Annotated in this window: 88 protein-coding genes, 1 tRNA gene and 1 other RNA gene (1 of these 90 running past the window's edge); 45 read left to right on the top strand and 45 right to left on the bottom strand. The window is 69.3% G+C overall.

Annotation, left to right across the window (positions count from 1 at the left end):
* Nucleotides 1–1,019, top strand: the 3' portion of a protein-coding gene (locus tag RWN05_RS08365) for an ROK family protein (protein WP_314139246.1). Its footprint begins 130 nt before the window's first position; the window shows 1,019 of its 1,149 coding nt (coding positions 131–1,149); its start codon lies beyond the left edge, outside the window; the stop codon is at nt 1,017–1,019.
* A gap of 227 nt (nt 1,020–1,246) precedes the next feature.
* On the opposite strand, the gene RWN05_RS08360 is transcribed toward RWN05_RS08365, so the two are convergent.
* Nucleotides 1,247–2,266 carry a LacI family DNA-binding transcriptional regulator gene (locus RWN05_RS08360; RefSeq protein ID WP_064294998.1) on the bottom strand — a complete coding sequence of 340 codons (1,020 nt, stop codon included), beginning with the start codon at nt 2,264–2,266 and terminating at the stop codon, nt 1,247–1,249.
* A gap of 138 nt (nt 2,267–2,404) precedes the next feature.
* On the opposite strand from RWN05_RS08360, the gene RWN05_RS08355 reads away from it, so the two are divergent.
* The 9 genes from RWN05_RS08355 (at nt 2,405) to RWN05_RS08315 (ending at nt 14,486) form a co-directional block, all read left to right on the top strand.
* A complete protein-coding gene (locus RWN05_RS08355; RefSeq protein WP_314139244.1) occupies nt 2,405–3,424 on the top strand; it encodes a serine hydrolase domain-containing protein in 1,020 nt (339 codons plus the stop codon).
* Between the two features lie 513 nt (nt 3,425–3,937).
* Nucleotides 3,938–5,050, top strand: a complete 1,113-nt coding sequence (gene chvE / locus RWN05_RS08350) for a multiple monosaccharide ABC transporter substrate-binding protein (protein ID WP_079003210.1) — start codon at nt 3,938–3,940, stop codon at nt 5,048–5,050.
* A gap of 137 nt (nt 5,051–5,187) precedes the next feature.
* The gene (mmsA, locus tag RWN05_RS08345; protein ID WP_064295024.1) at nt 5,188–6,696 is read left to right on the top strand and encodes a multiple monosaccharide ABC transporter ATP-binding protein; all 1,509 of its coding nucleotides are present in this window, start codon (nt 5,188–5,190) and stop codon (nt 6,694–6,696) included.
* A 32-nt stretch (nt 6,697–6,728) separates the two neighbouring features.
* Nucleotides 6,729–7,982: a multiple monosaccharide ABC transporter permease gene (mmsB, locus tag RWN05_RS08340; RefSeq protein WP_064294995.1), complete on the top strand. Its 1,254-nt coding sequence runs from the start codon at nt 6,729–6,731 to the stop codon at nt 7,980–7,982.
* 41 nt (nt 7,983–8,023) lie between these two features.
* Nucleotides 8,024–9,757, top strand: coding sequence for a hypothetical protein (locus tag RWN05_RS08335; protein WP_314139243.1), 1,734 nt, complete (start codon nt 8,024–8,026; stop codon nt 9,755–9,757).
* A gap of 229 nt (nt 9,758–9,986) precedes the next feature.
* The gene (araB, locus tag RWN05_RS08330) at nt 9,987–11,684 is read left to right on the top strand and encodes a ribulokinase (protein ID WP_399542903.1); all 1,698 of its coding nucleotides are present in this window, start codon (nt 9,987–9,989) and stop codon (nt 11,682–11,684) included.
* The gene (locus RWN05_RS08325; RefSeq protein WP_071258853.1) at nt 11,681–12,388 is read left to right on the top strand and encodes an L-ribulose-5-phosphate 4-epimerase; all 708 of its coding nucleotides are present in this window, start codon (nt 11,681–11,683) and stop codon (nt 12,386–12,388) included. Before araB ends, RWN05_RS08325 begins: the two co-directional genes overlap by 4 nt.
* Before the next feature lie 109 nt (nt 12,389–12,497).
* Complete coding sequence (gene araA, locus RWN05_RS08320) at nt 12,498–14,015, top strand: L-arabinose isomerase (protein WP_056014267.1); 1,518 nt, start codon at nt 12,498–12,500, stop codon at nt 14,013–14,015.
* Nucleotides 14,016–14,165: 150 nt separating this feature from the next.
* Entirely contained in the window at nt 14,166–14,486 is a 321-nt protein-coding gene (locus RWN05_RS08315; RefSeq protein WP_314139241.1) for a hypothetical protein, read from the top strand.
* Nucleotides 14,487–14,506: 20 nt separating this feature from the next.
* Here the strand turns inward: RWN05_RS08315 and RWN05_RS08310 are convergent, their stop codons facing one another.
* From RWN05_RS08310 to RWN05_RS08290, 5 genes are read right to left on the bottom strand one after another with little or no spacing between them, the layout of a single operon-like run.
* Nucleotides 14,507–15,601 (bottom strand): hypothetical protein, encoded by a 1,095-nt coding sequence (locus RWN05_RS08310; RefSeq protein WP_314139240.1) that lies wholly within the window; start codon nt 15,599–15,601, stop codon nt 14,507–14,509.
* Nucleotides 15,602–15,642: 41 nt separating this feature from the next.
* Complete coding sequence (locus RWN05_RS08305; RefSeq protein WP_314139239.1) at nt 15,643–16,959, bottom strand: alpha-L-fucosidase; 1,317 nt, start codon at nt 16,957–16,959, stop codon at nt 15,643–15,645.
* Entirely contained in the window at nt 16,956–17,834 is an 879-nt protein-coding gene (locus RWN05_RS08300; RefSeq protein ID WP_314139238.1) for a carbohydrate ABC transporter permease, read from the bottom strand. The genes RWN05_RS08305 and RWN05_RS08300 overlap by 4 nt, the downstream gene beginning before the upstream one ends.
* A complete protein-coding gene (locus tag RWN05_RS08295; RefSeq protein ID WP_314139237.1) occupies nt 17,831–18,742 on the bottom strand; it encodes a sugar ABC transporter permease in 912 nt (303 codons plus the stop codon). The genes RWN05_RS08300 and RWN05_RS08295 overlap by 4 nt, the downstream gene beginning before the upstream one ends.
* Nucleotides 18,739–20,091 (bottom strand): extracellular solute-binding protein, encoded by a 1,353-nt coding sequence (locus RWN05_RS08290; RefSeq protein WP_314139236.1) that lies wholly within the window; start codon nt 20,089–20,091, stop codon nt 18,739–18,741. Before RWN05_RS08290 ends, RWN05_RS08295 begins: the two co-directional genes overlap by 4 nt.
* A 225-nt stretch (nt 20,092–20,316) precedes the next feature.
* Between RWN05_RS08290 and RWN05_RS08285 the strand changes: the two genes are divergently transcribed.
* Entirely contained in the window at nt 20,317–21,297 is a 981-nt protein-coding gene (locus RWN05_RS08285; RefSeq protein WP_314139235.1) for a cyclase family protein, read from the top strand.
* Nucleotides 21,298–21,352: 55 nt separating this feature from the next.
* Here RWN05_RS08285 and RWN05_RS08280 read toward each other — a convergent pair whose 3' ends face one another.
* Nucleotides 21,353–24,235, bottom strand: coding sequence for a hypothetical protein (locus RWN05_RS08280; protein ID WP_314139234.1), 2,883 nt, complete (start codon nt 24,233–24,235; stop codon nt 21,353–21,355).
* Nucleotides 24,232–26,121: an HSP90 family protein gene (locus tag RWN05_RS08275; RefSeq protein ID WP_314139233.1), complete on the bottom strand. Its 1,890-nt coding sequence runs from the start codon at nt 26,119–26,121 to the stop codon at nt 24,232–24,234. Before RWN05_RS08275 ends, RWN05_RS08280 begins: the two co-directional genes overlap by 4 nt.
* A 330-nt stretch (nt 26,122–26,451) precedes the next feature.
* Between RWN05_RS08275 and RWN05_RS08270 the strand changes: the two genes are divergently transcribed.
* Entirely contained in the window at nt 26,452–27,693 is a 1,242-nt protein-coding gene (locus tag RWN05_RS08270; protein ID WP_314139231.1) for a multidrug effflux MFS transporter, read from the top strand.
* Between the two features lie 217 nt (nt 27,694–27,910).
* Here the strand turns inward: RWN05_RS08270 and RWN05_RS08265 are convergent, their stop codons facing one another.
* The gene (locus RWN05_RS08265; RefSeq protein WP_314139230.1) at nt 27,911–28,339 is read right to left on the bottom strand and encodes a YchJ family protein; all 429 of its coding nucleotides are present in this window, start codon (nt 28,337–28,339) and stop codon (nt 27,911–27,913) included.
* 162 nt (nt 28,340–28,501) lie between these two features.
* Between RWN05_RS08265 and RWN05_RS08260 the strand changes: the two genes are divergently transcribed.
* From RWN05_RS08260 to RWN05_RS08215, 10 genes are all read left to right on the top strand, one after another.
* Nucleotides 28,502–29,287 (top strand): phosphatase PAP2 family protein, encoded by a 786-nt coding sequence (locus tag RWN05_RS08260; RefSeq protein WP_231884318.1) that lies wholly within the window; start codon nt 28,502–28,504, stop codon nt 29,285–29,287.
* A gap of 262 nt (nt 29,288–29,549) precedes the next feature.
* Nucleotides 29,550–30,602 (top strand): LacI family DNA-binding transcriptional regulator, encoded by a 1,053-nt coding sequence (locus RWN05_RS08255; RefSeq protein ID WP_064294982.1) that lies wholly within the window; start codon nt 29,550–29,552, stop codon nt 30,600–30,602.
* A gap of 43 nt (nt 30,603–30,645) precedes the next feature.
* Nucleotides 30,646–31,698 (top strand): LacI family DNA-binding transcriptional regulator, encoded by a 1,053-nt coding sequence (locus RWN05_RS08250; protein WP_079003196.1) that lies wholly within the window; start codon nt 30,646–30,648, stop codon nt 31,696–31,698.
* 92 nt (nt 31,699–31,790) lie between these two features.
* Nucleotides 31,791–33,299, top strand: coding sequence for an alpha-N-arabinofuranosidase (locus RWN05_RS08245; protein ID WP_079003195.1), 1,509 nt, complete (start codon nt 31,791–31,793; stop codon nt 33,297–33,299).
* Between the two features lie 202 nt (nt 33,300–33,501).
* Complete coding sequence (locus RWN05_RS08240; protein WP_071258881.1) at nt 33,502–34,095, top strand: TetR/AcrR family transcriptional regulator; 594 nt, start codon at nt 33,502–33,504, stop codon at nt 34,093–34,095.
* A gap of 304 nt (nt 34,096–34,399) precedes the next feature.
* Complete coding sequence (locus tag RWN05_RS08235; RefSeq protein ID WP_079003194.1) at nt 34,400–35,761, top strand: MFS transporter; 1,362 nt, start codon at nt 34,400–34,402, stop codon at nt 35,759–35,761.
* 88 nt (nt 35,762–35,849) lie between these two features.
* Complete coding sequence (locus RWN05_RS08230; protein WP_079004010.1) at nt 35,850–36,692, top strand: sugar phosphate isomerase/epimerase; 843 nt, start codon at nt 35,850–35,852, stop codon at nt 36,690–36,692.
* Complete coding sequence (locus tag RWN05_RS08225; RefSeq protein WP_314139229.1) at nt 36,692–37,879, top strand: Gfo/Idh/MocA family oxidoreductase; 1,188 nt, start codon at nt 36,692–36,694, stop codon at nt 37,877–37,879. The genes RWN05_RS08230 and RWN05_RS08225 overlap by 1 nt, the downstream gene beginning before the upstream one ends.
* Nucleotides 37,880–37,981: 102 nt before the next feature.
* Nucleotides 37,982–39,493 (top strand): cryptochrome/photolyase family protein, encoded by a 1,512-nt coding sequence (locus tag RWN05_RS08220; protein ID WP_314139228.1) that lies wholly within the window; start codon nt 37,982–37,984, stop codon nt 39,491–39,493.
* Nucleotides 39,494–39,559: 66 nt separating this feature from the next.
* Complete coding sequence (locus tag RWN05_RS08215; RefSeq protein ID WP_314139227.1) at nt 39,560–41,524, top strand: helicase HerA-like domain-containing protein; 1,965 nt, start codon at nt 39,560–39,562, stop codon at nt 41,522–41,524.
* 192 nt (nt 41,525–41,716) lie between these two features.
* Here the strand turns inward: RWN05_RS08215 and RWN05_RS08210 are convergent, their stop codons facing one another.
* A complete protein-coding gene (locus tag RWN05_RS08210; protein ID WP_314139226.1) occupies nt 41,717–42,592 on the bottom strand; it encodes an aminoglycoside phosphotransferase family protein in 876 nt (291 codons plus the stop codon).
* Nucleotides 42,593–42,939: 347 nt separating this feature from the next.
* Between RWN05_RS08210 and RWN05_RS08205 the strand changes: the two genes are divergently transcribed.
* Nucleotides 42,940–43,542: a GNAT family N-acetyltransferase gene (locus tag RWN05_RS08205; RefSeq protein ID WP_314139225.1), complete on the top strand. Its 603-nt coding sequence runs from the start codon at nt 42,940–42,942 to the stop codon at nt 43,540–43,542.
* Nucleotides 43,543–43,644: 102 nt separating this feature from the next.
* Here RWN05_RS08205 and RWN05_RS08200 read toward each other — a convergent pair whose 3' ends face one another.
* On the bottom strand, nt 43,645–44,154 hold the full coding sequence (locus RWN05_RS08200; protein ID WP_314139224.1) for a hypothetical protein: 510 nt from the start codon (nt 44,152–44,154) through the stop codon (nt 43,645–43,647).
* Between the two features lie 203 nt (nt 44,155–44,357).
* Between RWN05_RS08200 and RWN05_RS08195 the strand changes: the two genes are divergently transcribed.
* From RWN05_RS08195 to RWN05_RS08175, 5 genes are all read left to right on the top strand, one after another.
* Nucleotides 44,358–45,026: a GntR family transcriptional regulator gene (locus RWN05_RS08195; RefSeq protein WP_175117409.1), complete on the top strand. Its 669-nt coding sequence runs from the start codon at nt 44,358–44,360 to the stop codon at nt 45,024–45,026.
* A gap of 66 nt (nt 45,027–45,092) precedes the next feature.
* Nucleotides 45,093–46,103, top strand: coding sequence for a 1-aminocyclopropane-1-carboxylate deaminase (locus tag RWN05_RS08190; protein ID WP_314139222.1), 1,011 nt, complete (start codon nt 45,093–45,095; stop codon nt 46,101–46,103).
* Nucleotides 46,104–46,431: 328 nt separating this feature from the next.
* A complete protein-coding gene (locus RWN05_RS08185) occupies nt 46,432–47,454 on the top strand; it encodes an acyl-CoA dehydrogenase (protein WP_314139221.1) in 1,023 nt (340 codons plus the stop codon).
* On the top strand, nt 47,454–48,920 hold the full coding sequence (locus tag RWN05_RS08180; RefSeq protein ID WP_079003185.1) for a bifunctional PIG-L family deacetylase/class I SAM-dependent methyltransferase: 1,467 nt from the start codon (nt 47,454–47,456) through the stop codon (nt 48,918–48,920). The genes RWN05_RS08185 and RWN05_RS08180 overlap by 1 nt, the downstream gene beginning before the upstream one ends.
* A 23-nt stretch (nt 48,921–48,943) precedes the next feature.
* The gene (locus tag RWN05_RS08175; RefSeq protein WP_314139220.1) at nt 48,944–49,648 is read left to right on the top strand and encodes a glycosyltransferase family 2 protein; all 705 of its coding nucleotides are present in this window, start codon (nt 48,944–48,946) and stop codon (nt 49,646–49,648) included.
* A gap of 41 nt (nt 49,649–49,689) precedes the next feature.
* Here RWN05_RS08175 and RWN05_RS08170 read toward each other — a convergent pair whose 3' ends face one another.
* Nucleotides 49,690–50,397, bottom strand: coding sequence for a DeoR/GlpR family DNA-binding transcription regulator (locus RWN05_RS08170; protein WP_079003183.1), 708 nt, complete (start codon nt 50,395–50,397; stop codon nt 49,690–49,692).
* 56 nt (nt 50,398–50,453) lie between these two features.
* On the opposite strand from RWN05_RS08170, the gene RWN05_RS08165 reads away from it, so the two are divergent.
* Both RWN05_RS08165 and RWN05_RS08160 read left to right on the top strand, forming a co-directional pair.
* Nucleotides 50,454–50,813, top strand: a complete 360-nt coding sequence (locus RWN05_RS08165) for a hypothetical protein (RefSeq protein WP_064294966.1) — start codon at nt 50,454–50,456, stop codon at nt 50,811–50,813.
* Between the two features lie 45 nt (nt 50,814–50,858).
* Complete coding sequence (locus tag RWN05_RS08160; RefSeq protein ID WP_314139219.1) at nt 50,859–51,359, top strand: GNAT family N-acetyltransferase; 501 nt, start codon at nt 50,859–50,861, stop codon at nt 51,357–51,359.
* 209 nt (nt 51,360–51,568) lie between these two features.
* Here RWN05_RS08160 and RWN05_RS08155 read toward each other — a convergent pair whose 3' ends face one another.
* The 8 genes from RWN05_RS08155 to RWN05_RS08120 all read right to left on the bottom strand — a co-directional run bounded on the left by RWN05_RS08155 (nt 51,569) and on the right by RWN05_RS08120 (nt 60,947).
* Complete coding sequence (locus tag RWN05_RS08155; protein ID WP_314139218.1) at nt 51,569–53,137, bottom strand: MATE family efflux transporter; 1,569 nt, start codon at nt 53,135–53,137, stop codon at nt 51,569–51,571.
* A gap of 233 nt (nt 53,138–53,370) precedes the next feature.
* Entirely contained in the window at nt 53,371–53,814 is a 444-nt protein-coding gene (locus tag RWN05_RS08150) for a MarR family winged helix-turn-helix transcriptional regulator (protein ID WP_071258906.1), read from the bottom strand.
* Nucleotides 53,815–54,111: 297 nt separating this feature from the next.
* Nucleotides 54,112–54,199 (bottom strand) — tRNA-Ser (locus tag RWN05_RS08145).
* Nucleotides 54,200–54,362: 163 nt separating this feature from the next.
* The gene (locus RWN05_RS08140) at nt 54,363–56,852 is read right to left on the bottom strand and encodes a DUF3488 and transglutaminase-like domain-containing protein (protein ID WP_314139217.1); all 2,490 of its coding nucleotides are present in this window, start codon (nt 56,850–56,852) and stop codon (nt 54,363–54,365) included.
* Nucleotides 56,839–58,233, bottom strand: coding sequence for a DUF58 domain-containing protein (locus RWN05_RS08135; protein ID WP_314139216.1), 1,395 nt, complete (start codon nt 58,231–58,233; stop codon nt 56,839–56,841). Before RWN05_RS08135 ends, RWN05_RS08140 begins: the two co-directional genes overlap by 14 nt.
* Before the next feature lie 62 nt (nt 58,234–58,295).
* Nucleotides 58,296–59,339, bottom strand: coding sequence for a MoxR family ATPase (locus tag RWN05_RS08130; protein WP_064294961.1), 1,044 nt, complete (start codon nt 59,337–59,339; stop codon nt 58,296–58,298).
* Nucleotides 59,336–59,962, bottom strand: a complete 627-nt coding sequence (locus tag RWN05_RS08125; RefSeq protein WP_079003178.1) for a hypothetical protein — start codon at nt 59,960–59,962, stop codon at nt 59,336–59,338. The genes RWN05_RS08130 and RWN05_RS08125 overlap by 4 nt, the downstream gene beginning before the upstream one ends.
* Before the next feature lie 334 nt (nt 59,963–60,296).
* On the bottom strand, nt 60,297–60,947 hold the full coding sequence (locus RWN05_RS08120) for an SDR family oxidoreductase (RefSeq protein ID WP_079003177.1): 651 nt from the start codon (nt 60,945–60,947) through the stop codon (nt 60,297–60,299).
* Nucleotides 60,948–61,101: 154 nt separating this feature from the next.
* Here RWN05_RS08120 and ffs point away from each other — a divergent pair.
* The 5 genes from ffs (at nt 61,102) to RWN05_RS08095 (ending at nt 67,434) form a co-directional block, all read left to right on the top strand.
* Nucleotides 61,102–61,198, top strand: an RNA gene (gene ffs, locus RWN05_RS08115) — signal recognition particle sRNA small type.
* A 182-nt stretch (nt 61,199–61,380) separates the two neighbouring features.
* A complete protein-coding gene (gene pta / locus RWN05_RS08110) occupies nt 61,381–63,549 on the top strand; it encodes a phosphate acetyltransferase (protein ID WP_064296374.1) in 2,169 nt (722 codons plus the stop codon).
* 12 nt (nt 63,550–63,561) lie between these two features.
* Complete coding sequence (locus tag RWN05_RS08105; protein WP_079706815.1) at nt 63,562–64,785, top strand: acetate/propionate family kinase; 1,224 nt, start codon at nt 63,562–63,564, stop codon at nt 64,783–64,785.
* Between the two features lie 302 nt (nt 64,786–65,087).
* Nucleotides 65,088–66,164 carry a hypothetical protein gene (locus RWN05_RS08100; protein WP_314139214.1) on the top strand — a complete coding sequence of 359 codons (1,077 nt, stop codon included), beginning with the start codon at nt 65,088–65,090 and terminating at the stop codon, nt 66,162–66,164.
* Nucleotides 66,165–66,339: 175 nt separating this feature from the next.
* Nucleotides 66,340–67,434 carry a hypothetical protein gene (locus RWN05_RS08095; protein WP_314139213.1) on the top strand — a complete coding sequence of 365 codons (1,095 nt, stop codon included), beginning with the start codon at nt 66,340–66,342 and terminating at the stop codon, nt 67,432–67,434.
* A 345-nt stretch (nt 67,435–67,779) separates the two neighbouring features.
* Here the strand turns inward: RWN05_RS08095 and RWN05_RS08090 are convergent, their stop codons facing one another.
* Nucleotides 67,780–69,378, bottom strand: coding sequence for a DUF222 domain-containing protein (locus RWN05_RS08090; protein WP_314139212.1), 1,599 nt, complete (start codon nt 69,376–69,378; stop codon nt 67,780–67,782).
* Between the two features lie 152 nt (nt 69,379–69,530).
* Here RWN05_RS08090 and RWN05_RS08085 point away from each other — a divergent pair, with 152 nt between their 5' ends.
* On the top strand, nt 69,531–69,884 hold the full coding sequence (locus RWN05_RS08085) for a hypothetical protein (RefSeq protein ID WP_079003172.1): 354 nt from the start codon (nt 69,531–69,533) through the stop codon (nt 69,882–69,884).
* 208 nt (nt 69,885–70,092) lie between these two features.
* On the opposite strand, the gene RWN05_RS08080 is transcribed toward RWN05_RS08085, so the two are convergent.
* The 12 genes from RWN05_RS08080 to RWN05_RS08025 all read right to left on the bottom strand — a co-directional run bounded on the left by RWN05_RS08080 (nt 70,093) and on the right by RWN05_RS08025 (nt 83,917).
* Nucleotides 70,093–71,850 (bottom strand): alkaline phosphatase family protein, encoded by a 1,758-nt coding sequence (locus tag RWN05_RS08080; protein WP_314139211.1) that lies wholly within the window; start codon nt 71,848–71,850, stop codon nt 70,093–70,095.
* 129 nt (nt 71,851–71,979) lie between these two features.
* Complete coding sequence (locus RWN05_RS08075) at nt 71,980–72,876, bottom strand: glycosyltransferase (protein WP_314139210.1); 897 nt, start codon at nt 72,874–72,876, stop codon at nt 71,980–71,982.
* A gap of 9 nt (nt 72,877–72,885) precedes the next feature.
* Nucleotides 72,886–73,743, bottom strand: coding sequence for a polysaccharide pyruvyl transferase family protein (locus RWN05_RS08070; RefSeq protein ID WP_314139209.1), 858 nt, complete (start codon nt 73,741–73,743; stop codon nt 72,886–72,888).
* Nucleotides 73,737–74,783: a glycosyltransferase gene (locus RWN05_RS08065; protein ID WP_314139208.1), complete on the bottom strand. Its 1,047-nt coding sequence runs from the start codon at nt 74,781–74,783 to the stop codon at nt 73,737–73,739. The genes RWN05_RS08070 and RWN05_RS08065 overlap by 7 nt, the downstream gene beginning before the upstream one ends.
* A complete protein-coding gene (locus RWN05_RS08060; RefSeq protein WP_314139206.1) occupies nt 74,773–76,044 on the bottom strand; it encodes an O-antigen polymerase in 1,272 nt (423 codons plus the stop codon). The genes RWN05_RS08065 and RWN05_RS08060 overlap by 11 nt, the downstream gene beginning before the upstream one ends.
* A 71-nt stretch (nt 76,045–76,115) precedes the next feature.
* Nucleotides 76,116–76,868, bottom strand: coding sequence for a glycosyltransferase (locus tag RWN05_RS08055; RefSeq protein ID WP_399542889.1), 753 nt, complete (start codon nt 76,866–76,868; stop codon nt 76,116–76,118).
* Nucleotides 76,869–77,185: 317 nt separating this feature from the next.
* Nucleotides 77,186–78,136: a glycosyltransferase family 1 protein gene (locus RWN05_RS08050; protein WP_314139204.1), complete on the bottom strand. Its 951-nt coding sequence runs from the start codon at nt 78,134–78,136 to the stop codon at nt 77,186–77,188.
* On the bottom strand, nt 78,133–79,278 hold the full coding sequence (locus RWN05_RS08045) for a glycosyltransferase (protein ID WP_314139203.1): 1,146 nt from the start codon (nt 79,276–79,278) through the stop codon (nt 78,133–78,135). The genes RWN05_RS08050 and RWN05_RS08045 overlap by 4 nt, the downstream gene beginning before the upstream one ends.
* Nucleotides 79,278–80,630, bottom strand: a complete 1,353-nt coding sequence (locus RWN05_RS08040) for a sugar transferase (protein WP_314139202.1) — start codon at nt 80,628–80,630, stop codon at nt 79,278–79,280. Before RWN05_RS08040 ends, RWN05_RS08045 begins: the two co-directional genes overlap by 1 nt.
* A 325-nt stretch (nt 80,631–80,955) precedes the next feature.
* The gene (locus RWN05_RS08035) at nt 80,956–81,942 is read right to left on the bottom strand and encodes a hypothetical protein (RefSeq protein ID WP_314139201.1); all 987 of its coding nucleotides are present in this window, start codon (nt 81,940–81,942) and stop codon (nt 80,956–80,958) included.
* Nucleotides 81,939–82,538 (bottom strand): low molecular weight phosphatase family protein, encoded by a 600-nt coding sequence (locus RWN05_RS08030; protein WP_314139200.1) that lies wholly within the window; start codon nt 82,536–82,538, stop codon nt 81,939–81,941. Before RWN05_RS08030 ends, RWN05_RS08035 begins: the two co-directional genes overlap by 4 nt.
* The gene (locus RWN05_RS08025; protein WP_314139199.1) at nt 82,535–83,917 is read right to left on the bottom strand and encodes a polysaccharide biosynthesis tyrosine autokinase; all 1,383 of its coding nucleotides are present in this window, start codon (nt 83,915–83,917) and stop codon (nt 82,535–82,537) included. Before RWN05_RS08025 ends, RWN05_RS08030 begins: the two co-directional genes overlap by 4 nt.
* 151 nt (nt 83,918–84,068) lie before the next feature.
* Here RWN05_RS08025 and RWN05_RS08020 point away from each other — a divergent pair, with 151 nt between their 5' ends.
* The 4 genes from RWN05_RS08020 to RWN05_RS08005 all read left to right on the top strand — a co-directional run bounded on the left by RWN05_RS08020 (nt 84,069) and on the right by RWN05_RS08005 (nt 88,595).
* Nucleotides 84,069–84,818 carry a CPBP family intramembrane glutamic endopeptidase gene (locus tag RWN05_RS08020; RefSeq protein WP_314139198.1) on the top strand — a complete coding sequence of 250 codons (750 nt, stop codon included), beginning with the start codon at nt 84,069–84,071 and terminating at the stop codon, nt 84,816–84,818.
* Nucleotides 84,819–85,003: 185 nt separating this feature from the next.
* Entirely contained in the window at nt 85,004–86,728 is a 1,725-nt protein-coding gene (locus RWN05_RS08015; RefSeq protein WP_314139197.1) for a DUF4012 domain-containing protein, read from the top strand.
* A gap of 142 nt (nt 86,729–86,870) precedes the next feature.
* Complete coding sequence (locus RWN05_RS08010) at nt 86,871–87,413, top strand: hypothetical protein (RefSeq protein WP_194604046.1); 543 nt, start codon at nt 86,871–86,873, stop codon at nt 87,411–87,413.
* Between the two features lie 126 nt (nt 87,414–87,539).
* Nucleotides 87,540–88,595: a polysaccharide pyruvyl transferase family protein gene (locus RWN05_RS08005; protein WP_314139196.1), complete on the top strand. Its 1,056-nt coding sequence runs from the start codon at nt 87,540–87,542 to the stop codon at nt 88,593–88,595.
* A gap of 45 nt (nt 88,596–88,640) precedes the next feature.
* On the opposite strand, the gene RWN05_RS08000 is transcribed toward RWN05_RS08005, so the two are convergent.
* Together RWN05_RS08000 and RWN05_RS07995 are read right to left on the bottom strand one after the other, a co-directional pair.
* Nucleotides 88,641–90,137, bottom strand: a complete 1,497-nt coding sequence (locus tag RWN05_RS08000) for a lipopolysaccharide biosynthesis protein (RefSeq protein WP_314139195.1) — start codon at nt 90,135–90,137, stop codon at nt 88,641–88,643.
* Complete coding sequence (locus tag RWN05_RS07995; RefSeq protein ID WP_314139193.1) at nt 90,134–91,003, bottom strand: hypothetical protein; 870 nt, start codon at nt 91,001–91,003, stop codon at nt 90,134–90,136. The genes RWN05_RS08000 and RWN05_RS07995 overlap by 4 nt, the downstream gene beginning before the upstream one ends.
* A 708-nt stretch (nt 91,004–91,711) precedes the next feature.
* On the opposite strand from RWN05_RS07995, the gene RWN05_RS07990 reads away from it, so the two are divergent.
* A complete protein-coding gene (locus RWN05_RS07990) occupies nt 91,712–92,518 on the top strand; it encodes a hypothetical protein (RefSeq protein ID WP_314139192.1) in 807 nt (268 codons plus the stop codon).
* 17 nt (nt 92,519–92,535) lie between these two features.
* Here the strand turns inward: RWN05_RS07990 and RWN05_RS07985 are convergent, their stop codons facing one another.
* A complete protein-coding gene (locus RWN05_RS07985) occupies nt 92,536–92,715 on the bottom strand; it encodes a hypothetical protein (protein ID WP_064296076.1) in 180 nt (59 codons plus the stop codon).
* 312 nt (nt 92,716–93,027) lie between these two features.
* Between RWN05_RS07985 and RWN05_RS07980 the strand changes: the two genes are divergently transcribed.
* Both RWN05_RS07980 and RWN05_RS07975 read left to right on the top strand, forming a co-directional pair.
* The gene (locus RWN05_RS07980) at nt 93,028–93,462 is read left to right on the top strand and encodes a hypothetical protein (RefSeq protein WP_071258947.1); all 435 of its coding nucleotides are present in this window, start codon (nt 93,028–93,030) and stop codon (nt 93,460–93,462) included.
* A complete protein-coding gene (locus RWN05_RS07975) occupies nt 93,459–94,328 on the top strand; it encodes a type II CAAX prenyl endopeptidase Rce1 family protein (RefSeq protein WP_314139191.1) in 870 nt (289 codons plus the stop codon). The genes RWN05_RS07980 and RWN05_RS07975 overlap by 4 nt, the downstream gene beginning before the upstream one ends.
* 126 nt (nt 94,329–94,454) lie before the next feature.
* Here the strand turns inward: RWN05_RS07975 and RWN05_RS07970 are convergent, their stop codons facing one another.
* The 4 genes from RWN05_RS07970 to RWN05_RS07955 form a co-directional block, all read right to left on the bottom strand.
* Entirely contained in the window at nt 94,455–96,317 is a 1,863-nt protein-coding gene (locus tag RWN05_RS07970; RefSeq protein WP_314139190.1) for a sugar-binding domain-containing protein, read from the bottom strand.
* Nucleotides 96,318–96,574: 257 nt separating this feature from the next.
* Nucleotides 96,575–97,903 (bottom strand): ABC transporter substrate-binding protein, encoded by a 1,329-nt coding sequence (locus RWN05_RS07965; protein ID WP_167620509.1) that lies wholly within the window; start codon nt 97,901–97,903, stop codon nt 96,575–96,577.
* Between the two features lie 85 nt (nt 97,904–97,988).
* Nucleotides 97,989–98,918 carry a carbohydrate ABC transporter permease gene (locus RWN05_RS07960; RefSeq protein ID WP_079003151.1) on the bottom strand — a complete coding sequence of 310 codons (930 nt, stop codon included), beginning with the start codon at nt 98,916–98,918 and terminating at the stop codon, nt 97,989–97,991.
* A complete protein-coding gene (locus tag RWN05_RS07955) occupies nt 98,911–99,852 on the bottom strand; it encodes a carbohydrate ABC transporter permease (RefSeq protein WP_079706839.1) in 942 nt (313 codons plus the stop codon). Before RWN05_RS07955 ends, RWN05_RS07960 begins: the two co-directional genes overlap by 8 nt.
* A gap of 221 nt (nt 99,853–100,073) precedes the next feature.
* Between RWN05_RS07955 and RWN05_RS07950 the strand changes: the two genes are divergently transcribed.
* Entirely contained in the window at nt 100,074–101,072 is a 999-nt protein-coding gene (locus RWN05_RS07950) for a LacI family DNA-binding transcriptional regulator (protein WP_079003150.1), read from the top strand.
* 13 nt (nt 101,073–101,085) lie between these two features.
* On the opposite strand, the gene RWN05_RS07945 is transcribed toward RWN05_RS07950, so the two are convergent.
* The 5 genes from RWN05_RS07945 to RWN05_RS07925 all read right to left on the bottom strand — a co-directional run bounded on the left by RWN05_RS07945 (nt 101,086) and on the right by RWN05_RS07925 (nt 107,364).
* Entirely contained in the window at nt 101,086–101,607 is a 522-nt protein-coding gene (locus RWN05_RS07945) for a hypothetical protein (RefSeq protein ID WP_153303508.1), read from the bottom strand.
* Nucleotides 101,588–102,955 (bottom strand): signal peptidase I, encoded by a 1,368-nt coding sequence (locus tag RWN05_RS07940; RefSeq protein ID WP_314139189.1) that lies wholly within the window; start codon nt 102,953–102,955, stop codon nt 101,588–101,590. The genes RWN05_RS07945 and RWN05_RS07940 overlap by 20 nt, the downstream gene beginning before the upstream one ends.
* Nucleotides 102,956–102,965: 10 nt before the next feature.
* On the bottom strand, nt 102,966–103,592 hold the full coding sequence (locus RWN05_RS07935; RefSeq protein WP_314139188.1) for a SipW-dependent-type signal peptide-containing protein: 627 nt from the start codon (nt 103,590–103,592) through the stop codon (nt 102,966–102,968).
* 41 nt (nt 103,593–103,633) lie between these two features.
* Nucleotides 103,634–104,278: a SipW-dependent-type signal peptide-containing protein gene (locus RWN05_RS07930; protein ID WP_314139187.1), complete on the bottom strand. Its 645-nt coding sequence runs from the start codon at nt 104,276–104,278 to the stop codon at nt 103,634–103,636.
* 197 nt (nt 104,279–104,475) lie between these two features.
* Entirely contained in the window at nt 104,476–107,364 is a 2,889-nt protein-coding gene (locus RWN05_RS07925; RefSeq protein WP_314139185.1) for a LuxR C-terminal-related transcriptional regulator, read from the bottom strand.
* Nucleotides 107,365–107,878: 514 nt separating this feature from the next.
* Here RWN05_RS07925 and RWN05_RS07920 point away from each other — a divergent pair.
* On the top strand, nt 107,879–115,343 hold a 7,465-nt coding region (locus RWN05_RS07920), incomplete at its 3' end, for a choice-of-anchor G family protein (RefSeq protein ID WP_314139184.1).

The raw sequence follows: 115,343 nt of genomic DNA, 5'->3' as shown, positions 1-115,343 counted from the left end.
CGCTCGTCACGGAACTCGCCTCGATCGGTATCGTCACGGAGTCCGTCCCGGTCGGTGGGCAGGGTGTCGGCCGGCCGTCGCCACTCGTCTCCGCCGGCCCGCGAGCCGTCGCCTTCGCAGCGAACCCGGAACTCGACGCGATCACGGTGGCGGCCGTGCGACTCGGCGGCGAGGTCCTCGAGCGCGTGCGTCGCGAGGTCGACACGACACCGACGGCGGCCGAGGCGACGGCGATCATCGCGCAACTGGTCGCGGAACTCGCCGACCGCCTGCCCGAAGAAGCTCGCGGCGGCGGTGGGATCGGGCTGGCGGTCCCCGGTCTCGTCCGGGACGCCGACGGGGTCGTCCGGCTCGCACCGCACCTCGGGTGGGTCGACGAGCCCTTGGTCGAACGGCTGCGTGCCGCGACCGGTCGTGCGGTGTTCGCGGCCAACGACGCGAGTCTCGGCGCCCGGGCGGAGCGGACCTTCGGGGCGGGCCGCGGTATCGACGACCTCGTCTACCTGAACGGTGGCGCGAGCGGTATCGGTGGTGGCATCATCGCCGGCGGCCGACCCGTCGGTGGTGCGCGCGGCTACGCGGGGGAGTTCGGCCACACCTCGGCGACGACCGCCGGCAATGCGCTCGAAGACGCCGTGCGACGCAGCGAGCTCCTTCGTGTCGCCGGTCTCGCCGCCGGGGACGACGCGGTCCTCGAAGCGGCGCTCGCCGAGGGCATCGCGGCCGATCCGGCCGGGGCGATGCGGGAGGAGGTCGTCCGGCAGGCCAGGACGCTCGGACGGGCGCTCGCCGGGACGGTGAACATCCTCGACCCCGAACTCGTCGTCCTCGGTGGTCATCTCGGGATCGTGCTCGAACTGGCGTCGGAGGAGTTGCACGATGCGGTCCGTGAGCGGGCGCTCGTCCCGCCGTTCGAGGACGTCACGATCGTTCGTGCGGAACTCGGCCAGGACCTCCTGCTCATCGGTGCCGCGGAACTCGCGTTCGATCGACTCATCGCGGACCCCGCCGCCTGGTGATCGTCGCCCTGGGGGCTGTCGGCCTGGTGGTCAGCGCGCTGCGCTGACGCGAGATGTGCTCACCCGGCGTCAGCGCGGTGCGCTGGCGCGAGATCACCCGAACAGGCGTGGGCGCGGGGCGTGGACTCGAGCGCGGGTCTCCGGAGGGGCGCGCTCACGCGTGTGACCCGCGCTCGCGTCAGCGCACCGCGCTGGCGCCACCACGACACACCACGACGACACGAGGGTCAGAAGGCCGGGCGACCCGTCGACTTCCGCACGATGAGCTCCGGCTCGATCGTTCCGCGATAGCCGACGGCGTCGACCTCGAGGTTGCCGAGCAACCGCGCGACACAACGACGCCCCAGCTCGTCGAAGTCCTGCCGCACCGTCGTGAGCGGCGGCCAGAAGTGGGGCGCTTCCGGGATGTCGTCGAACCCCACGATCGACACGTCCCGGGGCACGTCGTACCCCTCGTCGCGGATCGCGTGGATGAGACCGAGCGCCATCTGGTCGTTCGAGGAGAAGATCGCGGTGAAGTCGCGCACCCGCATGAGTTCGATCCCGGCGCGATAGCCGAAGTCGGCGGTCCAGTCACCGAGGATCGGCGCGGTCGTCGGCACGTCCTGCGCGCTCATCTCGGCGAGGAAGCCGTGCATGCGCGCCTCCGCCTCGATCCAGTCCTGCGGGCCGGCGAGGTGGTAGATGTTCCGATGCCCGAGCTCGATGAGGTGCCGCGTCGCCAAGCGTCCACCGGCGACCTGGTCGACGCCGATCGAGTGGTCGTCGAGGTCACCGCCGGACTGCACCGCGATGAACGGCACCCGTACCTGCAGCTCCTCGATCGCCCGGAACACCCGGACCTGCGGTGCGATGACCACGATGCCGTCGACCGACTGCGCGAGCAGATGCTCGACGGCGGCGACGATCGACGCGTCGGAGACGTCGGGCAGGTTGGCCGTGCTGACGAGGTACCCGGCGTCCTTGCTCGCGTTCTCGATCGCCTGGATCATGCTCGCCGGACCGTACTGCGACCGCTGGCTCGCGAGCACGCCGATCGTCCGCGACCGACTCGTCACGAGTGCCCTGGCGGCCCGGTTCGGACGGTAGTTGACCTCGTCCATGACGGCGAGGACCCGGTCGCGGGTGGAGTCGCGGATGCTCGGATGATTGTTGAGCACCCGTGAGACCGTCTGGTGGGAGACCCCGGCCAGGCGCGCGACATCGCGGATATTGGGGGCTCGCCCCCGTTCGGCGTCGTCGCTCACGGATTCCTCGGACCTCGATGTGCACGGTCACATTTCGTGCTGCACCCATTATGCACACGCGTCAGCCCCCCCCCCGACGGATCGGGTCCCCCAGGGCGCGTGGAGCCACGGAGGGGTCCGCGACGGTACCGTTGGGGGATGGATACCGAAAGCGTCGCCCGCGTCATCGAAGCCACCGACTTCTCGGGCGTCGTGCTCGTCAAGCGCGGTGACGAGACGCTCTTCGAGGCCGCCCGAGGCCTCGCCTCGAGGGAGCGCGACGAACCCATCACGCTCGACACCCGCTTCGACACGGCCTCCATCACGAAGCTCTTCACCGCCGCCGCCGTGCTCCAGCAGGTGGACGCCGGACACATCGACCTCGACGAGTCGATCCACGAGTACATCGACCTCGACGGCACCACCATCCGCCGCGACGTCCAGCTGCTCCACCTGCTCACCCACACCTCCGGCATCGCCGACGACGCCGACGAGACCGCCGGCGAGAGCTACGACGATCTCTGGGCGGAGCGCCCGGCCTCGTCGATCCGCGAGACCGCCGACCTCCTGCCGCTCTTCGCCGACAAGGAGCCGCTCGCGGCCCCCGGCGAGGAGGCGAACTACGTCAACGCGGGCTACGTGCTGCTCGGGCTCGCGCTCGAGGGGGTGACGGGGCTGCCCTACCGCCAGCTCGTCGAGCAGCAGGTGTTCGCGCTCCTCGGCATGGACCACTCGGGCTTCGTCGACCGCCGGACGGGCGAGCCCGGCCTGGCCGAGGGGGGCGACGTCGACGACGACGGCGTCTGGCACTCGAACGCCGAGGCGTTCCCACCGCTCGGCGGCCCGGACGCCGGTGCACAGTCCACCGCGGGCGACCTCATCACCTTCCTGCGCGCCGCCCGCGACGCGAAGATCCTCACCGCCGAGCTGACCGAGGAGTTCACCTCGCCGCAGGTCGAGGTCGACGAGGAGATCTCCTACGGCTTCGGCTTCGAGTTCGACGTCGACGAGGACGGCCAGGTGCGATCGATGTACCTCGACGGCGTCAACCCCGGTGCGAGCGGCATCGTGCGCACCTACTTCGGCCCGACCGCCGCCGACGCCATCGACGTCGTCGTGCTGTCGAACTCCGAGGACGGCGCCTGGGACGTCATCCGCGCGATCGACGCCGAACTCTAGGCGTCCACTGGGATCTGCCGGGCACATCCCCGGTTTCCGGCCATGCCGATCGGGGCGTAGCTGCGCCCCCGGCACGTGCTTGCACGGGCACGCTGAGAGCGCGACCATGCCCCGGCAATCGCCGGTTATGAAAATGAGACCCATCCCGACTTGACATCAGGTGGAGGTCTGGGGCTATCGTGTGACACACAATGTGAACGGTCACATTCGGAGTGACGAGGAAGTCGACGTGGGAACGAAGCGCAATGGAGCGAGCAGGTCGGCGATGAGCCGCCTCCCGATCCACGGCACCGATCGATCCGACCACAGCTCCCTCTCGGCCCGGCTCTCCGCCGGCCACCTCTCCCTGCACCCTCGCCGGCACCACGACGAGGCGCCCGCACCCGCACCCGCGAACGCCACGTAACCGACGAGCGGCCTCGATGAGCTGGACACATCGATGCCGACAGACCTGCGCATGACAATGACGTCCAAGCAACTCCCTAGGGAAGGAACCACACAGTGAAGAAGAGAATGCTCCTCGCCACGCTGGCCGCAGGCACGATGATCGTGTCGCTCGCCGGCTGCTCCGGCGGTGCAAGCGGCGGATCGGGCGGCGGCGAAGGCGACGGCAAGCTCGTCGGCGTCGCGATGCCCACCAAGAGCTCCGAGCGCTGGATCCAGGACGGCAACGCCGTCAAGGAGCAGCTGGAGAAGGAGGGCTTCAAGGTCGACCTGCAGTACGCCGAGGACGACATCCCGACCCAGGTCTCGCAGATCGAGAACATGATCACCAAGGGCGCCTCCGTCCTGATCATCGCCTCGATCGACGGCACCACGCTCACGAGCGTGCTGCAGGAGGCCAAGGACGGCGACATCCCCGTCATCGCCTACGACCGCCTGATCCGCGACAGCGAGAACGTCGACTACTACGCGTCGTTCGACAACTACAAGGTCGGCGTGCAGCAGGCCAACTCGGTCCTCAACGGCCTCGGCCTCGTCGACCTCGAGGGCAAGCCCACCGAGGGCGCACCCGCCGGTCCGTTCAACATCGAGATGTTCGCCGGCTCGCCCGACGACAACAACGCCACGTTCTTCTGGGACGGCGCTCAGGACACCCTGAAGCCGTTCATCGACGCGGGCACCCTCAAGGTCGCCAGCGGCCAGACCTCCTTCGAGCAGGCTGCAACGCTCCGCTGGGACGGTGAGACCGCGCAGAAGCGCATGGAGAACATCCTCACGTCGACCTACTCCGACGGCAGCAAGGTCAACGCGGTCCTGTCGCCCTACGACGGCATCTCGCGAGGCATCATCTCGGCGCTGACCGACGCCGGCTACTCGGTGGGCGACGGCTGGCCCGTCATCTCCGGCCAGGACGCCGAGCTCGACTCGGTCAAGGCCATCGAGTCCGGCGAGCAGTACGCGACCATCTTCAAGGACACCCGCCAGCTCGCTGCCGAGGCCGTCAAGATGGCCGTCGCCGTGCTGAACGGTGAGAAGCCCGAGGTCAACAACACCGAGGACTACGACAACGGCAAGAAGGTCGTCCCGTCCTTCCTCCTCGAGTCGCAGATCGTCGTCAAGGACAACATCAAGGAGGTCCTCGTGGACTCCGGGTACTGGACCGAAGACGAGATCAAGGGCTAGTCAGTCCTGCAACACCCCTTTCGACAGGCTCAGGGAACGGAATCACTTCCGATCCCTGAGCCTGTCGGAGGGCCCGGTTCAACGACGATCACCTGTAAGGAGACACGGTGTCAGGCGAGACCACGAGCATCCTCGAGATGCGCAACATCATCAAGACCTTCCCCGGCGTCAAGGCCCTCTCGAACGTCACGCTCGATGTGCAGCGCGGTACCGTGCACGCCATCTGCGGTGAGAACGGCGCCGGCAAGTCGACGCTCATGAAGGTGTTGTCCGGCGTCTACCCGTTCGGCACCTACGAGGGCGACATCGTCTTCGAGGGCGAGACGATGGAGTTCAAGGACATCCGCGACTCGGAGTCCAAGGGCATCGTCATCATCCACCAGGAGCTGGCCCTCAGCCCCTACCTCTCCATCGCGGAGAACATCTTCCTCAACAACGAGCTGAAGGGGCCGCTCGGCCTCATCGACTGGAACCGCACCAACCAGGAGGCGGCAGCACTGCTCGCCCGGGTCGGCCTGCGGGAGAACCCGACGACCAAGATCCTCGAGATCGGCGTCGGCAAGCAGCAGCTCGTCGAGATCGCGAAGGCCCTCTCGAAGCGCGTGAAGCTCCTCATCCTCGACGAGCCGACCGCAGCGCTGAACGACGAGGACTCCGACCACCTGCTCGACCTGATCCTGCACCTCAAGGAGCAGGGCATCACGTCGATCATCATCAGCCACAAGCTCAACGAGATCAAGAAGGTCGCCGACACCGTCACGGTCATCCGCGACGGCAAGACCATCGAGACGATCGTGAAGAACGACGTCACCGAAGAGCGCATCATCAAGGACATGGTCGGCCGCGACCTCGAGCACCGCTACCCGGACCACACGCCGAACATCGGCGAGGAGATCCTGCGCGTCGAGGACTGGACCGCCCACCACCCGCAGGACCCGACCCGCGTGATGGTGGACGCTGTCAACCTCAACGTCCGCGCCGGTGAGATCGTCGGCATCGCCGGCCTCATGGGCGCCGGCCGCACCGAGTTCGCGATGAGCCTGTTCGGTCAGTCGTACGGCAGCCGGATCAGCGGCAAGGTGTTCAAGAACGGCACCGAGATCCGCACGCGCACGGTGTCCGAGGCGATCGACAACGGCCTCGCCTACGCCACCGAGGACCGCAAGTACTACGGCCTCAACCTCATCGAGGACATCAAGCGGAACATCTCGATGGCCTCGCTGAAGAAGCTCGAACGCGGCGGACTCGTCAACGACAACGAGGAGTACAAGGTCGCCGAGGAGTACCGGAAGAGCATGAACATCAAGGCTCCGAACGTGCTCGCGAAGACCGGGAAGCTCTCGGGCGGCAACCAGCAGAAGGTCGTCCTCTCGAAGTGGATCTACTCCGACCCCGACGTCCTCATCCTCGATGAGCCCACCCGTGGGATCGACGTCGGCGCGAAGTACGAGATCTACACGATCATCAACCGCCTCGCCGCCGAGGGGAAGGGCGTCATCGTCATCTCCTCCGAGCTCCCCGAGCTCATCGGCATCTGCGACCGCATCTACGCCCTCAGCGAGGGCCGCATCACCGGCGAACTGCCGATCGAGGAAGCGAACCCCGAAGCGCTCCTCAAGCTCATGACCATGGAGAAGCCCCGCTGACGCGGGCGCGGACGGATCGAAGGAGAACCGCAATGTCCGATCTGGACACCAAACCCACCGTCCCGGCAGGCGACGGCACCGCCGCCGGCGGCCTCGTCAACCCGGCCACCAACCGCTTCACGAGCTGGCTGACCCACATCCTCAGCGACCTCGGCAAGAACGGCATCTTCATCGCCCTCCTGCTCGTCGTCGTGTTCTTCGCCGTCATCACCGACGGCATCCTGCTGCGGCCGCAGAACATCTCCAACCTGATCGTGCAGAACGGGTACATCCTCGTCCTCGCGATCGGCATGGTGATGGTCATCATCGCCGGCCACATCGACCTGTCGGTCGGTTCCGTCGCGGCCTTCGTCGGTGCGGTGTCCGGTGTGTTCGCCGTGCAGATGCAGATGCCGTGGTGGATCGCCGTCATCCTGTCGCTCGCCATCGGCGCGCTCGTCGGTGTCTGGCAGGGCTTCTGGATCGCCTACGTCGGGATCCCGGCGTTCATCGTGACCCTCGCCGGCATGCTCATCTTCCGCGGCCTCGCGCTCGTGGTCCTCGGCAACGCCAACATCGGTTCCTTCCCGGCGGAGTACCGCGCGCTCGGCAACGGCTTCCTGAACGACGTGTTCGGTGACTTCCCGATCGACCCGCTCACGCTCGGGATCGGCGTCATCGCCGTCGTCGGCCTCGTCGTGCAGCAGGTCCGCACGCGCCTCGGCCGTCAGAAGTACGGCCAGGAGACCGAGCCGTTCCCGTGGTTCGTCGCCAAGCTCGTCCTCATCATCGCGGGCATCGGCTTCTTCGTGTACGCCCTCGCCGCGTACAAGGGCATCCCGGTCACGCTCATCGTGCTGGCCGTCCTCGTGCTCGTCTACGGCATCGTCATGAACCGCTCGGTCTTCGGCCGCCACATCTACGCGATCGGCGGCAACCGTCACGCCGCGGAGCTGTCCGGCATCAAGACCCGCAAGGTCGACTTCTTCCTGTTCGTCAACATGGGCTTCCTCGCGGCGCTCGCCGGCCTCATCTTCACGGCCCGCCTGAACCTCGCCGGTCCGAAGGCCGGTGACGGCTTCGAGCTCGAGGCTATCTCCGCCGCCTTCATCGGTGGAGCCGCGGTGCAGGGTGGCGTCGGTACCATCGGCGGCGCGATCATCGGTGGTCTCATCATCGGTGTGCTGAACAACGGTATGTCGATCATCGGCCTCGGCATCGAGTGGCAGCAGGCCGTCAAGGGTCTCGTGCTGCTGCTGGCCGTCGCGTTCGACGTCTACAACAAGCGCCGCAGCGGCGGACGCTGATCCCGAGGTCCGCGACAGCGGAACCCGGATCGATCCGACGCATGGACATCCACCACGGAGGCGAGAGCACCGGCGACCTGGCCGGTGCCCTCGCCTCCGTGCGTGGGGGCGAGGCGACCGCCCCGCCCGAGTCCTCATCGGCCATGCCGGCGCTCGCCGTCCTGCGGGACGGCACGCCGCTGCTGGAGGTGCCCTTCAGCACGGTGCACGCCGTGCTCGGCCCGGTCTCCGCGCTCCGGCACCTGATCGCGCGGTTGTCCGGGACGGCTCCCGCCCCGCGCGGCGTGACCGGGTCGTCCGGTTCCGAGACGGCGCTCGTCGCCGGTCGACCGGCGCGGTTGTCGTCCCGGGCCGCATCGAGCGCCTCCGGGGTGGCCGTCGTGACGGCCGGGCAGGCCATCAGCTGGTCGCAGACCATCGGCGAGAACGTGCTGCTCGGCTCCGAGCGTGCCACGGGCCTGCGGGAGACGGTCATGCGGCTCCTCCGAGGACCGTCCGCCGACCGGACGTCCGTGGCGCAGAGCGATGCCGCGCGGATCCACCACGCTCTGCGTGTCGTCGGGCTCGACCGGTCACCCGCGGACCCCGCCGGTGCCCTGTCGGTCGTGGAGCGTCGGCTCGTGGAGCTGGCCAGGGCGGTCGCCGCGGAGGCCTCGCTCATCGTGATCGACGACAGCGGACCCGCGCTTCGAGCGGACGAGGTCGAGCGCTGGCGGCAGGCGATGGTCGAGGTGGCCCGAGTTCCTCGAACCGCCGGCCCAGCACCCGGCGTCCTGCTCGCGACCGGGGCCGTCACCGGGCTGGCGGGCGTCGCATCGACCGCGACCGTGCTGGCCGTCGGCGGTGCCCACTCACCCTCGATCCGACTGACTCCCGACAGCGGTGAACGCGAGGTGCTCGAAGCCTTGGCCGATGGTGCGCTCGCCCTCGACGCCGCAGGTCCGGCCGGGGCCCGCTCGTGGACATCGGGCACCGTGACGGTTCCTACGGATCGGGTGTCGGGCACCGGCCTCGCCGTCGAACACTGGACCGCGAGCCACCCGGCGGACCCCGAGCGGACCGTCGTCGACGACCTCTCTTTCGCCTGTGCACCGGGGGAGGTGCTCGGGCTGTTCGGTCCGCCCGACTCCGGTGCCGGGGAGGTGCTGCTGAGCATCTTCGGGCGATCGTACGGTGCACGGACCCGCGGTTCGGTCGCGCTCGACGGTGCGGCGGTCGACGTCTCGACGACGGACCTGGCGCGCGCCGCGGGGGTGCTCTACACGACCGAGCATCCGATCCGCTTCGACCTCTCCTTCCTCGGCGGAGTGCCGTCGAGTGTCTCCCCGGACGCCCTCACGAGGATGGTCAGGCTCGGTGTTGCCGACGCGCGCCGCGACTACCGGGCGACCACCGTGCCGAGCGGCCTGGTCGCCGCACTCCCCGGCGTGCACCGCGGGCCGGACGCCGACCAGTTCACCGAGTCGCTCCGGATCATCGCGGACACGGGGGCACGCGCCGTGCTGCTCGCCGAACCGTTCGGTGCGACGGGCGCCCCCGGCTCCGAGGACGGACGCCGGCGGGCTGAGCGGTGCGCCCTGATCCGATCGCTCGCGGCGTCCGGCCGGGCGGTCGTCGTCTCGAGCGAGGACCCGGCGGCGCTCGCGGCCGTCTGCGACCGGGTCGTCGCCGTCCGCGCGGGCCGGATCGTGGGGACCGTCGGCGCTGCTGACGCGCCGGATTCCGAGCCGCTCGACGCACGCGCCGTCATCGAGGCGATGGGCGGTCTCGCATGAGTCGAGTTCGCGTCGTCCTGTGCATGGCCACGGCAATATACAACGTTGTACACTGGAGTGCGGCGCTTTGATCCACCCGACCGAGCAGCCGCCCCCACCCGCTTCACCACAGCATCGCGAATCAACCGAGCACCAGATCGACGAAGGAGTCCCACCGGTGAACACCGAGCAGAACCCGGCCGCCAGCGCCCCCGAGCAGGCGACAGCCACGCACGCCGAGACCTACACGATCGGCGTCGACTTCGGCACGCTGTCCGGCCGAGCCGTCGTCGTGCGAGTGTCCGACGGCGCCGAACTCGGGTCGGCGGTGCTCGACTACCCGCACGCCGTCATGGATCGGGAGCTCGCCTCCACCGGCGCCGCGCTGCCGCCCGACTGGGCGCTGCAGGTGCCGGCCGACTACGTCGCCGTCATGCAGTCCGCCGTGCCGCGCGCCGTCGAGGCCGCCGGGATCGACCCCGCCGCCGTCATCGGCATCGGCACCGACTTCACCGCCTGCACGATGGTCCCCGTCATCGCCGACGGGACGCCGCTCAACGAGCTGCCCGAGTACGCTGACCGCCCGCACGCCTACGTGAAGCTGTGGAAACACCACTCCGCGCAGCCGCAGGCGGACCGCATCAACGAGCTCGCCGCCAAGCGGGGCGAGTCCTGGCTGCCGCGATACGGCGGGCTCATCTCGAGCGAGTGGGAGTTCGCCAAGGGCCTCCAGCTCCTCGAGGAGGATCCCGAACTCTACGAGCGCATGGACCACTGGGTCGAGGCGGCCGACTGGATCATCTGGCAGCTCACCGGCACCTACGTCCGCAACGCCTGCACCGCCGGCTACAAGGGCATCTACCAGGACGGCGCCTACCCGAGCCACGAGTTCCTCGCGGCCCTCAACCCCGCCTTCGAGCGCTTCGCCGACGACAAGGTCGCGAACGAGATCGGTGAGCTGGGCGCCGCCGCCGGCACCCTGTCGGCCGAGGCCGCTGGATGGACCGGTCTCCGCGAGGGCATCGCGGTCGCGGTCGGGAACGTCGACGCGCACGTCGCGGCACCCGCGGCGCAGGCCGTCTCGCCCGGCCAGATGGTCGCGATCATGGGCACCTCCACCTGCCACGTCATGAACGGCGACGTCCTCCGCGAGGTCCCGGGCATGTGCGGCGTCGTCGACGGCGGCATCATCGCCGGCCTCTACGGCTACGAGGCCGGGCAGTCGGGCGTCGGGGACATCTTCGCCTGGTACGTCGCGAACCAGGTCCCCGCCCGATACACCGAGGAGGCTGCGGCGCGTGGTGTCAGCATCCACGAGCACCTCACCTCCCTCATCCAGGACCAGCCGGTCGGCGCGCACGGCCTCGTCGCCCTCGACTGGCACTCGGGCAACCGCTCGGTCCTCGTCGACCACGAGCTCTCCGGCACCGTCCTCGGCCTGACGCTCACGACCCGCACCGAGGAGGTGTACCGCGCATTGTTCGAGGCGACCGCGTTCGGCACCCGGAAGATCGTCGAGACGTTCAACGCCTCGGGCGTCCCCGTCACCGAGTTCATCGTCGCCGGCGGTCTGCAGCGGAACCCCTTCCTCATGCAGACGTACTCCGACATCCTCCGCCTGCCGATCTCCATCACGGCGAGCGACCAGGGGCCTGCGCTCGGCTCGGCCATCCACGCCGCCGTCGCCGCCGGGGCCTACCCGGACGTCCCGGCCGCCAGCGCCGCGATGGGCAAGGTGAACCGCGCCGTCTACACGCCGAACGAGGCGGCGGCCGACGCGTACGACCTGCTCTACGCGGAGTACGCGACGCTGCACGACTACTTCGGTCGCGGCGCCAACGACGTCATGAAGCGCCTGAAGCGCATCCGCCGCGCCGCCCTCGGTGGCGGCGTCGACGGCCTGTCGACCGACACCGAGACCACCGCCCTCGAAGGAGCCACCGCGTGAACACCTACTCGCCCGAGATCGAGGTCGCGATCGCGCGCGTCCGGTCCGACGTCGCCAAGCTGCACGGCGAGCTCGTCCGGTACGGGCTCGTCATCTGGACCGGCGGCAACGTCTCCGGGCGGGTGCCGGGAGCCGACCTCTTCGTGATCAAGCCCTCCGGCGTCGACTACGACGACCTCGCACCCGAGAACATGATCCTCTGCGACCTCGACGGCAACGTCATCCCGGGCACGCCCGGCGCTGAGCGGTCGCCGTCGAGCGACACCGCGGCGCACGCATACGTCTACCGGCATATGCCCGAGGTCGGCGGCGTCGTCCACACCCACTCCACCTACGCGGTGGCCTGGGCGGCACGCGCCGAGCCCATCCCGTGCGTCATCACGGCGATGGCCGACGAGTTCGGCGGAGAGGTCCCGATCGGTCCGTTCTCGATCATCGGCGACGACTCGATCGGACGCGGCATCGTCGAGACGCTGACCGGTCACCGGTCGCGCGCCGTACTCATGCAGAACCACGGGCCGTTCACGATCGGGAAGGACGCCCGCGACGCCGTGAAGGCCGCGGTCATGGTCGAGGACGTCGCCCGCACCGTGCACATCTCGCGTCAGCTCGGCGAGCCGAAGCCCATGCCGACCGAGGCGATCGACGCCCTGTTCGACCGATACCAGAACGTCTACGGCCAGGCGCCGCAGGGCGCGCTCTGACCAGAACTACCTCCGGCCCCTGAGCCTGTCGAAGGGCAGGGACCGCCGCACCGAACTCCGGTCCCTGAGCTTGTCGAAGGGCCCACCCACTCAGAAAGCAGACCCACCCATGCCGAAGCCCACCACCACGCTCGACCACTACACCGTCTGGTTCCTCACCGGCAGCCAGAACCTGTACGGCGAGGAGACCCTCCGTCAGGTCGCCGAGCAGTCCCAGGCCATCGCCGCCGAGCTCGGCGCCGCCGCCGACGTCCCCGTGCGGATCGAGTGGAAGCCCGTCCTCAAGGACTCCGAGTCGATCCGTCGGGCCATGCTCGACGCGAACGCCGACGACAGCGTCATCGGTCTCGTCACCTGGATGCACACCTTCAGCCCGGCCAAGATGTGGATCGCCGGCCTCGACGCGCTGCAGAAGCCGCTGCTGCACCTCCACACGCAGGCGAACGTCGAGCTGCCGTGGTCGGAGATCGACTTCGACTTCATGAACCTCAACCAGGCGGCACACGGCGACCGCGAGTTCGGGTACATCCAGACGCGTCTCGGCGTCGCCCGCAAGACGGTCGTCGGCCACGTCTCCGACCCGCGCGTCCAGCGTGAGGTCGGCACCTGGCAGCGCGCCGCCGCCGGTTGGGCGGCCACGCACGAGCTCAAGCTCGCACGCTTCGGCGACAACATGCGGTACGTCGCCGTCACCGAGGGCGACAAGACCGAGGCCGAGCTGCGCTTCGGGGTGCAGGTCAACACCTGGAGCGTCAACGAGCTCGCCGAGGCCGTGCACGCGTCGACGGACGCCGACATCGACGCGCTCGTCGCCGAGTACGAGGAGCTGTACGACGTCGTCCCCGAGTTGCGGAAGGGTGGCGAGCGGCACGAGTCGCTCCGCTACGGCGCCGCGATCGAGCTGGGCCTGCGCTCCTTCCTCGAGGCCGGCGACTTCGCCGCGTTCACGACGAGCTTCGAGGACCTCGGCGAGCTGCGTCAGCTGCCGGGCCTCGCCGTCCAGCGCCTCATGGCCGACGGCTACGGCTTCGGCGCGGAGGGCGACTGGAAGACGGCCGTCCTCGTGCGTGCCGCGTCCGTCATGGGCGCCGGCCTCCCCGGTGGCGCCTCGCTCATGGAGGACTACACGTACCACATGGAGCCCGGCAACGAGCTCATCCTCGGGGCGCACATGCTCGAGGTCAGCCCGACGCTCTCCTCGGCTCGTGCCACCCTCGAGGTGCACCCGCTCGGCATCGGTGGCAAGGAGGACCCGGTGCGCCTGGTCTTCACGGCCGACTCCGGCCCCGCCGTGGTCGTCGCGATGAGCGACATGCGCGACCGCTTCCGGCTGACGGCGAACGTCGTCGAGGTCGTCCAGCCCATCGAGGCCCTGCCGAAGCTGCCCGTCGGGCGCGCCGTGTGGAAGCCGGCTCCGGACTTCGCGACCTCGGCCGCTGCCTGGCTCACCGCCGGCGCCGCGCACCACACCGTCATGTCGACCGCCGTCGGGGTCGAGGTCTTCGCCGACTTCGCGGAGATCGCCAAGACCGAGCTCCTCGTGATCGACGAGTCGACCACCACGCGCGACTTCCAGCGCGAGGTCCGTTGGAACAACGCGTACTACCGCCTGGCCCAGGGGTTCTAGCCTCGGGACGATCCGACCGAGACGGCCTCCTGCCCACCAGCGGGAGGCCGTCTCGCGTCGTGCTGTCGTCGATCGTGCGGTGCGACGACGGCGCTTGCTAGCCTGGGGCGACGCGCCGGGGGTGGCGCACTGAACGACGGGGGTCGACCGATGACGGATGTGTTCACGCGGACGGAGCAGCACGAACCGGGCGACCAGAGGACGGCCGAGCCGACGAGGCTCGGATGGAAGCTCGCGATCGGTGGGACCGTCCTCGTCGCCGGTGTCGGAGCGGTCCTCGCGATCGTCGCAGCGACGGGCGGGTTCACCGCCGCCGACCCGGCGGCCGCCGAGCGGGCGATGGAACGGTGCATCGCGGAGCGGGCGAGCAGCATCGTCGACGCCGGCGACCGTATCCCGGCCGAGGCCGCCGCCGAGGGATGTGCGCTCGATGCCGAGTCGGACACCTTCCTCGACGAGTACGGCGACTGACCCGTACCCGTCCGGACGGGCTAGGGGAGGAGCCCGACGACGGCGCCGACAGCGAAGAGCGCCAGCGCGCTCCACATGAGGATGTCGTCGGTACTCATACGGAGCTTGAGGCGTCGGCCGCGAGTGCTGACGCGGCCGACCATCGCGTCGGGCGCCGGTGCGACCGTCTCGGTGCTCCGTCGGTCGCCCCGGGTCTCGCGCCACCGGGCCCAGCGCTCGACACGGTCGTCCACGGCGTCGACAGCGGCGGCGATGTCCTGCCAATCGTCGACCTTCGTCGTGACGAGGTCGTCGGTGGTCACGAGGAGGAGCCAGTCGTCGACGATCTCGACGTCGAAGCCGCGCACGTGGTCGAGGAGGCGCGCCATCACGTCGGGCGTGAACAGGTAGAGCGCGTCCGCCTCGTAGCCGATCGGGCAGTAGAGGTGGAAGTGTCGGTCGAAATCGCCCTCGAGCTCCAGTCGCTGGGTGCCCACCGGGGCGCTCGCGGAGCTCATGCCGCGGCGTCGGCCGTCCTGCGCGCGGAGCACCAGGTGTGGCAGGGCGATCGGTATCCGGAGCGCGCAGTAGCCGCCGAAGGGGGCCGCGAGGTTCTTCCGGTTTCCGGTGATCTCGTAATTCGTGATCTCGATGCCGCGCGGTTGGCGGCTTCGGAGGACGCGGTGAAGGTTCAGTGCACCGCGGTTCCGCCAGGGCATGTCGCGCGGCGCCGCAACGGGGCCGACCAGGTAGTCGAATCCGTTCGCCTCGGCGAAGGCGACGAGACGGAGGTGCGTGCGTCGCATGGTCCTGCGTGACCAGACCCTGACCGTCGTCCGGACGAGGATCACGGCGACGGTGACCATGGCCAGCGCGAGCGTTCCCAATCCGAAGGCGAGTCGTGCAGCATCCGCGCCGTGTTGTGCGAGCGCCAGGACGCCGATCAGCGTGAAGAGCGGGATGCTCAGCAGTCCGCCCACCGTGCCGATCGTGGTCGTGATCCGGCGCGCCCGCCCGATGCGGTCGAGGGCGTCGGGCTGTTCGGCGACGAAGGCTCGCCATTGCTCTCGAACCTCGCGACGGGGAAGCGGCCGGGTGAGCGCACTCGTGTCGAGTGGTTCGGGGAGTGCCTGCACGTTCACCAGCCTAGTTCCGCGTCGAGGCCGGCCCTGCCCGCTCAGTCGGGGGCGTCCGTCGGGGCCTCGTATCCGACCGGCAGCTCGGGGACGGTGCTCGTGCCAGTGTGGAACGCGGTGACCGCGAGGAGTGTCGGTACCGGTGGCTCCCCGGCGCGGCCCGCCTCGTCGGTGACGTCGGGGACGAGCTCGATCGTCAGCCGGTCGGTGGTGACCGGTTCGAACACGTGCACCCTCGAGACGCCGACGGAACCGGCTTCGACGAGCGCGCGGCCGTCCGCTGTCCGGACCTCGTGGCGGTCGACGCGCTGTCCGGCTGCGAGGTCCTCGTGCAGCCGGAGGTGATCGATGGTGACCTGCCCCGCGAACGTGACGGTGACCGTCGTCCCATCGGTGGTCAGCGTTCCCGGGATCGGCTGTGCGAAGCGTCGGTCGCGCTCCGCGGCCCAGGCGGTCACCCGTTCCACATCGGCGTCGGGGAGGAGTCCGCGAGTGTCTGGTGGGAGATTGAGGAGCAGGTTCGCTCCGAGTCCGACGGACCGGTAGAAGATCGCGAGCAGATGCTCGACCGACTTCGGCTCGTCGTCCGGGTGCCAGAACCAGCCGCGGCGGATCGAGACGTCGCACTCGGGCGGCAGGTAGAGGGCCTCCTCGAACCGGCTGGTGACGACCGTGTAGTTGCTGAAGTCGGTGTGGTCGACGACGTACCGCATCGGGTCTTCGGCAAGACCGTTCTCGTTACCCACCCAGCGGATCGTCGGGGCGCCCATGTTGAACACCATCGCCTGCGGCTGGAGTCGTTCGATGATGGCGGTGATGCCGGGCCAGTCGTAGGTGTACCCCTCGGACCCGGCGCCGTCGAACCACAGCTCGACGAGCTCGCCGTAATTCGTGCACAGTTCGGTGAGCTGCCGGGCGTACACCTCGGCGTAGCGCGCCTCGTCGGCGTACTCGGGAGCGTGGCGATCCCACGGCGAGAGGTACAGCCCCAGTCCGAGGCCCGCCTCGCGACAGGCCGCTGCAAGCTCGGCCACGATGTCGCCGTGGCCGTCCTGCCACGGAGAGGATGCGACGCTGTAGTCGGTCGTCGCGGTCGGCCAGAGACAGAACCCGTCGTGATGCTTCGCGGTGAGGATGACGTATCGGGCGCCGATCGAGGCCGCCACGCGCACCCACTGCCGTACATCGAGGTCGCTCGGATCGAAGCTCGAGGCGGGCAGGGTGCCGTCGCTCCACTCCTTGCCGGCGAAGGTGTTGACGCCGAAGTGGAAGAACACGCCGAAGCCGTCCTGTTGCCAGCGCAACTGGCCCTCGGTCGGGACGGGACGGTGCTGGCGGTGGTGCGACTGTTGACTCACTTGACTCCTCCTGCTGCGACGCCTCGGTGGAACCATCGTTGCAGCACGATGAACACCACGAGGACCGGGACGACGGCGATGATGGATCCGGCCATCACGACCCTGGGGTCGAACCCGAACGACGACGCCGAGAGTCGTGCGAGTCCGAGCGAGACGGTGAACGACGACTCGCTCCGCAGGACGAGGAGCGGCCAGAGGAAGTCGTCCCAGGCGGTGATGAAGGAGTTGACGACGACGACGAGCATCGCGCCGATGGACGACGGCAGGAAGAGGGCGGTGAACCGCTGCCACTCCGAGGCTCCGTCGAGGAAGGCGGCGTCCTCGATCTCGTCGGGCACCGCCGTGAACGCGGCCCGCATGATGAGGACGTTCATCGCGGAGACAGCACCGGGGAGCCATGCGCCGACGAGGGTGTCGAGCAGGCCGAGCTCCTGGGTCATGAGGAAGAGCGACACCATGATCGACTCGAAGGGCACGACCATCGACACGATCAGCACGGTGAAGGTGACCCGCCGCCCGCGCCAGCCGCGTCGGGAGAGCATGTACCCGGCTGCGGTCGGCAACACCACCTGGGAGGCGATGGTGAGGGTGCAGACGATCGCGCTGTTCGTCAGGTAGGCGTCCATGGGGATCTGCCGGAAGATCGTGACGTAGGCGTCGAGCGTCGGCGACTGCGGGAACAGGGTGGCGTCGCGTCCGAAGAGTGCTTCGCCGGAGCCCTTGAGCGACGACAGGAACTGCCACAGCAACGGGCCGACGGAGATGAGCAGCACGAGGAGCAGGAGCGCGTACCGCACCGGTGTCGTCCTCGACCAGCGCCGACGCCGACGCCGCAGGAGTGGTCGCGCGGGTGGCTGCCCGATGTGCGCGATCATGCGTCCCGCTCCCCACCGAAGCGCTGAGCCAGCACGGCGAACACGGCGGTGAGCGTGAAGAGCGCCACGCTCGCGGCCGCGCCGTAGCCCGCGTTGCCGGTGATCGGGTCGAGCGCTGCGTCGCGGATGAAGAACGGGAGTGTCCGCGCTTCGCCTCCCGGGCCACCGGTGGCGCCGCCGAGCAGGTAGACCTCGCTGAACACGCGGAGCGACCCGATGCCGGCGAGGAGCCCGACGAGGAGCATCGTGAGGCGGGTGCCCGGCACCGTGATGGTGAGGAACCGTCGTGTCGGGCCGGCGCCGTCGAGTTCGGCCGCCTCGTACAGCTCACGGGGGATGTTGGAGAGCGCCGCCAGGTAGAAGATCAGATACCACCCGAGCCCACGCCACACCGTGAGGGCGATGGCGCTGAGCAGGATGAGCGACCCCTCGGAGAGGAACGGCACCGCCTGCTGGATGAGACCGACCCGTTGGAACATCGTGTTCACGGGCCCCTGTTCACCGAGGAGGTTCTGCCAGACCAGCCCGACCGCGACGACGGACGCCACGATCGGAGCCGCGTAGGCGGAGCGGAAGAACCCCATCCCGGGGAGCCGGGTGTGGACGAGCTGCGCGAGCAGCAGTGGGAGGACGACCAGCAACGGGACGGCGATGATCGCGTACAGCACACTGTTGCCGGTCGCGGACCAGAACGCGGGGTCCTGCAGGATCGACCGGTAGTTGTCGAGGCCGACGAACGCTCCACCCATGCCGAGCGGGGACGTGTCGGTGAACGACAGCGCGATGGTCCCGACGAAGGGCCCGACGCTCCAGATCGTGATCATGAGCAGCGCGGGTGCGCACCACAGCAGCGGCACCCAGGGCGGTCGATAACGCGCCGCCCCGTTGAGGTGGATCGCGGTCGTCATCGAGCATCGGCTCCGATGACCCGGTTGGCCGCGTCCTGGGCGGCCCGGAGCGCCTCACGCGGTGCCTTCTTCCCGGTGAGCGCCAGCTGGAGCTCGGCGTTGACCGCGTTCGCGACCGCGTCGCTCCACTGCACGATGGTGACGATCTCCGCTTCGTCGGCGAGGTCGACGGCGACACGGTTCGCCTCGTCGATGGGTGCGGTACCGGTGATGTCCGTGAGCTTCGGGATGCCGAGCGACTCGGTGGTGCTCGGGAAGTTCTGGATGCGTGGGTCGCTGATGAAGCGGTTCTGCTGCTCGGCGGCGAGGAGGAACTGTGCGAACGCGATGGCGGTGGCCGGGTTGGTGCTCGTGCTCGGGACACCGATGGTCTGTACCTCGGCGATCGCCGTGCCGCGGCGGTCGAGGAGGGACGAGACGCCCACGTGCTCGTACACGCCCGGGTTGCCCTCCTGCACGTACCGGAGCGAGGAGGCGTTCGGTGAGCCCCAGACGGTCGCGCCCTGGGTGAACAGGGCGGTGGGCTCGTCGTCGGACGCGATCGAGTCCTTCGGGATGCCGCCGGCCAGCGCGAGTCGCGTCATGCGCTCGGTCCACTCCTGCACGGCCGGATCGTCGGCGAAGACGAACGCCGAACCGTCGTCGGCGATGACCTCGGCCTCCTGCAGCTGCCACTCGAGCGGGAGTCGCAGACCGAGACTCGCGGAGAAGGCACTGAACTCGCCGTTCGACCGTTCGGCGACCTGATCGGCCGCGTCGAAGAGTTCCTCGAAGGTGGTCGGCGGCTGCTCCGGGTCGAGCCCGGCGCGCTGCATGAGCTCGGTGTTGTACGTCTGGAGGCCGATGAGGCCCCAGTACCAGGGGAGTACGTAGTGGTGGTCGTCGCCGGGGAGGACCAGGCTGTCCCACAGGCTCGGGATGAAGTCGGCGCCGATGCCCGGTGACGCGGCGTCGAGGTCGGCGAGGAAGCCTTGTTCGCGGAGCCCGCCGGCGGTGGCGAGCGGCATGTTCACGACGTCCGCCAGCGAGCACGCCTGCGCGTCCGCGACGAGCCGAGTGGCGAAGCTGCCGTCGCCAGGGTCGTCCTCCCAGATGACGGTCGTGCCGGGGTAGGCGGCCTCGAAGTCCTCGATGAGCTCGGTGAAGTAGTCGGAGAACGAGGCCTTCAGCGCGGTGGTCTGGAAGGTGATCTCGCCGGACGGCGTCGCGTCGACCGGCGTGCCAGCGGCGAATTCGTCGGCGATCGTGCAGCGACCGACACGCTCGCCCCCGGCGTCGCCCGTGCACGCGGAGAGCGCGACCAGCGTGGCGGCTGCAGCGGCGATCGACAGGGTTCGTTGGTGCTTCATGGGGGCTCTCCTCGTCCGCGGACGGGTTCGTCAGCCGTCCTTGCATATCGAGGATAGGCATGAGATATGTGATATGCAAGCCCTGTGTACAAAAGCCTCATGAGGGCTGCTTATGGAGTGCACTCAGCCGTCCAGTCGACGGAACCGCACGGTCGTGGCCGGATATCGGTGGCCCATGGCCGGGAATCCCTCGGCAGGGTTCGCGGCACCCGTCAGAATGAGGGCATGACCGAACAACGCGCCGTCCTCGATGCCACCGTCAGCTTCCTGAACGGCGGCGGTCTCGCCGTCGAGGACTTCCGCCTCGACCTGCCGCCCGCCATCGCGCAGGTGAAGGGGAAGGCGCAGCAGCAGGAGGTCGGTCGGCTGCTCGTCACGCACCTCGGTCTCGCGATGGTCGGCGAGATCCGCATCACCAAGCTGGAGATCGTGCGCGAGCAGCACAAGGGCTCCCGCGGGATCCTGGCGGCGGCTGCGGCGGCCGGGCTCGAGGTCCCCGACACCACAGCGGCTGCGAACGCCGTGCGCCCCCGTCCGGAGGGCGCGCTCGTCGAACTCAGCCACCCGATCCGTGCCGGCCTCCGCACCTACCCGGGGTTGCCGGAGCCCGTGATCCGTCCGTTCCTCACCCGTGAGGACTCTCGCCCGAAGTACGCCGAGGGCACCGAGTTCGCGATGGACATCATCGAGATGGTCGGCAACACCGGCACCTACCTCGACAGCCCGTACCACCGCTACGCCGGCGGCGGCGACCTCGCGAGCCTGACGCTCGAGCAGCTCGTCGACCTCCCGGCCGAGGTGTTCCACCTCCAGGACTCGACGGAACGCGGCATCGGCGCGAACGTCTTCCTCGACCGCGAGCTGCGCGGGTCCGCCGTCCTCCTGCACACCGGGTGGGACCGCCACTTCGCGACCGAGGCCTACACGAAGGACGCTCCCTACCTCGCCGAGGACGGGGTGCGGTACCTCGTCGAGCAGGGCGTGGTGCTGGTCGGCATCGACTCCATCAACATCGACGACACCGAGCCGGGATCCGGTGGCGCACGCCCCGCCCACTCGCTGCTCCTCGAAGCCGGGATCCAGGTGGTCGAGCACCTCACCGGGCTCGAGCAGCTCCCCGCGAGCGGCGCCGCCTTCACCGCGACGCCACCGCTCGTCGAGGACTTCGCGACCTTCCCCGTCCGCGCCTTCGCGCGACTGCCCTAGGCGCGGTCCGAAGACCGTCCTCGCGGTGCCGTCGGCGCGCTGAGGACGGTCCCGATCACTCCTCGATCTCGGCCCGGAGCAGTGCCGCATCGGTGTGCTGCTCCAATCGCTCGTACGCGTCCGCGAGCTCGGCCGTGACCGTCGTCCAGTCGGGCGAGCCTGTAGGGAGGCGTCCGCGAGCCGAACGGAACAGGTCGACGGCACCGGCGTGGTCGTCGACGGCGACCCGGGACCTCGCCGCGAACACCTCGGCCACCGCCGCGCCGTTCTCGTCACCGGCGGCCACGAACCCCGCAGCGGCGAGCCGAGCCGTCGCCGCCGCTTCGTCGGCGCGTCCGAGCGCACCGAGCGAGCGGGCCTCCGAATCGGTGATGTCGGCCACGAGCCACGCCGCCTCGTGCGCCGAGGCGATGTCACGAGCCTCCGAGTAGAGCGGCAGCCCGGTGTCGTCGCCGAAGGCCGCCCGTGCGCTCGCCGCGCGCTGGAGCGCTTGGATGAGGAGCTGCGGGTCGCCCAGGCGCCGAGCGGCGGCGAGTGCCTGGTCGATGACCTCGATCGCGTCGTCGTCCTCGAACTGGATGAGGAGCGTGCTCAACCCGAAGCCGGTGCGGATGACCACTTGGTCGTTCCCGACGGACGCGGCGTCGTCGATCGCGGCACGCCACACGCCGTACGCCATGCCGTGTTCACCGATCATGCGCGCGGCCTCACCCATGTTGGCGAGCAGATCCGCGAGCTCACCCGGCGCGGCGTGCTCACGCTTCGCCTGGTAGACCTCGTCGTAGTGCTCGAGCGCCGTGGCGGCATCGCCCGCGAACTGGAGGTACCGCGCGAGTTGGAGCGTCAGCGAGTCGAGGTCGGCGTACTCCGCCCGCTTCGCGTGGGTGATCGCGAGCTGCATTCGAGCCGCGGCCTCGCGATCGCGGTCGGCGTCGCTCAGGAGGGCTGCGGAGAGGGTGCACGCCTGGATGATGCCGAGCCGGTTGCCGAGGAGGGTCTGGAGCGCGACGAGCTCGTCGGCGAGCGCGACCCCCTCGGCGAAGGCCCCTGCCCCGCCGAGCATCCGGGTGCGGAGCGTCAATGCCGGGAGTCGGACCGACGCCCGCTGCCCGGGCTCGAGGAGCGGGTCGAGGAGCTCTGCCGCCTCCTCGATCCGGCCGGTCACGGCGAAGAGGTGCGCGTGCAGGAGGCGGGCCGGCGGGCCTGCCTCGCCCGGATCGTCGACCGCGGCGGCGAGCACGGCCTCACCCGCGAGCCGGTCGGCGATCCCCATGAACCGTTCCGCGGACTCCTGCTCGGTCTGCGCTCCCGCGAGCTCGAACGCATGGCGCGCCGTGACGACGAGCGTGTGGATGAGCCGGTCCGCGTCGACGGGGACGAGACGGGCGTCGTCCAGCTCGGCGAGCAGGAGGGTGAGCCGGTCCTCGGTCGCCGTGCCGAGCAGGGCAACGCCGAAGCGGGCCTCGACGTCGGCGACCTCGATGCGTCCTGCTGCACGGAGCGCCGCACCGCGGTCGGTCCAGGCCGTCCCGGCGCGGTCGTCGTCACCCTCGATGACCGCAGCCTGTGCGATCGCGCCCAGGAGTCCGGCGCGGAGGTTCTCGTCGGGATCCGCGTCGCCCGCCAGGAGCGCGAGGCCCTGCTCCGCGGCGACGATCGCAGCCCGCGGATCGGCGCTCTGCAGGAGCGCGGAGGTCCGTTCACGCCACTCGGCGGCCGTGGTCGCCGGCTCCGGCTCGGCGACGGGGGCGGCGAACCCCTCGACCGACAGCGGGAGGTCCCAGTGCTCCGTCGCGAGTGCCCGCGCGGCCTCGAGCCGCTCGGTACGGAAGGCGTTGCCGTTGCGTTCGTCGAAGGCACGGGTCAGGTGCTCGGCGGCCGCCCAGGCGCGAGCCGCGACCGCGGTGACGGTCCAGTCGGCGGCGTCGGTCGACTCAGTGCCGAGGTACCGGGCGAGGTCGGGGGCGTCGGCACCGCGGACGGGCAGATCCCCGTGACCGGCTCGGGCGACGGCATCCAGGAGGACGCCGACCGCGATGAGCCCGTCGGCGTGCCCGGACAGGTTGATGGGGTCGTTGACGAGGGTCCGCAGGTGGCGTTCGAGCATCGCCAGGCCGCGCGCCTCGTTGCCCGTGACGGCGCAGAACACGAGGTGGTCGGCGATGATGCCGAATCCGTCGGCGTTGGAACGGGCGACCCGGTAGCTGCGCTGGTGCGCCGCCTTGGCGTCGTCGAACCGGCCGGCGCGGAGGTAGGGGAGGAGCGCCTGTGCCTCGCTCGTCTCCGGTTCCTCGCCACAGCTCATGCGGTTCTCGAACATCTCGTCGTAGATCCGGATCGCGTCGTCGTCGTGCCCGCGGAGCTGGTGGAACCAGGCGTCCTCATTGCGCACGCACGCTTCGCAGTGGCTGTACCGGTCGTCCTCGATGGTCGAGCGGCGTTCCAGGAACGCGGCGGCCTCGTCGAGGCGACCGGTCACCGTCGCGATGTGGAACTGCGACTGCACCACGCCGCTCATCGTGGCGCCCGCTGCCGCGTACCGCGCGCGCATGTCCTCGTGCATGGCCTCGATCTGCGCGAGCGAGAAGGTCGGGTTCGTCGACAGCCGGCCGGCCATCCACTTGTACTGGAACAGCAGGTCGCAGCCGTCGACCGTGATCGGGAAGCGCTCCGGGTCTGCGTCGTGCTTGCCGACGCACCAGCCGAAGGAGCTGAACATGGCGTCGGTGTCGCCCGTCATGTGCGCCGACTGGGTCAACCGCATGCGGGTCGCGTACGCGGCCTCCTCGTCGCCGGCGGCCTCGGCTCGCCGGAGCGCCTCGTCGAGCAGGGCTCGCTCGGCGGGACCACACGGCAGGGTGTCGGCCTCCTCGAGGAGGTCCTGGATGCTCGCGTCGGGGTCGATGTCGTTCACAGGGGTGGCGGTGGTGTCGGTCATCGGAGTTCCTTGTCGTCGAGACCGACACTGAGGCCGATCAGGTCGGTCATGGCTGCGTCGAGCATGCGGCGGTCGCGCGCTTCGAGGGGGCGGTGCCCGGCGAGGAGCGCCTGGACGTAGAGCAGTTGGATGCTGCGCTCGAACACGAGGTCGTCGTCGAGGGTCGCCAGGCGGCGGACGAGCGCCGCGTTCCAGTTGAGGCAGAGCCGGGCGGCGGTGTCGGCCTCAGTGCCTCCCGGGCCGGCGTCGGCGAGGAAGGAGTCGACGGCTCCGACGACCTGCGACCAGATACCCGGTGCGACCGAGGCGGCCCGGTGCCGCTCGAGCCGTCGGAGCACGGACGGGTCGGCGACGTACAGCGCGGCGAGGTCGTCCGGCCGGTACCGGCGCACCGAGACCCGGCACTCGACCTCGGCGAGCACGCGGCTGGCGCGGTCCTCGAGTGCCGTCGTCGCGGCGAGGTCGTCCAGGTGGGGCGGCTCGAGGTTGTCGAGCTCGTCGGCGACCGTCACCCGTTCGACCCGAACGCCGTCGATCAGGTGGGGCAGCCGCTCCAGGATCTCCTGGTCGTACACGTACCCGCCGTTGACGATCGGTGAGGCCGGATCGACGACCGCGGCGATCTGACGGAACTCGTCGCGGGATGCCGTGTATCGGATGACGCCGGTCTGCGACAGATGTTCGTCGATCGTCGTCGTGCCGGCGGAGGTCTCGATCGGGAGCCACCGGACGACGGCACTCGCGAGGTCGTCGTCGTGAGCGGCGATCGCCTTGATGCCGAGCTGGTGGACGCCGATGAACTCCTGGAGTCGGTGCGGCCGCTGGCGGGCGAGGTCGAGGATCCACCGTCGCAGGGTTGCTCCGATGGCCTCGCGGGTGAACTCCAACGCGTCGTCCTGCACGAGATGCTCGCGCGAAGCCGTCGGGCGGAGCCCCGTCGTGTCGACGATGCAGCGGACGAAGAACGCCCACTCGGGCAGCAGGTCGTCGATCTGTTCGCTCAGCAGCATGCCGCCGAGGTAGACGCGGCTCGCCTGCCGGGCGCCCGGCGGAGGCGGTGAGGGGAGGACGAAGGCGGTGCCCCGGGTGCCGGTGCCGGGCACCACGATCTCGACGGCGTCGAACGGGCGCGTCCCGAGGAGGTCCTCCCCGAACGCCAGGAGCGCTTCGCGAGTCGTCGCCTCAGCCGTCCGGAACACCGGGTCGACGTTGATGCGCACCGGGTGGTCGGGGGCGGAGGGATCGACCACCTCGACGTCGAGGTCGAGGAAGCGTCCGAACGTCGTGGCGAGGCCGAGCACCGAACCGTGCCCGAGCAGACTGCCGTCGTGCATCGGACCGTCGATGCGTGGATCGAGGACGACCTCGGAGCCGATCGGCATGGCGGCGGTCGCGGCGTCGTCGAGTTCTCGGATCGTGAACGTACCGTCGGCGTCGCCGATCCACTCGATGGCCGGACCGCCACGAGCCGAGCGGCTGCGGACGGTGATGGTGTCGGCCACCATGAAGCAGCTCAGCAGACCGATGCCGAACCGGCCGAGGTAGTCGCCGCGCTGGAGTTCGTCGAGGTCGCCGCGCTTGGAGCTGCGGCCGACCGTCGCCAGGAGTTCTGCGGCCTCGTCGCGGGTGAGCCCGACACCGTCGTCACGGAATCGGAACGGCGAGCCCGCCTCCGAGCCGGACGGTGGCACGTGCGGGGTGATGAGGAGTCTGCCGGGAGGCGCCGTCGGGTCGTCCACGCGACGGGCTGCGACGGCGTCGCGTCCGTTCTGCAGGAGCTCGCGGAGGTAGACGCGCGGTCCCGAGTAGATGTGGCGGCTCAGCAGGTCGACGACTCCGCGGAGGTCGACCTGGAACGGCAGCGGGGCTCGGGAGTGGTCTGGCATGGCTCTCTTCCGTCGGCGGCTGCGGGGCCTGCATCGGGCGTCTGTGCGGGGTGGATCGGGCTTCATGCAGACGGACCGCGACCGGTTCGTCTGCAGCCGGATCAGCCTAGCGAACGTCGTGAAACGGATGCTGGGCGGTCACCTGGGAGTCGGTGAGACGACCCTGCTCCCCAGGGCCTGTGGAGCGAGGTCGACGCCGATCGGTCGTCCTGGGGTGTCGCGAAAACGCGTCCCCGGCTGCTAACCTTGACGCCACTTCTCGAATCGATTCGACATCGATTCGGACCACTCCTCCACCCCCCCCGCACCTCGCTAGGAATCCGTTCACCAGTGCACACCGCAGGAATCACCGTCGTCCACCCCGGGGACTCGCTCTCGGGCAGGCAGCGCCTCGTCTACATCCTCGTGCTCGGCGCGCTCACCGCGCTCGGGCCGTTCACCATCGACCTCTATCTGCCGGCGTTCCCGATCCTCGAACAGGACCTCGACGTCCCGGTCAGCCTCATCCAGCTCACCCTCACCGGGACCACGATCGGCTTCGCGGTGGGCCAGCTCTTCATGGGGCCCTGGAGCGACAAGGTCGGCAGGCGTCTCCCGCTCATCCTCGCGACGAGCATCCACATCGCGGCCTCGATCGGCGCCGCATTCGCGCCCGACATCGGATGGCTCATGGTGTTCCGCGTGCTGCAGGGCGCCGGTGCGGCGGCCGGTGGTGTGGTCGCGATGGCGATGGTCCGCGACCTCTTCGGTGGGAAGCCGCTCGTGCGGATGCTGTCGCGACTCGCACTCGTGAACGGGCTCGCGCCGATCGCCGCCCCCGTCATCGGGTCGCAGCTCCTCCTCGTCCTCGACTGGCGCGGACTCTTCGTGTTCCTGGCCGCCTACGGACTGTTCGTCGTCATCGCGGTGTCGCTCTGGATCGTCGAGACCCTGCCTCCGGCGCGGCGTCGCGACGCCGGACACAGCACCGTCCGCGACCGCTACCGCTCGGTGTTCAGCGACCGCGTGTTCGTCGGTGTCGCCCTCATCGGCGGCATGAGCTTTTCGGGCCTGTTCGCCTACCTCTCGAGCTCGTCATTCCTCTTCCAGGAGGTCTACGACTTCGACGCGCAGGAGTACGGTCTCCTGTTCGCGGTGAACTCGCTCGGCATCGTCGCGGGGGTGCAGATCTCGTCGCGCCTCATGCGCTGGTACGGGCCGCAGTGGATCCTCGCGTGCACGACCATCGTGCAGCTCATCTCGGCGGTCACGATCGTCGCGCTGACGATGGCGGACGTCGGGCTGTTCGGTGTGCTGGTGCCACTGTTCTTCTTCATCCTGTCGTGCGGCTTCGGCTTCCCGGCGGTGCAGGTGCTCGCACTCGCGAACCACGGGCACGAGGCCGGGACGGCGGCGTCGCTCCTCGGGGCGCTCAACTTCGGTCTCGCGGGGCTCATCTCGCCGATCGTCGGTGTGCTCGGGATCGGTACCGCGATCCCCATGGGTGCCGTGATGGCCGCGACCTCGGTCGTGTCGGTGTGTGCGCTCTGGTTCATCGTGCAGCCGAAGAAGGTCCCGGCCCTCGCCGGCTGACCTGGCGGGTTGCGCCAGCGCGGTGCGCTGACGTGAGCGCGGGTCTGTGGCGTGAGCGCGGGTCTCCGGAGCGGCGCGCTCACGGCTGCGACCCGCGGTCGCGCCAGTTCGGGCTCGCTCACGTGGCCGCACCGCGCTGACGCCGGTCCCGGGCGGTTCGGGCCGGCGCACCGCGCTGACGCCGGCATCGGGGCCGGACCGGGCGGGTGGGTCCCGGTCAGGAGGAGGGGTCCACGCCGTCGACGTAGGTCCACGCGCCGGTGTCCTTCAAGAACCGACTCCGTTCGTGCTGGCTCCCCGCGGAGCCCCGCGCGCCGGGAACCTTGTGGTGCGCGACGAACTCGACCATCCCCTCGGTGTCGAGCAGCCCACCGCGGGAGGTCGCGACGATGTCGAGCCGGTACCAGCGGAGCGAGCCGTCCAACTCGAGCGATGCCGGCCTGGTCGACGGATGCCACGTGCGCAACAGGTACTCCGGGTCGCCGACCGCGAAGGCCGAGAACCGCGACCGCATGAGCGCCTCCGCGGTCGCCGCCGACGACTCGCCTCGGTGCAGGCGACCGCAGCAAGCGCCGTACGTCTCACCGGACAGGCAGGGGCACCGTGCGTCGTCGGAGAGGGCAGCGGTTCGGGCGTCGGTCGTCACTGCTCCAGTATCGCCCGCCAGGCTCGCTGGTCGTGCTCGCCGGACGTCGGTTGTCACGGCCCGTCGGCACGCGTCCGGTGGCGCATCGGCGCGGCGATCGGCACGACATCCTCTCGGCGCAAGCCCACGCGTGAGACATACCCGACACGGCATGATGGGACGATGACGGCACCCGACGACCACGACGACCCAGCAGCTGCACCGGCTCCCGAGGTGCACGAGGCGGTCTCGCCAGCCCTCGACGAGTCGGGTTCGCTCGCGATGGATCCGGACCCGGCGTCGATCCGGCCCGATCCGAAGCTCGCCGCGAAGGTCTCCCGGCGGTGGCCGTTGATCAGCGGCGCGATCGCCGTGGTCCTCGTCCTCCTGCTCGGCGTGCTGCTCTTCCAGCGCGGTCCGAACGCCCCGTTCGGGTTCGACGAGGAGTGGATGCAGGAGGTCCTCGAGGAGCGTTCGCCGTGGCTCGTCCAGGCTGCGCTCGTCATGAACTGGCTCGGCGGCGGGGTCGTCGCGATCTTCGTCGTGCCGCTGCTCGGGATCGCCGTCCTGCTGCTGTTGCGCCGTCCATGGGCCGCCCTGTACTTCGCGCTCGTCTCCGCCCTGAGTGCCGGAGCAGTGCAGATCATCAAGAACATCGTCGGTCGGTCACGGCCCGAGGACATCCTCGTCCACGCCGACTTCGGTTCGTTCCCCTCCGGGCACAGCGCGAACGCGGCGACCATCGCCGTCGCGTTCGGGATCATCTTCCCGCGGGTCTGGGTGTGGTTGATCGGTGTCGCCTACACGCTGCTGATGATGCTGTCGCGCACCTATCTCGGCGCCCACTGGGTGAGCGACACGATCGGCGGGCTGCTGCTCGGTGCCGGTGTCGCGCTCATCATCGCCGTGCCGTTGCTGCACCGGATGTCGACCGAGCCGAAGAAACGGGTCCCGCTCACCGACGGCTGATCGCGTGGACGCCCGTCCCTCGATGCCGGTCCTCTACCGCTCGTCGTTCGTGCTCCGTCCTGGCGCCAGCGCGGTGCGCTGACCCCAGACCGCCCGGACCGGCGTGAGCGCGGGTCCACCGCGTGGGCGCGCCCCTCCGGAGGCCCGCGCTCACGCCACAGACCCGCGCTCGCCTCAGCGCACCGCGCTGGCGGCCCCCCCCCCCCGTGCCGGCGGAGCGGTAGTCTGCTGACAGCCGGGAGCCGGCCGGGGGAGGAGACGCGTGTCGATCACGATGCACGACGTCGCCGCACGCGCGGGCGTCTCGATCAAGACCGTCTCGAACGTCGTCAACGACTACCCGCACGTGAGCGACGCGACCCGCTCCAAGGTCGAGCGCGCGATCGCCGAGCTCGGCTACCGCCCCAACCTCTCGGCCCGGAGCCTCCGCTCAGGCCGGTCCGGCGTGATCAGCCTCATCATCCCCGACCTCCGCAACGCCTACTTCGCGGAGCTCGCCGACGCGGTCATGCGTCAGGCGCGTGCGCGCGGGCTCTCCGTGCTCATCGAGCAGGTCGCCGGCGGTCGCGACGTCGAGCTCGAGATCCTCCGTGGGCCGCGCATGCAGCTGGTCGACGGCATCCTCTACAGCCCGCTCAGCCTCGACCGCGACGACAGTGCACTCCTCCCGGAGGGCCCCATGGTGATCCTCGGTGAGCAACTGTTCGACGGCGACCGCGACCACGTGACGATGGCCAACGTCGACGGCGCCCGCGCGGCGACCGAACACCTGCTCGCGCAGGGCAGACGCCGCATCGTCGCGCTCGGCACCGACCCGCACGACACCCTCGGGCCGGCCGCCCTCCGTCTCCAGGGGTATCGGGAGGCGCTCGAAGCCGCCGGCATCCCGGCCGATCCCGCCTACGTCAGCACCGTCGTCAGCTGGCACCGCAGCGACGGGGCGAACGCGATGCGCGAGGTCATCGCCGCGGGCCTGCCGTTCGACGGCGTGGTCGCCTTCAACGATGCGATGGCCCTCGGTGCCATGCGCGTCCTCCAGGACGCCGGTCTCCGCATCCCCGACGACGTCGCGATCATCGGCTTCGACGACCTGGACGAGACGCGCTACGCCCTCCCGACCCTGTCCACCGTCGACATCGGCCGCGAGGAGATCGCCGAGCGCGCCGTCGAGCTCCTCATCGAGCGGATCGCCGCGCCCGGGCAGCCGGAGGCACCGCGTGCGATCGTCAGTGGCTTCCGCGTCGTCCCGAGGGAGTCCACCGGTTCCGTCACCGCTCACGAGCCCGGATCCAGGGCCGCTCCTTCAACGTTGTAGAGTGCGTACTGGGCGGCCGGGGATGCCGCCGCCGAGGAGGATCATGGCGACCACCCTGCACGACGTGGCGAAGCTCGCCGGGGTGTCCGCCAAGACCGTCTCGAACGTCGTCAACGACTACCCCCACATCAAGCAGGCGACGAAGGAGCGGGTGCTCGCCGCGATCGCCGAACTCGGCTACCGGCCCAACCTCTCCGCACGCGGGCTCCGCTCCGGTCGTTCCGGCGTCATCAGCCTGATCATCCCCGACCTCCGGAACTCCTACTTCGCCGAACTCGCCGACGCCGTCATGCACGCCGCCGACCAGCTCGGGCTGTCGGTGCTGATCGAGCTGAGCGGCGGCGACCGGGCACGCGAGGCCGAGCTCCTGCGCGGTGCGCGACTCCGTGCGGTCGACGGTGTCCTCTACAGCGCGCTCCACCTCGGCGACGAGGATCTCGCCGTCGTGGAGGAGGTCACCATCCCGATGGTGCTCCTCGGTGAGCGCATGTTCAACGCGCCGAACGACCACGTGACGATGCGCAACACCGAGGGAGCGCGTGCCGCGACGGAGCATCTGATCGGGCTCGGTCGGACACGGATCGTCGCGTTCGGAGCGCACCGCGCCGACATCGTCGGTTCGGCCAGTCTGCGTCTCGCCGGGTATCGAGCGGCGCTGGAGGCCGCCGGCATGGTGTTCGATCCGGCGCTCGTCCGGGAGGTCCCGGTCTGGGGTCGCTTCGACGGAGCGCTCGCGATGCGCGAGATGCTCGACGAGGGTGTCGCGTTCGACGGCATCGTCGCGTTCAACGACGCCCTGGCGCTCGGAGCCATGCGCGTCCTGAGCGAACGAGGCGTCGCCATGCCCGACGAGGTCGCGGTCATCGGCTTCGACGACATCGACGAGGGTCGGTACTCCCTGCCGTCGCTGTCGACGATCGCACCTGGGCGGGAGCAGATCGCCCGGACCGCCGTGTCGCTGCTCGTCGAGCGGATCGCCGGGGGTGTCGACGACGTGCCACCCCGTCGGGTCTACGCGGACTTCGAACTGGTACGACGTGAGTCGACCACGCCCTCGTCCGTCAGAGCTGAATCCCCATCTCCGAACGTGTCTTGACAGCTGTCGATCGGCACACGAGACTGTTTCTACAACGTTTACCTTCAACGTTGTAGAAGTCTGGACGACGACGTCCCCGGAGAGGATCACGCATGACCACCGCACGCATCGCCATCGACCCGAACGTCACGGTCGCCCCCGTCAACCGCCGGATCTTCGGCTCGTTCGTGGAGCACCTGGGCCGCTGCGTCTACGACGGCATCTACGAGCCCGACCACCCCACCGCCGACGCCGACGGCTTCCGCGGCGATGTGGTGGACCTTGTCACGGAACTCGGCACGAGCACCATCCGCTACCCCGGCGGCAACTTCGTCTCCGGCTACCGCTGGGAGGACGGCGTCGGGCCGCGCGAGCACCGTCCCGTGCGCCGCGACCTGGCCTGGCACTCGCTCGAGACCAACCAGGTCGGCGTCGACGAGTTCGCCAAGTGGTGCAAGCTCACCGGCAGCGAGATGATGATGGCCGTCAACCTCGGTACGCGCGGGGTGCTCGAAGCGCTCGACCTCCTCGAGTACACGAACCACCCGAGCGGAACGGCGCTGTCCGACCAGCGGATCGCGAACGGCGCACCCGAGCCTTACGGCATCAGCATGTGGTGTCTCGGCAACGAGATGGACGGGCCGTGGCAGGTCGGCGCGATGTCTGCCGACGACTACGGCAAGCTGGCCGCGCGGACCGCGTCGGCGATGAAGATGGTCGACCCGAAGCTCGAACTCGTCGTCTGCGGTTCGTCGAGCTCGTCGATGCCGACCTTCGGCGACTGGGAGCGCACCGTCCTCGAGCACAGCTTCGACTCGGTGGACTACATCTCCTGCCACGCGTACTACCAGGAGCGCGACGGCGACCTCGGGTCGTTCCTCGCGTCGTCCCTCAACATGGAGTACTTCATCCGCACGGTCGTCGCGGCCGCCGATCACGTGCAGCACAAGCGTCACTCCGACAAGCAGATCCAGCTCTCGTTCGACGAGTGGAACGTCTGGTACCTCGACGAGTGGAACGCGATCGAGGGCACGATCGAGGAGTGGGCCTACGCGCCCCGACTCATCGAGGACGTCTACTCGGTCGCCGACGCGGTCGTGTTTGGCAACCTCCTGATGACGCTCCTCAAGCACAGCGACCGCGTCGGGTCGGCGAGCCTCGCGCAGCTCGTGAACGTCATCGCCCCGATCATGACCGAGCCGGGCGGCGGCGCCTGGCGGCAGACGACGTTCTTCCCGTTCTCGGTCACCAGCCGGCTCGCATCGGGTGTCGTGCTCTCGCCGCGCATCGAGGTCGGCAGTTACGCCACGAAGGTCCACGGCGACGCACCGCTCGTCGACTCGGTCGCGACCTACGACGCCGAGGCCGGGACCGCGGCCGTGTTCCTCGTGAACCGTCATCAGGACGAGGCCATCACGGTGACCGTCGACGTCTCGGCGCTCGGCGTCGGTTCGATCGTCGAGGCGAACGGCATCCACGACGAGGACGTCTACGCGAAGAACACGATCGACGACCGCGAGCGCGTCGGCCTCGTCGCGAACGAGAGCGCGTCGCTCGCCGACGGCACCCTGACGATCACGCTCCCGCCCGTGTCGTGGACGGCGGTCGCGCTCGGCGCCTGAGTCGGGAAGCGGGCTGCGGGCCCCGGTCTGCGAGTCAGTGGTTTCGACGTTCGCAACGCAGGACGATCACGGCGGGTCTGCCGCGCTCGAGGCGATCGCGGGGCGGCGCGCCGGACCCGTCCTGCGTTGTGGACGTGTCGACGTCGACGGCGGGTGGGGAATCCCTCCCGCCGCCGTCGTCGCGCGGCCCTACAATCGGCACATGACGGCACGGGGCTCCTACGCGAAGGGCGTCGCGCGTCGGGAGGAGATCCTGCGCGTCGCGCTCGCGGTGTTCGCGCGCGAGGGGTACCGCGGCACGTCGCTCCGCGAGGTCGCGCGTGAGGTCGGCGTCAGCCTGCCGGGGCTCATGCACTACTTCGAATCCAAGGAGCACCTGTTCGCGGCGATCCTGCGGGAGCGCGACGCCGTCGACTACGAGGAGTTCGCCGCGGCCGGGTCGCAGGACGCGATCGAGGGCCTGGTCGCGGTCATGCGCCACAACAGCGATGTCCCGGGTCTCGTCGAGCTGTACCTGACCATGGCGGCCGCCGCCGGTGATGCGGAGCACCCGGTGCGCGGGTTCTTCGTCGATCACGTCACAGCGGTGCGTCGGAGCATCGCCGACGTCGTCCGGGATCGCCAGGCCTCCGGGCGGGTCGCCGCGGGCCTCGACCCTGATCACGTGGCGCGTGTCATGGTCGCCCTCGCCGACGGTCTGCAGGTGCAGTGGACGCTCGACCCCTCCGTCGACATGGCCGGTGACCTCGAGCGCGCCTGGGTGCTCCTCGTCGGTGACGCCGGCGCGGTGCGCTGACCCGGGCGCGGGTCTGAGGGGCCCGGCGCGGTGCGGTGACGCGAGTGCTGCTGAATCGGCGTGGGCGCGCCCCGGCCGCGTGAGCGCGACCCTCCGGAGACCCGCGTTCACGCGACTGGGCCTCGCTCGCGTCAGCGCACCGCGCTGGCAGCAGTCCCACCGACGGGATTTTTGAAAACCTATTGACCACTCGGGTTTCGCGCCTATACTCAAAGCCGTGCAGTGATCGGTTTCCTGATCCTGCCAGGACAGCACCACCCGCGGGCCAGAGCCGGTCCGCAGCTCAGCGTTGAGAGGAACTCGGATGTCCAACCCACCCCGCCGCCCCAAGCCCACCGGTCAGCGTGCCTCGAGCGGCCCCTACGTCAGCCTCGTCACCGGCCCGTCGGGACCGACGGAACGGGCGTCGAAACGGGTCGTCACCACCATGGCGCTCGCCCAATTCGGTCTGTTCGTGGCCTTGCTCGCCCCGGTCACCGTCAGCCTCGCCCTCAAGACGCAGCAGCTCGTCCCGGGGGATCAGGCGGCGGTCGTCAACGGCAACGTCCTCTCCATCGCCGCCCTGTTCGCCCTCGTCGCGAACCCGGTGATCGGCCGACTCTCCGACCTCACGCTCTCTCGCTTCGGTCGCCGTCGCCCGTGGATGTTCCTCGGCGCCATCGGCTTCGTCGCCTCGCTCACCATCGTCGCCCTCGCACCGAACGTCCCGGTCCTCATCGCCGGGTGGTGCCTCGCCCAGCTGACCGGCAACGCCATCCTCGGCCCGCTCCTCGCGACGATCGCCGACCAGGTCCCGCCGGAGCAGCGGGGGAGCGTCTCCGCGAACGTCGGAGTCATGCAGAACGTCGGCATCCTCGCGGCGGCGTTCGTGGCCAGCTGGTTCGTCACCGACATGCTGCTGCTCTTCGTCGCTCCGGCCGTCTTCGCGCTCATCACCGTGTGGCTGTACTGCTTCGTCCTGCCCGACCGCGCGATCACCACCCGTCCGGACGTCGGCGGGTGGAAGGGCCTGCTCTTCACCTTCTGGGTGAACCCGCTCAAGCACCCCGACTTCGGCTGGGTCTGGCTCTCGCGGTTCCTCCTGACGCTCGCCTCGTTCCTTTTCGTCGCGTTCCGCCTGTTCTTCCTGCAGGAGGAGGTCGGGCTGTCGCAGCAGGGCGCGGTCGACACCCTGACCATGGGTGTGCTGATCTACACGATCGCGCTCGTCATCACCGCGAAGTTCGGCGGCTGGCTGTCGGACCGGATGCTCAACCGCAAGGTGTTCGTCATCGGGTCGACGGCGGTGTTCGCGGTCGGACTCATCCTGCTCGCCCACACCACGACGGTGCCCATGTTCTACGTCGTCGAGGCGATCATGGGAGCGGCGTACGGCGTGTACGTCGCGGTCGACACCGCCCTCGTCGTGGACGTCCTGCCGAACCCCGACGACGCAGCGAAGGACCTCGGCGTCCTCAACATCGCGAACGCCCTGCCGCAGTCGCTCGCCGGCGCGGTGGGCGCGTTCCTCCTCGGACTCGGCGCGGTCGGCAACAACTACACGGCCCTGTTCTGGGGCGCCGGTGTCATCGCCGTGCTCGGCGCGCTGACGATCCTGCCGGTCCGACACCGCATGACCCGGAACGCCGACGGGACCATCACCGGATCGATCGCGACCCGTGGGTGAACCAGGTCACAGCCTCCCGCACCCCGATCACCAGCTCCACTCCACCACCAGCGATGCCAACGACGGCGTCAGAACGGACGACAACACCATGACCGCACCAGCGCTCTCCGTGCAGCTCTACAGCATCAAGGAGCACCTCGACCAGGGCCTCGACGACGCCCTCGCCCGGCTCGCCGGCATGGGCCTGCGCGAGGTCGAGGCGTTCGACTTCGTCTCCCGTGCGCCCGAACTCCGTGAGGCCTTCGACCGCCACGGTCTCGCCGCCCGCACCGGGCACGCGACCCTCCTCTCCGACGAGATCCGCTTCGGCGACCAGGTCATGCCGGTCGCCTCACAGGAGGACGTCTTCGCCGCCGCGACCACACTCGGCCTCGAGATCGTCATCGACTCCTTCGTGAGCCCCGACCGCTGGCTCGACGAAGCCGCCGTCGCCGACACGGCGTCCCGCCTGAACGCCGCAGCGGAGCGCGCCGCCGACCACGGCCTCCGCGTCGGCTACCACAACCATTCCCAGGAGTTCGTCGCATCGTTCGGCGGACGCAGCGCGTTCGAGGTCTTCGCCGATCAGCTGCGTGACGACGTCGCGCTCGAGGTCGACCTGTTCTGGGCGGCGACCGCCGGTCAGGACGTCCCCGCGCTGCTCGGCCGCCTCGGCGACCGCGTGCAGGCGCTCCACGTCAAGGACGGCCTGCTGCCCGCCGACCCGTTCGCACCGGGCGCCGCACCCTTCGTGCCGACGAGTCTCGACCAGCGACCGTTCGGGCAGGGCGAGGTCCCGCTGCGCGAGTCCATCGCAGCGGCCCCCTCGGCACGCTTCGCGATCATCGAGTTCGACCACTACGGTGCCGGCGACATCTTCGACGGCATCCAGGCGAGCGTCGACGCGCTCGTCGCCGAGCAGCTCGTCTCGACCGAAGCGGTGGTCCGCTGATGGCCGCGGCAGCGCACGGCACGGCGGCCGCGGCAGCGCAGGGCGCGACGGCGCGCGCACCGCAGGGCAGCGGCCCGGTCGGTGTCGGGTTCATCGGCACCGGCATGATCAGCGACACCTACCTCGAGCACCTCACCTCGTTCCCCGACGTCCGCGTCGTGATCCTCGGCGACCTCGACGTCGACCGCGCGAAGGCCCAGGCCGAGAAGTGGGGCGTCGGCGAGTGGGGGACCGCCGACGACGTCCTCGCGCACCCGGACGTCGAGCTCGTCGTGAACCTCACGATCCCCGCCGTCCACGCACAGGTCGCGTCGCAGGTGCTCGCCGCCGGGAAGCACGTGTGGACGGAGAAGCCGATCAGCGTCGACCGTGCGAGCGGGCTCGCGCTCCTCGAGCAGGCCGACGCCGCAGGACTCCTCGTCGGCATCGCGCCGGACACGGTGCTCGGCCCGGGCGTCCAGTCCGCGCGTCGCGCCATCGCCCGCGGCGACATCGGTCGGCCGCTCACCGCCCAGACCGTCATGCAGTACGCCGGGCCGGACATCTTCCACCCGAACCCGGAGTTCCTGTTCGCGAAGGGTGGCGGGCCGCTCTTCGACATGGGGCCGTACTACCTGACGACGCTCGTGCAGGTGTTCGGTTCGGTCGCCTCGGTGTCGGCGGCCGGCTCCCGCGGGCGTGCGACGCGGACGATCCAGCAGGGCGACCGCGTCGGCACCGAGTTCGCCGTCGAGGTGCCGACGCACGTGAGCGCCATCGCCCGCTTCGTGGAAGGCGGCGTGAGCCAGAGCGTCTTCAGCTTCGAGTCGCCGCTCGCGAAGATGGGCGTCGTCGAGATCACCGGCACCGAGGGGACGCTCGTGATCCCCGACCCGAACATGTTCACGGGCGAGGTGCGGATCACCCGTGCGGCGCCCATCGAGCGGATGCAGCAGGACCCGGAGTGGGAGGTCGTGCCGACCGAGGGTGTCCTCGCCGGCCGCGGGACCGGGGTCCTCGACCTCGCCCGGGCGATCCGTTCCGGCGGCACGCCGCTCGCCTCGGGCGCCCTCGGCTACCACGTGCTCGACACGCTCGTCTCGATCGACGAGTCCGTGGTGTCCGGCCAGACCGTCGACGTGGCGAGCCGGGTCGCGCCGGTTCCGCTCGTCGCCGAGGACTGGGACCCGTTCGCCGCCACACTCTGAGCGCTGTGAGCCGATAGGTCACGAGCCGAACAGAACCGAGCAGTATCGGACCAGGCTGAGCAAGCCCCCGGTGGTGTCCGTCGCCCCACGTACGCTGAGGCGATGGACACCACCGGTCGGCGAAGCACCGAGCACGACGCTGACGCGACTCCTCGTCGGCGATGGATCCTCACCGGCCAGCTCGGTCCGGCGTTCGACGACGGCGGACCGATCCTGCTCATCGAATCGAGGTCCACCTTCACGAAGCGACCGATGCACCGGGCGAAGGCGCACCTCTTCCTCTCGGCCATCCGACATCGTGCGGCGGAACTCGGCGACCGGGCGGAGTTCCACCAGGTCGACCGCTACGAGGAGGTCGTCGAGTTCGGCGCCGACCTCGAGGTGATCGACCCGACCTCGTGGACGGCTCGGCGCTTCGTCCGTGAGCGCGGCCTCCGGGTGCTCCCGAGCCGCGGCTTCGTGACCTCGGAGCCGGACTTCGCGGCCTGGGCGTCGACGCGGGACGGCAAGCGGCTCCTCCTGGAGGACTTCTACCGCACGGTGCGGGAGCGGACCGGGATCCTCATGCGCGGCGACCAGCCGGAGGGCGGCCGCTGGAACTACGACCACGACAACCGCAACCCGCCGCCGAAGGGAGCCGCCCGGCTCGGTCTGCCCGAGCCGCTCTGGCCTGACGAGGACGACATCGACGCGCAGGTCCGGGAGGACCTCGACCGGTGGCAGCGCGACGGACTGGTGCAGCTGGTCGGCGACGACGGGCCCCGGCGCTTCGCGGCCACGGCGGCCGAGGCGGAGGCGGCGCTGGCGGACTTCATCGAGACCAGGCTCGGCGACTTCGGCCCGTTCGAGGACGCCATGCTCGGCGGCGACTGGACGATGGCGCACTCCCTGCTGAGCGCGCCGCTCAACCTCGGCCTGCTCGACCCGCGCGACGCCGTCGAGACCGTGGTCGCCGAGTACCACGCCGGTCGCGCGCCGCTGTCGAGCGTCGAGGGCTTCACCCGCCAGATCATCGGCTGGCGCGACTACGTCTGGCATCTCTACTGGCACCTCGGCGAGCCGTACCGGACGAGTCACAACGCCCTCGGAGCACACGAGCCGCTCCCACGTCAGTTCCGCGAACTCGACGCCGCCGCCATTCAGTCCAACTGCCTCCGCGAGACGATCGACGGGATGCGTCGCCACGGTTGGGCGCATCACATCCAGCGGCTCATGGTGCTCGGCAACTGGGCCATGCAGCACGGGTACGACCCGGTCGCACTCAACGACTGGTTCATCGACATGTTCGTCGACGGCACCCCCTGGGTGATGCCCGCGAACGTCATCGGCATGTCGCAGCACGCGGACGGCGGCATCGTCGCGACGAAGCCCTACGCCTCAGGCGGTGCGTACATCGACAAGATGTCCGACTACTGCGGTGGGTGCGTCTTCGATCCCAAGGTGCGGCTGGGCGAGGACGCCTGCCCCTTCACCGCCGGATACTGGGCCTTCCTCGACCGCGTGGAACCGCGCATCCGGCACAACACCCGTATGGCGCAACCGCTGGCCGGGATGCGCCGACTGTCCGACCTCCGCGCCGTCGTCGACCAGGAGCGCACCCGCGAACAGTGGTGATCGGAGCAGTCGTCCAGCCCCGCGCGACCCCTCGACCGGTGGGGGACGCGTCGCTAGGCTCGGCACATGACGCCCAGTGATGCAGCATCAGACCCGCAGATCGCCGCACTCCAGGCTGCCGCCGCCCAAGCCCAGGCCGAGCTCGAAGCCGCCCAGGCGCAGGCGGCACTCGCCGCAGCCAAAGTGAAGGCGGCCGAGGCGGCAGCGGCGCTCGCCGCGTCGGGCGGGGCCACGGTGGCGGCGGGCTCCGGTTCCGCGAGTGACGCGGCGGCCGCCGAGGCCCCAGCCGATGTCCGGGCGGACGTTCCGACCGACGACGCGGTCGATGGCGACGCCAGCAGCACCGCGCCCGGCACCGATGACCTCAGCGCCGACACCATCGGCCCGGGACCGCTCAGCCTCGACGACGTGCTGAAGATCCGCGACGGCTACGTCGTGCACGGCCCGGCGCTCGAGATGGGAGCACTGGTCAACGGGGAACCGGTGCCCGCGGTGCAGGTCCGCATCCCGCTCAGCGTCATGAACCGGCACGGGCTCGTCGCCGGCGCCACCGGAACCGGGAAGACCCGCACGCTCCAGGGCCTCGTCGAGCAGCTCTCGGCCGCCGGCGTCCCCGTGTTCGCCGCTGACATCAAAGGTGACCTCTCGGGCATCGCGACCCCGGGGGAGTCGAACGAGAAGCTCCTCGACCGCACCCGCGGCATCGGCCAGGACTGGACGCCGGCCGCCACGCCGACGGAGTACTTCGCGCTCGGCGGCGTCGGCAAGGGCGTCCCGATCCGCGCCACCATCGCCGCATTCGGCCCGCTGCTGTTGAGCAAGGTCCTCGGTCTCAACGCCACGCAGGAGTCCAGCCTCGGTCTCGTCTTCCACTACGCCGATCAAGCGGGTCTGCCGCTCCTCGACCTGAGTGACCTGCGCGCGGTCCTCACCTACCTCGCGAGCGACGACGGCAAGGGCGAACTGCAGGAGCTCGGCGGGCTGTCGGGCGCCACCGTCGGGGTGATCCTGCGGGAGCTCATCACCTTCGCCGACCAGGGCGCCGACGTCTTCTTCGGCGAACCCGAGATCGACACCGCCGACTTCATCCGCCTCGACCCGACCGGCAAGGGCATCGTCAGTCTGCTCGAGGTGCCGGGCGTCCAGAACCAGCCGGCCCTCTACTCGACGTTCCTCATGTGGTTGCTCGCCGACCTCTTCAACACCCTCCCCGAGGTGGGCGACCCCGAGAAGCCGAAGCTCGTGTTCTTCTTCGACGAGGCGCACCTGCTGTTCCGCGACGCGTCGAAGGACTTCCTCGCGCAGATCACGCAGACGGTCCGGCTCATCCGGTCCAAGGGTGTCGGCATCTTCTTCGTCACCCAGACGCCGAAGGACGTCCCGGGCGAGGTGCTCGCGCAGCTCGGGTCGCGCGTGCAGCACGCCCTCCGCGCCTTCACCCCGGACGACGCGAAGGCGCTCAAGGCGACCGTGTCGACCTACCCGACCTCCGGCTACGAGCTCGGAGAGGTCCTCACCTCGCTCGGTACGGGTGAGGCGGTCGTCACCGTGATGAACGAGAAGGGGGCGCCGTCGCCGGTCGCGTGGACGAGACTGCGGGCGCCGCAGGGACTCATGTCGCCCAGTGCCGACACAGCGATCGACGCGGCGATCGCGGCGTCACCGCTGCTCGCGCGGTACGGGACGCCCGTCGACCGTGAGTCGGCGAGGGAGATCCTGACCGCGAAGCTCGAGGAGGCCAACCAGGCCGCGCTCGCCGCCGAGGCCGAACTCGAGCGGCAGCGCATCGCGGCGGAACTCGCGAAGCAGCAGGCCGCCGCCGACAAGGCCCAGGCTGCGGCCCAGAAGAAGGCCGACGCCGAGTACGAACGGTTGCTCCGGAAGACCGCCGGCACGACCCGTCGGACGTCGACGAGGTCGTCGTCGACGTCGTCGAAGAGTCCGCTCGAGGAGATCCTCGGGTCGAAGGCGACGCGGTCGATCCTCACCGGGGTCGTCGAGGGCATCTTCGGGACGCGTCGCCGCCGCTGAGCTGCTGCGGTCCTCAAGCGGTGTCCGGGCTTCGGAGCGGTGTCTCGGTCCTGCAAGCGGTGTCCTGCTCCTGCAGGCGGTGTCGTGGTCCTGCGAGCGGTGTCCCGGTCCCCGAGCGGTTCTCCGGCCCCGTGAGCGATCGCTCGGACCGGAGCGGTGTCCCGGTCCCTGAGCTTGTCGAAGGGCGCGAACCTACCGGAGGCCGTCCTCGGCGAGGCGACCGATCTCGATGGTGGCGCGGGCGTCGTCGAGCAGCCCGTCCTGCAGCGACCACACGGCGGACAGTGCGGAGCGCGCGGCCACCCACTCGAGCAGGACGGTTCGCGGCAGGCCGAGCGATCGACGCATGACGTCCACCCGCTCGGCGAACAGCCGTGGGTTCCGCGCCGTCGCTGGATCGGGGTTGCTGAACAGCGCGGTGGCGTCGAAGGCGCGGTGGCCCACGATGCCCTTGGGGTCGATCGCCCGCCAGTCGCCGGGTGCGAACTCGAGCACGTTCATGTGGTGGAGGTCGCCGTGGAGCACGACGACGTCGGCAGGCGTCGTGGTGTCGAGCAGTCGACCGGCGAGCTCCCGCCCACGCTCGAGGAACGCCGCGCTCGCCGGATCGCCGAGGAGGGCGCCCACGGCGGATGCATCGTTGGCGAGCAGCTCGCGGAACCACCGGCGGAGCGTCGGGAGCTCGGCGATGACGCCACCGGCATCGATCTGCGCCGGGGTGGGGATCACCGCGTGCAAAGTGTCGAGCACGGAGCACAGGATCGCGACGGCTCCGAGGTCGTCGCCTGCGCGGGTCAGCGAGGCGAGATCTCGGCCGCCCGTCGCGCGTTCCAGGACGATCGCGTGGTCATCGCCCGCGAACACCGCTGCACACCCGCCGCCGCCCCACGCCGCGAGCAGCCGCCCGCCGAGCGCCTCCTCCTCGACGAGAGGTACCTTGAGCATCGCCGGTCGTCCGTGATGTGTCACGGGGAGCAACCGGCTCGACGGTGTCACGATGAGCTCGCCGTCGGGCACGAGCCGCCACTGCTCGACGGCCGCTTCGATGCCTCCTGGTCGCCATGTCACGGGACTCAGCCTAGGCAACCCGATCGGACCCGGTGCCTGGGTCGCGCCTCGGGCGGTCCCTGGGGTGGTCGCTGGGTCGCGCCTCGATCGCCGCGTCGATCGCCGCCTCGATCGGTCCCTGAGCTTGTCGAAGGGCACACGAAGGAACGTCGCCCTTCGACAGGCTCAGGGACCGGGGAGGGTGTGCCTCAGGGGTCGGGGAGGGTGCGCCTCAGGGGTCGGGGAGGGTGGGCCTCAGGGACCGGGAAAGGGGTCGGGGAGGGTGGGCCTCAGGGACCGGGAAGGTGGGGCTCAGGAACGGCGAGGATGGGGCTCCAGCACCGGGGAACGCCGGTTAGGCTGGCGCGGTGACCGAGATCCGCGCGTACCGACCGTCCGACCGCGCCGCCGTGGCGGCGATCTGCACCCGAACGGGCGACTCAGGGGCGGACGCGACCGGGCAGTTCAGCACGGACGACCTCCTGCCCGACATCTATGCCTTGCCCTACGTCGAGCACGAGCCCGAGTTGGCGCTGCTCGTCGACGCCGGCTCGGGTCCGATCGGGTACATCCTGGGCACCGCGGACACGACCGCCTTCGACCGCTGGTTCATCGAGCGCTGGTGGCCGACCGTCGAGGGGAAGTACGCGGCGGCCGCGGCCTCCGGTGCCGCCTCGGAGGGGGAACGCGGCATCGTCCGATCCGCGACCGATCGCGGCGGCCTGGCCCCGGAGCTCCTCGCGCAGTATCCGGCCCACCTGCACATCGACCTGCTGCCGGAGACGCAGGGGATGGGTGTCGGCAGACGGCTCATCGACGCGTTCTGCGAGCTCCTCGCGGAGCGCGGCGTCCCGGGCGTGCACCTCGGCGTCGGCGTCTCCAACACCGGGGCGCAGCAGTTCTACCAGCGGACGGGCTTCACCCGGGTCGACGGCGACCCCGGCGCCCACTGGTACGCGAAGACACTCTGACTCGAGCTGCATCCCGCCCGAGCCGGATGCCGGGTGGTGCGACGACGCCCTCGCGCTCCGTCGCGGTAGCCGGGCCAGGCCGACTCAGCGACAGCAGTTCGGCTAGAGCAGTTCGGCGCGCGCCCAGCGCAGGCGCTCGAGCGGGGTGAGGAGGTCGGGGTGGTCCTCGCGGAGATCGTCGAGCGAGACCGGCTGGCGAGGTCGCTCCACCGGGCCGTCGTAGGCGGCGACGACGGCCGCGATGCTGTCCGTGCTCCATCGGTTGCTGCGCATGCGGAGGAGCGGTCGGTTCTCGGCGTCGCAGACGAAGAACTGCGAGCTCGCGTGCAGCCCCCGACCACGGAATTCGAAGAGCAGACTGCGGCCGATCGCTTCCCGTGGAACGAACCGCTGCCGCCCGACGATGGGCTGCTCGACGAACCCGTCGTGCCGCACGACGATGCGTTGGCGACGGGAGAGGACGGCGACGCCGAGCAGGACGACCATGCCGATGATGCCGAGCGTGATGACCCACGTGCGTTCGACACTCGGGGCCGGGCCGACGAGCCAGAGCGAGACGCCCCAGACGGGGAGGACGACGATGGCGGCGCTCAGGACGGCACTCCAGAGCACGCGAGGATGCGGTCTGACCGTCACCGGTTCATCACCCCGTCGCACCACGCACTCACCCCCGTCGACCATCGTGGCCTGCTTTCAGTGGGCGGACAATCCGCCATCTGGGGGACAAGTAGGACGAATGCCCCACTCTTCGACCCGGTCCGCTTTGTTGCCCCGGCACACTTGACTTCTCACGCCTGCGATGTGCAATATATTGCATGCCCGCTCCCGCTCAAGCCAACCCGCATCGCCGAGCGCTCCTCCGCGACGACGTCTACCAGTCGCTGCGCAATGCGATCGTCGACGGGACCTTCACTCCGGGCGAGAAGCTCGTCGACACCGAACTGGAACGCTGGCTCGGTGTGAGCCGCACGCCCATCCGCGAGGCCGTCCTGCGTCTCGCCCGGAGCGGGCTCGTCATCGCGAAACCCGGACGGTCGACCGTCGTCGCCCCACTGGACAGCCGGGCGACGCTGCAGGCGCAGGCGGTCGCCGCCGCCATGCACGAACTCGCCGTCCGTGAGGCGGTACCGCACCTGAGTTCGGCCGACCTCGACCGCATGCGCGCGGCGAACCGTGACTTCGCAGCCGCCCTCCAGCGTGACGATGCCGAGGCCGCGCTCGCGGCCGACGACGCCTTCCACGCCGTGGCTGTGGACGTCGCCGGGAATCCGTTCATCCGTGATGCGCTCGAGGCGGTCACCCCGCTGCTGCGGCGGATCGAACGGCTGCGGTTCTCCTCGGTCGCGGCACGCGGGTCGATCGCGCAGCACGACGCCGTCATCGAGCGCTGTGCGGAGGGGGACGTCGACGCGGCGGCCGCCCTTGTCCGAGGCAACTGGACGACCCTCGCCGACCTCGTCCTCGCCCACCTCGACGAGGACTGAGCAGCGCCCACCACCCGACCCGTTCCCCGACATCCCGCCGCACCACCGAGACCCAGGAGCCACCACATGTCCCTCAGCGACTTCGCCCGCTACCCCCTCACCTTCGGACCGAGTCCCGTCCACGAACTCAACCGCCTCACCGCCCACCTCGGCGGCGCGACCATCTGGGCCAAGCGCGAGGACGTCAACAGCGGTCTCGCCTACGGCGGCAACAAGACCCGCAAGCTGGAGTACCTCATCCCCGATGCGATCGCGCGGGGTGCCGACACGCTCGTGTCGATCGGCGGCTACCAGTCCAACCACACGCGTCAGGTCGCGGCGGTCGCGGCGAAGCTCGGAATGCAGGCGGTGCTCGTGCAGGAGAACTGGGTGGACTGGCCAGACTCCGTGAACGACCGGGTCGGCAACATCATGCTGTCGCGGATCATGGGTGCCGAGGTCCGTCTCGATCCCGCGGGCTTCGGCATCGGCTTCAAGTCGAGCTGGGAGCGCGCCCTCGACGACGTGCGCGAACGCGGCGGCACCCCGTACGCGATCCCGGCCGGGGCGTCGGACCACCGGCTCGGTGGTCTCGGCTTCGCGAACTGGGCCGCCGAGGTCGAACAGCAGGAGCGTGAACTCGGGGTGTTCTTCGACACGATCGTCGTCTGCAGCGTCACCGGGTCCACGCACGCCGGTATGATCGCCGGGTTCGCCGGGCAGGACCGACCGCGCCGGGTGATCGGTATCGACGCGTCGGCGAAGATCCAGGAGACCCGCGACCAGGTCGCACGTATCGCCCGCAACACGGCGGAGCTCATCGGCCTCGAACGCGAGCTCCGCGATGACGAGATCACGGTGTTGGAAGGATGGGCCGGCGACCTCTACGGGATCCCGGTCGAGTCGACGATGGAGGCGATCCGCCTGACCGGTCGGCTCGAGGGCGTCATCATCGACCCGGTCTACGAGGGGAAGTCGATGGCGGGCCTCATCGACCTCGTGACGAGTGGTGACATCCCGGCGTCCAGCAACGTCCTCTACGCGCACCTCGGTGGGCAGCCGGCGATCAACGCCTACAGCGCCCTCTTCCGCGACTGAGCCGGTGCCCGGCACATCGCCCGAGCGAGGTGCCGGCGCGGTGCGCTGAGCCGAGGTGCCGGTAACCGGTGTCAGCGCGGTGCGCTGATGCGAACCCGAGGGAATCGGCGTGAGCGCGGGTCAGGCGAACGAGCGCGCCCCTCTGGAGACCCGCGCTCACGTCCATGACCCGCGCTCGCGTCAGCGCACCGCGCTGACGCACTACCAGGGTCGATGGTCACGGTCCAGGGTCGGGCGGCGGCGCGTGGCGGTGCGAGACTTGGACCTCCACGACGCGAGGAGGTCGCATGCGCGCACCGATGGAACCCCGACACCAGACGCGGATCGCATGATCCGTCTGCAGTCGACCGCCTGGCCTTCCAGCGGCACCTCCCTCGACCTCGACGCTCTGCACGACGCGGCGACGGGATCGTTGGCGAGCATCGAGTCGCGCCTGGCGTTCACCTCCACAGCCGTGCGACTCGTCGGCCCGCTCGAACAGCACACCGCCGGGCGGGTCTTCGCGGGACTCGGCGCGATCGCGGCGGCCGACGTCACGCTCGCACGCGTCGTCGAACCGCACCTCGACGCACTGGCCATCCTGCATCAGGCCGACCTCGAACCGCCGACCGTCTCCACCTGGGGCGTCTTCGCGGCCGAAGCACCAGGGCTGCGTCTCGACGCGACCCTGGTCGACGACGCCTGGCAGCTGACCGGCACCAAGCCGTGGTGCTCCCTCGCCTCCCACCTGAGCGACGCCCTCGTCACCGCCCACACCGCGCCGGGCGAGCGGCGGCTGTTCGCCGTCGCACTCACCGATCCAGGGGTCACGACCGACGACAGCGCCTGGCTCGCCCGTGGACTGCCGCTCGTCCCGAGTGGCCCGGTCGGCTTCGACGGGGTCCCCGCCTCCCCGGTCGGCGACGACGGGTGGTACCTGCGACGCCCCGGCTTCTCCTGGGGCGGGATCGGCGTCGCCGCCTGCTGGTGGGGCGGCGCGATCACGCTCGTCGACCGCCTGCTCGCCGCGGCACGCACGCGACCCGACTCCGACCTCCTCCTGCGCACGCTCGGCGCCGCGGCCATCGACCTCTCGATCGCCGAGCAGGCGATCGCCGACGCGGCCCAGGCCATCGAACACGGCCACGCCGACGACACGGCCGGCCCGCGCCTCGCCCAGCGCGTGCGGTCGACGGTCCGCGGTCGGGTCGACGCCATCCGCGCCGGGGTGCTCGGAGCGCTCGGCCCCGGCCCGCTCACCTCCGAACCCGCCTACCTCGCTCGGATGTCCGACCTCGAGCTCTACGTCCAGCAGGACCACGGCGACCGCGACCTCGCGCGCTACGGCCGCATGCTGGTGGAGGCCGACTGATGCCCGCCTTCGACCACCGCGACCCCGGCACGTCGGCAGCCGCCTGGGCGACCCGCTTGCACGAGCTCGACCTGCCCGTCTGGGACGGCTGGCGACATGCCACGGGCGTCGTCGCGCTGTCGCCGCACCCCGACGACGAGTCGCTCGGAGCCGGCGGGCTGATCGCGGCCGCCGCGGCCGCCGGGATCCCGGTCGAGGTCCTCCTCGTGACCCTCGGCGAGGGATCGCACCCCGACTCGCCGACCACCACCCCCGAGGAACTCGCCCCGCGCCGGGAGGCGGAGTTCGTCGACGCGGTCGGTCGTCTCCACCCGACGGTCGGGTTCGACGTCCTGCACATCCCGGACGGCGGCCTCGACGCCGAACGCGCGCGCATCGCGCAGCGACTGCGGGCAGCCGTCGCCACTGCCGGATCACGACCGCTCATCGTCGCCCCCTGGCGCGGCGACGGGCACCGCGACCACCGGATCGCGGGCGAACTCACCACGGCCCTCGCGACCGAGCTCGACCTCGCGCTCGTGGAGTTCCCCATCTGGCTCTGGCACTGGGCCGACACCGACGACGCGACCCTGCCGTGGGCCGAGGCGCGGATCGTCCCGCTTGACGCCGCGGCGCACGGGGCGAAGATCGCCGCGATGGACGCCTACCCCTCGCAGACGGAGCCGCTCTCGGATGCGCCGGGCGACGAGGCGATCGTCGACCACCACCACCTGCAGCACTACGCACGGCGGTTCGAGGTGCTGTTCCCGAACGGGCGTGCGCTGGATCTCGCGCCGGGTTCCGACCCGGATGCGGGTGCGGCAGCGGACTCCGACACCGACGTCGCCACCGACAACGCCACCGCGACGGACACCGTCGTGACTGCCGACACCACCTCGCGCTCGAAGGAGTCGTTCGAGGACCACTACCGCGACCACCCCGACGGCTGGGACTTCGGGTCCTGGTATGAGGAGCGCAAACGTCGGGTCCTCCTCGCCGCCCTGCCGCGCCAGCGCTACGGCTCGGTGCTCGAACTCGGCTGCGCGACGGGTGTCCTGACGGAGCGGCTCGCGGACCGCAGCGACGACGTGCTCGGTGTCGACATCGCCGAGGCGCCCCTCGAGATCGCCCGTCGACGGGTGCCCGCTGCCCGGTTCGAACGGGGGACGCTCCCGGACGACTGGCCGAGTGGTGTCTTCGACCTCGTGGTGATGTCTGAGGTCGGCTACTACCTGTCCGCGACCGACCTCGACCGGGTCATCGACCACCTCCTCGGCTCACTCACGCCCGGCGGGAGTATCGTCGCGTGTCACTGGCGGCACCCCGACGACCACGCCACGACCTCGGCCGAGTTCGTCCATCGCCGGTTGCTCGAAAGCTGGCCCGGCCGTCGGTCGGTCCAGCACGTCGAGGACGACTTCCTGCTCGACGTCCTCGTGCCCGCCGATGAGGCGAGCGTCGCTACGGTGGACGGTCTGACGGGCTGATGCTGCGACGGATCGATGCCGTCGTGCCCGCACACGACGAGGAGGAGCTGATCGGGGCGTGCCTCGATGCGCTGCTCGTCGCGCGTGCCGCCGTGCTGCGTCCTCGTCCCGAGCTGCAGGTGGGGATCGTCGTGGTGCTCGACGACTGTCGCGACGACACGGCGCGGATCGTCCGGGAGCGGTTGGCAGGCTTCGATCCCGAGGAGGCGGTCACCGTCGTCATCGACGAGCGCAGTGTCGGGGCGGCCCGGCGGGCCGGTGTCGCGGCCGCTGGGCGATCGGGTGATGCCGGGTCGGATGCTGCAGGCGTCTCAAAACGTTGGATCGCCAACACCGACGCCGACTCGCGCGTTCCGGAGGACTGGTTCTCCGTGCACGCCCGTGCCTTCGACGACGGTGTCGACGTCCTCCTCGGGACCGTCCGTCCCGACTTCACGGACTTCTCCGAGCGCGACATCGAGCGCTGGATGGAGACCCACCCGCCCGGACATCTGCCGGGCAACGTGCATGGGGCCAACCTGGGTGTCCGTGCCGATCGGCTCGACGAACTCGGCGGCTTCCGTGAGCTGGCCGAGCACGAGGACGTCGATCTGGTCGAGCGCGCCCGCGCGGCGGGTCTGAGGGTCGTGCCGACGCCGGATGCACCCGTCGAGACTTCGGGTCGGCGACGTGGCCGGACCCCGGGTGGCTACGCCGCGTTCCTCGCCGAGACCTACCCGCGATCCTGACGATCCCGCGCGTCTGAACCCCCGGCCCGCGTCGACCGGTCCTATCCGCGCGTCTGTGGATCGACGATGACCTCGGTGACCTCGCCGAGGTCGAGCACCGGGTACCGGGAGACGGCCCCGACCTTCTCCTCGCTCGCCAGCACGTACACGTCGGTGCTGCGTTCGGCGAGGGCGCGTTTCGTCGCGGCGTCGTCGAGGTCGCCGGTGGTGAGGCCGTGTTCGGGATGGAAGCCCGTGACGCCGAGGAAGCAGGCATCGGCGCTCAGGTGACGGATGGCCTCCGCGGCGAGAGCGCCGCCCGCGACCATGGAGTGACGTCCGAGTTCGCCCCCGATCATGATGACGCGCGCCGGCGAGTGCTCCGCCACGGCGAGGGCGACCGCCGGGCTCGGGGTGATGACGGTGAGGGTGGGGTCGTCCGGGAGGAGTCGCGCGAGGGCGAGCGCGGTGGTGCCGGCGTCGATGATGACGGTGCTGCCTGGTCGGATCCGTTCGACGGCGATGCGGGCGACGCGCTCCTTGCTCGCCGTCCCGAGGGACAGCCGATCGTGGAACGAGCGGTCGGCCGCGGGGACCGGGAGTGCACCGCCGTAGACGCGGACGCAGAGGCCGGCTTCGGCCAGCTCGCGGAGGTCTCGGCGGATCGAGTCCTCGGAGAGTCCGAGCGCAGCGGCGGCGTCCTTCGCGACGATCCGCCCGTCGCGGTCGAGGAGGTCGATCAGGTGCGATCGGCGTTGGGCGCTCAACATGCGTGCTCCTTCATGATGTTGCACGATTGTGCACGGTTAACGCTACAGTGCTGGACATGACAACGCCACTCCTCATCCTCATCGCCGGCCCCTACCGTTCCGGGACCGGCGGTGATCCCGACGCCATCGCCCGCAACCTGGAACGACTCGAAGCTGCTGCGGCGCCGATCTACGCGCTCGGTCACGTCCCGATGATCGGGGAGTGGGTCGCGCTGCCGATCCTGCGGGGGATCGACACCGCGTCGGGTGACGGCGACGTGATGTACGAGACGGCGAGGCGGCTGCTCCAGCACTGCGACGCCGTGCTCCGGTTGCCGGGGGAGTCGTCCGGTGCCGACACCGACGTCGCGATCGCCCGTGAGCGCGGGATCCCCGTGTACACCGACCTCTCGGAGATTCCAGCGCTCGAGGGCTGAGGTCGCTTGCTCGCGGAGTCCCGGCGCTCGGCTAGGCTGACGCGCGTGCTCGACGACCTCAGGATCCGCCGCTACCGCGACACCGATGCGCGGGCGACCAGGTCGATCTTCGAACGCGCGGTGCGGGTGACCGCAGCCGCTCACTACACGGCCGAGCAGCTCGCCGCATGGGTGCCGGACGAACCGGCAGTCGCCGTGCTGGACGACTGGGCCGACCGACGTGCCGCGGTGACGACGTGGGTGGCCGAGCTCGACGACGCGGTGGTCGGTTTCACCGATCTGGACGTCGAGATCGGCTACCTCGACATGCTGTTCGTCGATCCGGACGCGGGACGACACGGCGTCGGGTCCGCGCTCATCCGTCAGGTGCTCGACGAAGCCCGGGCGGTGGGGCTCCACGAGGTGACCGTGCAGGCGAGTCGGACGGCGCAGCCGGTGTTCGAGCGCCACGGCTCCGTCGTGGTCCGCGAGCAGCGGGTCGAGCGTCGTGGGGTGCTCATCGAGAACGCGGTGATGCGGATACCCCTGGACGCCTCGACGGGGTGATGCTCCCGAGACGGCCCGCGCGCCCGGCGGGGTGTCGCCAGCGCGGTGCGCCGACCCGAGCGCGGTGGTGTGGGTGCCGGCGCGGTGCGCCGACGTGAGATCGCTGCGATCGGCGTGAGCGCGGGTCATGGACGTGGGCGCGGCCCTTCGGAGACCCGCGCCCACGCGTGTGACCCGCGCTCGCGTCAGCGCACCGCGCTGGCAGTCCGTCAGGCGTCGGCGAGTTGGGCCTCGGCACGCTCCGGGGAACCGGCTGCGAGCCCGCGGTCGATGGCGCGTCGCGAGCCGAGCCAGAGCAGGACACCGACCAGGAAGACGATGACCTCCGTGACGGTGAGTGACCAGACGATGCCACCGAGTCCGAACCACAGGTTGCCGAGGAGGACGATCGGGACGAACAACACGCCCTGGGTGACGGCCATGACCGCCGCGGGGAGTGCTCGCCCGGTCGCCTGGAAGAGCGAGGTGATGAGTCCGGTGAACCCGTTGGCGATCATGGCGGTGAGCTGGGCGACGAGGATCGCGACGCCGAGACCGAGGACGGCGGGGTCGGCGATGAACGCGGAGACGATCGGTTCACGCAGGACGAGGACGACGCCGGCGAAGAGGACCGAGATCCCACCGACCGTGAGCGCCGAGGCGCGGAGAGCCGACCGGAGGCGCGCGCCGTCGCCCTTGCCGAACGCGTAGGCGAGCAGCGGGAGCACACCGAAGGTGACGCCCATGACCAGGAACTCGGGCACCTGGGCGATCCGGACCGCGACGCCCATGGCGGCCAGCGGGGCGTCTCCGTAGGCCGCGGCCAACGTGTTCAACACGAGCGCGGTGACGATGAGGAACCCCGACTGCAGGAGCGTGCTGACCCCGACACCGAGGACCGGCTTGAGGATCGTCGGCGACAGGGTGAACCAGCGCGGTGCCAGGCTGACGTGCTCGCTGTTGCGCTGCAGCCACGCCACGAAGTAGACGAGGACGCCGAGGTTCGCCAGTCCCATCGCGAGTGCCGCGCCGGCGACGCCCCAGCCGAACCCGAGGATGAAGACGAGATCGAGGACGAGGTTCGCCACGGCCGACGCGATGAGGGCGATCATCACCTGACGGGCGGCACCCTCGGCCCGCACGAGCTGTTCCAGGCAGAACGCGGTCGCCATGACGGGGACGAACGCGAGCATGACGCCGATGAACGCCGAGGTCGCGGGTGCGGTGACCGCGTCCGCCCCGAGCAGCGACACGAGCGGGCCGAGGAACACGAGGCCGATCCCGCCCAGGACGGCGCCCGTCAGGAACGCGCCCCAGACGGAGAAGGAGGCGGCCCGTTTGATGTCTCCGGCCTGTGCCGGGTCGTGTTCGGAGGCGCCCAGGAGCCTGGAGATGTGCGCGCCGCCGCCGACGCCGAACAGGTCGCCGATCGCCATGATCAGTCCGAGGATCGGGGCTCCGAGCGTGATCGCGGCGAGCAGGGTGGTGTCGTGCAGCGAGCCGACGACACCCGCGTTGATGAGGTTGTAGACGGCGCTGACGACCAGGGCCGCCGCCATCGGGACGCACAGGTGGATGAGTGCCCGGATGATCGGGGCGGTCGCGAGGTACCAGCGGTTGCTGCCGACCGTGTCGGCGGCGGTCGATGGTGCGTGGTCGGCCGATGTCGCGGTGTCGGCCGATGGTGCGGTGTCGGCCGATGCTGTGGTGACGGTCGGTGGCGCGGTGGCCGTCGACGGCGCGGTGCTGCTGGGGAGGGGCGTTCCGGTTGTGGGATCGATGTGGTCTTCGGGGTGCATGGCAGGCTCCGTTTCGGGCAGGTTCCGGGCACGACGACGAGCGCCGGCGCGGCGAGGGTTCGTTGGTGGGGTGGTCGTCCGGCGCGGGCCGAGCGGTCGGGCTCAGCAGGCGTCCGGGCGCGACGGACAGCGCCGTCGTGGCATTCGCCGTCGCCATCGCGTGCGGCGGTCGGCGGATGACGCGGCGAGTGGTCTCGGCGCGTGGTCAGGGAGCTCGGGTTCCCGAGCGGTGATCAGCGGGTCGGCTGCGGCAGGTGCGCCGTGAGCTTCGTGAGCAGAGCGTGCAGGGTGTCGCGTTCGCTCTGGTCCAACGGGGTGAGGATGATGTCGTCGGCATCGGCCATCGCGGTCTCGAACCCGGCGATGAGGTCGGTGCCGCGCTGCGTGGCGAAGACCCGCTTGGTGCGGGCGTTCCCCGCTTCGGCGCGTCGTTCCACGAGCGCTCGGCGTTCGAGTCCCTGCAGGAGGCTCGAGACGCTGGCGGCGCTCGTCCGGCTCACCTCGGCGATGTCGCGTTGGATGGAGCCTGGATGCTGGACGAGGTACCCGAGGACGAACGCCTGCTCGTGCGTGAGTTCGCGAGCGCGGATCCAGTCTTCGCCGGCTTTGCGTTGTGCCCACGCGATCCAGCGGAGCAGTTGGAGTGTGCTGCTGAAATCGGGTGTCTCGTCATCCATGGTTAGAACGCTAACGCTTCGAGTTCTAACTGTCAACCATCGAATTATCGATCTGCTCGGCGCGGTGCGCTGACGTGAGTTGGGCGGACTCGGCGTCAGCGCGGTGCGCTGACACGAAACCAACGAGTTCGGCGTGGGCGCGGGTCGTAGCCCTGAGCGCGCCCCTCCGGAGACCCGCGCTCACGCGTGCGACCCGCGCTCACGCCAGCGCACCGCGCTGGCACCACGGAGATACGTCGCTGGGGAGGCCCGAAAACGCAGAACGCCCCACACGGGGCGGGGCGTTCATGGTGAAGCTGGCGGAGAATGGGGGATTCGAACCCCCGAGGGCGTTAACCCAACACGCTTTCCAAGCGTGCGCCATAGGCCACTAGGCGAATTCTCCAAGGCAGTTTGTGAAAAACGGCCAGATAGCAGCATACCTGGTTCCCGGACCGCCGCGCGCCACCCCCCCCGGTGTCGCGCTCCGAGCCCGGGCCGAGCCCGGCCGCCTCCGGCCGAGCAGGAACGCCCTGAGTCGAACACACCGGCACGGAGCACCACTCGCGTCAGCTCGCAGCAGGCGGCCGCCAGTCCACCCGTTGGTCACGCCGCAGCACGAGCGACCGCGGGAGGACTGCCGCGAGGATGCGTTCGAGCGGCTGACTCGCCGACCGCAGGGCCGTCTTCGCCTCAGCCAACGCTGCGTCGACCGAACCGGCGCTCGCCGCACCACCAGCGCTCGGCGCATAGCTCTCCCGCTCGACCGCCGCCACGAGCCGGTCGACGGCCGGCGACTCGATCCGGAACTGCCCGCGCAGCCTCGACGCGAATCCACGGGGTGACTCCGCCGACGTCACGGGGAAACCGAGGTCGCGGGCGGTGTCGAGGAACTCCGCCCAGGCCCAGCCCGCCGAGGTCCCGTCGCCCAGTGCACGCCGACGCCCGGCCGCACGCCGGAGACCCCGGGCGATCGACGGGGTGGCGAGCAGCACGAGCACGCCGAGCAGGATCGCGAGCGGGACGAGGGCGGCGGTGAACGCCCCGTCGGACCGGGTCGAGGTCGGTCCGCCGAGCGCGTCCGCGGTGGGGGTGGGGGTCGGCGCCGCGGTCGGAGCCGGACGGCTGTCGGGACTCACCGATCCGCTGCCGGGCGTCGCCGTGCTCGCGTCGCTGAACTGCGTCACGACCCCGCGGCTGGCCGTCGGCTCGAACGGCACCCAGCCCACGCCCTCGAAGTACAGCTCCGGCCAGGCGTGCAACTGGTCCGAGGTGACGATGTAGGTGTCGCGGTTCGCCGGGGTGTTGTCGATCGTCGTGCCCGGCAGGTACCCGATGGCGATGCGCGCGGGGATGCCGAGGACGCGCGACATCACGGCCATCGCGGACGAGAAGTGGATGCAATAGCCGGCCTTGCGCTCCAGGAACGTCGCGATGACCTCGGCGCCGCTGCCGTCGAAGCCCTCCTCGACGGGTGCCGACTCCGAGTACTCGAAGGTGCTGCGGAAGTAGCGCTGCAGGGCGATCGCGCGGTCGTAGTCGGTGGAGGCGGTCGCCGTCACGTCCGCAGCGGTGTCACGGATGATCTGCGGCAGGTCGTCGGGCAGCTCGAGATAGGGGGCGGCTGACGCCGGGTCGGCGACCGGCGGGACGTCGCGCATCTGCTGTGCGGTCGGCAGGATCGCGGTACTCGTCGCCGTGTAGGTCTGCCCGCGGGTGGATCCACGCTCCGCCATCGCCGTCAGCCCGGCGGCCTCGAACCGCCAATCACCGCGGAGCCCGTCGACCTGCTGCGTCGGATACGGCAACGGCAGCCACGGGCTCGACAGCGAGTCCACCGTGACCGTCGTCTCGAAGGTCTCCACCGGGATCGCCTCGCTGAGTCCGGCCGGCGCGGGGAAGGCGTCGAGCGTGTTGCCGTCGTTGTAGCCGGAGTTGTCCGGCCCCCAGACGGTGCCGGTGAACTCGTTGAGGTCGGTGACCTTGAGGTAGGGCGGTTCGTCGGCGGTGGTCGTGTACTCGAGCGCGGTGGTGTTCGCGGGGCGCCGCAGACTCTGGCCGAGTGAGATGAGCGGGTTGATGCCGTTCACGAACGGACCGCTCCCGCGGGCGCCAGCGGTCACGTCCCGGACGGCGAGGTCCGAGAGCACGGCCGGTGTGAGGAGCGCGACGACCACCGCGACGGCACTGACGAGGACGGCCGGGCCGAGGCCTCCGAAGCGGCCGACACCGGTCATCGCCGACGGTCCGGCGCCGCGTCCGTCGCCGGCAGCCCGGGCCGAGGCGAGCGCTCGCAGCACCTCGCGGCGCCGGACGTCCTCGCGGAGCAGCCAGAGGAAGGAGAGGGCGACGAGCGCGAACACCCACGGATCGAGCGGGAACGACACGGCGACCGTCGGCCCGGCGTACACGGCGAAGACGAGGACGGCCGCGAGCACCGGTGCGTGGCGGCCGAGCACGAGCCACGCGACCGCCAGCGCGACGAGGCTGCCGCCCGCGGCCATGACGAAGACCACGCCGGCGTCGGTGTCGAGTGGGGCCGAGCCGTCGTGGAAGGTCTGGAACCCGGCGTCACGCAATCGCTCGAAGGCGCCGAGCGTCGTCGGGGTCGGGACGATGCCGATGATCGCCGTCTCACTGGCGAAGAACAGCGTGATCGTCAGCAGCCATGCGATGCCGGCGCCGAGCCACACGAACACCGCCGGCAGTCTCGTGCGGCGGAGGAGGATCGCCGTGGCGAGGACGATCGCGATGACGAGGTTCGTGACGAACCACCAGTCGAGCGCGTCGAGCACCCGCCCGAATCCGAGGCCACCCGTCGCGAGGAGCAGGAAGGCGGCGAGTCCCAGACGCAGGTCGCCGACGTTCGCGGTGTCGCGCGGGTCCTCTCTGCGTCCGCCGGCGCCTCCCGACCAGGAGCCGCCACTGGTTCCGCCGAGGGACGGTCGCCGTGGGTTCGACGAGCCGACACCAGGACGGACCCCCGCCGGCACGCCTCCGCGAGACGACACTCGGCCACGGGCGGCGGCCGCCGCGCGGCGATCCTCAGCGACGGACATACGCACCTCCGGCACCCTGGCGCCCACCCCGACCACCACGACCGCCCCGGCCGGAAGACTGCGGCGCCAGCGTGGTGGTCACCGGACCGCTCGTGCCGGACCACAGGGCCTGGAACGATGCGCCGCGCTCGCCGACGTGGCAGCGCCACCCGGCCGATTCCAGGAGCTCGATGGACCGACGCCGACCGCCGGCCGGGAGCAGTGCGACGGGGAGTGGTGAGAGGTGCGCGACCGCGGTCAGTTCACCGAGGTCGCCCTCCTCCACGTCGCCGAGGATCGCGATGACCGGCTGCGACCGGCGTGCGGCGATGACGGGTGAGAGGTCGAGGAACCGATCGGGTCGGACCGACGGACGCAGGAGGGCCAGGTCGAGCAGCGCGGCATCGAGATCGTCCTCCTCGAGATGCTGCCCGCCGCGGGCGAGCGCGTCGCCCATGTCGCCGACGGGGCTGGACCGCAGGCCACCGGCCGCGGATCTCGCACTGATCTCCCGGGAGAGCTCCTCGGTTCCGGCGCCGACCAGGTTGACGCGGTAGTCGGCGTCGACGAGGTGGGCGGTGATCGAGGCCGCGAGCGACACGGCCTGCTCGAACGCCGGCAGGTACGACGGATCGTCGTCGGGCCAGGCCCAGTGGGCCGCGGCGGTGTCGAGGAGGACCGTCGCCTCGGGGTCGTTCTGCTGCTCCTCCTGCCGCACCATCAGCTCACCGTGGTGCGCGCTCGCCCGCCAGTGCAGTCGGCGGATCGCGTCTCCCGGCAGATAGGGGCGCGCGATGATGTCGTCCTCGCCAGCGCCGACGTGCAGCGACGACGGACGCGTGGAACCGTCGCGGCTGGCGGTGAGCGCGGGGATCTCGGGCAGGACCACGACCTCCGGTAGGACGACGACCGCATGCGTCCCGCCGACGTCGCGCCGACGGACGACGAGTCCGAACGGGTCGCTCACGGTGAGTCCGAGCGGGCCGAGCTCGTGCTCTCCGCGACGCAGTGCCGTCACGGTGTACTCGGCCGTTCGCCGGCGCGATCCGATGCCCGCGACGCCGGTACTCGGCAGGGTGCCCTCGGCGCTGCCGGCGAGTCCGGGCGGCACACGGTCCTTCCACTCCGTGTGGACGTGGGGGAGCGCGCTCGTCTCGGCGATCGTGACCTCGACGGCGATCCGCCCGCCGACCGCGACGAGGTCGGGCCGGGTGGTGCGGTCGACCCGGAGCGACGGCCGTTCGAGGTAGACCGCGCCGAAGCTGGCGGCGACGAGCGCGACGAGCAGTCCGGCGGCGGCGAGCAGCTCCGGAGAGCCGATCCCGCGCGCGAAGATGAGGCACACGCCGGCCGCGACGAGCACGCCGACCGCGCGTCTCGTCAACGGCACGCGACGCTTCATGGGCTCAGAACCTCCGGTGCCGGATCACGGCGATCCGGCGGTCGCGGTGCGGGGCCATCGGTTCAGGACCTCAGCTCGGTGCGACCGGAGTGCGGCACGGGTGTCCGCTCCAGCAGCTCGGCGAGCACTTCGGAGACCGCCTGGACGCCCGAGCGGTCGTGGGCGCTCACCGCGCGGCGGGTGGGGATGAGCCGGTGGGCGAGGACCGGTGCCAGCAGCTGGTCGATGTCGTCGGGGAGGACGAACTCGCGGCCGTCGAGCGCTGCGAGGACCTTGGCCGCACGGACGAGTTGCAGGGTGGCACGCGGGCTCGCGCCGAGGCGGAGTTCGGGGTGCACACGGGTCGCCTGCACGAGCGAGACGCAGTACTGCTCGACGATCGGCGACACGAAGACGCCGCGGGCCCAGGCTATGAGGCGCTCGACGTCGCCGCGTGACGCGACCGGACCGATGGTGTCGAGCGGGTTGACCGTGTCGCGCTGGCGGAGCATCGCGAGCTCCGCGGACGCGTCCGGGTATCCCATCGAGATGCGCGCCATGAAGCGGTCGCGCTGGGCCTCCGGCAGAGCGTAGGTGCCCTCCATCTCGAGCGGGTTCTGTGTGGCGACGACCGTGAACGGCGACGGCAGGGCGTGCGTCTCGCCGTCGACCGTCACCTGACGCTCTTCCATCGACTCGAGCAACGCCGACTGGGTCTTCGGCGAGGAGCGGTTGATCTCGTCGGCGATGACGATGTTCGCGAACACCGCGCCGGGCTTGAACTCGAACTCGCGGTCGACCTGGTTGAAGATCGAGACGCCGGTGACGTCCGACGGGAGCAGGTCGGGCGTGAACTGGATGCGGCGGACGGTGCTGCCGACGGACGCGGCGAGGGCCTTCGCGAGGACGGTCTTGCCGACGCCGGGGACGTCCTCGATGAGCAGGTGGCCCTCGGCGAGCATCACGATGAGCGCCATCCGCGCGGCGAACGGCTTGCCGTCGAGGACGCGCTCGACGTTGTCGAGGATGCGCTCGGCCAGCACCTGGAACTCCTCGGCGTTCAATGCCGGCTTCAGTTCGGCGACGGTGTCCCGTGGGGCGCGGCTGGTGTTGCTCTGCTCGGTCATGGTCGGCTCCTGCGGTCGTGGTCGAGCATGCGCTTGAACAGCAGCGCGACGATGGTGGCGAGGCCGATCGTGATGAGGGTCGGGGCGAGTGCTCCGAGGAACTGCATCCAGAGGTAGTTGTCGGTCGGGCCGCTGTCGCCGACGAAGCCGCGGTACAGCAGGGTGAACGACTGCCACAGCCCCACGCCGCCGCCCAGGGTGAGGACGACACCGACGATCCAGAGGCCTCGCTCCCAGACGACGGCGCGGACCCGGTGGGCGTCGGCGGCGTCGAGGTACTCCTCGTATCGCTGCTGGTCGAGCTGGGTCTGCTGCGCGTCGGGACCCGCCACCCCAGGCTGATCGGCGACCGCCGCGGTGTCGCCGGCCCGGGCTTCGAACGGGTGGATGCGACGATCGGTCTGCGAGGGCATGCCGCGGGACGGCCGGGCGCGCGGGCCGTCGTCGAACCGGTCGTCGGTCGGCGGGCGGACGGGGCGACCGTCGGTGGGCGGCTGGATGAGCTGCGGGGCGATCTCCTCGAGCGAGGCGAGGCGGCTGCGGCGGCCGGTGTCGGAGGCGTTCGGGCGCGTGCGCTCGTCGGTGTGTCCGCGCTGGAACGCGGGGTCGTAGCGTTGGTCCATCGTCGGCCTCCGTCGCGCTGCGTTCATCGTCCGGGCCGGAACCCGTTGCCCGATCCTAGGACTGATAACGAACAGGTAACACCCCTGGACGTGTCGCCCACAGGAACTCCATATGTGCGCCAGGTCGCGCACACACGGTGCCGCTGCGGGTCAGGGAACTCTTCGGAGCCGACGTGCCCAACGGTTGTGCGGCCCTTCGACAAGCGCAGGGAGCGGTGTTCGTTGCCCGTCCCGTTCTGGTCCCTGAGCTTGTCGAAGGGTGGGGTGTTCTGCGGAGACGACGACAGGCCCGGGAACGGGGGTCCGTTCACCGAGCCTGTCGAGGCGCAGGGGCCTACAGCGCCGCGAGCGCCTCGCGGATCGGCATCTCGCCGCCGATGACCTCGAACTGCGTGCGGGACGCCGCGCCCGACTCGACGAGCGCGAACAGCACGGCGGCGACGTCGGCACGCGGGATCGAGCCGCGGTCGGTGGTCGTCGCGGCGGTGATCGTTCCGGTCGGGGCGTCGTCCGTCAGGCCACCGGGGCGCACGATCGTCCAGTCGAGGTCGCGCCCGCGGAGGTCGGCGTCGGCCTCGGACTTCGCCCGCAGGTAGACCTGGAACACCTCGTCCGAGTCGGGGTCGAAGTCGTCGGCACCCATCGACGAGACCATCACATAGCGCGGGACCTTGGCGAGCTCGGCGGCCTCGGCGAGGAGGATGGCGCCGTCGCGGTCGAGGGTGAGCTTGCGGTCGGCGCCGCTGTTCGGGCCGGCTCCCGCCGCAAACACGACGACGTCGGCTCCGGCGAGTTCGTCGGCCAGTTCTGCCGCCGAGGAGTGCTCGAGGTCGAGGACGATGGCTCGTGAGCCGATGCCCTGGAGCTCGCCGACCTGCTCGGGGTTGCGGATGATGCCGGCGGGGGAGTGTCCTGCTTCGGCGAGCAGTCGCTGCAGGTGCAGGGCGATCTGTCCGTGTCCTCCGGCGATGACGACGTCGGTCATGTGAGTCCTCTCGTTCGATGCGGTCCCGGTCGGTGCGCCGCCCGTTCGTGGGGACGGCGGTCGATCGGTGGTCTGGGGCCAGTGGTCCCAGATCCGCCAGTCAACGCCTCAACCGTGGCGTACGCAACCCGGTCGCGGCTCGGGTACACTAGGTGACGGCTCCCCGCGTGGCGCCATCCAGGCCAACTCCCCCAGGGCGGAAACGCAGCAAGGGTAACCGGGCTCTGGCGGGTGCGCGGGGAGTCTTTTCGTGCCCGCGCCGCCCTGCTCCCGCTCTCCGCCCGCCCGCGCCGCAGCAGGACATCCGCCCGGCAGCAGGACACCGGGACCTGCTTCCTCCTGCTCTCGCGCCGATCTCCTGTGCTCGCCCTGCGACCACGACATTGTGCGCTTACCCAGCCCCCGCAGAGCCCGCCCCCGTAGGCTGGAAACCGTGGCGCGAAGCATCTACATCATCTCTGCCGAAGGACACTCCGGGAAGTCGACGGTGGCCCTCGGGGTCCTCGACACCCTGAGCCATCAGATCGAGCGGATCGGGGTGTTCCGCCCCATCGCTCGGTCCACCACGAAACCCGACTACGTGCTGCAGCTGCTGCTCGAGCACGACGGCGTCGACCTCGCCTACGAGGACTGCATCGGCGTCAGCTACGACGACGTGCACACCGATCCCGAGGCGGCGCTCTCGCGCATCGTCCAGCGGTACAAGCACATCGAGGCGCAGTGCGACGCGGTCGTGATCCTCGGATCCGACTACACCGACGTCGGCAGCCCGACGGAGCTCGGCTACAACGCCCGGATCGCCACCAACCTCGGCGCACCCGTCCTCCTCGTGCTCGGCGGTCGCGCCGGTCAGGGTGCGGGGGAGCAGCTCGGCCAGTCCGTCGCCCGTACGCCCGACGACATGCGCAACATCGCCGAACTCGCCCTGGGTGAACTCGCCGACGCGCACGCGCAGCTGCTCGCGGTCGTCGCGAACCGTGCCGATCCCGACAAGCTCCTCGAGATCACCGCCGCGATCAGCGACGCCATCCACCCGAACGGTTCCGCGAACGGTTCCGTCGTCGCGCCGGCCGGCCACGCCGCCGGAGCCGCTATGGTCCCCGTCTGGGCCATCCCCGAAGACACCTTCCTCATCGCCCCGACGATGGACAGCATCCTCGAGGCTGTCGACGGCACCCTGGTGAAGGGCAGCGAGGAGCTGCTCACGCGCGAGGCGCTCGGCGTCGTCGTGGCGGGCATGTCCATGGTGAACGTGCTCCCACGCATCACCGAGGGATCCGTCATCGTCATCCCGGCCGACCGCACCGAGGTGCTGCTCGCCGCGCTCATGGCCAATGCCTCCGGCACGTTCCCGTCGATCGCGGGCATCGTGCTCAACGGTGGGTTCCCGCTGCCCGAGGTGGTGGAGGAACTCATCTCCGGTCTCGGCGAGATCCCGCCGATCGTCAGCACCGACCTCGGCACCTACGACACCGCGGTCCGCGTCATGAACACCCGTGGTCGTCTGGCCGCCGACTCGCAGCGCAAGTACGACACCGCACTCGCACTGTTCGAGCAGAACGTCGATGCACCGCTCCTGCTCGAGCTGCTCAACGTGGCGCGCGCCGACGTCGTCACGCCCCTCATGTTCGAATACGGGCTGCTGGAGCGTGCGCGGTCGAACCGCAAGCACATCGTGCTGCCGGAGGGCGACGACGACCGCATCCTCCGCGCGGCAGGCACCCTGCTGGCTCGCGAGGTCGCCGACCTCACCATCCTCGGTGAGGAGATCGAGGTGCGGTCGCGGGCCATCGAGCTCGGCATCGACCTCAGCAAGGCGACCATCGTCAGCCCATTCGACGCGGTGCTGCGCCTCAAGTTCGCCGAGGAGTACGCCAGGTTGCGGGCCCACAAGGGTGTCACGATCGACATGGCGAGCGACGCCGTCACCGACGTGTCCTACTTCGGCACGATGATGGTGCACCTCGGGCTCGCCGACGGCATGGTCTCGGGCGCCGCGCACACGACGGCGCACACCATCCGGCCGTCGTTCGAGATCATCAAGACGAAGCCCGGCGTCTCCGTGGTGTCGAGCGTGTTCCTCATGGCGCTCGCCGACCGCGTGCTCGTCTACGGCGACTGCGCGGTGAACCCCGACCCGACCGACGCCCAGCTCGCCGACATCGCGATCTCCTCGGCCGAGACGGCTGAGCAGTTCGGGATCGAGCAGCGCATCGCGATGCTGTCGTACTCCACCGGTGACTCCGGTGCGGGTGCCGACGTCGAGAAGGTCCGCTCAGCGACCCGGCAGGTGCGCGAGCGTCGGCCCGACCTCCTCGTCGAGGGGCCGATCCAGTACGACGCCGCTGCCGACGCCGCGGTGGCCGCGACGAAGATGCCCGACTCGCAGGTCGCCGGCCGTGCGACGGTGTTCATCTTCCCCGACCTCAACACCGGCAACAACACGTACAAGGCGGTGCAGCGCTCCGCGGGTGCCGTCGCGATCGGCCCGGTGCTGCAGGGGCTCAACAAGCCGATCAACGACCTGTCGCGCGGCGCGCTCGTGCAGGACATCGTCAACACCGTCGCGATCACCGCCATCCAGGCGCAGGAACAGGAATAGGTCCAGACACACATGCCCACCGTCCTCGTGGTGAACTCCGGTTCCTCGTCGTTCAAGTACCAGCTCATCGATGTCGAGACGGAGCGGACGCTCGCCAGCGGACTCGTCGAACGCATCGGCGACGCGACGGGCGCCGCCGAGCACCGGTCGTACCTGCCGGACGCCGCCGGCGCGACGACCCCGCCCATCGAGGAGCGCTGGGTCATCGAGCGCGAGATCCCCGACCACACGGCCGGGTTCCGGGTCATGCTCGACGCGTTCGCCGAGCACGGGCCGTCACTCGACGAGCACGCGCCGATCGCGGTCGGCCACCGGGTGGTGCACGGCGGGAAGCGCTTCTTCGAGCCGACCGTGGTGACGGACCTCGTGAAGATCAACATCGAGGACATCTCCGAGCTGGCGCCGCTGCACAACCCGGCGAACCTGCAGGGCATCAACGCGGCGCAGGTCGCGTTCCCCGACGTCCCGCACGTGGCGGTGTTCGACACGGCGTTCCACCAGACCATCCCGGCTGCGGCGTACACCTACGCGATCGACGCGGAGCTCGCAGCGAAGCACCGCGTGCGTCGGTACGGCTTCCACGGCACCTCGCACAAGTTCGTGTCGGAGGCGGCTGCGGCGTTCCTCGATCGTCCGCTCGGTGAGCTGAAGCAGATCGTCTTCCACCTCGGCAACGGGGCGTCGGCGTGCGCGATCGACGGCGGCCGGTCGGTCGACACGTCCATGGGCATGACACCGCTCGAAGGACTCGTCATGGGGACGCGTTCCGGCGACCTCGACCCCGCGGTGCTGTTCCACCTGCATCGCAAGGCGGGGCTCGGGTTCGACGAGCTCGACACGCTGCTCAACCGCCGCAGTGGTCTGCTGGGGCTGTCGGGTACCGGGGACATGCGCGACGTCACCGAGTCCGCGTCGAAGGGCGACGAAGCGGCGCAGCTCGCGCTCGACGTGACCGTCCACCGCTTGCGGCACTACCTCGGGGCGTACCTCGCGGTCCTCGGCGGTCTCGACGTGGTGGTGTTCACCGCCGGTGTCGGCGAGAACGCGCCGCTGATCCGCGCGGGTGCGGTGCAGGGGCTCGAGGGGCTCGGCATCATCCTCGATGAGGACCGCAACGCCGAGCGTGCGCGTGGCATCCGGGTGATCTCGACGGACGACTCCCCGGTGACCGTCCTCGTCGTCCCCACCAACGAGGAGCTCGAGATCGCCCGCCAGACGGTCGCCGCACTGGCGTAGCCGCGAGTCGCCGACCCTCCGGTCCCCGAGCTTGTCGAAGGGCGGGGTTCCGTGTGTGCACTTCGACAGGCTCAGTGACCGAAATGTGGCCGCGGAGCACCTCTCCCGGTCCCGGAGCGCTTCTTCCGGACCCTGCGCTTATCGAAGGGCCCACGGGCGACCCTCGCTCCCCGTGTCCTCTCTGCGGAGGACAAAAGAATCAGTGGTTCCCCCTATTAACTTTCCCTGGGAATTCGCTTAGTCTCAGGGAACCATCAGGTACGTCGCGCCTGTCGGACCCCTAGACGAAAGTACTCAACTCCGTGAATTTGAAGACGTCACGCCGCACTGCGGCTCTCGCCACCGGCCTCGCAGTTGTCGCCGGATCCACCCTCCTCATCGCCGGACCCGCTTCGGCAGCGGAGATCCAGGTCACTCAGGTCGCGGCTGACGACGCGACCTACGCCGGCTGGCACGAAGGTGTCGCCACGCCCGGTGCTCCGGCCGTCCTGACCGAAGCCGGTCTCACCATGACCGGTGACTCGCAGATCATCAACGGCTTCAACGAAGGGGACGGCATCGCCGTCGCTGCCGGCGGGTTCGCGGCGCTCGCCGAGAGTGCCGGCTACGCATCCACCGGCGACGACCTGTACTTCCAGATCCCCGTCTACGCCGACGGGGCCGCGGACACCTTCACCGTTCTGCAGCCCGAACTCCCGGGCGCTGCGAACCTCAGCGGGAACTGGGTCGTGACCCAGGACGTCCCGGGGATCGCCTCCGATGCCGTGTACACGGCCGCTGAACTTGACGCCGCTCTCGGTGACTTCAACCTGCTCGCATTCGGCGTCTTCGCCGAGGCTGGAACGGTCGACACGCTGCAGTCGGTGTCGTTCGTCGGCGACACCTACAACTTCGCTGCCGTCGCTCCGGTCTTCAACCCGCTGGTGGTCGTCGACCCCGACACGATCTACTTCTCCGACGTCCGCCCCGGCGGCGCCGGCTTCAGCGTGACCGTCACGGGCTTCACCCCGGGCGACACCCTGTCGTTCGCCGTGACCGACCCGAACGGTGAGATCTTCGGTTCCGCCGACGGCGCCAACACGGTCATCGCTGACGAGACCGGTGGCTTCGCGGCTTCGGGCCTCACCCTGCAGGGCGAGGGTATCCAGGTCGGTACCTACACGTTCACCGTGACCGACACCGCCGGCAACGCTCGCGCTGACTCCATCGCCGTCATCGCCGACCCGGTCGCCGCTGGCGCCCCGGCCGTTCCGACGCTGGCTGACACCGGTTCGGACTCGGGTGTCCTCGTCGGTGGCGCTGCCGCGCTGCTGCTCCTCGGTGCTGCCGGCATGCTGTTCGCAGCTGCTCGTCGTAAGGGCGCGCAGGTCACGGCCTAGCCTCACCCTTCGAAGCCCTGTCCTCGGCTCCGGTCGAGGGCGGGGCTTCGTGCCGTCGCTGAGGCGAGGAAATAAGTGGTTCCCCTAATTACCTTTCCCTGTGAGTTCCCTTAGTCTCAGAGAACCAACAGGTGCATCGTGCCTGCCGGACCCCTAGATGAAAGTTCTCGCCTCAGTGAAATTGAAGACGTCACGCCGCATCGCGGCTCTCGCCACCGGCCTCGCAGTTGTCGCCGGATCCACGCTTCTCTTCGCGGGCCCTGCGTCCGCATTCGACTACCAGGTCACCCCGGATCAGCTGCAGGGCAGCATCGACCCCGCGACCGCAACCGGCTGGTACGAGGCCCTCCCGGCCGATCAGGTGGGCGCGCCCGCTGAGATCACCGACGCTGGGCTCGTGCTGACCGGCGACTCGCAGATCATGTACGCGTACGATGCCCCGAAGGCCGCCACCATCCCGTTCCAGACGCTCTTGACCTCCGCGGGCTTCGTCTCGTCGGTCAAGTCCGCGTACTTCCAGGTGCAGGTCCGTGTCGTGCCAGGAGATGTGGACTCGACCACCACCCTGAGCGCTTCGCTCGCGGGTCCTGCGAACATCCCCGGACCACCGTGGCAGGCGAGCACCGACGACCTTCCTGGCCTGGCAGCGAACACGCCAGCGTCGATCGAAGAGGTCAGTGCCGCGCTCGGTAACGACTACGAGATCCTCGGTTTCGGTGTGAAGGTTGTCGCGGGCAGCGACGACGTGGTTCAGTCGATCACCTACCTCAACGACACCTACACCTTCGCTGCTCCGGCACCCGCGGTCCCGACCGTGCTCGTCGACCCTGACACGATCTTCTTCTCCGACGTGCGCCCGGGCGGCGCTGGCTTCAGCGTGAACGCCTTCGGCTTCACGCCTGGCGACACGCTGTCGATCGCGGTCACCGACCCCAATGGCGAGATCTTCGGCTCTGCCGACGGTGCCAACACGATCATCGCCGATGAGAACGGTGGCTTCGCAGCTTCGGGCCTGACCCTCGAGGGCGAAGGGATCCAGGTCGGTACGTACATCTTCTCGGTGACCGACACCGCTGGACGGGTTGCTGCTGACTCCATCGCCGTCATCGCCGACCCGGTCGCCGCTGGCGCTCCGGTCGTCCCGACGCTGGCTGACACCGGCTCGGACTCGGGTGTCCTCGTCGGTGGCGCTGCCGCGCTGCTGCTCCTCGGTGCTGCAGGCATGCTGGTCGCAGCTGCTCGTCGCAAGGGCGCGCAGGTCACGGCCTAGTCTCACCTTCGAAGCCCCGTCCACGACTCCGGTCGAGGGCGGGGCTTCGTGCTGCCGCCGGGGCGCTGACACGTCGACAGACACAGCGACCGTTCCCGTTCCCTGAGCTTGTCGAAGGGCAGACGGGAGAGTTCTTGGTTCGAGCCCAGCGGGGGAGGAAGGCGGAGCGGCAGCTCCATTGCTGCACTCCGCCCGGTCGCACGTGCCGGGACCGCTTGGCCCAGGCCATGCGCGCCGGCCATTTGCGCGTTCGGGTAACGAAAATGACCGGAAACAGTGCTTCGGAGCGTCCGGCGGCGTGGATTGGTTTGACGTCGAGATAATCGTCCGGTCGTGCTGAGCGCGTCACGCAGCGCGCAGCCTCGGCTTGCCACCGCGTCGCGGGATGCGATGCGGGTCGATGTGCGCGGGCGGGATGAACCAGGGCACGTGGTCGCGCACGATGACCTCCCATCCGTCGTTGTGGATGCGATGGTGATGGAAACTGCAAAGCAGGATGCCGTTGGACAGGTCGGTCGGTCCGCCTCGTGACCACCAGACGAGGTGATGAGCCTCGGTATACGACGGTGGATGGGTACAGCCGGTCCAGGCGCAGCCGCCATCGCGCTCGGCGAGGGCCATCTTCTGCCCCTTGGTGAACAACCGTGTGCCGACTCCGAGGTCGAGTACCTGGGACGGCCCGCCGAGCACCATGGGGATGATCCGTCCGTCGGCCGCCATGCACCGTGCGGTCCCGGCGGAGATCGGTTCGGAGACGCCATCGATGTAGGCCCTGCCGTCGGACCACTGGCCGTCGTCGGCCAGATCGGGTTCGTCCATGCGGATGATGAGGGAGACGGGTGCCAGTTCCATGACCGCCGACTCGCAACCCGCGGCGTGACGGAAGACCCCGACGAGGGCTTCCACGCGGCGTTCGTCCATCGTGCGGGTGTCGGGCATCTCTGCCGGCGGGACGTAGGCGTCGTCGAGCGGATCCGCGGAGGGCAGCTCACCGCTGGTCGCTGCCGCCGCGGCCGTTTCATCGGAGGGATCGACGAACCGGACCTGCCGCAGCTGCTTGCCGACGACGGCGTCCATCGTGGCGCGGACCCATCCCGCCGCCTCGGGCGCGAGGAAGGCGCGGAGCTCGGTCATGCCGTCGGGGAGTTCGCGGAGGGTGCAGCGCTGTTGCCTCCGGAGCGCGATCTCGCGCGGCACGGGGCCGTCTTGGTCGAGGCTGGTGCGGACGAGCTTGGCGAGGCTGTTGACCTCGGCGAGCGGTGCACCGTCGCAGTGCTCGATGCCGGCGCTGACGGCACGGTGGACGCGTTCGTCGTCGACACCGGAGCCCACCAGTCGCAGCTCGCGCAGCAGGATGCCCGCGCCCTCGACACTGAGTGCGGACCGGACGAAGCGGGATGGGGCGGCCGTCTCGTCGTGGTCGACCGTGCACGTCGGGTTGTCGCCTTCGGACAGCGGCAGGCAGTGGGTGTCGGCAGCGCGCCGGGGTTCGATGGCGGCGGCGATCTCGGGGCGGTCGCACTCGATGACGTCGCCGGTGAGGGCGCGCTTGGGGGTGATCGCCTGGGCGACCGAGGTGATCGTGGCGGCGCGTCCGCGAGGGATGCGCCAACGTTCCGAGAGCATGACGGCCGGTGTCGCGTACCCGTGGCTGCGGGCCAACGGGTCGTGGCCGACGATGCCGCCGCGGGAGCGCTCCGACACCGAACCCATGACGCGAGCGGCCAGGACTTCGACCACGTGCTGCACGGCACCCAGCTGGTCGAGGACGCGGACCACGCCTGCGTCGTTCATGCCGGCGAGTTGCTCGATGGCGTCGTCGCCCGGTCGGATCGGGTCGAGCGCGCCCGACCAGGTACGGAGGAGCTCGGACACCGTCTCGCGCAGCGTGCCCAAGGGGTCGGCGGAGACCGGACCGAGGGGATCGCGTGGGCTGCTGGACATGGGACCATCCAAACATGAGCCACTGACATTCGAACGCCGACCGATTCCACCGCTGATCTGGGATATTTAGCCAACGTCTGTTGCGTTCAGATGCCTCGCCGGGCTCTGCGAGCGGCGAGGGAGTTCTCGCGTGGCCCGCGTACACTCGCCATATGCGCCCCCTCGCCGACCGTGAGCGTGACCTCCTGGTCGCCCTGATCGCCCGCGGAACGGAGCCGGGTGCCGACCGGGCCGTCGCCGCCTCCGATCGAGAACGGTGGGCGGGACAGCTCCCGGGCGTCATGGTGCACGGGACGTGCGGCTGCGGCACGTGTCCCTCGATCGACCTGACTCCCGACAGCGGCGATCGGCCGACCCCGACGCGTCAGACGGTCCTCGAGGCGAGCACGTCGAATGCGTTCCTCCTCCTCTTCATCGAGGACGACCGGCCGACCTATCTGGAACTCGCCCCGTTCTGCGATGAACCGATCACCGAATTCCCGCCGGTGGAGGACGTCCAGTTCTGAGGTCGCGCGTCGGTGGGCTCGCACCTCTCGACGGGGGTCGCCACCCTTCGACAGGCTCAGGGACCGTAGGGGGCTCAGGGACCGGGAAAGGTGCTCGGGGACCGGGTGGGGTGCTCGGGGACAGGGAGCGGTGCGAAAGACCGAAGCCTTCGCATCCGTCACGATCCGGTTCGGTCCCTGAGCCTGTCGAAGGGCACCACCGCCCGAATCAGTCCCGCGTGCCGAACAGGCCTTCGCCGTGCTTCGTCAGCACCTCGTACGCGTCGGCGTAGTTGTCCGGCAGCGGGGCGCCGGGCTCGTACTTCGCGAGGAGGATCCCGATCAGTCCGAGTGCCGGCGGCGTGAGCGGTCGCTTGCGGTCCTTGTCCTTGTCGGTACGGGCGTTCGCCTCGGGGTTCGGCGGCACGTAAGCGGGCGTCACCGTCGGCCACAGCACGGGTTGCCTCGGTGAGGTGAGGTTCACGGCGTTGAAGATGCTCGTGGCGGTGCGGTCGCGTTCGGTCAGCGGGTCGAGTCCGTGCAGCTCGGCGAGGGTCTTCATGAGTGAGCCGTGATGCATCTCCTCGTTGATGACGCTGCCGGCCTTCGTGTACGCGGAGATGACGATGGTCGGCACCCGCAGTCCGAGGCGGTCGAAGGTGAAGCCCATCTCGCCCGCCTCCGGCTTGCCGGACGGTGGGGTCGCCTCAGGTGGCGCAACGTGGTCGTAGATGCCGCCGTGTTCGTCGAAGGTGACGAGCATGACCGTGTTCATCGCGTTCGAGCCGGTGGTCGACGCACCGTGCTTGATCGCCGTGTAGACCTCGCCGAGGAGCTGCTCGCCGGCGCGCATGTCGGAGTAGGCGGAGTCGAGCTCAGGGTCGAGGTCGTCCCGGCTCGGGTTGTCGGGACGGACGACCGGCGGGTGCATGTCGTTGTGGTCGAACACCATGCGTGGTTCGACGAAGGCGTAGTCGGGCAGGTCACCGTTGGCTGCGTCCTCGTGGAACTGCTCCATGCTGCGGAAGTTGCTCTTCCAGTACTGCTCGATCGACGGTGCGCTCAGGAGACCGGTGAGGGAGACGACCTGTTGGGCGTCGTAGTAGACGCGCCAGGTCTTGCCGGCCTCCTCGAGCCGGTTGAACACGGTGGGGACGGCCGGTGCGCTCAGCCACTTGCCGATGCCGTCGCCCTCGATGTTGGTGACGTAGCCGTGGGAGGTACTCGCGTGGAAGAAGGAGCGGTTGCAGAAGGTCTGGGAGGGGACCGCCGCGTACCAGTGGTCGTAGACGCCGAAGTTCTTGGCGAGCGTGGACAGCACCGGCAGCATCTCGGAGGAGAAGCCGCCCATGACGGTGGAGTATTCCTCGGGCGTCGGCTTGCGTCCGCGGGCGAGCGTCGAGTTGACGATGTAGTCCTTGACGAAGCCGTCGTTCTTGGGGGAGGAGGTGTCGGCGGGGAGGTTCCACGGCGGCTGGAGCGGGTTGCGGAGGTCGCCGTTGCTCTCGGGGTCGATGGTGCCGAAGAGCTGCGTGTTGACGTGCGGGTAGAACTCGCCGGGGTCAGGGTCGGGTTGCGCCATGATCTGGTCGGTGGGACCCGTGTAGACGTGGGCGGGGACGGCCTCGCCGGACTCGCCGCGGTTGCTGTAGTCGCCCTGGGCGAGGCCGTCGAAGGTCTGGCCGGCCGGTTCGCCTCCGGCGGGGTACAGCCATCCGAGCATGTGGTCGAACGAGCGGTTCTCGAACATCACGACGACGACGTGGTCGAACCCCGGTTCGCTGCGCTTGGGGAGCGGCGTGAACCCGTAGTCCTCCTGCGGGTTGGTCGCGGTGGCGGCCGCGATGCCACCGGCGACGGCACCGCCCGCCGCTAACCCGGCGACGCCGAAGCCCGCGGCGCGGAAGAAGTCGCGGCGGGAGGTGGGGCGTTTGGGGTTGGTGGCGGCGTCGCCGGTCGGGCTCTGCTGACCCTCATGCTCACTCATCGACGTCTCCTGTTCCGACCTCAGCCCGACGCCCGAACGGGGGCGGCGCTCACGTGTTAAGACAGCGTAGGCGTGCGTACGCCCCGGAACAGCGAGCGATGAGGGTTTCCGCGACCCCCTCGCCGGTTGTCATGCTCGCTTGTACTCGTGCACGCGAGCGCCGAAGAACGACGACATCACGCCGAGGCCATTCACAAGCCGGTTGTACGATCGGGCATGGAGACCGCGGACGCGCACCAGATCGACCAGACTCAATGCGAGTCCGCTGGCAGCCAGGTAACCACCCTGCGCGAAGGTCATGGCGGCTCCACGTTTCGTCACGCCGATCCTCGCTAGGACGACCCCGTTCCGGAACGCGCGACGTGACACCCACCGGAGCGTCATGCGATCGAACGGTACCGGCTCGAAGACCTCCGCCGGTCGACAGAACTCGATGGTGATGCCTTCGCGGAGCAGATCGGCGAAGAGACGGGCGTCGCTCCCTCCGGTCGACGAGAAGGAACGGTCGAACCGCGGCGAACCTGCCCGTTCCCAGTCGCTCCGCTTCAGCAGGGTGTTGTTGGTGGCCGCCGCTGTGAGAACCTCTCGATCCTCGTGGAACGGCCGCTGCATGAACTCGCCGCGGGTGACCCAGCGCGGAGTTCCGGCCGGGAAGATCGAGATGACGGGTCCCGTGAGTACTCCTGCGGAAGAGCGTTCCGCGGCACCGGCGAGCTCGGGGTACCAGCCGGGACCGACGTACTCGTCGTCGTCAACGAAGATGATCGCGTCGTAGTTTCCGTCCGCCTCTTCGAAGACCTCCAACGACCGGTTCCGGGCTTCCGCAATTCCGGGCTGAGACTCGAGCACGTAGCGGACGGCTGGAAACTCCTGCACGGTCGCCTCTGCTGACCCTGCGGGATCATTGTCGACGACCAGGACATCCATGGTGTGCTGAGACTTGTTGGACGGATCCACGAGCGAGTCGAGGAGGATGCGGAGGTCATCCGGTCGACGGAAGCTGGCGATGGCGACGAGGGCGTGCATGGGGCCGTCCTAGGGTGTCGTGGGATGGGTCGAGCTGGAGGACCGTCCGGGGCCGGACCAGAGATCCAATGGGAAAGCGTCGATCAACGGCTGCGCGTCCCAAGCCAGCGGGTCAGGTGCCTGCGCGAGTGCTTCACGCAGATCGTGCGTCACCGGGAACGAATCCCGTCCGGTGCCGCCGTAATAGTCCTCGTACTTGAACATCGACTCGGCGGCGGGGGCGATCAGTGTGGCCGGGATGCCCAGGCTCTCGGCCACGACGAGGCCATGGAGGGATGACCCGACCACGCGCTCGCTCTGGGCGATGCGCTCAAGGATGCCGACCAGGTCTCCGGTCGGATCGATCGTCGCCGGATGAGACGCCCACACCGGGTGATCGTGCAGGTTCGGCACGATCGTCAGCGCGTGCGCCTTCTTCATGGAAAGCGCCGGGAGGTGGTCGAAGACGCGCGGTACCAGCAAACCCGGGTCGCCGAACACCCGCTCGGGTTCGAGGCCGCGAGCTTCGAGGAAGTCGAACGTTCTCGGCCCGCGGACCGCGCGGATGTCGAGCCTGCCGAAGGTGTGCTTCGATTCCGGCATCTTCCCGTTGACGCCACTACCCCAGACGGTGTCACCATCGTGTGCGAAATGCAGGATCGACCCGACGGCGACGAGGCGTTTGCCGTCCTGCGGGAGTGCACGCAGCGTCGACTGATCCCCGACGGCTTGCTCGAGCAGCCGCCGGACGATCACGGGGCCGAGCAGGTCGCCGAAGTTGTTGCGACGCCGTCCGATGGGCAGCCGCGCTCCGATCCGTCCCGAGAATCGCGGCACGAACGGGTTCCAGTGTTCGACAGCGACGCCGTAGATGTTCTCCGTCACCATGCGCGGACCTCTCGGTACAGCTTCGCGTGCGATCGGGCGATCAGCGACCACTCGCGGGACGACATGTCGATGCTGCCTATGAAGCCGTCGTCGGGGAGCTCCGCGACGGCTGCCGCGAGGGCGCCGCTCGTGAGTTCGCCGTCGAAGAGCTTCACGACATCGCTGCCGAATTCGGTCTGCAGGTCGCGGGTGATCGGATTCGCAGGGATGAGGACTGGGGTGTCGAGCGACAGCGCGAGCAGCACGGCGCCGCTGTTGTGCATGTTCTTGTACGGGAGGACGACGAGCCTGGCGCGAGCGATCGCTGCCGCCAGCTCGGCATCCGGCACATACCGGAAGTCCGGTTCGATCCTGGGATCGGCGGCGATGAGCTGTTGAAGCGTCGTGGAGACGCCTGACGGATCGGGCTTACCGAGGATCCGCAGACGGAAGTGGCTGAGCGCATCGGCGCGGGAGAACGCTGCGGCCAGGCTGTCGACGCCCTTGTACGACCGGACGAGCCCGAAGTAGAGGAGCTCAGGCGCGTCCGTTTTTGTGAGCGCCGGCACGCGATACCAATCGCGGTAGTGACCATGCGGGATCACCTGTCCTCGTGAACCCTCCGGCAGCGGTGTGTGCGCGTTCATGGTGATCCACGCGTCAGTCGCCCGATCGAAGGCGCTCAAGATGAGTCGCTCACCGGGCCACCCGGATTCGTGAGGAGCGAGGTTGTGTGCCGTGCGCACGATCCGCGTCCGCCTGATTCGCAGCCTCAGGAGGAGCAACAGACTGAGCATCAGTGAGGTCGCACGACGAATGCGGCTGGGCCCACGGGTCACCGCCTCCGGCCAGTGGATGTGGAACACGTCATAGCGGGCGGTGAGCGCCCGGGGCCAGGAGAAGAATTCGACGGAGACCGTCGGGTCCGCTCGCAGGGCGTTGACCAACATCGTGACGAAGGGGTTGATCTTCGTCGCCGATTCGCGGACCGACAGGAGCACCGTCGTGACGTCTTGGGGCGAGCCGGACGGTGCCGGGCGCCCCTTCCTGCTATCGGGCAAGTCGGTACGAGTCCTTCATCGTGACGCGGCTGTCGACGCGGGGTGCACTGCCGATCAGGCCGAAGAGGGTCGCGGCCAGTACCGCGATGAGGAGGTAGAGCACGAGGCCCTGAGGGAACAGAAAGATCCGCCACATCTCGGCGAGTCCGTAGGCGACGACCGCCCCGGCCACGATGACGAGGGAACGGAATCGCGACGCATACCCGGCGAGCATGCTGGCGAGGAACACGGTCGCCAGAACATAGGCGAGTCCCCACCAGCCGTAGTCGGCGTAGGTGTCCGCGAAGGCGGAGTTCGTCGTGAGGTTCGGCGCGACCTGGACGAAGCTGTCGAACGAACCGTAGGAGCCGAATCGTTCCGGCCGCAGGAACGTCGGTACGACGATGGCCGCCGCCGACACCACGTCCACAGGTTTGGTGAATCCCCCGTTGGCGATGCCGTCCGCGACACCGAGAGACGCCTGGAACGGTGCTCCGAGGTACGCGGCCACCTGATAGAAGTTCATCGACACCGGATCCGTGATCCCCAGGTTCTCGTAGAAGCCGGCGTTGCGGTAGTAGTTGAATGCGACGAGGGCACCGAAGACCGCTGCACCGGCGATCGCCAGCGGTACCGTCTTGACCTTGATGTCGCCTCTCAGCGTGATCACGATGAAGATCAGCACGACGACGGCCATGATGAATGACAAGCGGCTCGAGAATAGAGCGCTCATGACGAGCAGGAGTACGTTCCAGATGGCCAGGCTGGCGCGTCCGTGCCGGAACCGCCACACGTAGAGCGCGACTGGAGCCGAGATAGCCGCGGTGTAGCGCAGCGTCGCGATTCCCGCGGACCCACCGATGGACTCCTTCAGCTGGTTTCCCTGCGTCGCGGAGAGCGCGTCGAAGATGTTCGTCTGCTGCTGGACCAGGTACACGGAGTAGAGCACGCCGATCGTCGCGAACACCGTCAGCACGATCGAGAATCGTCGATCGAATCGCTCAGTGCTCGACGCCTCCACGATGCGCTCGCTCGGACCGGCCATGATGCCGAGACGGAATCCGGTCCAGACGAGGAACGCTGCGACCAGGTAGAAGCAGACGAGCAGGGTCCATCCCTCGAAGGAACCTTCCGCCCGCTGATCGAACCCGCGGAGCTGGTTCGACGTCCCGGGCACCGACCAGACGAGCGCGCTGACGATGACCGGGGCGAGAAGATAGAAGAGCGGGTTCGTGAGCAGCCGCTTGATCACGCCGGCCTCCTTCCCCACGCTGTCGGACACGGCTCCCGGCAACGCTACTGCACGCGTGTCGGTTGAGCGGTGGGCGGTCGGAATCTTCGATGCTGTCGTGGTCATGAGGCCCCGCCCGTTGCGAACCCGATGAGCCGGCGCGCCTTCTCCGACCACCCTGCCGCGGCTGCTGCCGCGCTTCCCGGTAGATTCGGGCTGGCTGACGCCGTGGCCACATGTATGGCGTCGGCCGCGCTGCGCGAACGACCGTAGGAGACCACGCCCGTGTCCGGATCGTCGGTCAGTACATCGGTCTCCCGGGTCACCACGGCCAGGCCCGATGCGAGGTATTCGTACAGCTTCATGGGACTCCGTCCGCGGTTCACCGGGGCATCCGACAGCGGGAGGAGTCCGATGCGCGCGCGCCGCAGTATCAGTGGGATGTCGTCGTAGCTGACAGGCCCGCGGAGCAGGACGTTTGCGGGCAAGGGCTCAGGTGCAGCCTGGCCTGGTCCGAAGATGTCGAAGGTCCACTCCGGCAGGCGGAGTGCCATTTCCCGCACCGCGTTCCAATCGAAACGGTCGTCAAGGGCCCCGATGTACACGGCGCGGTCCTCACGCACATCGTCCTCGGTGAGGATGAAGCGCTCGAGCTCGACCCCGTTCGGCAGGACGAGCGACGGCGTTGACGCCGGGACCCCCAGCGCTGTGAGCACCGCGCCTGACGTCGCCACCACACGATCGGCTGCCGCGATCGCTGCTCGCTGGAATCTGGCCTTGACACCATGCTCGTACAGGTCGGTGGGACGGTAGACGACAGTGGTCGCAAGTCGGCGTAGCTCGTTGGACCAGAGCGTGGGCTGGTCCACGAACACGAGGTCGATGCTGGACGTTCCGAACGCTCTGGTGAAGATCGGCGCGAACGAGAGCGGCGCGATGCCGGCGGGTAGGAGGGTGCGCGGCACGAGGTGCATGACGCTGTCGGCGTCCGACACGATTCCACGGCGAGAGGCCTCCTCTCGCGTTGCCTCTCCCCGCCTGAGGACGCGATGGACGAGCGACACCGGGGTGGACAGGTGCAGCACGCGGTGGCCGAAGCGAGCCAGCTCTCGAGCGAGGTGGTGGCTACCGACCCGGAACGTGCCGGAAGTGTCGGTGTGGCTGACGAACGCGATGGTCAGGGTCTCGGCCATCACTGATCCCTCAGCGTGCGTGACACGATCTCCGCCGTGCGGTCCCAGCTGTAGGTCGCCGCGAGCGACGTGGCGCGCGGCTGCTCAGAGAGCACCGTATCCATCGCCTTCCTCCACGCGATATCGTCGTGCGCATCACCGACCGGGAGCCCTTGGCCGCTCGAGATTTCGGCGATCGACTCGCAGCCCTCCCAGAAGATCACCGGAGTCCCACACGCGATGCTCTCGACGGCAGGCAGCCCGAATCCCTCGACCAGCGACGGGAAGACTGTGGCGACCGCGCCCCGGTAGAGGTCGGCGAGCTCCGGGTCGGTCAGTCCGCTCCGCACCTCCACGCGGTCGGCCACGCCGAGTTCCGCTGCACGACGCTCGGCGCCCTCACGGTCGTTCATGACGACGACGAGCTTCGCTTCGGGAACACGAGCCAAGGCACGGAACACCACGTCGACGTTCTTGTGCGCCCGCAGGTTGCCGACGTAGAGGAAGTAGGGGGCGGAGTCTTCGGTGGTCGGAGCCTCACCCGGATGGAACGCCTCCGACAGCCCGTTGCCGGCGTTGACCACTCGGACGCGATCGTCGTCGACCCACTCCTCGATCGCGCGCTTCGACGTCTCCGACACGGTCAGCACCAGTCGGTTCCTGCGGATGATCGGGCGCAGGACAGCCGAATAGTGCGCGACGTACACCGAACGACGGTTCGTCGTCGGGTGCAGATGGATCAGGTCGTGGACGGTCACGACCTGTGGCGAGCGCGCGAGGAAGCCGTTGTAGCCGGGGGAGTAGATCGTCTCGCCGCCGGGTGTCCGGCGCACGCGGAGGAAGTCCTGCGGATCGGACGGCTTGCCGCCGACCTCGAGCGCCGACCACTCGACGCTCAGCCGCGGGAGCACTTCGGACGCGTAACGACCGATGCCGTGGACGCCGCTCCACCTGGTGTCGGCAAGGATCATGAGGCGAGGGTCCGATCGGTTCCGTCTGTGCGGGCGGAGTGACCGACCCAGTCCGTGAGCTTGGTGGCGAAGGCAGCGGAGCCGAACAGCGCGTTGACGCGTTCCTGAGCCGGTGCCATGTCGACGAGGAGGGCGCGCTCGACCGCTTCGCGCAGCGTCGCGTCGTCGAGCGCGTCGACGACGACACCGCCGTCGATGGCGAGCACGCTCTCGGACGCGCCACCTTCGGAGAGCACGAGCGCGGGCGTACCGAGTGCCATCGCCTCGACGGGCATGATGCCGAAGTCTTCGACTGCCGCGAACACGAGGAGCGACGCCGCCTGGTAGAGCGCGAAGAGCAGCTCGTCGCTCGGTCTCGTCATGATGATGACCGGCACCGTCGCGGCATCCGCCAGGGCTTGTAGCTCGGGGTGCTGCGGACCAGCGCCCGCGAGCACGACCGGCAGGCCGGCGAGTTCGCCGGCGCGGATGGCGACGTCGAGCCGTTTGTAGTCGACGAAACGGGATGCACCGAGGACGTACTCGGACGGCAGCGTCGAGAACAGGTACGCGTCTTCGGCGCTCAGGCGGTCCGCCCAGGACGGCACGCTCTGGAGGTACTCGACACGGACCGGCGGGTGGATGACCTCCGCCTCGACGCCCCACGAGCGCTCCATCCGCTGGCGGATGTAGTCGCTGTTGGCGGCGAAGGTCGCCCCGTCCTGCGCGCGCTTGCGGTCGACTCGACGGAGTGCGGGGGCGAGTGCGCGAGCTGCGAGGTTGCCGCCGCGGACGTCCAGCTCGGGGGCCCAGAGGTATCTGGCAGGCGTGTGGACGTAGACGAACCGCTGCGGGCCGTCCACTTCCTGCCGTCCGCCGGCGTGATGCGCGAACGCGTGCGAGCTGATGAGGACGAAGTCGGCGGCGGAGACGTCGGTCCGGGCCCAGGTGGTCGGCATGAAGGGCAGCGCGGCCGCCTTGCTGCGACGAAGTGGTGTCCGCGCAATCCAGGACTCACTCACGGTGTGGCCAGGGAAGCGGTCGGGCGCGTTGCTCCACAGGCAGTGGATGTCGGCGTCGGGATAGGCGGCGGCCATCGCATCGACGACGTTCTCGGAGCCACCGTGACGTTCGATCCACTCGTGGATGATGAGCCCCGGCATCAGTGGGCTTCCTTGCCCGGAGCCACGACGGCCCGGATGGTGCGCCAGAGGATGATGACGTCGCCTGTCAACGACCAGTTCTCGACGTAGTACAGATCGAGGCGGATCGCGTCCTCCCAGCTGAGCGCGGACCGACCGCTGACCTGCCAGAGGCCCGTCATGCCGGGCTGCACGATGAGGCGACGCTTCGCCGCGGAGTCGTAGAGCGCGACCTCGCCCTCGCGCTGCGGACGCGGGCCGACGAGGCTCATGTCGCCGCGGAAGACGTTGATGAGCTGAGGGAACTCGTCGAGCGAGAACTTCCGCAGGGTGGCGCCGACGCGGGTCAGGCGTGGATCGTTCTGCACCTTGAACAGCGGGCGATCGCTCGTGCCCTGTTGGGCGAGCAACGCGGCGAGCTCGGCGTCCGCGTTCACCCGCATTGATCGGAACTTGAGCATGTTGAAGGGCTCGCCGTTCAGGCCGATGCGTTCCTGGCGGTACAGGACCGGTCCGGGGCTGGTGAACTTCACCAGGAGGGCGACCACCAGCAGGATGGGCGAGGCGACGAGCAGGATGAGGCCGGAGCCGAGGACGTCGAAGGCTCGCTTGGAGAAGCGCTTGCGCCCCTCGTATCGAGGAGTCTCCACGTGGATGAGTGGAAGGCCGGCCACCGGGCGGGTGTGAATGCGCGGGCCGCCGACGTCGGTGAGGCTCGGCGCGACGATGAGATGCTGGCGCCCCGGTTCGAGACTCCAGCTCAATTCGCGGACACGCACCGGCGTCAACTCGTCCGAGCTGGTGATGATGACCGTATCGGCCCGTGTCGCCGCGAGCGCCTCGAGGACGGTGTCCACTGTTCCGGACACGGGGATGCCCGTGTCGCCGAGCGTTCCGCCGATCTTGCCCGTCGGAACGCAGGCACCGACCACTCGATAACCGGCGTCCGTGTTGCGGGTGAGTTCTTTGGCGATGTGCTCGGCCGAATCGGCCGATCCCACGAGCAGTACCAGCGACGCGTAGCGACCGTGGGCGCGCTGCACGGACAGCCACTGGCGCCACATCCACCGTGACAGCAGCAGGACGAGGATCCCCAAGGGGAAGGCCAGCAGGAAGTATCCGCGCGCGAGATCGAGCTTCACGAGGAAGGCGATGATCGCGATGATGCCGAACAGGCGGATACTCGCGTCGGCGATGAGCCGGTACTCCGCGTTCCCACTTCCGACCACTCGGTACTCCCGGGTGCCGAAGATGCGAAGCGTCACGAGCCAGGCGACGATGAGGGTGATCGAGATGACGGTGTAGTTCACGACGACGCGTGTCATGTCGAAACCGACCGAGGTCGTCTCCTGGTCGAAATCGAACCAGAACAATTGGGTTCCGAAGACGATCCAGATGAGGACGATCGCGTCGGTGACCGCGAGGCGCCGAGCCTAGACCCGGCGCCAATCGCGCACGACAACGCGAGCTGGGTCGGGGGGAGTGCTCGCAGGCGTCGTTGGCAGCGGCACGGAAGGCTGCGACAGCATGCGGTCTCCGTGGTGGAACACGTAAGTACTACGGGTGACGAGGGAAGAGCTTGGTGCTTCGATACGCGGATGTATCGGGACTGCTGCTGAGACTATCGGTGAAGATGCGCAACATCTGTCCTCCTTTTTGCGGGTGACCCCTGGATTGGTGACAAATGTAGGGATAACCCTAGCCCCAGGTGACGCCGCCATCGCCGGAACGGAGGACGGTGTCGCCGACCCATAACCAGGCTCCAGTCCCGGCGATCGCCAGTGCGGCGGGCGCTGTGACGTCGGCGCCTTCGGCACAACCGACCAGTGATGCGTTGGCGAATGGAGCAGGGATGCCCGTCGTCGTCAGCGCTCCAAGGCCGTTGCAGCCGGGCACGCCTCTGGCGACGAACATCAGCCGATCTCCCTCGGTGGCGAGGCCGTGCACTCCGGCATAGGGCGTCGCACCCCACGTTTCTGCGGCGGGATTCCACTCGGCGAGGACGGCGGCGCAGGCGGCCACGGTCCGTGTGGACGTCGAGCTGAGCACGTCCACTGCCGGGCAGGGCAAGCCGACACCCTGACCCGAGACGACGGCAGCGTTGTCGTCCGGCGTCAGGTAGCCGACCTCGCCGGGCAACGCGGCATCAGGGGCCCAGGTGTCGCCGGCGTCCTCTGAGGAGAAGCCGCCGACCGCGCAAGCGTCGCCAGTGGCTCCGATGATCTCAAGTTCTCCGTCCTCGCCAGTCGTGAGGGCGAGCACCTGACGGAGGTCGAACGCGTTCGTCGCCAGTGGAGCCCAGGTCGCGCCGGCGTCGATACTTCGCTCGACGACAGCCGACGCGGACGCGCACGCGCCGGCTGTGGCGCGCCACAGCGTCTGTCCATCGATGGTCGTGATGAAACGCTTGCCGTCGACCGCCGTGGCGTCCGTCGGCTCGGCCGACGCCCCAGGTGACGGTGCGGGCTGCGGGGTCGAGTTGAACGTGACGAGGGGGCGCGGCGTGCGATCGGCTGTCGGCGCCCGGTTGGCTGTGAGAGCGAGCCCGACGAGGATCACGTCGACGATGAGGAAGAGCGCGAGTCCGACGAGGACGATGACCCGCTGACTGGAACTCAGCGAGTCGCGCCACCGTGGTCGAGCTGGTGCCGACCGATAGGTGGAACGTCCGCGCTTGGTGCTCATCGGCGGTCACCGGACCGCGCCAGGTGCGTGACGATGACCTCGATGAGCGCGTCGATCTGCGCCCCGACCCGTTCGTAGGTTTCGGCGCTGCGACGGTAGGGATCCTCGATGTCGTCGTCGTCGGGGTTCGCGGGCGGTGGGACGAGACCGCGCTCCGCGGCCACCTCGGCGACGAGCTCCCAGAGATCGACGGCGGGCTCGGTCTCCGCGATCAAGCGCGCGAACTGAGGAACGGTGAACGTCACTCGCGAGGCACGGGGGAGGAGACGGGCGACATCGCTCCGATGCTCACGCGTCGCGGTGAGGATCAGGTCCGCATCGGCGACGATGTCTCGGTTCAACTGTCGCGGGACGTGGCCGCTCGGGTCTCCACCGAACCGACGCGACTGCTCGATGACTTCCGGTGGCATGACGAGTTCGGGCTGCATGCCCGTCCCGGCGCTCGACACGCGGATGAGATGGCCACCCGCGGTGACGCCTGCGGCATCGAGCCGAGCCTTCAGGAGCTGCGCACCGAGCGCCGACCGGCAGATGTTCCCGGTGCAGACGAACAACACCGAGAACGGACGTGTAGCCGCCGCCGTGGCGTCGGTCACGCCTTCACGTCCTCGGTGTAGCCGTAGCCGGCACCATAGCCGTAGCGTGCGTATCCGTAGGCGTCCGGGCCCTTGGTCGGGACCATGGTCATGACGAGACCGGCGACCGAGGCGTTCACGTGGACGAGCGCTTCAAGGGCGCCCTTCAGCTGATTCTTGTGGGTCCGGCCGGCAGCGACGACGACCAATGCGCCGCCGGTGTGGCGGGCCAGCAGGGCACCATCCGTGACGGGCAGGAGCGGCGGTGCGTCGATGAGCACGTAGTCGAACTGCTTCTCGAGACCGGAGATGAGTTTCTGCATCACGCTGGAGCCGAGCAACTCGCTCGGGTTCGGCGGGATCGCGCCAGCGGGGAGGACGGTGAGCGCGCCGCGGCCCCACGGCTGCATCGTGTCCTCGAGCGTCGCGCGACGGATGAGGACGTCGCTCAAGCCGACGGCTCCTTCAAGGTCGAAATAGGTGGCGAGCTTCGGCCGACGAAGGTCGGCGTCGATGATGATGACTCGGTGACCGGCATCGGCGAGGGCGATGGCGAGGTTCGCCGCTGTCGTGCTCTTCCCCTCGCTCTGGATCGAGGAGGTGACGACGTAGCTGCGGGGTTGGTCACTGACGTCGAGGAACTGGAGGTTCGTTCGGAGGCTGCGGAACGATTCGGCGCGCGGGCTCTTCGGGTCGGCTTGGACGATCAGCGGGCGCTGCTTCGCCTTCGGGTCGAAGGCGATGCCGCCCATCAGCGGGATGTCGGTTACGGACTCGACGTCACGCTCATTGCGGATGCGGGTGTCGAGCGTGGTGCGGAGGACCGCGAATGCCACTCCCAGCGCCACGCCGAGGAGCGTGCCCATGGCCAGGTTCAGCGGGACGTTCGGGCTGCCTGGCTGGGTCGGTACGTTTGCCTCCTGCACCCGGGTGAGCTTCACCGGGCTGGAACCACCGTCCTCCGAGCTCTCGATCTTCGCGACGACTCCCGTGAGGCTCTCAGCGGTGGTGTTCGCGAGTTCGGCGGCGAGCACCGGATCCGCGTTCGTCGCCGTGATCTGGATGATCGTGGTGTCTGCCGTCGAGGTCGCGGACACCTGACCGGCCAACTGGCCTGCGGTGATGTCGAGTTCGAGCGCCGCGATGACGGGCTGCAGCACGATCGGCGTGCTCACGAGGTTGACGTAGGTTTTCACCCGCTGTTGCGAATAGGTGTTCCCCTGGGTCAGCTCGGACAGACTGTCGGTCGCCTGCGTCGAGACGAAGACCTTGGCCGACGAGCTGTATTCCGGCGTCCGCGACAGCGAGTACAGGGCCGAGGCGGCCAACCCCGTCAGCGCGAGCGCGAGGATCAGGACCCAGTACTTGCGGAGGATACGGAGATAGTCACTGAGCTCCACGCGGTGGCTTCCGTTCGATGAGGAGGAGAGCGGTTCACCCTGCTGCCAAGGCGTGCCCCGAACAGGGCGTTGGGAGCCATGCTGCCATAAACCGACGCCTGTTCCAGAGCGTCAGTGTCATGCGCGTGGCCGATTGCCGTAGTTTGCTCTCGTGACGAACCGAAGCGAGACCACTCCGCGCGACGAGCCGCAGGCAGCCCGGGCTCGCCTCGTCGTCGCGACGATGGGATTCATCGCGACCATCGTGATCGCGCTGGGGTTCCCAGGTGGTATGCGGATCGTCGGACCGTTCTCACCGCTCGGTGGCTACGTGCTCGTGTGGCTTCCACTGGTGGTCGCGCTCCTCGTCGTCCTGCTGGTTCCGAGCCTGCGCGCGACGGTTCCGATGGCAGTGCGGTGGAGCATTCGCCCGATCGACCTCCTCTGGGGTGCTGCGGCGGGCCTCCTTCTGCGAATCGTCGTGAGCTCGCTCGAGGTCCTCGGTTACGGCGGGCTTCCCGCCACCGCCGGGAACGCGGTGCCCCTCACGACCGCAGACGAGGTGGTGTACGTCGTCGTCGCGTTGCTCTCGGTGATCCTCATCGCACCGATGATCGAGGAGACCTTCTTCCGCGGGCTCGTCCTCCCGTCGATCATCGGGATGCTCCGCGGCGGGCGATGGATAGCAGTCGCGATCAGCGCAGTGCTCTTTGCGATCTTGCACCTCCTCGCCGTCACCACCGCCGCCCAAGCGGTCGTCGTCGGGGTCGGAACCCTGCTCGTCGGGCTGGGCGCGGGAAGCCTCGCTGTTCTGACCGGCCGGCTGGGTCCCGCGATCGTCGCGCATGTCGTGTTCAACGCGTCGATCCTCGCGCTCGGTTTGTCCGCCGTAACCGGTGGCACCGGCGTCGTGATTGAATAACCCCCATGCCGGCACCCGAATCCGACAATCGTCGCTCGCCTTCCTCAGGCCCATCGCGAACCTCCTCCAAGGGGTCCGGAAGTCGGCGGAGCACGACCGCGCGCTCCCGTGCCCGACGGCGGGAGAACGCGGACCCCGAGCGACTGCGTGCTCGGCGCCGCAGGACCGCGCTCATCGTCTCCGGCGTGCTCGTCCTGTTGTTGGCGGCTGTCGCGTGGATCGGTGTGCGCGCATTCCTCGCCAAGGGGGAACTGGAAGCGGCAGTGCCCTTGGCCCAACAGGTCCGCGAGCAAGTGCTCGGCGGAGACGCAGCTGCTGCAGGTAAGACCGCTCGTGAGCTCGCAGCCCACGCCCGCGAGGCTGCTGCACTGACGAGCGACCCGATCTGGCGTGCCGCCGAGATCGTGCCGTGGATCGGACCGAACCTCGCAGCCGTCCGGAACTTGGCGGGCGCGACCGACGAGGTCGCGGTCGGAGCGATCGCTCCGCTGGTCAACCTGTCCGGGTCGCTTCGCCCCGACCTGTTCAAGCCTGTCGACGGTGCGGTGCCGCTGCAGCCGATGATCGATGCTCAGCAGGACGTCCGCTCTGCCGACGATGCTCTCGAGGGTGCGGCCAAGCGCGTCCGAGGCATCGATCAGTCCAGCCTCATCAGTCAGGTGTCTTCGGCGGTCGACCAGCTCGGACCGGTCCTCACCGAGACCGCCGACACGGTCGATGCGGCACGGCGCGCGATCGATCTGCTGCCGACGATGCTCGGCGCCGACGGGCCACGCAACTACTTGATCATGTTCCAGAACCCGGCCGAGCCGCGCGCGAGTGGCGGTAATCCGGGTGCTCTGGCCCTGATCGGCACGGACGGGGGCCGCATCTCGCTCCTACAGCAGGCGACATCAGGTGATTTTCCGCGTTTTCCAGAACCGGTCCTGCCGCTGTCGACGGAGACCGCAGGCATCTACGGCAACATCACTGGGCGCTTCATCCAGGACGTGACGTTGACGCCGCGGTTCGACGTATCCGCCGAGCTTGCCTCGGAGATGTGGTTCCAACGGTTCGGGACCCGCGTCGATGGCGTGCTCAGCATCGACCCGGTCGCCCTGGGATACCTGCTCGCAGCGACGGGACCGATCGACCTCCCCTCGGGTGATCAGCTCACGACCGAGAACGCCGCGGATCTGTTGTTGAACCAGGTGTACCAGCGCTACCCGGCCGGGGCAGAGCAGGATGCCTTCTTCGCGGCAGCTTCTGCGGCGGTCTTTGACCGCATCTCGACCGGTAACTTCGATGCCACGAAGCTGGTGGCGGCACTCGCCAAGTCAGGCGACGAGCGACGTGTACTGGTGTGGAACGCCGCTGAAGCGGAACAAGTGCTCCTGGCCGGAACCACGTTGACGGACATGCTCCCGACCGAGGAGCAGCGGGCCGATGCCTTCGGCGTGTACATCAACGACACGACCGGTAGCAAGATGGGCTACTACCTCGATGTGGAGACTCAGAGCGGCATAGCACAGTGCGGTGCCGGAGGACAGGTCTTGGGTTTGCGTCTGAAGATTACGAACACGGCTCCGGCCGACGCCGCAACGTCGCTGAGTGACTACATCACGGGTGGTGGCATCTACGGCATCACGCCTGGCAACTTCAATTTCAAGGTCGCGGTCTACTCTCCTCCAGGGTCGTACACCGAGGGAATCCAGCGTGATGGTGCGGATCTTCCGGTCCAACCAGCACTCGACGGCGACTTCCCGCTCTCGCAGTTCCGACTCGAACTGGCGCCTGGTGAAAGCACGACGATCGACGTGGCGGTGTCGACATCCGGCGTGTCGAAGCAACCTTTTGTGGTCTCGACCCCCAAACTTCATCTTTCTGAAACACAACAACTGGCGCTTACCTGCAAATTTGCCGTACAGTGATGCGTGTTGTCGGGTTTGAACCGTTTTCGGGGGGTATCAGCGCCGGCGCAATATTCTTCGTCGCAACACCGCTGGTTGTGACGGTAGCTACAGCTATGCCAGTACTGCACTGATCAACGACCAGTCTCCAAGGGGAACCCACATGCTCAAGAAAATCACCGCGGTCTTCGCGCTGGCCCTCGCTGGCCTGTTCATCGCTCCGGTCGCCGCGAACGCTTCGTACGTTCCCGGCGCCGACATCGTCGTCACCGGCGACGTCACTCCCGGTGGCACCTTCGTCGTGACCTTCACGGACGGTGCCTTCCAGCCGAACGAGGACGTCTCGCTCGCCCTGACCGGTGAGAACGCGACCGGCGCTACGCTCGCCGCCGTCGACACCAAGACGCTCGTGAAGACCGCCTCGGCGACCGGCTCGGTCTCCCTGACCGTCACGCTGCCCACGAACGCGACCGGCACCTACACGGTCACCGGCACCGGCCTCTCCTCGCAGATCATCGGCACCACCACCGTCACGGTGAAGGCAGCTGCTGCAGGTGGCGGCTCCGGCAACGGCGGCCTCGCCGACACCGGTTTCAACACCCCGGCATTCCTCGTGTGGGGTGCTGCCGGCGCAGTCGTCCTCGGCGCAGCGCTCATCGCGGTCTTCGTGATGATCCGCCGCCAGCGCGCAGGCGTCGCAGCGTAACAAGCTATTCGGTCGACGGGCCGGAACTCAGAACGGCCGGTGCAATGCACCGGCCGTTCTGCTCTGTCGTCGGCCCCTCCGCGACTTTCATCATCGCCCGCCCGGATGCACCGAGAGGTTCCAAACATGCTCACACCTGCAGACGCTGCACATCTCGAGGATGTGCGCGCTCGAACGGCTGAAAGCCTGTCGAAGGCCATCGGTTCTGCTCAGGACGTCGCACTACTGGACGCTCCCTCCCTGATCAATGTCGGTGATTCGATGATCTGGGAGGGCCAGGTTGCCTATATGAAGCGGTTGGGGCTGAGCATCCGCTATCGGAGCGATATGCAGTCGTATAGCGCTGCTCGGCTGCGTAGAGCGCTGCCGGAGGGAGGCGTCGTCCTCTTGCGCGGAGGCGGGAACTTCGGTGACGTTTGGCTGGGGCACCAGGCCTTCCGGGAGCGTGTCGCCCGGGACCTACCGGACATTCCCATCGTGCAATTGACGCAGTCGGTCCTATTCCGCGACCCTGCCCGTGCGGCAGAGGCCAACCGGATCCTCGGCGCTCATCCGGCCTTCACGCTGCTCGTCCGTGACGAACTGTCGTATCGCCGTGCTGCAGAGCAACTACCGGACGTGCAGAAGGTGATGTCCTACGATATGGCCCTCGGTTGGGATCCGTCGATTCCGGTCACAGCACTCCGGGACCGCGCAGTAGTCATCGCCCGAGACGATCGCGAAGCATCCTCGGGGCTTCTCGCTGCGGCGTCATCCTGGGAGGCCTCGTACGAGGTGATGGTCACCGACTGGGGCCACAACGTGCACCCCCAGCGATGGGCGGACACCAGGGGGCGATTGAGCGCGAATGGTAAGAAGGTCTCCCGCCGGCGCCGTTTCCATCTGCCGTTCCCTGTCCTGAGCCAAAGCGCGGTGGAAGCGGATCTTGCCTACCTCAACACCTGGAACGTCGACTACGCGGTAGGCCTGTTCAGCTCCGCGAAGGCGATGGTGGTCGACCGGCTGCACGCCCATGTCCTCGCGTCCCTGCTGGGAATCCCGCACGTGGTGCTCGACAACGACCACGGGAAGATCAGTACAGTATTCGAGGCCTACACCGGCGGCTTCTCGACTGCCAGGTATACAACGTCGACGGTCGAGGCTCGCGAGATTCTCGACGTGCTCATGGCCGCTCAAGCCTGACGCGAGCTCCGCAGCGGTCGGCGATCGGTCGGCCACCTGGACCGGCTACCGTGCCGGACGGAGCCTCTGTATGATGCGTCGAAGCACGGGGCCGAAGATCTGGCGTAGCACCGACCGGTTGGCCGATCCGGCGAACCACCAAAGTAGGGCGATGTAGGCAATCATCCCGGCGGCGGCCAGCGGTAGGGCAAACGTCCAGAAGGCTTGGTCGCCATGCGCCCATGCCGTTTGCTGCAGGAGAGCGATCCCGACCACGATGGGGATGGTTGCCGCCACACAACGAAACACCTGCGCGAGGTACTTCCCGGGCGGGAGGCCGATGAGCTTCTGGAGGATCTGAATGCGCACCGGCCAGGTCACGATTCGCGACCACCGCGACAGCGCTACGCCGACAATACCGAGTGGGAGCAGAGCGAAGACCAGGGCCACGCCGACGATGTTCTGGAGGATTGCGACCCACAGGGCGACATCTGCTCGTCCGATGGCCAGGAAGGCGCTGCGGTCGAAGTACATGACCGCCCCAAAGGCCCAGCCAGCGGAGAGGAGCCACAAGAGCGGCACCGTAGCCTCCCAACCCGGGCCGAAGGCGAACGGGACAATTTGCGTGGCGAGCACTGCGACGAGACCGAAAATCGGTACGCCGATCGCAGCGGAGGCGAAAGTCATCTGCAGGAAGATCCGGTTCAGCCGAGGAAGGTCGTCCTGGACCTTCGAGAACGTCGTGAGCGTGACCCGTGACATAACCGTCGTCACCAGTTCGACCAGGATGCTACCGAGTCGCTGCGCCAGGTAGTAGTACCCGAGGACCTCAGTGCTGAAGAACGCACCCACGATGAGTTTGTCGATGTTCTGCTGCGTTGCGTCGAGAAGGCCGATACCGATGATCCGCAGTCCCATCGCCCACATCGCCCGGAGCGATGTGAAAGAGAACTCGAGGCGGGGTCGCCATGTGGTGGCCGTCCAGAGGATGATCACCGATGCCGCACTCGTCACCAGGGTCTGCGCCACCAGAGCCCAGACGCCACCGCCGGCGAACGCGATCACCACGGCCACGATCGAGCCGCAGAGAGCTCCTCCGACCTGGCGTATGGCGAGTGATCTGAAACCGAACGACCGTTGCAACAGCGCAGCGGGCACCTGCGACAACGACGAGACGGGGAGGCTGAGCCCGAGGACGCGCAGGACGTCGATGAGCTGAGGCTCCCCGAACAGGCCGGCGAGCAGCGGTGCAGCGAAGAACAGCGCAGCGTAGATCAGAATGCTCAGGGCGACGGAGGTCCAGAATGCCGTCGAGGCGTCCTTCTCACCGAGTTCCTTCTTCTGGACCAATACTGTCACGAACCCGGACTCGACGAACACCTGGAGCAGGGCGATCACGACGGTCGCCATCGACACGAGACCGAAGTCGGCGGGCGAGAGCAGACGAGTCAGGATTGCGATGACGACCAACGTCAGGACCCGAGAGCTCCATCGTTCAACGATGATCCAGCCGATGGATCGCGTCGCCCTCTTCCGAAGATCGTCGCTCTCTCCCTGGCTCATCGCTTGAGTGACCGAGCCGCGCGGCGCAGGATTCGGCTGGCGAGACGGCGCGCGTCAGTGAACGCGGCTGTCGGCCCGATTGCCGACCACCAGGTGCTAACGCGTCCTCGCGCTGAACGAACCGCGAAGTCTCGTCGAAGGCGGTTATCGAGAGGCCGGGCTATACCCCTCATCGACTTTCCGGAGTGGTTCTCTCCAGTGTCCACGTGGTAGACCGCCCCCCGGTACGGCAGCGGTTGCAGGTCGTACCCCTGCTCCCGATACCAGGTCTCCGCGTTCCGGTGAGCGCCCATGATCTCGGAAAGCCGTTCGCCGTAGCGTTCGGCGACGACCTCCTGCGACGCGTTTACGTCCACATCGGCCGGAACATCGTAGGCGGAGAACGGCATGATGAAGGAAGTCCCGCAGGTGCGATTGAAGTCTGGCTGGGCGCGGTAGGCGTTGCGCGCCCGGGAGTACATCCAGCCGTTGTGGATCACCCATCCATAGTGGCCGGGGTGATCAGCGACGGTCGCCGCAAGACCACGATGTACGAAATCATCGGCGTCGAAGATCATGACATGGGTTGGCTGATGGCGCCGGGCGGCGATCAGTCCGATTCCGAGTTTGGTTCCCTTGTCCCACACGAACGGCGCTCGAGCTGTTTGAGCGCCCGTCGGAGGTGCCGGTGCGGGGAAGTCGACCTGCACGAACTCGGTGCGGTGCGGAAGCTCGAAGCGCGGCGGCTGATTCCCGACGATGATGACGACGTAGTCGTCCACCGTCTGCTGCGTGACCGATCGAAGTGTCTCCTGGAGGAGGTCCTCAACACGGCCGTAGTTCACCGAGTTTTGTGGGTGTCGCAGGGTCGTGACGAACGCGAGCATCAGCGGGCCGTGTACCTCTCCAGGAGAATGGCCGATCTGGCGTTTCGTGAAAGCACAGATTCCTCGTTTCGATGTAGAGACATCGCTCTGGTCGCGGCCGAGTGCCGACTCGAACGAGGAGCAGGGGTCGCGAACACCGCCTTGGGGTTCCGCAGGAACTGGTCTCCATCCGGCGCGACCAACCTTGCGTGAATCCACCTTACTGAACAGAGCGCAGTTGACAGCTTCGTCCTCACTCCGGTCCGGCATGTCACGGCAGCACTTCGCCAAGAGCATTCGTGAGGTACGGCGCAAGCGATCTCGACCACGTCGCGGTGATGTGGTGTCGGTCCTTATAGATCTTCGCGTGGCCGATGACCATAGGACATGCTCCGTCCGCGCAGTACAGGCGGCCCGAGGTCGATGATCGGAACATCTCCGTCTGGTGCTTTCGCAGCGTTCCCGTAGCGGCTGTCCGTCTCGTAGGCTTCCGATTCCGCGAAGGAACATGCCCCAGGGAGAAGTTCGTCGGCGGTCGAATGCCCTCCCCCGCACTCATCCGACGACGAGGGAACACGCGCTCGTTACCTCCCCTGTTAGCATCGCTCGGAGGTGGAGGCTTCAACCTTCATCTCTTGACTGTGGCGACTGCCGCAGTCCGACTAGCGGAAGCGCAGACATCTCATGACACAGCTCAATGTCTGGTGCCTCAGTGGCCTGGGGAACAGGATGCGATCGCTCCTTGGAGCGAAGGATCTTAGCGATCGGCACGGCTGGGACTTCTCGTACACCTGGGACGACCGGTCGGCCGGGCTCTCCGCCGAGTTGGACGAGCTGTGGCAGAACGAGTTTGAACGTTCGTCGCGAGCCACCGCGACGCTGTGGAGCTTCCCGTCGAGGGCGTACCTCTCCGGTGACCAACGGACCTGGCCGGCCGGCGCAGAAGGCCGTCGTCGGATCAATCTGAAGACGGGTGACTACATCGTCGACCGTGACGGAGAACGGCTCGATTGGGGCAAGCAGCTTCGCGCGCTCCGCCCCGCTGCTCCGGTGGCCCGGCGGATCGAGCAGGTGGCACGCGAGTTGGGCCAGGGTGAGTTCGTCGGCGTAATGATCCGTGCCCATGAGGCGTCGCACCCGAAGACGAAGGAACTGTCACCGGTGTCCTGGTATGAGAGGCGGATGCTGGAGCTGCTCGAGCACCGTCCCGATCTCCGGTTCTACATCTCGTGTGACGTTCCGGCCGTCGCCGACGCCCTCGTGGCACAGTTTCCCAGGGCGGTCACGCAGCGCAACAAGGGCGGCTACAACACCACGACGGGCACGCAAGCGGCCGTCGCCGACGTCTACCTGCTCGCTTCTTCCGCGGGGATCCTCCGGCCGTACTGGTCCAGTTTCACGACCATGTCGAGCGAGCTCGCGGCGCAGACGATCGTGCTCGAGGACTCGCAATCCGATGTGCCGCTCGGTGCACAGACGCTCGTGCCGCGGGCCGTCGACCCGCTCCGCCCCTGGGAACGGCCGACGGCCCCCTAGCGCTGCGTCCTGGCCACCTACGCGTCGTCGCTCGGGTGGTCGGGGTCTTCCTCCTGGTTGAAGTTCGAGGCGTCGGGGTCGTGACCGACCGCGAGGCCGTCCTCGCTGTTGGGAATGGTCTGGTTCTCGCCCAGGCCGCCCGGCTTCGGCGTTCCCTCGCTGCTGTTCTGGTCAGTGTCGTTCGTGTCGTTCGTCATGGGGACAGGTTAAGAGGTACGCGAGCGCGGGTGAGCGGGCTTGACAGGGTGTCCGGGACGGTGGTTTCGGGCCCTTCGACAAGCTCAGGGAGCGGGAGGAGTGCTCAGGGAACGGGGCCCTTCGACAGGCTCAGGGACCGGTGGGGTGGCTCCGGGACCGCGCGGAGGCGCTCAGGGACCGGGCGAACCGACGGTCTTTGCGGAAAACGGATAGGCCGGGACATACCTCCCTTCCGGGGGACAGATGACGGGCAATACAGTTCGAGCAGCCTGGGTCCGGTCGTCGGATCCTCCACGACCGAAACGAGCATCATGACCGCCACCGCCGCTTCCAGGACCGCACCGAAGCCGATCGTCATCTCCTTCTGGCTGTGGGTCGTCTCCGCCGTCCTCTCCGTCATCTCCGGGGTCACGGCCGCCATGTCCGCCGGGACCGTCGCCGAGGCCGCAGCCGAACAGTCGGCCTCGGGCGGTGTGCTCTCCTCGAGCGTCCTCCTGATCTCGACCGCCGTCGGCGCGTTCATCGTCGGCGCACTCCACGTGCTGTTCGCCTTCTTCATGCTCCGCGGTCGCAACTGGGCTCGGATCGTTCTCACCGTGGTCGGCATCCTCTCCGTCCTCGGTTCGATCACCGGGCTGATCGCCCTCAACCCGCTCGCCTTCATCTTCGTCATCGTGACCATCGTCGCGATCGTCCAGATGTACGTGCCGGCAGCACGCGAGTACTTCGCCGCGAACAAGCGATGAGCGACCACTCCGCTGCCCCGGCGGAGACCGCCCCGCGCCCGGGCTCGCGCCAGGAACGGGCTGAAGCTCGCCGCGCCGAGGCGCGCCTGCCCTACAGCCCCTCGCCTGGCACCCGGTGGGGTACCCCGACCGCGCTGACGACCTTCGTCGCGATCATCGCGCTCCTCGTCGTCGTCGAACTCGCACGGAACTTCGGCGTCCTGTCCGGCGAGGTCGGCACGATGATCATGTGGATCATCTTCGACGGCGGCATCCTCGTCGCTCTCGCGATCGTCTGCCGCACCTGGGGAAGCGGGTCCTGGGCGAAGGACTTCGGACTCCGCTTCCGCTGGTTCGACGTGTTCATCGGGCTCGGTTCCGCCGTCGGCATCCAGCTGATCGGTGGCATGATCGGCCAGTTCGTCATCGCCCTCACCGGCGAGACGCCGAAGTCGAACATCGCCCCGCCGTCGCCAGAGCTCGTCTGGGTGCTGGTCAACACCGTGTTCGCCACGGCGATCGTCGCGCCGTTCTGTGAGGAACTCCTCTTCCGCGGGCTCCTGCTGCGCGGATTCCGGAACACGATTCTCCGCGGACGGGCGACGAACGGCGTGCGCCGAGGTGCGGCGACGCCCACGACCGCCCGACGTCGCACGGCCGCGGTCGTCTCGGTGGGAGCAAGCGCACTGATCTTTGCGATCGTCCACCTCTACGAGGGCTGGGGTAGCCCGGTCACGATGGTCACGCTCGGGCTCACAATCCTCGTGCTCGGCACGGTGAACGGTGTCTACGCCGCGACGACCCGTCGCCTCGGACCGGGCATCTGGACGCACGTGTGGTTCAACACCTTCACCGTGCTGCTGACGCTGGCACGCAGCGGGAGCTGACCCGGGCGCCGGTCCTTGGGCGAAGAAGGGAGCCCGTGGGCCCTTCGACAGGCTCAGGGACCGGCGGAGGCTCAGGGGCCGGCGGAGGCTCAGGGACCGGCGGAGGCTCAGGGACCGGACGATCGGTCAGGGGGCGGAGGGGCGGACTCGGCGTTCGTAGGCGGCGTCGGCCGCGAGCACCGCTCGCACGCGGGCGAGGTCGAACTTCGGCCTGCGGTCGAAGTCGTAGATGCCGTTCTGCTCCTGGAACGTGTCGGTGAGCTGCGTGTAGCAGTAGCCGAACATGTTCTCGTCGTCGGTCAGCACGCGGACGAGCCCCGCGAAGCGCTCGTGGAACTCCTCGACCGACGCCACCCGCGCTCCGTAGCCCCAGGAGTCACCACCGGCGTCCGCCGCCGCGAGCTCCGCGTTCCACCAGATGCCGCCGAACTCCGACACGAAGAACGGCTGCCCCTCGTACGCCAGGGAGATGGTGCGCCCGTCCTCGAGGTTCGTGAACGGCTCTCCGTCCGCGATCCCAGCCTGCTCCACAGCGAACGCCGCCGGGTCCTGCTCGTAGGAGTGTGCATCCCACACGTCGGTCTCCCGCACCCGGTGAGCGTAGCCTGAGGCGTCGATCACCGGCCGACTCGGGTCGATCAGCTTCGTCGCGAGGAACATGCCTCGCGTGACGTCGTCGAGGACGGTCACGCGGTCGTGCAGCGTCTGGTGCGTCTCGTTCAGCGGGCACCAGCCGATGATCGACGGATGGTTGACGTCGCGCTCCAACGCTTCGACCCACTGCGTGATGAACGACGCCGTCGGACCCTGGTTGTGACCGACCGTGCCGGCACCCGACACCCCCCAGTCGCCGAACTCGCCCCACACCAGATACCCGAGCCGGTCCGCGTGATAGAGGTACCGCTCCTCGAACACCTTCTGGTGGAGCCGGGCCCCGTTGAACCCGGCGTCCATCCCGAGCGTGATGTCGGCAACGAGCGCGTCATCGTCCGGCGCGGTCATGAGCGACAACGGCCAGTACCCCTGGTCGAGCACGAGCCGCTGGAAGACGTGCTCGCCGTTGACCAGCACCGCGGTGCCGTCGATCGCGACACTCCGCAGCCCGGCGTAGCTCGAGACGCGGTCGGTGACGTCGCCGGCACCATCGCGGATCTCGATGTCGAGGGTGTAGAGGAACGGGTCGGCGGGGCTCCAGAGCCGCTGCTGGTCCGCCGGGACCTCGAGCCGCACCGACGGCGACATCGTCGACCCGAGCTGCGCGGTCTCGCTCGAAACGACGACTCCGTCCGCGGACAGGGTCACCGTCGCGGTCGAGCCGGCGGCGTTCCGACTCGGGACGAGCGTGCAGTCGAACCGCCCGGCGTCCGCATCGGGGACCACGGTGAACCGACGCAGGTGCAGCTCGTCGACGGCCTCCACCCAGACCGTCTGCCAGATCCCGGTCGTTCGGGTGTAGTAGCAGTCGGTGTTGCCGTACCAGGTCGCCTGCTTCCCACCGGCCTTCGGCTCGTGACGGGTGTCGCGGGCGCGCACCACGATCTCGAGTTCCTGCCCCGGCTCGACCGCACCGAGCGGCACCCGGATCGGCGTGAAGCCACCCCGATGCCGCATCGCCTCGACCCCGTCCACCCACACGGTCGTGTCGTGGTCGACGGCACCGAAGTGCAGCACACCGTGCTTCCCCTGCCACGTCGCCGGCACCGTGAACCGCGTGCGGTACCAGACGGCCTCCATGAAGTCCGTGTGCTCGACGCCCGATGCGGCCGACTCCGGCGCGAACGGGACGAGGATGCGGTCGGTCAGTTCGCGGCCGAGGAGCCCGCGCTCGAGCCCGCTGTCGCCGGCGTCGATCTCGAACTCCCACAGGCCGTTGAGATTGATCCAGCCGTCACGGACGAGCTGCGGCCGGGGGTACTCCGGGCGCGGCTGCGGCGCGGTGTCGGCGCGGCCGGTCGGCAGCGGGGCGGGGAAGCGGAGAGGGTGCGTCATGGATGTCGTTCCGATGCGTGGTGGTGGGTGGAGGTGTCGTCGGCCCTTCGACAGGCTCAGGAACCGGGGAGGTTGCTTAGGGACCGGGGTGGCCCTTCGACAAGCTCAGGGACCGGGGAGGTTGCTCAGGGACCGGGGTGGCCCTTCGACAGGCTCAGGGACCGGGAGTTCGGCTCAGGGACCGGGAGTTCGGCTCAGGGACCGGGAGTTCGGCTCAGGGACCGAACGGGCTGAGCCTGTCGAAGGGCGGGGAGTCGCTACCGGGCGTCGTCGACGGCCTTCGTCAGCTCGGCGACGAACGCTTCAGCGGCCTCCTTGGGGGTGGTCTTGCCGAACTGGACGTCCTGGTTGTAGCGGCCGAGGATCTTCTCGCTGTCACCACCGCCGACGGGGGTGATCGCCGGCGGGGTGCCGGACTCCTCGCGCGCGGCGTCGACGACGCCCGCCACGATCTGGTCCGTCGGTGTCAGGTCGGGCTCGATGGCCTTCTGGAAGTCCGGGTTCGCGGGCATGCCGCGTTCGGTGCTGAAGAGCTTCGCGACCTCGGTGTCGGTCGTGAGGAAGTCCACCAGCAGTGCCGCCTCGGCGGGGTGCTCGGACTTCGACGAGACCGACCAGTACATCGACGGCTTGAGGTACTGGTATCCCTCGGAGGCGTCCTTCGCCGCGGGGAACGGGAGCATGTCGAGCTGGTGGTCGGGTGCGGCGGCCTGGAACGCGGTGAGCACCGACGACGGCTGGAAGGTCATCGCGACCTTGCCCGTGCTCATGTCCATGAGGTCGATCGCCACACCGTTGCCCTCGGCCAGCTGCGAAGCGCTCGGGGCAGCACCGCTCTCGATCTGGTCGAGTGCGTACTGCCAATAGCTCTCCACGACCTCGGGCTTCAGGATCACCTTCCCGTCTTTGTCGTAGATGTCGTTGCCGTGCTGACGCGCCCAGAGCGTGAGGGTCGGCATGTCGCCGCCGAACGGGGACATGCCATGGACCGCACCGCCCGAAGCCTCGGTCACCTGCAGGGCGACGTCGTTGAGCTCATCCCAGGTCCACGTCGTCGCGTCGGGCAGCTGGATCCCGTACTGCTCGAAGATGGACCGGTTGACCATGAGGCCGACGGTGCCCACGCCGATCGGCACGCCGTACAGCTCGTCCTTGACCTTGCCCTGGTCGAGCACCTCGGCGCTGAGGTCGGAGGTGTCGAGGAACTCGTCGAGTTCGCCGAGGTCGGCAAGGGCGCCGCGCTGGGCGTAGGAGGCGAGGTAGAGCTGGTCGAACTGCATGACGTCGGGGGCGTCTCCGCCGGCGACCGTGGTGGCGAGTTTGTCCCAGTAGCCACCCCACTCGGTGGACTGGCCCTTGACGGTGATGTTCGGATACTTCTTCTGGAAGAGGTCGATGGCGGCGCGGGTCCGCTCGTCGCGGGCCGTGGCACCCCACCAGTTGAAGGTGATGGTGACGTCCTCGTCGCTGAGGGACGCGTCGCCGTTGCCGCCCCCGACGGCGCAGCCGGTGAGGGCGAGCGCCGAGACGGCGGTTGCGGCGGCGAAGCCGAGGAGACGGGACCGGGATCGTGGTTGGCGTTGCATGATGCTCCTTTGCATGGGTGGGTCGGTCGGCCCTTCGACAGGCTCAGGGACCGGGTTGTGGATCGGGGACGGGTCGGGACCGGGGCTACTTGCCTCCGGTGGTCGCGATGCCTCGGAGGAGGAACCGCTGACCGAACAGGAAGGCGAGGAAGACCGGCAACAGGGTGACGACGCTCATGGCGAAGAGCGCCCCGTAGTCCGACTGCGACTGGGTGTCGACGAACGAGCGGAGGGCGACCGACGCGGTGTACTTGTCGGGGTCGGTCACGAAGATCAGCTGTCCGAAGAAGTCGTTCCACGTCCAGATGAAGGTGAAGATCGCCGTCGTCGCGAGTGCCGGGGTCATGAGCGGGAGCATGATCTGCACGAAGATCCGCAGGTGACCGGCTCCGTCGATCCGCGCCGCCTCGTCGAGCTCGCGCGGGATGCCGCGGATGAACTGCACCATGAGGAAGATGAAGAACGCGTCCGTCGCGAGGAACTTCGGCACGATGAGCGGCAGGTAGGTGTTGATCCAGTCGAGCTGGGCGAAGATGACGTACTGCGGGATGATCAGCACGTGGATCGGCAGCATCATGGTGAGCAGCATCGCCGCGAAGGCGAGGCGCTTGAACCGGAACCGCAGCCGGGCGAAGCCGTACGCGGCGAGCGAGCAGGTGAGCAGGTTGCCGATGATCGACCCGACGACCACGATCGCCGAGTTCGCCAGGTAGCTCCCGAACGGCTGCGCGAGCGCGTTCCAGCCGTTCGTGTAGTTGGACGCCTCGAAGGTGTCGAGCACGAGACCCGGGTTGTCGAAGATGTACCCGTTCGGGCGGAGGGAGGACGCCACCATCCACAGCACGGGGTAGAGCATCAGCAGCCCGAGCAGGATCAGCAGCGCGTGCTTGCCGATGCTCGAGATCCGCTGTCGGCGCAGGAGCTTGGCGCGCTGAGCGTCGCCCCGCTCGCGACGGGCGGCCGCATCGGGTGAGAGGCCGTCCTCGGAGGAGGGGCGGGTCTTGAGGTCAGTCATCGTAGAACACCCAATACTTCGAGGCCCAGAAGTTGATGGCCGTGGCGGCGGCGATGATGATGAGCAGGAGCCACGCGATCGCCGACGCGTACCCCATCTGGAAGCTGCCGAAGCCCTTCTGGTACAGGTAGAGCGTGATGAACAGCGTCGAGTCGGACGGCCCGCCCGATCCGTTCGACACCACGTAGGCCTGCGTGAACGACTGGAACGCGCCGATGATCCCGAGCACGAGGTTGAAGAAGATGATCGGGCTGAGCAATGGCAGGGTGATCGACCGGAACTGTGTCCACCGGCCGGCACCGTCCGTCGACGCCGCCTCGTAGTACTGTCGCGGGATCTGCCGGAGGCCGGCGAGGAAGATCACCATCGGGGCGCCGAACGTCCACACGTGCAGGATGATCAGCGTCGACAGCGCGGTGTCGGGTTCGGAGATCCACCCGGGGCCCTGGATGCCGAAGACGGCGAGCAGCGCGTTGACGAGGCCGCTCGAGCCGAAGACGAGCCGCCAGAGGACCGCGATCGCGACGCTGCCGCCGAGGAGTGACGGCAGGTACAGCACCGACCGGTAGAACGAGAGCCCGCGCAGGCCGCGATCCAGGAGGACCGCGATCGCCAGGGCGACCATGAGCTGCAACGGCACCGAGACCAGGACGTAGGTGATGGTCACCCCGAGGGACTGGTGCAGGCGGGGGTCCTCGACCATCCGCTGCGCGTTCTCCAGCCCGGTGAAGTTCGGGTTCTGGAGGAGGTTGTAGTCGGTGAACGACAGGTAGAGCGAGACGAGGACCGGCCCGAGCGTGATGACGAGGAAACCGATGATCCAGGGCCCGAGGAACAGGAGTGCCGCACGGTTGTCCCGGAACTCCGAGGCGTCGCGGTGCTTGATCGCCCCCTTCGGCGTCCGCAGCGCGCGAAGCTCGTTGAGCGCGCTCATGTGGCGGCTCGGGTGATGGGTGGTGGGCTCTCGAACATGCTGCGCATCTCCTTCGACTCGCTGCGACCGTGCTGACAGGGAGACACGCTAACGACTTGTGCTACGTAGCACAAGACGCAGTTGGAAAACGATTGCCGCGATGATCCGGCCGTCGCGGAGTCGCTACGCTTGCGTCAGGACGGACGCGCGGTGGAGCGTGCGCGACCGACGGGGAGGCACGGATGGCAGTGACCGCACGGGATGTCGCGCAGGCGGCCGGTGTCTCCCAGCGGACGGTTTCGGACGTCGTGAACCTGCCGGGGCGGGTCGGTGCCGAGACCCGCAAGCGCGTGCAGGCGGTCATCGACGAGCTCGGCTATCGGCCCAATCCGCACGCGAGGGGTCTCCGCAACAACCGCAGTGGACTCATCGCGCTCGTCGTCCCCGAGCTCGATGTGCCGTACTTCTCCGACCTCGCCCGCTGCCTCATCCCTGAACTCACGAAACGCTCGCTCACCCTCGTCGTCGACCAGACGAACGGCGATCCGGAACGGGAGCGCGCGGTGCTCACCGGGGGAGCGGTGTCCTCGACGTTCGACGGCGTGCTGCTCAACGCCCTCAACCTCACAGCCGCCGACGTCGAAGCCGCCGCCGCGACGCAGCCGATCGTCCTCCTCGGCGAGCGCGACTATGGCGCGAGCGCGGACCATGTCGCCATCGACGGCACCGAGGCTGCCTACGTGGCGACCCGACACCTGATCGAACGTGGATGCACCCGCATCGGAGCCATCGGTCGGCAGGCCCATTCCACGGGCACCGCGAAGCAGCGCGTGGACGGATTCACGAGGGCCATGCAGGAGGCCGGACTCGACCCGAACCGCTATATGGCCGAAGGGGAATACGATCGCGCGAGCGGTGAGACCGTCATGGGGCGCATGCTCGACGCCGGCGATCCGCCCGACGGCGTGTTCTGTTTCAACGACCTCATGGCGCTGGGCGCGATGCGTGCGGCGTGGGATCGCGGCGTCGACATCCCGCGCGACCTGGCGGTGGTCGGCTTCGACGACATCGAGGACGGCCGGTATGCGATGCGGTCACTGACGACGGTCGCGCCCGACAAGGAGGCCATCGCCCGCGAGGCCGTCGCCATGCTGGTCGAACGCGTGGCCGGGCACGTCGGGCCTGGGCGGCGGGTGCTCGCCGGCTTCGAGCTCGTCGTGCGGGAGTCCTCGGCCGGGTGACACGGTGCACTCGCTACGGGATGACCGCGCAGGCGCCGTTCGTTCCGAGAGCGTTCGATGTACCGCTCACAACCCGGTAGGGCGAAGACCAGGTCGTCGACGGCAGGGTGAGCCGCGCGCCGATGTAGACGTTCGAGCCGAGGAGACCCCCGAGGAGCCCCAGGCTGAACGTCGAGGTCACGGTCGTCGTGCCGCTCGTGGACGTCGGGGAGATGACCGTGTTGGGAGTGAACGAGGCGTTCGCTGAATAGGCGTAGTTGATCGTGTAACCGGCTGGGATCGTGTACACGATGGTGTACGAGGAGAGGAGTCCGACGGCGTTCGGATTGAAGGTGCAGCTGGAGAACGTCGGAGACGGCACGGTGGCCGCGGTGAAACTACCCGTCCCGAACTCGGGATCTGCCCAGGCCGCATCGACCGGCGCTGGGGCAGGATGCGTGAGCAGCACCGTCATCGCGACGGCGATGGTCGCCGCGGCGATCCGGCGGTGCCATCCGAGGACACCGCTGCCACCATCACCCCGCCGTCGCATCATCGGCCCGCAGGATCGTCGTACGCTTCGCCGAACGCGAATGCTGTCGCAGCGCGCCGAACCACGCGCCGACGAGACCGATCAGGATCGCTCCCGCAGCCGCCCAGACCGCGAATTCGATGCTCGCGCCGGTGCGGGGGAGCGTGGTGATCGGGCCGGGCGAGACCGAGACGTCGTCACCGATGCCCTCGGCCGTGACCGTGAGGGCGACCGAGGCGTTCGCCACCGCTGCACCGGACGGCATCCGGACGTCGAACTTCAGCCACCACGCCTCGGTGCTCCTCATCGACAGGACCGCGCGCTCGACACCGTCGACGGGCACCGCCATCTCGTCGAACAGGTGGGTGACGGTGCCGACGCAGCCGGCTGCGGTCCAGCGGACGGAACAGGCGTCGACCGCCATGACGAGCCCGAGCTCGGTCGAGCCCGAGCCGACCATGGTCACGTCGATGGAGCCCGGTGTCGCCTCCGGCTTGGTCGTGATGCCCACCTCCCAGGGCGTCGACCGACCCGGGGTGAGGGACCGCATGGCCGACGGGTCGCCGATCGAGGTGAGCACGACCGCCTCGCCGGCGATGACGTCCACCGTCGGCTCGGCGTGGGCAGGAGCGGCGCCGCCGATCGCGAGGCCGGCTCCGAGCAGCAGGGCGACCGGTGAGCAGCGGAGCGCGGCGTGGCGAGCCGGTCGTCGTCCGGCTCCGTCGGCGACGGCACCGGCAGCGACGGCACCGGCAGCGGCCGAGCGGCGCCGCGGAGCAGGACGACCGCCGCCGCCCACTCCTCCGTCACCACCCGGCGGGCGCTTGCGATCCGATCGTGGCCAGAACGCCCACATGACGAGGGCCGAACAGCTGAGCGTCAGTCCGCCGAGGACCCACGGGTTGGACAACCACACGACGAGGTACGCGAGCCCGGGCACCGAGGCGAGCACGAGGCGGACCGTCGAGACCGTGTACGGCTCGGGGTCCTCCGACCGGTTCGCATCGCCCTGCATGGTGATCGTGCGTTGTGGTCCTGCGGTGTCGACGCCGCCGCTCACCGAGGTGACGCGGTGGGTGACGGGCAGCTGGCCGGCGCGGTCGACTGTCACGACGTCGCCGACCGCGATGTCGGATGCCGGGATCTCGCGGACGAGCGCGAGTGAGCCGGTGGGGATCGTCGGGCTCATGGAACCGGTTTTGAACATGATGAGGGTCACGTTGAAGCAGGTCGCGAGGATGACGAGCACGATGCAGACCACCCCGCCGACGGCGGCGAGGTTGAGCAGGGTGTCTCCGACGATCGACGCCACCGAGCGGCGGGGCTGCTGCCGCTCGGTGGCGTCGATCGCTTCCGTGGAGGGTCGGGTCACGGTGCTCCGATCAGGAACTGGAGGTACTGGTGAACTGCCACGTCGCCGACGCCGTTCCACCCTGGAAGCTGGAGGCCGTGCCCGCCTTCACCCGCACGTCGAAGCAGAAGCGCACCGTCGAACCGCCGGCCGCCGTGAGTGCTCCGGTCGCCGTCGGCGGCGCCGTGCCCGTCGACAACGACGCGGTGTAGGCGGGGACGGTCGCCGAGGTGAACGCGGCGGCGTTGCAGGCCGTGCCCGCCGCCGTCGTGACGACGCGGTACTCGAGCTGTGGCAGGAGGGTGCCCGTCGCCGCCGAGACCGCGGACAGCGCCGCCGTCCCACCGATGTTCGTCGCGGCGGTCGTGCGGATGTCGATGAAGGCGAACTGCGACAACCCCGGCGACATGGCGGTCGCGTTGAAGACCAGCGTGGCGGGGTTCGCCGCCTCGTGAGCCGCCCAGGTCGACGACGAGGTCTGCGACTCCACGGCGAAGGTGCTGGCCGCGAAGGTCGCCGTTCCGAACTCGTCGTCGCTCCACGCGGCGAGGGTGAGCGAGGTCCCGACGCCCAGCACGAGCGCTGCTGCGAGGGCCGCTCTGGCCTTCGTGTACCGTGCCGTGCTCCGTCGTCGATCGGTGCGGTGGTGTCTCCCCATCGCCGGAGTGTGTCGTCCCATGATCGCCGTCTCGCCGCGGGTTACGGCAGCGGAGTGGTGGACTCGGCTGCGAACTCCCAGACCACGGTGCCGCTCGGCGACGACTGCGGCAGCGTCGCGGACGGTGTGACCTGGAAGCAGAGGAACACCGGGGTCGTGACCGCACCCAGTGTGAAGATGTCCGCGGCTGTGCTCGACGTGGTCGCGGCGTCCGTCACGAGCGGGTCACCGGCGGCGAAGCTCGTGGCGTCGCAGCCGAACGTGGTGGTCTCCACGACGGAGTAGCTGAGCGAGGAGGCGATCGCGGCTCCGCTCGTGGCCGTGATGTCCACCGTGCCGGCGTACGTCGACGCGGCGGTCAGCTGGACGGCGAACCCGGCGTAGACGGGCTCTTCGGGTGCCAGGTTGTCGGCCTCCACCGCGAAGGTGAGCGGGGCGGCCGCCGCCTCGGTCGGGTGTTCGGTGAAGGCGGTGCCGTCCGTGCTGCCCTCGATGCCGAACCCACCACCGGCGAAGATCCCGGTCGCGAACTCGGAATCGTTCCAGGCCGCGAGCGTGATCGCCGCACCGACGCCGAGCACCAGCCCGCCGGCCAGGATCGCCTTCGCCCGCTTGCTGCGCAGGCCGCGCACGGGTGCGTCGGTGCCGGTGGCCGCTGGGGCCTCGGTGCTGGTGTCGATGGTCATGGAAGCCCCCTGAAGTCCGTCGGTGACGGCTGACGTCACCACAGGTGTCGGGCGTGCGGAGACGGTCTCCACGCGTCTCGCGACACTCTCAGGACGATAGGCAGCCGGGTGTCTGTTGTAACCAGTAGTGGGGTACTGGGATCGCCGGACGCTACCGAGAAAACTGCTGAACCGCGCTGCGTCGCCCGCTCAGGGGGTCAGGCCTGACGCTGCGAGGACTGCGCGACCAGGCGGCCGAGGTCGCGCCGTCTCCCCGCGCCCAGCTTCGTCCGTGCTTGGAGCACGTGCGACTCGACGGTGCGGACGCTGAGGAAGAGCCGCGTCGCGATCTCCTGATTGCTCAGTCCTTGCGCGATGAGCAGGGCGACCTCCAGCTCCCGCCGGGTGAGCGCGCTCAGGTCGGCTGCGGCGGCCTCCTGGCCGGTGTCCGTCTGTCCGCGGGAGAGGTAGGCCAGGGGTGCGTGCGTCGAGTGCGGCTCGACCGGGACGGTGCGCTCCATCGGCACCGTCTCCTCGGTGTTCTCCGCCCGGTAGGTGGAGAACACCGGTGACGGATGCGCGAGCGGGGTCCGTCGGGCCTCCGCATCCGCAGCGGCGCCTGGCGTGGGACCCACGAGTTCGGCGGCCCGCTCCGCGCAACGGCGGGCGTGCTGCAGTCGCCCCTTGGCCTCGTGGAGCCGTTCTGCGAGCAGATGGGCCCCGATCGCCCGATGCCGCGCTCCGACCTCCTCGAGCGAACAGGCGGCCTCCTCGGCGCGGCTCGCGTCGCCGGCGGCGCCGGCCTCGAGGAGCAGCATGAGCGACGCCTGCAGGGGCGTGAGCTCCTGCGATCGAGCGTCCACGACCCAGGACAGGGTCTCGGACAGCTCGGCGCCGGCCGCGGCGGCCAGGCTCGCGGAGTAGATCCGCTGGGTCAGCGGCTTCCGGATGTCCTGCGCGAGCCGACGCAGGTGATCCCGGGCGTCCATGACGCGACCGCCTGCCATCAGCAGACCGAAGTCGGCGATGTCGGCCAGATAGGAGAGGACCGTGGAGGCGGCGATGAGGCGTTCGTCTTCGGCAGCTCGCCGTTCCGTCGCCTCCTCGAGCTCGCCGGTCTGAGCGAGAGCACCGACGAGGAGGAGCGCGGTCTGCGTGTGCACCTCGGGCGGAACGGTCGAGTCGAGGAGCCGTTCGACGACCCGGAGGTCGGCCACGGTTCGGTCCGGGCGGCCGTCGAAGAACGCCAACTGGGCTCCGAGGATCCCGACGATGCACTGGTCCGTCGTCGCCAGGCGCCCGGTCCCGCGCTCGGCACGAGCGACGAACTCGTCGATGTAGCGCGCGAAGCCGGCCCAGGAGAGTCCGGTGAGCAGGCGGATGGTGCCGGCCGACAGGACGTACATGGCGCTCGCGTCGCGCAGGGCGTGCGACAACGGCCGCGCTGCGCTGTAGGGCACCGACCGGTAGACGGCGTCACCCAGCTGGAGCAGCTCCCGCAGCTCGGACGGTGGCAGCCTGAGGCCGAGCCTGGTCACGAGCGCAGCGGCGGCATAGAGTCGCGAGGACTGCGCGGCGTCGGTGTCGCGCAGGACCTTCCAGAAGACGGCATCGCCTTCGGTCGGCTCCTGCCGATCCTGGTCGCGCCAGGTCTCGACCATCAGGATGCGCTGGGACAGCAGGCGGCTGTGCTCCTCCTGCTCCGTCAGCTCCTGCGCGCAGGTGCGTTCGGACCAGCGATCGAGGGTCGCCCGCCAACTCATGACCTCCGCCTGCATGTCCTCGTCGGAATCGGCCGCGGGATCGACCTCGAGGACCCGCTGAGCCCCGTCACCGTCGCCCAGCATGGCGAGCGACCGTGACCACTGGAGCGCCGCTGCCACGGACGGGCGCCAGGTGTACGCGCGTTCGGCGAGCAGACGACCGTCCTCGGCGAGGCCGGAGACGTTCGCGACGTGCGCCGCCTCGAGGAAGGTGCGGGCCATCGTGAGGGACTCGAACCCCTCGTCCAGCTCGGTGTGCGGGGCCGTCAGCCAGTACCGGCCGAGGATGAAGGACTCGTTCGGCGTGAGACGGGCACCGCCACGCAGGTCCGAGATGAGCGTCCGCTGGACGCGGTCGTGGCGGTGCAGTCGTCCGCTGTGGCGCCACTCCGCGAGTGCCGACCACGCGTGCAGTTCGTCGGCGACGATGCGGTCCTGGCCTGAGCCGTCGTGCCGCGCGAGTCCGAGCCGGAGGAGCGCGTGCAACTGGTGCTCGCCGAGTAGGCGGATCGCGCGCGAGTAGGGGACCGGGCCGAGCTTCGCCAGCATGACCAGCGCGTAGCGACCCTCGTCCTCGAGCCGGGAGAGCTGAGGTTCCGTGAGGTCGTGCACTCGCCGTGAGACCCCCGCGACCCCGAGCGAGAGGATGCTGCGCGGCAGGTAGAACTCCCCACCCGTCTCGAGCGCGTCCTTGGTGAGCTCATGCACGAGTCGCGGAGAGCCGTTGCTCAATCGCACGATGACGGCCTTGGCCATGTCGTCGAGGACCGCGTCGTCGGCGGCTTCGTCCACCATCGCCGAGGCTTCGAACCCGTCGAGCGCCGGGAGGTCGATCCGTGTGAGCGACCCGGTCCGCCAGACGGCGAGGAGCCGATCAGCGGACTCGTCGCCGCGCCCCTGCAGTCCGGCGAGCTCCTGCTCCAGCGTCACCAGGGCGACCTGCTCACGCGACCGCGAGAGTTCGATGATGTCGGCGAGGCTCGCCGGGTGGAGGTTCGCCCCGTCGTCGACGATGAAGACGGCACCGCTCGGTACCGTGCGCCAGTCGCTCAGCGTGTGCGAGGCGTCCCGTGACGCACCCGACACGTGGATGACCGGGCGTCCTTCCTCGTGCATCCGACGTCCGATCGCGTCCGCGGTGAAGGTCTTGCCGTAGCCGTGTGGTCCGACGAGGAGCGTGCTGGTCCGGTTCGCGATGAGCGCCGTCATCCGGGCGATCGCGGCCGCTCGACCGCTCGGTTGGGCGGGAGCGCGGGTGGCGGATTGGCGGAACTCGCCGGAGCGACGGGTGGGCGATGCGGCGGACCGCGCGCCGCCACTGAACCGATGCGCACCCGGGTTCATGGGATGACCTGCTCGGCCGACCTCGGATGTGGCTTTCGCTCCACTACCGTCGCAACCGGTTCTTCCATATCGCAGCCCCCTCAAGCTCCGTCAGGACGACGGGATCCGCATCACTAGGGACGCTGCGAATACTCCGTCGGATGCCCCATTATCCGTAATCCCTGAGTGCTCCCGCAGCCCTAAGAGAGCGTTCTCAGTAGAAACTACGCACCCCAGTCGGGGGTAAACCTGCGGCCAGTGCGGGTTATCTCTCAACCGTCATCGATGACATGACACGGATGGAACCGACTGCACTGGAGCCCCGCCACTGATGACGCGTCGGAGGCCCCCCGGGACCGATCGAAACCCGGCGTCCCGCGGCGCCGCCTCGCACTGCGGAGGCCAGTACCGGTTTTCCATCCGGCACTACGGAGGTTGGGGTCCCTCCTCTGGGGGACAGGGAAGCCCGCCCATAGATTGGCCGGGATCGACGCCAGTCGCGGGTTCGCCCGTGCACCGAAGAAAGGGTTCCACCGTGGGGGAACAGCAGCGAAGCATCCTCGGCCGAGGCCGTGCGTGGAAGGTCGCGGCCATGGCCGTGGTCGGCACGGTCATCGCCATGGGATCGACGACGGCGGCCACAGCGGCCCCGACCGATGTCTCCGACGGCTTCGGCCGCTTCCTCGGTGGACAGGCGGCCGGGATCAACCTCGACGCCCTCGCCGCAGTCGGCGGCGCCCGTGCCGAGAACCCGAGCGGGGTGCACCCGGTCGCCGCGAACCCGCTGTCGGCCGAGGTGCTCAACACCCTCGGCGTCGACCTCGGCAGCTCTCTCCAACTGTTCGGTGCCAATGGCGTCATCGAGCTCGGTGCCGTCGCTCAGTACGGGTCCGCCGCCGACAACGGCGACGCGATCGCCGGCTCAGGCGCGGTCACCGACCAGGGTGGCGTCTCGATCGGTGGACCCGATGCTCCGCCGGCGGACGCCGAACTCGACCTGACCGGTCTGCTGGGCCGGGTCGGGACACCGACCGGCGGTGTCCTCAGCGACCTCTCCCTCAGCCTCGGCGCCCTCGCCTCCACGATCTCGCAGACGGGCGGCACCACGGCCGTTCCCGACTACCAGATCGCCGGTGCGACGCTCACCTTCCAGAGCCCCCTCGTGCAGAACGTCGGCACGCAGGTGACGGGCCTCCTCCCGCCGCTACAGACCACGCTCAACGGGCTCACCTCGGCGCTCAACACGGCGCTGAACGCGAACCTCATCGGCGTCCTCCGTGTTGCTGCGACGGCCACGGTCACGCCGCCGAACCTCGCGACCGTCGTCAACGGCATCCTCACCACCCAGGCGTCGCAGTCCGCGGCGACCGGTGTCTCCGTCAACCTGCTCACCGGTGCGGTGACCGTCGACCTCGCGACCCTCCTCGCGAACGACCCGAACCTGCCGGACCTCAACGACCTGCCGCCGAACACCTCACTGCTGTCCGGCCCGATCGGCGCCGCGATCGCCGCCGCGATCACGTCCGCCGTCACCGCGCAGGTCACGGCCGTGTCCGCCGGCGTCCAGGCAGCCGTCGACGGCACACGCATCCAGGTCACCGGCAACGTCACGACGAACGTCGTCGTCACGCAGGTCCCGGTCATCTCCCTGTCGCTCGACTCGACCCTCGGCGCCGTCCAGAACGGCACCGCCGCCTTCACCTCGGCGGGGCTCCTCCCGAACGTGCTGAACCCGATCCTCGCGACCCTCGGACTCACCCTCGACGGTGTGGTCAACCTCGTCCTCAACCTCGTGAAGAACACGGTCGCCACGGCCTACACCGGTGTCGGAACGCTCAACACCGCCCTGAACGGCATCACCGGCGGTCTCGCCGCGAACGTCGTCGGCCCCATCCTGAACATCGTGCGGCTCGTCGCCGACGTCACCGCGAACGTGCAGCCGGCGACCGGCGACCTCGGGGCGGGGTCGGCGACCGTTCGAGCCGTGCAGATCTCCCTCGTCCCGGCGATCTCGCTCGCGACGGTCAACCTCGCGTCGTCCTCCGTGCGCGGGACGCTCGTCGTGTACGACACGGCGATCACCGCCACACCGGCGACCGTCAATCCCGGCCAGTCCACCGTGATCGACGGCACCGGCTTCGCGGCGAACGAGCAGGTCACGATCACCGCGCCCGGCCTCGACCCGGTCGTCACGACGTCGGACGCCGCCGGTGTGATCAGCCAGAGCGTCGCGATCCCCGCCGGCTTCACCCCGGCGACCCTGACGTTCACCGCCACCGGTGCGACCTCCGACACCCCCGCGACCACCGACCTGGTTGTCGCCCCCTTCGTGACGGCGATCACCGCCGACCCGGCGACGATCGCCCCCGGGGGCAGCACCACGATCACCGGCACGGGGTTCCTGCCCGGCGAGTCGGTGTCGATCACCGTCCCCGGCCTCACCGACCCGGTCGTCACCACCGCGACGGGCACCGGCACCATCTCCGCCAGTCTCACGCTCCCGGCGGACTTCCCGCTCGGCCCCGTGACGGTCACGGCGACCGGCGCCTCGTCGGCCAGCCCGGCGACCACGACGGTCACCGTCGAGGCGACCCAGTACGTCACCGCGATCACCGCCGACCCGGCCAGTGTCGTCGCCGGTGGGACCACGACGATCACCGGGACCGGCTTCGCCTCGGGCGAGACCGTCTCCGTCTCGATCCCCGGCGTCGACCCGGTCACCACCACGGCCACCGGAACCGGCACGATCTCGGTCGAGCTCGACGTCCCCGCCGACTACGCCGCAGGCCAGGTCGTCGTGACCGCGCTCGGCGAGACGTCCGACACCCCGGCCACCACCAACCTCGACGTGGTCTACGAGACGTCGATCGTCGCCGTCCCGGCCACGGTCGCCGGCGGCACGACCACGATCATCAACGGTGCAGGCTTCGCGCCCGGCGAGGACGTCGTCGTGACGTTCCCCGGACTCGAGCCGATCACCGTCACCGCCACCGCACTCGGCGCCATCGGCACCCCCATCGCCGTGCCGCAGGACTTCGCGGTCGGCGACGTCACGGTCACCGCCCTCGGCGCCGTGTCCGCCACCGAAGCGACCACCGTCGTCACCGTCACTGCGACGGTCTACGACACCGCCATCACGCTCGACCCGACGTCACTCATCCCTGGGAACACCACGACGGTGACCGGCACCGGCTTCCTGCCCGGTGAGACGGTCACCGTCGGCTACCCGGGCGGCACCCCGGTGACCGTCGATGCGGACGGCGACGGCGGCTTCACCGTCGACCTGCCCGTCCCCGACGGCACGCCAGCCGGCACGCTCGTCGTCACCGCGACCGGCGAGACCTCCGCAACCCCGGCGACCGCCGACCTCGAGGTGCTGCCGTACGGCACGGCCATCACGGCCGACCCGGCCTCGCTCCTCCCCGGCAACTCGACCACCATCACGGGCACGGGCTTCGCCGCGAACGAGTCGGTCTCCGTCTCCTTCACTGGCGGCACGCCCGTCGTCGTGACGGCTGACGGCGACGGCGGCTTCACGGCCGTCCTGCCGATCCCGTCGGGTACGGCCGCCGGCCAGCTCACGGTCACCGCCACCGGCGCGGTCTCCGCGACGCCGGCCGAGACGGACATCACCGTCGAGGCCTACGACACCGACATCGCGCTCGACCCGGCGACCATCGCCCCCGGTGGCAGCACGGTCGTCACCGGTTCCGGTTTCGTCCCGCTCGAGTCCGTCGAGATCACCATCCCCGGCCTCGCGACGCCCGTGACGACCACGGCGAACGGCGACGGCGAGATCACGGTCAGTGTCACCCTGCCGGCGGACTTCCCGCTCGGCGACGTCACGGTCACCGCCACCGGTGCCGTCTCGGCCACCCCGGCCACGGCGACGCTCACCGTCGAGGCGACCACCTACGTCACGGCCATCACGGTCGACCCGACGACCGTCGTCGCGGGGGAGAGCACGCTCGTCACCGGTACCGGCTTCGAGCCCGACGAGACCGTCACGGTCTCCATCCCCGGTGCGCCCGCGGTCACCACGCAGGCGTCGGCGACCGGCACCATCTCCGTCTCGCTGCCGGTCCCGGCGGACTACGCGGAGGGCACGGTCGTCGTGACCGCCCTCGGCGAGGTCTCCGAGACGCCGGCCACCACGAACCTCGCGGTCGACGTCGTCTACACCCCGACGATCACCGCCGACCCGGCCACGGTCCCGGGCGGCACCAGCACCGAGATCTCGGGCACCGGCTTCGCGCCGAGCGAGAGCGTCACGGTCACCTTCCCCGGCCTAGACCCGATCACCGTCACGTCGAACGCAGCCGGTGAGATCACGACCACCGTCGACGTCCCGCAGAACTTCGCGGTGGGTCCGGTCACGGTCACCGCCCTCGGCGTCGTCTCCGCGACCGAGGCGACGACCACGGTCACGGTCGAGGCCACGGTCTACGACACGGCGATCACCGCCGACCCCGACACGCTCCTCCCCGGCGGCAGCACCACCGTCACCGGAACGGGCTTCCTGCCCGGCGAGTCCGTCTCCGTCTCCATCCCCGGCGGCACACCCGTCGTGGTGGAGGCCGGCCCGGACGGCGACATCACCGCCATCCTGCCGGTCCTGCCCGGCACCCCCGCCGGCCCCGTCGTCGTGACGGCCGTCGGAGCCGTGTCGAACACCCCCGCCACTGCGACGATCACCGTCGAGGCGTTCGACACGACGCTCACCGCGACGCCGTCCACGCTGAACCCCGGTGACTCGACGATCCTGTCCGGCACCGGCTACGTCGCGAACGAATCGGTGACCATCTCGGCGCCCGGCTTCGACGACATCGTGACCACGGCGAACGGGCTCGGTGAGATCAGCCAGGTGGTCGCCTTCCCGGCGGACTTCGTCCCCGCGACCGTGACGTTCACGGCCACGGGCGCCCTGTCGCTCACGCCGGCGCAGACCTCGGTCCTCGTCGAAGCGGTCGTGTACGACACGGCGATCACGGTGGATCCGACGACGGTCAACCCGGGCGGAACCACCACCGTCACGGGCACCGGCTTCGCACCGAACGAGACCGTCACCATCACGATCCCGGGCGGCGACCCCGTCACCGTGACGACGAACGGCGACGGCGACTTCACGCAGGCCGTGACGATCCCGGCCGGAACGCCTGCGGGTCCGCTGACGATCACCGCAACCGGTGACACGTCGAACACGCCCGCCGACGCCGACGTGACCGTGGTGCCGTACGAGACCGCGATCACCGCCGACCCGGACACGCTGCTCCCAGGCACGTCGACGACGATCACCGGTACCGGGTTCGCACCGAACGAGTCCGTCTCGGTCTCCATCCCCGGTGGCACGCCGGTCGTCGTGACGGCGAACGGCGACGGCGGCTTCACCGCCGCCCTGCCGATCCCGTCGGGCACGGAAGCCGGACCGCTCGTCGTGACCGCGACCGGCGCCGTCTCCGCGACGGATGCGACCGCGACGGTCACCGTCGAGGCCTACGAGACTGCGATCACCCTCGACCCGACGACGGTCGCCCCTGGTGGCAGCACCACGGTCACCGGCGACGGCTTCGCGTCGAACGAGTCCGTGAGAGTCACCGTCCCGGGCATCGCGACCCCGATCCCCACCACGGCCGACGGCAACGGTGAGATCTCCGTGAGCGTCGACCTCCCGGCGGACTTCCCGCTCGGACCCGTGACCGTCACCGCCACCGGTGCAGTCTCGGCGACCCCCGCCACGGCGACGCTCACCGTCGAGGCCACGACCTACGTCACGGCCATCACGGCCGACCCGACCACCGTCGTCGCGGGTGCCAGCACCCTCGTCACCGGCACCGGTTTCGCACCGAACGAGAACGTCACGGTCTCGATCCCCGGTGCCGACCCGGTGACCACCACGGCGACGGCGACCGGCACCATCTCGGTGTCGCTGCCCGTGCCGGCCGACTACGCCGAGGGCGTGGTCGTCGTGACCGCGCTCGGGGCGACGTCCGACACGCCTGCGACGACGAACCTCACGGTCGACGTGGTCTACGCGCCGACGATCACCGCCGACCCGGCGACGATCCCCGGCGGGACCTCGACGGAGGTCTCGGGGAGTGGCTTCGCTCCGACCGAGAGCGTCACGGTCACCTTCCCCGGCCTCGCGCCGGTGACGGTCACCTCGAACGCCGACGGTGAGATCACCACGACGTTCGCCGTCCCGCAGGGCTTCGCGACCGGCCCGGTCACGGTCACCGCACTCGGCGTCGTCTCGGCGACCGAGGCGACCACCACCGTCACGGTCGAGGCAACGGTCTACGACACGGCGATCACCCTCACACCGGACACGGTGAACCCGGGCCAGACCACCACGGTCACCGGTACCGGCTTCCAGCCGAACGAATCGATCAGCGTCTCGATCCCCGGCGGCAACCCCGTCGTGGTGACGGCGGACGGCGACGGCGGGTTCACCGCGACGCTGCCGGTGCCGCCCGGAACGCCCGCCGGTCCCGTCACGGTGACCGCGGTCGGTGAGACGTCAGCGACGCCTGCTGAGGCGGAGCTCACGGTCGAGGCCTACGAGACGGCGATCACCGCCGACCCGAGCACGGTCACGGCCGGCGGAGCGACGCTCGTCACAGGCACCGGCTTCGCCGCGAACGAGTCCGTCACGGTCTCGGTCCCGGGCGGCACTGCTGTCCCGGCGACGACGAACGGCGCCGGTGAGTTCTCGGTCGGGATCACCGTTCCGGCGAATGCGCCGGTCGGTCCGCTGGTCGTCACGGCGGAGGGAGCGGTGTCGCAGGCTCCGGCCACCGCGACCGTCACGGTCACCGCCATCGTGTTCTCGCCCGTCATCACCGCTTCCCCGGACGCGCTGATCGCCGGTGACACGACGGTCATCACCGGATCGGGCTTCGCAGCCAACGAGACGGTCACGGTGTCGATCCCGGGCGCTCCGATCGTCACGCAGGTGACGAACGCCGGCGGCGGCTTCACGGTGACCCTGCCGGTCCCCGACGGCTACGCGCTCGGCGACGTCACGGTGACGGCACTCGGTGCTGCATCGGACGAGCCGGCGACGACGATCATCGAGATCCTCGCGTACGACACGGCGATCACGGTCGATCCGTCGTCGGTCCTGCCGGGTGAGTCGGTCACGGTCGACGGGACGGGCTTCGCCGGTGGGGAGACCGTCACGGTGTCCATCCCGGGCGCACCGTCCGTCACCGTGGTGACGAACCCCGACGGTTCCTTCACCGTGGACCTGCCGATCCCGGACGACTACACGCCTGGCCCGGTGACCGTCACGGCCGAGGGCGACGTCTCCGAGACGCCGGCCGAGTCCGAGGTCACCATCGAGGACGGAGCGGTCGACGTCGACACCGACGCCGCTGCGGTGGACGTGGACACGGATGCCGACGTCGACGCCGCTGCTGACGTCGACGCCGCGGCCGACGTGGACGCCGACGTGGACGTGGACGCTGCTGCCGACACTGACGCTGCTGCCGACACCGATGCTGCAACGGATGCGGCTGCTGACGCGGATGCTGCTGCCGACATCGACGCTGCTGCGGACGTGGACGCTGCTGCGGACGTGGACGCTGCTGCGGACGTGGACGCTGCTGCTGATGTGGATGCCGCGGCCGACACGGATGCCGCGGCTGACACTGATGCCGCCGCCGACGTGGATGCTGCTGCCGACACGGATGCTGCTGCCGACGTGGATGCTGCTGCGGACACTGATGCCGCAGCTGATGTCGACGCTGCTGCGGACACGGATGCTGCGGCCGATGTGGATGCTGCGGCTGACACTGATGCTGCTTCCGATGTGGATGCTGATGCCTCGGCTGACGTTGATGCTGCGGCCGACGTGGACGCTGCTGCGGACGTGGACGCTGATGCGGACACTGATGCCGCAGCCGATGTGGACGCTGATGCGGACACTGACGCTGCTGCGGATGTGGATGCTGCGGCCGACGTGGACGCTGCTGCGGACGTGGACGCTGATGCGGACACTG

It is taken from the genome of uncultured Plantibacter sp. (assembly GCF_963518075.1).
Lineage (GTDB): Bacteria > Actinomycetota > Actinomycetes > Actinomycetales > Microbacteriaceae > Plantibacter > Plantibacter flavus_A.
Note: the sequence above shows the minus strand (reverse complement) of the source record. Positions and strands in the feature narration are given on the sequence as shown.

Coding starts and splice junctions, on each gene's coding strand:
- RWN05_RS08010 (WP_194604046.1), top strand. CDS start 86,871: ATGCTCAAGAAAATCACCGCGGTCTTCGCGCTGGCCCTCGCTGGCCTG.
- RWN05_RS08170 (WP_079003183.1), bottom strand. CDS start 50,397: ATGTTGAGCGCCCAACGCCGATCGCACCTGATCGACCTCCTCGACCGC.
- RWN05_RS07930 (WP_314139187.1), bottom strand. CDS start 104,278: ATGACCATCGACACCAGCACCGAGGCCCCAGCGGCCACCGGCACCGAC.
- RWN05_RS08335 (WP_314139243.1), top strand. CDS start 8,024: ATGGACATCCACCACGGAGGCGAGAGCACCGGCGACCTGGCCGGTGCC.
- RWN05_RS08290 (WP_314139236.1), bottom strand. CDS start 20,091: ATGAAGCACCAACGAACCCTGTCGATCGCCGCTGCAGCCGCCACGCTG.
- RWN05_RS08045 (WP_314139203.1), bottom strand. CDS start 79,278: ATGCCGGGGCTCATCATCCACGAGTGGATCGAACGTCACGGTGGCTCC.
- RWN05_RS08180 (WP_079003185.1), top strand. CDS start 47,454: ATGCCCGCCTTCGACCACCGCGACCCCGGCACGTCGGCAGCCGCCTGG.
- RWN05_RS07950 (WP_079003150.1), top strand. CDS start 100,074: ATGGCAGTGACCGCACGGGATGTCGCGCAGGCGGCCGGTGTCTCCCAG.
- RWN05_RS07975 (WP_314139191.1), top strand. CDS start 93,459: ATGAGCGACCACTCCGCTGCCCCGGCGGAGACCGCCCCGCGCCCGGGC.
- RWN05_RS08245 (WP_079003195.1), top strand. CDS start 31,791: ATGACCACCGCACGCATCGCCATCGACCCGAACGTCACGGTCGCCCCC.
- RWN05_RS08235 (WP_079003194.1), top strand. CDS start 34,400: ATGTCCAACCCACCCCGCCGCCCCAAGCCCACCGGTCAGCGTGCCTCG.
- RWN05_RS08085 (WP_079003172.1), top strand. CDS start 69,531: ATGCGCCCCCTCGCCGACCGTGAGCGTGACCTCCTGGTCGCCCTGATC.
- RWN05_RS08150 (WP_071258906.1), bottom strand. CDS start 53,814: ATGGATGACGAGACACCCGATTTCAGCAGCACACTCCAACTGCTCCGC.
- RWN05_RS08050 (WP_314139204.1), bottom strand. CDS start 78,136: ATGATCCTTGCCGACACCAGGTGGAGCGGCGTCCACGGCATCGGTCGT.
- RWN05_RS07970 (WP_314139190.1), bottom strand. CDS start 96,317: ATGACGCACCCTCTCCGCTTCCCCGCCCCGCTGCCGACCGGCCGCGCC.
- araA (WP_056014267.1), top strand. CDS start 12,498: ATGCCGAAGCCCACCACCACGCTCGACCACTACACCGTCTGGTTCCTC.
- RWN05_RS07955 (WP_079706839.1), bottom strand. CDS start 99,852: ATGAGCGCGCTCAACGAGCTTCGCGCGCTGCGGACGCCGAAGGGGGCG.
- RWN05_RS08120 (WP_079003177.1), bottom strand. CDS start 60,947: ATGACCGACGTCGTCATCGCCGGAGGACACGGACAGATCGCCCTGCAC.
- RWN05_RS08080 (WP_314139211.1), bottom strand. CDS start 71,850: ATGAGTGAGCATGAGGGTCAGCAGAGCCCGACCGGCGACGCCGCCACC.
- RWN05_RS08005 (WP_314139196.1), top strand. CDS start 87,540: ATGCTCACACCTGCAGACGCTGCACATCTCGAGGATGTGCGCGCTCGA.
- RWN05_RS08275 (WP_314139233.1), bottom strand. CDS start 26,121: ATGCCAGACCACTCCCGAGCCCCGCTGCCGTTCCAGGTCGACCTCCGC.
- RWN05_RS07995 (WP_314139193.1), bottom strand. CDS start 91,003: ATGCTCGCGTTCGTCACGACCCTGCGACACCCACAAAACTCGGTGAAC.
- RWN05_RS08355 (WP_314139244.1), top strand. CDS start 2,405: ATGGATACCGAAAGCGTCGCCCGCGTCATCGAAGCCACCGACTTCTCG.
- RWN05_RS07965 (WP_167620509.1), bottom strand. CDS start 97,903: ATGCAACGCCAACCACGATCCCGGTCCCGTCTCCTCGGCTTCGCCGCC.
- RWN05_RS08220 (WP_314139228.1), top strand. CDS start 37,982: ATGGACACCACCGGTCGGCGAAGCACCGAGCACGACGCTGACGCGACT.
- RWN05_RS08165 (WP_064294966.1), top strand. CDS start 50,454: ATGACAACGCCACTCCTCATCCTCATCGCCGGCCCCTACCGTTCCGGG.
- RWN05_RS08215 (WP_314139227.1), top strand. CDS start 39,560: ATGACGCCCAGTGATGCAGCATCAGACCCGCAGATCGCCGCACTCCAG.
- RWN05_RS08125 (WP_079003178.1), bottom strand. CDS start 59,962: ATGGACCAACGCTACGACCCCGCGTTCCAGCGCGGACACACCGACGAG.
- RWN05_RS07980 (WP_071258947.1), top strand. CDS start 93,028: ATGACCGCCACCGCCGCTTCCAGGACCGCACCGAAGCCGATCGTCATC.
- RWN05_RS08185 (WP_314139221.1), top strand. CDS start 46,432: ATGATCCGTCTGCAGTCGACCGCCTGGCCTTCCAGCGGCACCTCCCTC.
- RWN05_RS08285 (WP_314139235.1), top strand. CDS start 20,317: ATGACCGAACAACGCGCCGTCCTCGATGCCACCGTCAGCTTCCTGAAC.
- RWN05_RS08315 (WP_314139241.1), top strand. CDS start 14,166: ATGACGGATGTGTTCACGCGGACGGAGCAGCACGAACCGGGCGACCAG.
- mmsA (WP_064295024.1), top strand. CDS start 5,188: ATGCGCAACATCATCAAGACCTTCCCCGGCGTCAAGGCCCTCTCGAAC.
- RWN05_RS08230 (WP_079004010.1), top strand. CDS start 35,850: ATGACCGCACCAGCGCTCTCCGTGCAGCTCTACAGCATCAAGGAGCAC.
- RWN05_RS08295 (WP_314139237.1), bottom strand. CDS start 18,742: ATGACGACCGCGATCCACCTCAACGGGGCGGCGCGTTATCGACCGCCC.
- RWN05_RS07935 (WP_314139188.1), bottom strand. CDS start 103,592: ATGGGGAGACACCACCGCACCGATCGACGACGGAGCACGGCACGGTAC.
- RWN05_RS08105 (WP_079706815.1), top strand. CDS start 63,562: ATGCCCACCGTCCTCGTGGTGAACTCCGGTTCCTCGTCGTTCAAGTAC.
- RWN05_RS08300 (WP_314139238.1), bottom strand. CDS start 17,834: ATGATCGCGCACATCGGGCAGCCACCCGCGCGACCACTCCTGCGGCGT.
- RWN05_RS08075 (WP_314139210.1), bottom strand. CDS start 72,876: ATGCACGCCCTCGTCGCCATCGCCAGCTTCCGTCGACCGGATGACCTC.
- RWN05_RS08240 (WP_071258881.1), top strand. CDS start 33,502: ATGACGGCACGGGGCTCCTACGCGAAGGGCGTCGCGCGTCGGGAGGAG.
- RWN05_RS08140 (WP_314139217.1), bottom strand. CDS start 56,852: ATGTCCGTCGCTGAGGATCGCCGCGCGGCGGCCGCCGCCCGTGGCCGA.
- RWN05_RS08000 (WP_314139195.1), bottom strand. CDS start 90,137: ATGAGCCAGGGAGAGAGCGACGATCTTCGGAAGAGGGCGACGCGATCC.
- RWN05_RS08155 (WP_314139218.1), bottom strand. CDS start 53,137: ATGCACCCCGAAGACCACATCGATCCCACAACCGGAACGCCCCTCCCC.
- RWN05_RS08190 (WP_314139222.1), top strand. CDS start 45,093: ATGTCCCTCAGCGACTTCGCCCGCTACCCCCTCACCTTCGGACCGAGT.
- RWN05_RS08070 (WP_314139209.1), bottom strand. CDS start 73,743: ATGGTGACGGAGAACATCTACGGCGTCGCTGTCGAACACTGGAACCCG.
- RWN05_RS08280 (WP_314139234.1), bottom strand. CDS start 24,235: ATGACCGACACCACCGCCACCCCTGTGAACGACATCGACCCCGACGCG.
- RWN05_RS07960 (WP_079003151.1), bottom strand. CDS start 98,918: ATGACTGACCTCAAGACCCGCCCCTCCTCCGAGGACGGCCTCTCACCC.
- RWN05_RS08195 (WP_175117409.1), top strand. CDS start 44,358: ATGCCCGCTCCCGCTCAAGCCAACCCGCATCGCCGAGCGCTCCTCCGC.
- chvE (WP_079003210.1), top strand. CDS start 3,938: ATGCTCCTCGCCACGCTGGCCGCAGGCACGATGATCGTGTCGCTCGCC.
- RWN05_RS07945 (WP_153303508.1), bottom strand. CDS start 101,607: ATGATGCGACGGCGGGGTGATGGTGGCAGCGGTGTCCTCGGATGGCAC.
- RWN05_RS08130 (WP_064294961.1), bottom strand. CDS start 59,339: ATGACCGAGCAGAGCAACACCAGCCGCGCCCCACGGGACACCGTCGCC.
- RWN05_RS08260 (WP_231884318.1), top strand. CDS start 28,502: ATGACGGCACCCGACGACCACGACGACCCAGCAGCTGCACCGGCTCCC.
- RWN05_RS08250 (WP_079003196.1), top strand. CDS start 30,646: ATGGCGACCACCCTGCACGACGTGGCGAAGCTCGCCGGGGTGTCCGCC.
- RWN05_RS08035 (WP_314139201.1), bottom strand. CDS start 81,942: ATGAGCACCAAGCGCGGACGTTCCACCTATCGGTCGGCACCAGCTCGA.
- RWN05_RS08135 (WP_314139216.1), bottom strand. CDS start 58,233: ATGAAGCGTCGCGTGCCGTTGACGAGACGCGCGGTCGGCGTGCTCGTC.
- RWN05_RS07925 (WP_314139185.1), bottom strand. CDS start 107,364: ATGAACCCGGGTGCGCATCGGTTCAGTGGCGGCGCGCGGTCCGCCGCA.
- RWN05_RS08225 (WP_314139229.1), top strand. CDS start 36,692: ATGGCCGCGGCAGCGCACGGCACGGCGGCCGCGGCAGCGCAGGGCGCG.
- mmsB (WP_064294995.1), top strand. CDS start 6,729: ATGTCCGATCTGGACACCAAACCCACCGTCCCGGCAGGCGACGGCACC.
- RWN05_RS08090 (WP_314139212.1), bottom strand. CDS start 69,378: ATGTCCAGCAGCCCACGCGATCCCCTCGGTCCGGTCTCCGCCGACCCC.
- RWN05_RS07985 (WP_064296076.1), bottom strand. CDS start 92,715: ATGACGAACGACACGAACGACACTGACCAGAACAGCAGCGAGGGAACG.
- RWN05_RS07990 (WP_314139192.1), top strand. CDS start 91,712: ATGCGATCGCTCCTTGGAGCGAAGGATCTTAGCGATCGGCACGGCTGG.